This is a genomic window from Gardnerella sp. DNF01151 (assembly GCF_049244235.1).
Lineage (GTDB): Bacteria > Actinomycetota > Actinomycetes > Actinomycetales > Bifidobacteriaceae > Bifidobacterium > Bifidobacterium swidsinskii.
The window spans coordinates 1,326,443-1,441,785 of sequence record NZ_CP058389.1; the positions used below are offsets into that span (position 1 = coordinate 1,326,443).

Consider the following 115,343-nt stretch of genomic DNA (forward strand, 5'->3'; position numbering starts at 1 on the left):
AACTTAAACTTCATAGGAGCCATCTTCTCAAAGTTTGCAGTAATAATGGTTTCGCTTTCTGGGAATACCATTGCAATATCAGCGTCAGTAATACCAACTTGCACAAGTAAATTCTTCAAAGCTTCAATAGTTGAGTGTTGTGAATTACGAATTATTTTTGCCGTATATGACTTTCCTAATATTTCAGCAACAATAGCCAATCTATTACGACTTGCTTCATAACTCATATTCTCGTTATTTATAGCTTCAGCAAGAATATTCTTTATAGCCGCAAATGTAGAATTCTTAGATTTGCGGATTACATTAGCTGTAAACGACATGCCATAGCGTTCAGCAATCTTAGCTAATGTTTCACGCTCAATATCAGTTGATTTGTGGTTATCAGCACTGTTATAGATGGTATCAATATGTTTAGAGTAAGATACTTCATCCCAATTCTTGAATATGTAACCTTTGTTAGCAAGAACGTCTGGAATATAATTCTTTATTTCAGACATTCTATCTTTACGCACCCAGTATGTATGCATTGGTGACTGCATAGTTCCGCCATTGCCAGCTACATACGTTACCTTTGTGTAGTTTTCTAAAATGAACTTTCCTGCTTGGCTGCCAGCTGAAGGCAAATCTCGCTCTGCAATCACATTCGGAAGCACTTGAATAGGTACATTTTCATAACGTACTATCTTTGCACCCTTCTTATTTGGATCAGATGTTTCAACCTTCACTCTAACGGTAGTAATTCCAGGCTTCGCAATTCGAACAGAATTTGCACCGGAAGAATAAACTACACCAGCACCGTGCATGCCCGCAATCTCTAGGTTATTAGGATCAACACCAGACACAAGCTCATCAGGAGCAGGAACTTCATCTCCAACACTCTTAACAAACTGAGATACATTCACAGGCATATCAGCAATCTGATTTGCTACATATACGCGAATTTGCCTATTGTCGTTTGTGTCATTCTCAGGAACAGGCTTGTTGCCTGCATCATAAACTTCCCACTTGCTAAAGCCCTTAAGACGGTTCTTCAACTCATTAGTTTTTCCAGCAACGTCATCATCATACTTAGTACTATCGGACTTAAAGTAGATAACTTTCGGTTTATATGATCCATCATCCCACTTTCTTCCGAAAGCTGGTAAGAACACATACGGCACGTAGTTATCTGGAACTTTCTCATTACTCTTCGCGTCGATGATGTTCATCACCTTTTCATACACTGCTTGGTATGTAGTGTTTTCAGAGTACTTTAATTTACGAATCTCATCATTCGATAACAACTTTTCACCATTCGCGTTTTGCACATCAACGCTAGTTGCAGATGCTGGTTCACTTACCATCAAAGTAGTGACAGGAATTTCAGGTTGATTTGCTAAGCTTCTTCTTGCACGCGAACGAGCATCAGAATTATCATTATCAACAAAATTCTCGAGCTTCCTCCAGCCTTTGAACACGTAATGGTATCCATCAGCGTCATAATCCTTGCCAACAGCTTGCGGAGCTTTTACGCCCGTAACATCGTCTTTAAGAACGTAGTACAGCTTAGTAGTATCTTTATCAAGGCTGCCCTGATCTTTATGATCAACTTGATTGGCATTTATAAAGTTGACCTTAACATACTTATCCTTATTGAGAACAAGATCACGCTCTGCAGCAACACCAGTAAGAGGATTAGTATCACCAGGCTGATGTGAAGGCTGAGTACTATCTGGTTTCGGTAGGCTTTTATCGTACATCAACTGATAAAGCACCTTTAAGCGTCCTACAAGTCTATAAGTCTTGTAATCTGCTGCATCCTTATACTTAACTGTAACTTTCAAAGGAACAGTGTACAAAGCAGGCTTCTTAAGCATCTTCTGCTTTAACTTATTTTGTTCAGCTTCAGTTGGCAAATCATATTCGACTTTTATGTCTTCTATGCCATTATTCACAGCAGCATCTGCTTTGAGCTGAGACATATTAGTTATAAAATCGGTTAACTTTGGAAGCGTGTCAGGCTTATCTTGCACAGCGACCAAGTAATCAGTCTGCACTGCTGGCTCTGTCCAAGGGGTTTGATCTGCCACGAACTCTTGGAATGGTTTATCAACTTTCCAATTCGAAACATCATCTATAGGCGTTACTTCTTCTTTGCCATTAATCATGCTGCTTCGATTCCAAGTTCCCTTAGCATTGGTTAGGTTCTCTTGAAGCCTTGTCAACGCACTAGTCTGGTCGCTAGCACTGTAAGGAATTTGCGAAAGATCAGTACCCTTCTTTACGTAGAACACCTTAGGGCCGTCTGTGCCGTCCTTCCACTTTCGTCCTGGAGCAGGCTTGAAGATTGCAACTACAGAATCTTCTGGAACTGTTCCATTGTCGGACGAGCTGGAGAAGTAGTCGATTCGCTTGTAAATAGCGTGGTAAGTTACGCCGTCTTGCAAATTTACTTTCTTGTAGCGGTCGCTTGAATTTATGTCAAACGTCTGCTCTTGTTTTGGATTTTCAGCAGTCGGCTTTACAACATTAGTCGCCCAACCCTTAAACACGTAGTGGTAATGCTGGTCGCTGTAATCATTGCCGAAAGCTTGCGGCACGCGGATTCTAACTTCCTTACCCTTATAAACGTACGCAGTAAGCGTAGTTTTTTCACCAGCAGGATGATTGGCATTATCTCCATCGTGACCAATAATAGTGCCTTCATCATTCTTGCCGGTGAAAGTAATCGGCGCATACTCGTCAATATGCGCTTTGCCGTAGTCAGTAGCTTTAAACTTATCCCACTCGCTTGCGTACACCAAATCCGGCAGCACGCGGTACAGCACTTCAGCTTCAGCAATGTTATTGCCAAGATGCACTTGCACTTTAATCTTGTGTAATCCTGGAGTGTTGTCAAACTTTTCGCCAGGCGCAAAGCTGAACGTAGCACCAGTTGGATACTCATAAGAATTCGTTATAAGCTTCTTAGCATCATCACTACTTCCAGTACTAATATTCTCAAGTGGCGTAAGCACTTGCGGAGCTGCGGCAATAGGAGCCTTTAGCTTGAAGTGAGCAGTGTAAATTACCTCAGGATTGTTCTGCTCTTCGGAACGAATCGGCAAGCGATTCACACCATCGGAATACTGAAGCGTATGCGAGCCAACTTCAGACGAACCGACTTTTGAAGTCCAACCAACAAACTCAAATCCAGGCTTTGCTTTCACTGTTGGAAGTGGCATTTGATAAGCTTTTGTGCCCTTAATTGCGTCGTACACAAGAACAGAGCCGTCAGCTACATCCTTGTTCTGCCAGTCAACAACGCTGCCCATAGAGTCTTGACCATCAGCCACTTTGAACACGTAGCGCGTGTAGTGATCTGGGCGAGCTTGCTTATCGTCATTGCGTTTAAGTACGCGAACGTCTTTATATTTGAAGATGAATGTATCTTCTCTAGTCTGCTTACCTTCGCTATCAGTAGTATAAGTAATATTCTGCTGTGTGCTTTCCGGCATAAAGCCTTCAATCGGCTTGTAGAATACTACGTCGTACTTTCTGTTTACAGAGCTGACTTCGCTTTCTGGAAGAAGCTCCTTACCGTTTTGATCAATATACTTTACCTTATACTTGCGCGTATTGTACGTTTGGTAAATAAACTCGCCAGTATTCTGCTTCTCATCACTCGAGGCTTCAAAGCTCGTGAACTGCTTATCTGGGAAGTGCGTTTCGTCGCTGTAGACTGCTTCCGCATTGTAGCGCAAATGCTCGCGCAAGCCGGAAACCGTTTGAGTAGAAACGTGATCCACCATCGCGGCTTTTTCTGCGTCTGAAAGACCCTCTTTCTTATAGTCAGCAAACGTTACGCCTGGCTTTAAGAATATGTGCTTAAAAGTACCGTTGTAGCGAGTATCCTTAACCCACACTGCATCAAGCTTTATATCTTCTACTACTTTATTGCCAAAAGCGTACGGCAAAGTCGTGCCGTTCTTTTTAATCTCCCAGCCGTAGAAGTCGTAGCCTTTGCGCGTTGGGGTGCTTATCTTCTTTTCGTCAATAACATGGTAGCGAGGGAACTTCTTTTCCGTAACTACGTCGGAGCCACTTATTTCATTGCCGTTGTCGTCGGTTTTCGGCATATGGTAGTCAAACGTTACAGTGTGCTGAATATCAGTTGGAAGACCCCACGCAGCGTAAAGCTTAATGCCGTTGACTGGCATTGTAATATCTTTGTTTTCGCCATTTATAAACTGAGTACCAGCCTGATCAACAGCCCAGCCTTTAAACACATAGTCTTCTGGCAAATCAGCAGGGCGAACGATGGAGTAAGTCTTGTTATTAAGCGTGAAAGTGTACTTGCCGTCGAACTGCTTAGACGTATTACCGGCATCGTCTTTAGTTACAGAAGCATCATAAGATGTATCGTTTCCGTATAGCTCTTTGTCTTCGCCCGTCAAATCTTTTTTGCCGCGCTTAGTCAAACTATACTCGAACGGCAGGCTCTCTTTAGCAGAGCCATTGCCGTCCTTTATAGCCTTGCCATCCGCATTATAAAACTGCACATCGTACGACTTGCGGTTGTACCTAAATTCAAGTAGTTTGTTAGTTTCAAATTCAGTTGCATCACCAGAATAATCTTCTTGTTCATCTACTGGAACGCCCCTATACTTTCGAAATGCTAAATGATACTTTTTAGCAAAAGCATTCTTCTCATCATCACTTAAATCATCCCAATTCCCATGACCATGAGATTCGTTATACCACTCTTCCCGATTATCTTCAAAGTCGAATGAATCTAACGAATCACCAACTTTTGTCTTATCATAACCATTAGCAGGATTAAAACCTGCAATAGATGGAGCTGTATATAAATAACCCGAATTGTCAGTATCATCTTTGCTATATGAATCAGTTGAAAGCTCATAATCATTGTCGCCTATATCATCGCCACCGTTTTTAGCAGACGCAATACTTTGCTTCCTAATAATCACCTGTATAGGCGCACTTTTACTACTGATATCAGCAGTAAGCAGACGCTGATTATCTTTTAGCTCGTATTGCTGTGCACTAGGATTCGAAGGGTCATCACTAATTTTAGGCGCTTGATTATTACCTTGTACACGGAATTTAGGATCAGCAAATTCTTTTATAGTAAAACGATACGGAGGAGTGTCACGATAATTCACTTCACCTGCATATCCAAGCTGCCATCCTAAAGAGCCTATATTTTCTTCATTAAAATCTAATTCATTTATATCAGGCCAAATATCAGTAAGCTTTTGACCGTAACGAACTTTTACGCGGTAGCCCTTATGGTCAATTTTGTTGCCATCGTTATCTTCATTTTCGCTATCATACTTCGTTGAGCAATTGCCACCATCAGCATAGCAATAAATAGTTGTTTTGCCGCTTTCGTCTTTTCTTTTTATAGCAGCATTGTTACCCCTATCTACGCCAGTAGGCTTAGCAAAAATAAGCTCGTAAGTCTTGCGGTCGTAAACTAAGTTAAGAGTGTTGTTTAAGTCGTTCGCGCAAAGCTGCGATTTACTACGTTTGCCTAAATCTGGGTGACCCGGCACAAAATCATGTTGCTCAGTGTTAAGCTTTTTAGTAAGCTCCTTATTCACATGGAAGTAGCGTGTGAATATATCCTTGCCTTTGTTTGAAGCGTCACCAGGATTCGCGGTATCATACCCGTCTAAGCTTGTTACAGGCGTATCGTTCATCCAGTTGAACTTTGAAATTAAGCCGTCTTTGTAACTCTTATCCTTCGTGCCCTGCAACTCTTCTTTCGTTAAGCCAAGCTCTGGGTTTTCTACATAATTATCTTCGTTTTTACCATTAAGCTTACTAGTATCATTAGCAACGCCGGCATCATTCATCTTATTAAGCGCAACGTCACTCTCTGTCTTCACGTTCTTGCGCTCAACAAGACCAACAAAGTCGTAGTTTGCAAGCGAATCCGGATGCTCTTTGTCAACCAAATCCGCTTTTTGCACCCACACGTTCACGCGGTAGCTAGTAGTATTGTTCGCTTCCCAATTAGCGCGGAATTGCACATTGTGATCCGGCATCTTGTAGTCATCAAGAGAAACAATAGTATTCTCAGCATAAAGCGGATCACTCTCTTTGCTAGGATCTACTAAAGACCATCCTTTAAAAGTGTAACCGCGCCTAGTTGGGTTCGTAACTTGTGGCACATCTTGCTGGTAATACACTTTTTGAGCAGTAACATCCGTGCCGCCATCAGAATCGTACGTAACTTCATACGCTTTACGGTAGTAGCGAAGGTTCAAAACTAGCTTGTCTTTTTCATCTTCAGAATCCGAAAGCGGCGAGCTAATAAGATTATGCTCCGGTTCATAGCCTGGGATGTACGTTGAAACAGCTGTTACATCCGAGCCAACTGTGCCCGTAATCTCCGTAACGTGTATTTTTTCAGTAGTGCCATCCTTATGCGTTACAGTAATTACTTTACCTATACCCAAATTAGGAGCATCGATAAAGTTATCCTTATCCTTAAGATCCTGCACCAAGTGACGCACATAGTACTTAGCTGTTTTAGGAGCGTAGTTGATATTCAACTCGCCGTAGTACTGAATGCCGTCTTTTGCTTGTGGCTGAGCAGACGATGAAGATTGCGTAGTTGTCGTTGTTTGAGATGACGAAGTTTGCGGAGCTTGAGCGCCGTTATTGCCTCCAACAGCCTGCCTTTTCTTTACAGCGTATTCTTTAATAAGATTTTTGTCTAGACGCAAGTAACGAACAGCGTCCGCATTCGTACCGTCGTCAATAACGAACTCGTTTTTATCGTTTTTAATGTAGTACTGGTATGTGCCTGAATGATATACAGATGGGCGGTATCCAGCAGCCTTTGGAAGCTCAATGTACTCGTACTTGCCATCTTTGCCTAGATTATCGAAGTCTTCTTGATCAATTGTAAGCTCATACGGCTGCACAAGCTGCTTATTCGCAGCTCCGCCAATCGTATAGCGAATTTGCAAATTATACGTAGCTTTTGGCTTTTTGTCGGTTTGTACCTGTTCGTTGGCTTGCTCTGTGTTTTCAGCAGTTGGATGCTGCTCATTCGGCTTAATTACCTGGCTGTTTGGATCAGTTGCTGCGTTATTAGTTGTTGTGCCAGCGTTCGATGTAGAAGCAGGTGAAGGATGCTCATTGTTCGAAGCAGGCGTAGTGCTTTTCTCTTCGCCTGAGACGTTTGCATTTGCACCTTGTGCAGTTGTATTTTCTGTACTTGGTTTCGCTGTAGTTCCAGCACCAGCGTTAGACGCTGTACCTGTTGAAGGTGCAGGAGCAGACGGTGCAGTCGTATTATCTACAGTGTTCGCAGTCGGAGCTGCAGACGCATTATTTGCAGACGGTGCAGTCGAGGTTGCAGGCGCACTTGTTGTAGTAGTTACACTATTCCCGTCGGAAGCACCATCGCCGCTCTCAACAGACCTACGAACACGCCCCTTTGGCGCATTTGCATTACTTAATGCAGGAGCATTTTCTGCGTGAGTGCTTGAAGATTGTGCGCTTGTATTCTGCACTGGCGCAGGCGCACTTACTGCAGCAGATACAACAGATCCAACGGCATTTACCGTATTTTCAGTAACATTTGCCTCTGAACCTGAAGTTGCATTTTTAATCTCAGAAATATTTGTATGCGTAGCAGACTGAACACTATTAGAAGCTTTATTAGAATTTGCAGACTCAATATTCTTCGCATTTTGCAAATTCTTCGCATTCTGCAAAACACGTGCATTCTGAGCGTTCTCAATAGTCTCATAAGAATGTCCGAAATTAACCTGTTCTGAAGAACTGCCTAACTGCGAGTCAATTTCGCGCTGTTGTGCTTCTTGTTGTTGCGATTCGTGCTGTTTTGCTTCACTCTTACTTATTTCACGCTGCTCAATCTCACGCTGTTGTGCTTCACGCAACTTTTGCATTTGTGCATCATGCCGCGCAAGCTCTACAAACTTTTGAGTTTGAGCACTCTTATTAAGCACGCCAGCACCCCAACGCTGCATGTTCAATTCTTCTACATCAGGCTTACCTTTGCCCATTTTTTGCGTCATATTAGACGCATCGATAATATCTTTTTGAGTAGGCTGAAGCGCGGAAGCTACAACAGATGGCAGCATCATTGCCAAAGTTGAAGCAACAGCAACTCCAGCAACTCCCTTATGCAAAGCACGAGAACGCTTCACCGCATGAGCCTTACGAAGTGTTCTTCTTGGTGCCACATCACCGTGTAAATCTTTACGCTCTGCCATTATTTCTCCTCACTCCAACCAATTTCAAGTAGACCACGCATACTTATAAATCTTCATATGTACTATACATGAATACAGTATATGGGCATAAAATAAACATTTTGTTATAATCTTTTATTCATTACAAATCAACTACAACTCATATTTACGCTTGGCAAATAAAATCACCTAACTAATAATATACTAATCAATACCCCCCCCCCCAAAAAAAAATCACCCGAACGACTATGCCATGAGGAATAAGTGCTCAAGCAGTTCGTAACGTTAAAATATGATACAATGTAGAAATGTGTGCTCTAGAGCAACAATTGTTTGAAAAATCAAAAGGGGTCGATCGGTTTCGACGGCGATCTGTTCGCCGCGGGGAAGCGTGCCGAGAATGCGGAAGTCCACTCGTAAACGTCCTTTCGCAAAAGAATAAGTGCTAAATCTAATCGCACTGAGTTCGCTCTCGCTGCCTGAGCTTCGCGCCAGGATTAACCAGTGAGCAGCTGCTCCGTCCACCCACTCACGTCTTCGGAGTGGTGCTGAACGTCATGAGAAGACTTGCTTGAATTGCTGGGCTGCAGGGCAATTCAGGGACTTTTACTGTAGATATGCTCGCCATGAATTGTCTGCTATAACATGGGGGCAGAAAAACTGCCGTGCGGCCAGCAGACTACGCACGTAGAAGACCGAGGGTACGGTCACCGGACCGGGGTTCAATTCCCCGCGACTCCACAGACGCAATAACGCCACTGCCCACACAGTGGCGTTTTTTGTAGCAAAACCCAATGTTTCCAAGATTTAAGTTAAGCTTCGAAAGCATCTCCGAGATGGTGCTGAGTAGCGTGCTCAGTAGCATCAGAACTATTGCAATCAAACTCCCCCGCATCCGCAGCATCAACAATCGCGAGCGCAGCTTCCGCAAGATCCAGTCGCAACGCGTCCAACCAGTGGATGCGAGCATCCCTACCAAACCAACCCATTTGTTTGCGTGCAAGTCGTCGAGTTTTTTGTGCAATATCCGCAAAAGCCTCATCCTCTCTCCACACGCCATCCAAATAATCCATAATCTGCTGGTAGCCAAGAGCACGAGATGCAGTCACACCCAATCGCCCTCGAATCGCGCGCACCTCATCCACAAAACCCTGCTCACGCATAATTTGCGTACGTAAATCCACGCGCTTATCTAAATCTTCACGACGCAAATCTAAGCCAATTTGCACGCAATCAATCACATACTTATACTTCGGAAGCGTTGCGGAATAAGGCTTTCCCGTAAGCTCAATCACTTCAAGCGCGCGAATTGTACGTCGCGGATTGCGCGCATCCATATGAGCCGCAGCAACCGGATCCTTTTGTTGCAACTCATCAAACAGCGCACTCGCTCCCTCTTTGTGCTCGCGCTCCTCCAAAGCTGCACGAATAGACTCATCCGTGCCTGGAAATGTAATATCATCCACAGCAGCACGAGCATACAATCCCGATCCTCCAACTAAAATCGGCCTCACACCACGCGATTGCAACTCACTAATACACTGTCTGGCCAAAACTTGAAATCGCGCAACCGTCATCGTTTCTTCAGGATCAATTATGTCAAGCAAATGGTGTGGTACTTCCGCCTGCTCCTGCGCACTCGCCTTAGCCGTGCCAATATCCATGTAACGATACATTTGATACGCGTCTGCGTTGATGATTTCCGCACGAATCCCGCGCTCAGCTAATTTTTTCGCAAGCGCAATACCAAGACTAGTTTTGCCTGAAGCCGTAGGACCAACTATTGAAATTACTTTAGGAATATTATCCTGCTTATTTTCAGACAAAATACACTCCTCGTCAAAATACTTTGCTAGATTTTGCTTGCGCTCAATTACCTAAGATATTTATATCACGCTTTGCAAAGAATATTACATTTGCATATGCACTCCCAGACGTTTAGCAGTTTTTATAGTATTATTAAAAGACGTGATACTTGATCGTCATAACCGCGTAAACGCAGCAGAACTCTATGCGCGTCTTCATAGCAACGAAGCAGCTAATGAAAGCAGCAACGTTAGCAGCAATGTTGACAATACAAAAAACCAACAAAATTGCTCCCAATGCGGCAAAACTAATTCGCTTATGCTTCCTGAAGACCAAATCGACGAATTTGTAAACATGATGCAAATTTACGAAGGAGCAATGTACGAAATAAGTACGAAGCTCGAGATTCTAGATAGCGAATTTCAGGTGCGGTTCTCTCACGACCCAATTCATCACATGGAGCGTCGTCTTAAATCAGTACACTCAATTTTTGAGAAACTGCAAAGGCGTCATCTAGATATTTCCACACGCTCTATACGCGATAATCTTTTCGACGTAGCTGGAATTCGCGTAATTTGCAACTACTGCGACGATGTGTATTCTGTAGCGCAATATCTTTCTAAACAAACAGACATTCAAGTATTGCAAGTTAAGGATTATATTAAGAATCCAAAACCTAATGGATACCGCAGTTTGCACGTAATTTATGCAGTTCCTGTGTTCTTGTCTTCTGGAGCACACTACACGCCAGTTGAAGTGCAATTCCGAACTATTGCTATGGATTATTGGGCTAGCTTGGAGCACGCTTTAAGATACAAAGCCGGTTTGCCGGATGCAAAGTTGGCTGAGCACTCTCAAACTTTGCTCGATTGCGCGCATAGCTTGCAAAATATTGAAACACAAATGCAAGGTATTCACCGCGATATTAATGGTGCTCCTCAAGTTGAAGAAGCACCTAATAGTAAGGCATAATATAAATACGAAGCGCAAGCTTATGCCATATTAGGCGTAATCTTATGCAAGATTAAAACCAGCTTATTGTACGAACGTATAAATTATGCTGTATTTTTTTAGCATTTTCCCAGATGCTTTAATTATAATTATGTGAGAACGTTGTCTTGACAGCGTTTTATTTCATAGCTGTTAAGGAGAAATAATGACAAACTTTACTCAAGATTATTACAGAAGCGGTGCTCCTGAGGTTATTGACACTCAGGCAACATATGCTTTTGAAGAAGCAAAAAGAGTTTCAGTAGGACGCACCTATGGCGAAATGACGCTTGGATTGATTGTTACAACTCTTGTGGCACTGTTCACTCAGAGCGGTAATTTCTGGCTTAGATTTATGTTTGCAACCCGCGGATGGGGTTGGATAATGTTGGCAATTGCTCAGGTTGTGATAGCAGTTGTTCTTGGAACACGCTTAATGAAAATGAGTGAGACAACAGTACGAGTTTTGTTCTATGCTTATGCTGCTTTAACAGGATTTACTTTAAGCTCAGTCTTTCAAGTATTTAGCCTTGGATCTGTGGCATTAGTATTTGCTTTAACTGCAGGATTCTTCCTGTGCTTGACAATGCTTGCACTTACTACAAAAAAGGATTTGCTTAAAGCTGGTCCAATTTTAATGGTTGCATTACTTGTATTCGTTGTTGCGCAAATTATTATTTCGTTTATTGGGCAAGATACTGGAACAATGCGTCTTATGGCTGGAATTGGCATCGTTATTTTTGCAGGTTTAACAGCTTACGATGCTCAGCAAACTCGCGCATTACTTGCACAATATGAAAATCAGCCTGAAATGGTTAAGAAAGTATCTATTTTCTGCGCATTCCAGCTGTTCTTGGACTTCATTAACATGTTCATCTACTTGCTAGAGTTGCTTGGAGATAATAGAGATTAGCAATACTAAAACTAACATACGTGTGTTAGTTGCTTAGCTATTTAACCCTGCCAGATTAGTATTTGGCAGGGTTTTATTATGCTCTCTGTACTCCAAACGCGAACGCGTTAACAGTGCCGAGCGTTACTAACACCCATCTCTCACACACTTCTCAAATCACCTACCAGAGACAGACACTAACGCAGAACACAAACTGCACCAGTAACGAAAAAACAGTGGCGCTCACGCGGGTAACGCGCTCGCTTACGAAACTCGCGTTGGAAGTCCCCCGGACTTCCAACCTAAGCGAGTTTCCGCTCCGAGTTGCTTTCGCGCGCTAAATCGCAGCGCTCAAGCAGGTCGTCGCGCCAACGTGAGCATCAAATCCCGCGATTGGAGCTCCAAACCCACCAAAACACTCCAAACAAGAGAACACTACCCCACTAATCTGCCCTGCCTTCGTCTTTTTATTGACGAAGGCAGACCTCGCTTGCGTTGAAAGCACACTGTGCTTTCAACCCTGAGCAAGCTCGGCGCTCCGAGTTGCTTTCGCGCGCTAAATCGCAGCGCTCAAGCAGGTCGTCGCGCTGATAAAACAAGCACATACAACAAAAGACCCCACGAGTTTCCTCGCGGGGTCTTTATTAAGCCTTAGCTAATATTTTTCAGTTAGAAAAAATACTAGGCAAGAATCTTGGTCACACGACCGGAACCAACGGTACGGCCACCTTCACGAACTGCGAAGGTCAAGCCCTCTTCCATTGCGATTGCCTGAATCAACTCAACAGTGAAGGTTGCATGATCGCCTGGCTGAACCATCTCAACACCGTCTGGCAAGGTGATAACGCCGGTGACGTCGGTGGTGCGGAAGTAGAACTGTGGACGGTAGTTGGAGAAGAACGGCGAGTGACGGCCACCTTCGTCCTTGGTCAAGACGTAAACTTCGCCTTCGAACTTGGTGTGTGGGGTCACAGAACCTGGAGCAGCCACAACCTGACCACGCTCAACATCGGTACGGTTGATACCACGGAGAAGAAGACCAGTGTTATCGCCAGCCTCGGCCTCATCCATCTGCTTGTGGAAGGTCTCGATGGAGGTAACGGTGGTGGTCTGAGTTGGACGCAAACCAACGATCTCAACTGGGGTGTTGATTGGGAGCTTACCACGCTCAACACGACCGGTGACAACGGTACCACGACCGGAGATGGTGAACACATCTTCGATTGGCATCAAGAATGGCTTGTCAAGATCGTGAGTTGGGGTTGGGATGTACTCGTCAACAGCCTTCATGAGCTCCTTGACGGTCTCTACCCACTTCTCGTGATCTGGAGCGTCATCATGCAAAGCACCGTAAGCAGAGGTGCGGATGACTGGGCAGTCGCGATCGAAGCCGTTTTCTTCGAGGAGGTCACGAACCTCTTCTTCGACGAGGTCGATAAGTTCTGGATCATCAACCATATCGCACTTGTTCAAAGCAACGAGGATCTTCGGGACACCGACCTGCTTAGCGAGCAAAACGTGCTCACGGGTCTGAGCCATAGGACCATCGGTAGCAGCAACCACGAGGATTGCGCCATCCATCTGAGCAGCACCGGTGATCATGTTCTTCACGTAATCAGCGTGGCCTGGAGCGTCCACGTGAGCGTAGTGACGCTCAGCGGTCTGATACTCGATGTGTGCGATGTTAATGGTAATGCCGCGTTCCTTCTCTTCTGGAGCGGCATCAATCTGATCGAAGTCATACTGAGGGTTCAGATCTGGATACTCGCCATGCAGCACCTTAGAAATAGCCGCGGTCAAGGTAGTCTTACCGTGATCAACGTGACCAATGGTACCAATGTTAACATGCGGCTTAGTACGCTCGTACTTTTCCTTTGCCATGTGTTTGTCCTCCTGGACGTCTCGTAGTTTGCCTCACACATTTGTGAGAGGTCTTTCGCTACATATTACTGGGTTTCTGGGTTAGGTGCCACTTCGGTGCCAGAACCCAGTCAACGTAGGAAATTCTAGCGTTGACCGGGGACAGAAAACACCGAAGTAGCGTGCGCTTTATTCGCCGCGCTGAGCCTTAATAATCTCGTCCGAAACGGCCTTCGGGACCTCCGCGTAAGAGTCCATCTGCATGGTGAACATTGCGCGGCCCTGAGTCTTGGAACGAAGATCGCCAATGTAGCCGAACATTTCGCTCAGCGGCACCTTGGCGTCGATAACTTTCACGCCAGTGGCATCAGTCATAGACTGGATGTTACCGCGACGAGAGTTCAAATCGCCCATGACGTCGCCCATGTACTCTTCTGGAGTACGGACTTCGACAGCCATAATTGGTTCGAGAATTACCGGATTAGCCTTAGGAGCAGCTTCCTTGAAGCACATGGAACCTGCGATCTTGAAGGCCATTTCCGAAGAATCGACATCGTGAGTCTGACCGTCGGTGACGGTTGCCTTTACACCCACAACTGGGAAGCCAGCCAAAACGCCGGATTCCATAGCTTCCTGCACGCCTGCATCGATTGAAGGAATGAATTCCTTGGTGATGTGACCGCCGGTAACTTCGTTGACAAACTGGTAGGTTTCGCCAGATTCTGTGTCGAGAGGTTCGAAGTTCATCAAAACCTTTGCAAACTGACCAGAACCACCGGTCTGCTTCTTGTGAGTGTATTCCTGGTTCATAACAGCCTTACGAATCGTCTCACGATAAGCAACCTGTGGCTTACCAACATTCGCTTCGACCTTGAACTCACGACGCATACGATCAACGATAATGTCAAGCTGAAGCTCGCCCATACCGGAAATCAAAGTCTGACCAGATTCCTCATCGGTCTTAACCTGGAATGTAGGATCCTCGTCAGAAAGCTTAGCCAAAGCCAAGCTCATCTTTTCCTGATCAGCCTTCGTCTTTGGCTCCACAGCAACCTCAATAACAGGATCTGGGAATGTCATGGATTCCAAAGAAATTGGGTTCTTTTCGTCGCACAAAGTATCACCAGTGCTGACGTTCTTCAAACCAACGAAGGTGTAGATGTTACCAGCTTCAGCTGAATCTACAGGATTTTCCTTATCAGCATGCATCTGGAAAATCTTACCAACGCGTTCCTTCTTGGACTTCGTGGAATCGTACACGGAATCGCCTGGCTTTACTTCGCCAGAGTAAACGCGCACGAACACGAGCTTGCCATAGAATGGATGGGTTGAAATCTTGAATACCAATGCTGCGAATGGATCTGTATTAACTGGCTTACGGTCAATTTCAACAGATTCGTCGCCTGGCTTGAAGCCCTTAATAGATGGAACATCTTCTGGGCTTGGGAGGAAGTCGACAACAGCATCCAGCATTGGCTGAACACCCTTATCCTTGAATGCAGAACCGCAAGTTACTGGGAATGCCTTACGCTCAATGGTAAGCTTACGGATACCAGCGCGCATTTCTTCTTCAGTAAGTTCGCCAGTTTCGAGGTACTTCTCAACCAGCTCATCGTCAGCTTCAGCAACCTGATCCATAAGTTCAGCACGATACTGTTCTGCACGTTCCTGCAAATCTTCAGGAATGTCAACGGTGTCATAGTGAGCACCCATATCGTCCTTAACGTCATTCCAGACGTAAGCCTTCATACGAATCAAGTCAACAACGCCAACGAAGTCGTTTTCAGCACCGATTGGAAGCTGAATAACGAGTGGAGTTGCACCGAGCTTCTCCTTGATGGTCTTGACGGAATAGTAGAAATCAGCGCCAAGCTTATCCATCTTATTGATGAAGCAGATACGTGGGACGCTATACTTATCAGCCTGACGCCACACGGTTTCAGACTGAGGTTCCACACCTTCCTTACCATCGAAAACTGCTACAGCACCATCGAGCACGCGAAGGGAACGTTCCACCTCAGCGGTGAAGTCCACGTGACCTGGGGTATCGATGATGTTGATCTGATAGCGGTCATCAACGTCATGAGTTTGACGCTTCCAGAAGCAGGTAGTTGCAGCAGACTGAATAGTAATACCGCGCTCCTGCTCCTGAGCCATGAAGTCCATGGTAGAAGCACCATCATGAGTTTCACCGATTTTGTAGTTCTTACCAGTGTAGTAAAGAATACGTTCGGTGGTAGTAGTCTTACCAGCATCAATGTGCGCCATGATGCCGATATTACGAACCATATTCAGGTCGTTAAGCACATCTTGTGCCATATTCTTATCCTTAGCTCTTTAAGATACCGATTATCTTGTGGATTACCAGCGATAGTGAGCAAAAGCCTTGTTTGCTTCTGCCATCTTGTGGGTATCCTCGCGGCGCTTCACGGAAGCACCCAAGCCATTGGAGGCATCGAGAATTTCGTTGGCCAAGCGCTCAGCCATAGTCTTTTCACGACGAGCGCGTGAGAAGTCAGTAAGCCAGCGGAGGGAAAGAGTGTTTGCGCGAGCAGGCTTAACTTCGACTGGAACCTGATAAGTTGCACCACCAACGCGGCGAGAACGAACCTCAAGATTTGGACGAATGTTATCAAGAGCGCGCTTCAATACAGAAACTGGCTCCTGCTCGGTCTTTGCCTTCACCTGCTCAAGAGCGGTGTAGACGATGTTTTCTGCGATGGACTTCTTACCATCGAGAAGGATTTTGTTAATCAACTGAGCCACGACGGTCGAGCCGTAGATTGGATCAGGAAGCAGTTGATGCTTTTTTGCAGGTCCTTTACGTGACATGTTTTACTTCGCCTTCTTTGCTCCATACAGGGAACGACCCTGCTTGCGGTCCTTGACACCCTGGGTATCTAATGCGCCACGCACGATGTGGTAACGCACACCTGGGAGATCCTTCACACGGCCACCACGCACGAGCACGATGGAGTGCTCCTGCAAGTTGTGACCTTCGCCTGGAATATAGGCGGTTACTTCAATACCAGAGCTGAGGCGCACACGAGCAACCTTACGAAGCGCGGAATTTGGCTTCTTAGGAGTGGTGGTGTATACACGGGTGCATACGCCACGACGCAGCGGGCTACCCTTCAAGGCCAAAGTCTTTGACTTTTTCGGCTTGGCCTGACGTCCTTTACGGACAAGTTGTTCAATCGTAGGCAACTTAAGTTCTCCGATTCATTGTTATCTTCTATTTGGTGAAAACCGCCACACTGCAGCACACCATAACCAAAGAATCGGTTAAAGAGTAAAAGCCACAGTCCACCGGCCCGATGGCCCTCGCGCCTCCAGCCACACATTACTGCGCGCTATCTTTGGCACTTGGGATATCCCAACCAACACGCCTATAACATAAGGCACGTTGTTGGCACACACAAATTGCTATTATACACCTAATCTTGACAATGCAATTAATAAAGTTTTAAAACCCTATTTAAGAATTGGACGCACAGGAGCAGACACATCTAAGCTGCGTTTATTGCCAATTTTACTAGGATCATCAATAATCTTGGCAACAATAGCTTTCTTTAACTCAATCTGAGACGAATTGCCCCATATGATAGTTTTTTTAACATCCCCTAATTCTGTTTCGACAGAATCTTGAGTTTTTGCACTAACTTTCGTAACTCTAGCTCGCAAAGATTCCGAAAGTGAACTAACAATTTTTACAGCTTCAAGTACCGCTCTATTATTCAAACTTCTTTGCACATTTGAAACTTCGATAACAGGTATTCCTTGCGTTGGAACTTGAGCTACGGCATTTAACACGCGACCTTTAGCGTCAACAGCAGTTAATTTATTGCTATCTCGAGTTTTGAGCATTGCTGCAGGACGTTGCGCATGTACAGAAACATGCAAACCATTAGGGAAATTCTTAGAAACTTTTGCTTCAGTTACACCAGGAATATCGTTAAGTTGGTTAATTACTTCTTGAGAAGAAACTAAAAATAGCGATTTACCAACCTGAGTTGACGCAATTGAAGCAATTTTTTGCTCACTCACCCACTCGTTAGAACCAGAAATACTTATATCGTTAGACTTAAGAAGAAAAACTGGCGAGAAGAATAAAAACCAAACAATCGCTGAAACAGAAGCAATCACTGCAAGAATTGCAAGAATTCGTTTAACAGTAAATTGCAAATAAGCAGATTTACGTTCTTTCAAACGCTCTCGAAAATTAATTATTCTAGGACGAGTAATCATTCCAAGAGAACCAGAAGTTTGACTTAAAGTTTTTCTTACAAAATCAAGCTTCGGCAAAAGTCTAGCGTCAACAAACTTACCTTGATGATTTTTTTCATTGATATCAGCTACTCGTATTTGCGATGTGTTTTGGCTGATTATATGCCTTTGAAAACGCTGGTCTTTGCGCAACGACGAAGCAGATCTAGGTTTAGAAATATGAATTTTTTCATCACGCGTTTTTTTGATACTAGATTTTTTTATATTAGATTTTCCGATATTAGATTTCGCACCACGAGCTACACCACTACGCAATTCATTATTAAGCAATTCAGCACTACGAGACGCACTGCTACGAGACGCAATGCTGCTGGATTTATTACTACGAGACTCTTCAGTACGCGCAATATTAAGACTTGAAACGGTACGACGATGCGAATTATTTGCATCAGCATCGTACGATTTGCTTGACCTCACGCGACCCATAATTACCTCTCGTAATAATCTATTTATATTTTAATCGCTTAATTTCAAAGCACTACAATGCTTCTAGCATAACAGACGTCATAGCAGTAATACTTCCTGCACCAACTGTAAGCAGCACATCACCAGATTTTGCACGCAAAGTCAGTTTCAACGCAGCTTCGCGCATATCGTCAACCGCTTCAATTTTTACATCAAGATTCTGCGATTTTGCAGCTTTAACAATAGTTTCAGCATTAATATTTGGAAAATCTTCCTGCTTTTCGCGAGCTGGGAAAATTCCTGTAACAATTACATCGTCTGCAAGAGCCAAAGATTTTGCAAACTCATTAGCAAAAGCCTGCGTTCTGGAGAACAAATGAGGCTGAAACAGCACGCGAAGAGTAGAAGAAGTGTACTTTCTTCGAGCAGCGCGCAATAATGCAGCTATTTCAGTTGGATGGTGAGCATAATCGTCCACAACTGTCACACCATCAACACATCCACGAATATCAAAACGACGAGACGCACCTCGGAAGCTTTCTGCACTACGAGCCGCATCTTCTGGATTCATACCGAGCAATACTGCAGCAACAATAGCTGCAGAAGCATTAAGCGCATTATGCAAACCTGGTATTAACAAGCTAACTTGCACCTTATTCGAACATTTAGCATGTTCATCCAAAATTTTTTCTGGCAATACAAGCGTAAACATTTCTCGACCACTTACAGCTTGCTCATTTTCATGCTCAATACTTGCGAACATGGCTAATTTTTGTACGCGCGAGCTGACTTTTAGGCTCCAAGTATCCAAATTACCGTAAGCAATTGTTTTGTTTAAAATATTATCCGGCATAGCTTCAAGTACTTTTCTAGCACCTTCGTCTTCTGCACAAATTATTACGTTATTAACAGCATGACTTACGTGCTCAACAAATGCTTCTCTGTATCGTTCACTAGAGCCATAATGATCCAAGTGATCTGCTTCAGCATTTGTTACGATTGCAATACTTGGGCTGTATTTTTCAAAACTTCCGTCAGATTCGTCAGCTTCAGCAACCATAACAATTCCATTGCCAGCATGACCGCCGTCTAAAACTGTTCCGTCTGCAGCTTGAATAGATCCGCCGATTGCGTAGCTTGGATCAGCCAAATCGCCTACTGCAGCCACAGTTAATATATGAGAAAGAAGTGAGCTAGTAGTTGTTTTTCCATGCGCTCCAGCAACAGTCACGCCAGTTTTTGCAGATAATAATAACGCAAGAATATCGCTGCGATGAACAAGCTTTATGCCGCGCTCATGTGCTGCCATAATCTCCGGATTGCTCGGTTTAATAGCGCTTGAATACACGAGTACATCTGCATGCTCAACGTGTGAAGCACTTTGTCCAATTTCTACTTCAATACCTAATTCTTCCAAGCGTTGAGTGTGATCATTTGCTTCGCGATCACATCCACTTACGCTTACCCCCTCTTCATGCAACATTTCTGCCAGAACACTCATTCCAGCTCCACCAATACCAATAAAATGCACTCGACCTAATTTTGAAATTGTTTGCGAATCATCAAATGCTGATTTTACTGGGTTTAAATCAATATTATTATGAAATGAAGTTGTATTGCTATTAAGATTAGTCATTACTTTCTGCCTTCTTTTGCGATTTCAAGAATATGCTTCGCCATAACGTCTGCAGCATCACGAATACCATAATTCCAAGATTTAGTACGCATAGCTTGTAATTGCTTTTTGTTTTGCAATAAAGCTAATCCTTCATCTATAAACCACTTTGCATTGAAATCAGCATCATTTACCATTACTGCTCCCCCTGCATTTACTACAGGCTCAGCATTGAAACGCTGCTCGCCGTTGCCAATAGGCAATGGCACGTATACAGCAGGTAAGCCAAGTGCAGAAATTTCTGCAACCGTTCCAGCTCCTGCACGACATATAACTAAATCTGCACAAGCAAAAGCCCAATCAATACGCTCTAGATATTCTGCAATATGATAATCGCCACAGCCAGCATGCTCTGGTTTAATATCGTTTATTTGCGATTCGCCTACTTGCTTTGCAACTATATTTCGCACTTCTTCCGCTTTTGCGCGACCAGTTAAGTGAATTACTTGCGCATGTTTTAAAATATCTCCTGCTGCTGCAGCAACAGCTTGATTTATGCTTTTTGCACCCAAAGATCCGCCAGTAACAAGAATAATTGGACGTTTAGGGTCAACGCCAAGTTTTTGCGCACCTTCAACGCGAGCGGAATCATAATCTTTTTCTAATCTTTCACACAATTGAGAAATAGCAGGTCTAAGAGGTAAACCAACTCTTTCAACTTTGACACCTTTTCGTGTGCGCAAATCAGTATTCCCATAAACTGTTCCAACAGCATCAGCCCAACTTGCGCCCAAGCGATTTGCCATTCCAGATTTAGCATTCTGCTCGTGAATCACAATAGGAATATGCTGCGCATGAGCTTGAGAATATACTGGAGCAGAAGCATAGCCACCGAAGCCCACTACTATATCTGCTTTTCTAGCGGCTAGTATATTTCGCACTTTGCGTTTTTCGCGCATCCATCGAATTGGAAACTTAATTGCATCTAGATTTGGCTTACGCGGGAACGGCACTTTTTCTATAGTGTCAAGTTCGTACCCTGCATTCGGAACAAGACTTTTTTCCAAACCAACTTCTGTGCCAATTACACTAATTAACGCTTCAGGATTGAGCTTTTTAATAGCGTTTGCGACAGAAAGCAAAGGATTGACATGACCTGCAGTGCCCCCGCCTGCAAGAACAATATGCACTTCATGCTCAATAGCATTATCAAATTTCATTTCACTACCCTTGTTATAACTTTCATATTATAAAAAGTTGTAAATACTTACTACTTCGATATAGTAAGTTGCGGATTGGAACGCATAAGACCATCAGCTACGCCAATTGCGACCAAACACATAACAAGCGAAGAACCACCTGCGGACACAAACGGCATAGGCACTCCCATAACCGGAAGTATTTGCACAACAACAAGAATATTAACTAATCCTTGGCCTACAATCCACGTTGCAATACACATTAATGTGATTGAAATAAATTGCGATTTCGCTTTTAATGCTGAAGATAGTATGCACCAACCAATAATTACGTATAGCAAAATCACTGCTGCTGCAACCAAAAAGCCCATCTCTTCGCCAATAATAGCGAAAATAAAGTCATTGTGAGCGTAAGGCAAATAATTCCATTTTTCACGAGAGTTTCCGATGCCAACGCCTAATAGTCCACCAGAAGCCATTGCATATTGAGCGTGAATTGCTTGGAAACAAACGCCTTTAGCTGATTTTGCATCACATCCGTGCAAAGTAGCAAGAATACGTCGCATACGATTTTGGCTTGTTAAAACCAAAAGAGCAACCATTATGCAAGCAATAAATATGCTTCCAACAAGCCATTTTGTTGGGAATCCACCTAAGTAGAAAGCTATAAGTGCAATAAGAATAATAATTAAAGCAGTACCAAGATCCTTACCTGCAATAACAAGCAACAACGATACGCCAAGTCCTGCTGCTACAGGAATATACGCGCGCATTTGCACACGCTCATATGCTTGTTTTGCAGCAATCAAAGCTACTGGAAGCCAAATACATAATGCAAGTTTTGTAATTTCTGCAGGCTGCAAAGTCATAGGGCCGAAAGCAATCCAACCAGCATTACCATTAACTTCACGTCGTAAACCTGGAACAAATGTTAAGAACTGTGCAATAACAGAAATAATGTAAATAACAGCAACGTATCGTCTATAAACTGTAACTGGAAGTCGAGAAGCGAAAATATAGCCAATTAAGCCTAAAACGCAATACATTGTTTGGTTTACGCCTTGACCCCAAGGTGCAATTCCGTAGGTGATCATAGTTACTGAAGAACTAGAAAACACCATAAATAAGCCGAAAATCGACAGTATAACCACTGATACTCTCATGCCGTATAAGCACCACAGTGGGTTAGTTAAACTGCGCAAGCCAACGTATTTCTTTAATTCTGAATCTTGAGTTTTGCGCTCTAACGAGTTTTTTGAGTAGTCTTTTTTCGAGGAAAATATTCCAGATACAGTATGCGCTAATTTTGCGTATTTGATTGACTTTGCCGGCTTTGCTGTATTTGCTGGCTTTGCTGTATTTGCTGGCTTTACTGTATTTGCTGGTTTCGCTAGCTTTGCTGGTTTCGCTGGTTTCGCAGCTTTCGACTTCTTTACATCTTTTACAAATTTTACAGATTCATTTAAAGAAGAACCTACAGATTTGCCAACTTTAGTAACAGAACTACTTACGGACTTACTTACAGACTTTCCTACAGATTTGCCTAATTCCTTACCCGCTTTGCTTGCATACGCTCCTGCTTTGCTTACGGACTCGCCTACTTTACTTGCTGAAGTTCTAATAGATTTTTTAAAAGATTCAAATTTTTGCTTTTGGGAAGAATGAGAAGAATCTGAATCTGTTTCAATATGATCTTCCATAATAACTTCTGAGACTTTGCACGCTAATGAACGCAAAAACTTTTTAGGCTTATTACTGTTGAATACCATGATTATGCACCCATCGTTGAGATTCTTTAGCAAAACGATTGCCGCGATCGGCGTACGAAACAAATTGATCCATAGAGGCACAAGCAGGAGCAAGCAGAACAACATCACCAGGCTTAGCATAACGCCCAGCAGCTTCTACAGTTTGACGCATAACAGCCTCACCGAATGAAGAATCAGGATTTACAAGCGAAGTATTCTCAATATACTCACAAACTAAGTCATCAACGCAATCATATGATTTAGCGCAAGAACCATCTTGTGAAACAATAGTTACTGGAATGTGAGGAGCTGAACTGTGAAGAGCTTCAACAATTGGACGTTGATCTATTCCAATAACAACAACTGCTTTAATCACATGAAGTTGGTTTGCAATTAAATCTTCAAAATGACCACCTTTAGCTAAACCGCCAGCAATCCAAACAACCGAATTATTAGCAAAACTAGCTAAAGATGCACAAGCAGCATGAGCATTAGTTGCTTTAGAATCATCTACAAATCTAATACAATGCGAAGGATTTTCATCTTCAGACATCAAAGTCGCAACTGTTTGAATGCGATGACCTCCAGGAGCAAACTCGCGTAAAGCACGAACTGAAGAATCTACGTCACCAGTTAAACCTAAAGCTAACGCTAACGCAGTAAGAGCATCAGCTAATAAATGCGGATACACACTGCCATCAGGCTCGCACAGATGTTTTAGCTCACGCAATTCGACAATAGGTTTTAGAGTGCCTTTAGTTCCTCCAGCAACACCGCTGTTATCTACAATCCAACCATCTTTTACGCCAATTTCACCATCTTTAGGCTCTTCTAACGTAAAACCAATCTTTTTACAGCCATCAGCAACTTGTGCACAATCTGCCAATTTGCTTACACGCTCATCTTGAGCATTGTAAACCAAAGCTTTTTGCACATTATTAAATACTTTTGACTTGTCACGAGCGTACGCTTCCATGCCACCATGCCAATCTAAATGATCAGCAGCAATATTAGTAATAGCAGCACAATCAAGAGCTAAAGAATCAGTGAAATGCAATTGGAAAGAGCTTAATTCAACACATAAGGCATCATGCTCACATTCCAAAGCAGCATGTGACACAGACTTTCCAATATTTCCCACAGCTGGAGCATTTAATCCGCAAGCGGTTAGCATTGCAGAAGTCATTTCTGTAGTAGAAGTCTTACCATTTGTGCCAGTAACGCCAATCCAATAAGCAGGTTTATTCGTGCGCTGAGAAGGTACGCGCAAGCGCCATGCTAATTCAACTTCGCTCATTATTGGAATATTGCGCGATGCAGCTTCTTGCAAAAATGGCGTGCGAGGGTTAAATACTGGAGATGTAACAACAGCATCGATTTTAGACCAGTCTATTGCTGAAAAATCATGTATATCGGCATCAGGCTTATTTTCGTCTGCAGTCACAGGCTCAGATCCAACAGCGCACAAAACCTCAGCTGCGCCACGACCAGAAACTCCAAGACCTGCAACTAATACACGCTTAAAAGCAAATGCTTTATCGCTTGTGCACGACTTACAAGTAGATTCAGACGAAACAGATACTTCATTGCCATCGACAATATTCATATTGAAGCCTTCCAATTTTTGAAATTAAATAAGCAAGCCAGAATGCCCTGCCCAATCGGCGTAGAACATCATAAGTGCAGAAAGCACAAACATAAGCTCAATCATCCAGAATCGCACAACAACCTTAGTTTCCGTCCAGCCGAGCAATTCAAAATGATGATGAATAGGAGCCATTTTGAACACACGCTTATGCGTAGCTTTAAAGAATCCAACTTGAATAACGTCACTTGCAGCTTCCATTACAAATAATCCACCCAAAATCACAGCCAAAAACTCTGTGTGAGTTGCAATAGAAAGAGCTGCAAATAATCCGCCTAAAGCCAACGAACCAGTATCTCCCATAAATACTTGAGCAGGATTCGAATTAAACCACAAGAATCCAAAGCAAGCAACAGCAGCACAAACAGCAATAATAGTTAAATCGAGAGGATCAGAAACAGCGTAAGAGAATCCGAAATGACCGCCTCCGCGCACATGGTAGCTTTCCCAGAAAGCAATCAAAGCGTAACCAGCAAAAGCAATCATAGAAGATCCAGAAGCTAAACCATCAAGTCCATCAGTCAAGTTTACAGCGTTAGACCAAGCAGCAATAAGGAAATTAACCCAAACAATAAATACTACAATTCCTACACCGTTGCCGAGTATAGAAAAATCAAAAAATGGTTTTTCAATAAAACTCATTCCAGGTTGAGCGCTAGCAATACCAGATTGAGTTGGCAATAGCAATGACAAAAGCGCGTAAATACTTGCAAAAATAATTTGACCAGTAAACTTCGCATGTACAGAAAGACCAAGATTCTGCTTTTTACGAACCTTAGCAAAATCATCAATAAAGCCAAGCAAACCCATTGAAAGCATTGCAAACAGCACCAAAACAGCAGACCATGAAGGCGAGCGACCAACAGAAACATATCTATAAAGAGCAGAAGCAGCCCAACCTGCTACTACAGCAAAGTTAATAACAACACCGCCCATAGTTGGCGTGCCGCGCTTTACTAAATGAGATTGTGGTCCATCTTGGCGAATGTACTGACCGTAGTGCAAACGATGCACTAAACGAATAAGCAAAGGCGTGCCAACAATCGTAACTACGAGCGACACCACAATTCCTACAATAAGCGCAATCACCGCTTAACCTCCGTTTACTGTTCCGTTTGCTATAATACTTAATTTATTAATTTCACACTTATATTGAGCATCGAGCAGTTAAATATTTGCCCAATGTTCAGCAAGCACACTCAAGCCTGAAGCATGAGAGCCTTTCAATAACACAACACTACTCGGATGCTCGGCCACAATTTTCCAAACAATATCATCAGCCTCATCCGCACTGTGCACAAAGTAGACTGCATCGTGAGAAGAAAGTAGTTTATTCTTCCAAGAAGAACGTGCACCTTGAGCAATACAGTGAGCTAATTTATCTAAGTCAGAGTCCGTTTTTGAACCAACAGCAACAACTGCATCGACACTCGAATTTGCCACATATTCTCCAATATTTGTGTGCAATTCATCTTCGTTGCTGCCAAGCTCCAACATAGAACCAAGAACCGCTATACGGAAAGGTTTCGAAGATGCACTACAAGAATCATTTTCATAGGCGCACAAACCATCGATTCCTGCTTTCATAGAATCAGGATTTGCATTAAAGGAATCATCAATAAGTGTAAATTTCTCGTCATTCTTAGAAACTGTACTCAATTGCATGCGATGCGGGCTAATATGCGAAACTTTAGACAGCACAGAAGCAATATCATCTAAAGTCATTCCCAAATATCTAGCAACATTTGCTGCTGCAAGCGCATTCATAACATTATGCTCGCCTTGTATAGCAAGATGCACTTCAATATGATTCATTAGATCAGAAGAATTACTACGTTCAGTGGTAGTAAAAACTGCTTTACCAAAAGAATCTAACTTTATATTACTAGCTGAAAGTTGGTAGTCATCTTTACTAGCTGATTCCAGCAATCCGTTTTTAACATTTCTACCGAACCAGCGCACATGCTTATTTTCTACAAGACAAGACATTGCAGAAACTCGCTTATCGTCGGAATTTAATACTGCTATGCCATGTGGCAAAAGCCCACGCACAATCTCACTTTTTGCTTGCGCAATGCGCTCAACTGAGCCAAATTCACCTAAATGAGCCACACCAACTTTAAGCACTATTGCGAGATCCGGAGGAGCAATATGAGTTAAATTGGCAATTTCGCCAACATGATTAGCTCCCATTTCTGCTATTAAAAATCGAGTATTACTGCCAACTTGCAAAGCAGTAAGAGGCAAACCAATATTATTATTAAAAGATCCAACAGGAGCAACTGTTTCGCCTAGCGTGCTCAACAAAGCCTTCAACATATCTTTCGTTGTTGTTTTGCCAACGGAACCAGTAATACCAATAATAGTGAAAGGTTTGTTAAGATTGCGGCGAAGTTCCAAATTATGTTTAGCTAGCAAGCCCAGCGCTTCTATAGAATTATTCACAACTATTTGATTGAGATTAGTGCCTTCGACAACATGTTCAACAATAGCTACAACAGCTCCAGATTTTTCAGCATTCTTTACATAATCATGACCGTCAACATGTTCACCAACTATAGCTACGAACACAGAACCGTTACGGATTTGACGAGAATCACTAAAAACGGAATTTGCAACTAAATCTGTGTCACAACTATTAAACTCGTGTATTTCCCCATGAACAGCTTTAGCAATTTCGCTTATGCTCATAGGCATCATATCGGCATGATCTAAACTCTCAGCATTGCTGGCACACGAAGTTTCAACACAACTCATAACATCCTCCAAATTAGCCACATAATTAAAAGCTCTTAAACAAAACTCACGCAATTAATTTATTTGAAAACTCGAATGAAATCAGCATAATTCAGTGCAGTTCATGCGAAACTCGCAGCGCACTTTTAATAGTCCCACGACGAACACCAGCAGCTAACACCATTGCAATAGATAATGAAAGATGCCGCTGCACATCATTGCCACCAATTTGATCCGCTAATTCAGCTAATTCGTCAGACTCAGCCGATCTAGTAACACAATAAGCGTGCTCTCTTCCAGAAAAACCATAACGTTGACGCAACGCATAAAAACTCATGCCGGTTGCATATGCCGGGTAAAGCGGTGAAGAAGATGCCTTTGCACTAACTTTCACATTTGAGGCTGCATCTTTAGATTCAGAATTAGTATCAGAACTATCTTTAGACTTAGCATCAGATTGAGAATCAGACCCTGCGCCAGAATTGCTTTCATTCTGAGTTTGCTCAACGCCAAGAACATCAATACTGACGGATTGTAACGCGTTCTTAGCTAAAGTTGCAGAATTAAGTGCAATAACAACAGCTGCAGCACCATCTTCTGCACACACAGATAAAGCATGCTGTACATCTGCAATATTTAAAGGATATTGCAAAGACAATTCGCGCTGCAATGAAGTAGATCCAGCATCACTAATAACACCAACAGGATTGCCTAACATATGCAAAAAATCAGCTAATCGCAAAACATTAGCATGGATCTCATCATCATCGTCACCAGCAATCGCAAATATTGCAACGCATGAAGAAGGATCTGCATTAATATCACAAGCAAGCTTGCCCAAAGCAACTGGATTAGCAGAAGAAACAAGCAAAGGCAGACCTAAATCTGCAGCCTCACCACGAAATTCTGGTGAAACTAATGCAGCATATGCCCCAGCATCACGTGCAGCTTCAAGCTGACGACGATCGATATGACCAATTGGCACAAATAATCCACCAGGACGCACATGACGCACATCATGAGCAATAGAAGTAATAGTTACCTCTGAAGCAAACGCAGGAACAACTTCAAAACCATAATTTTTTGCAGCAAAACCTAGCGTCACTCTAATTCTAGAGTATTCATCAACCGCACTCATTGCACACCCTACTTTATAGATAACAACATTGTAATGCGTACACTACCAATTCACAGGAACAGGATTTGTGCGTGGAGAAGAAGCTGGAATATCATACTTTTGCATTAAGAATTCTCCAATAGTTTTGAACAGTGGACCTGCAGTCATACCACCATAAATACCTTGTGGATCACGCAAAACAACTGTTATGACGAAGCGAGGATTATCCGCTGGTATAGCACCCGACCAGTCGCTGATTGTAGAGCTAAGTTTACCATCAGCGCCAGCAACTTCAGCTGTACCACTCTTTGCAGCAACACGATAACCATCGACACCAGCAAATCTGTGATAATGCTCACCAGAATTTTCCAAAGCATTCATCATTTGTGCAGCAACATTTTCATCCAAAACGCGCGTTCCTGCAGGACGAGGAGACTTCGTAACTCTACCATTAGAATCTATAACGGATTTAACTATTGACTGACGCAACCTAACGCCTTTATTTGCAATAGTTGCAATCGCATTAGTAAGCTGCAAAGCATTCACAGCATAACCCTGACCAAACAGAACGGTATCTTTCTTACGACCATCCCAAGCTTGAACGCTAGGAAGCAAGCCACAAGATTCTCCTTGCAAATTCAATCCCGAGTACTGACCAAGACCAAATTTATAAAGATACTCATAGCGTTTATCTATCGGATATTTTTCACCAGCCATAACCATACCGACGTTAGAAGATTCCGAAAGAATACCAGCTAATGTCCAACGCTCAACACCATGGCTAACAGCATCATGGAATGCTTGACCGTTCTTATTAAGAGTATTAGGAACAGCAAATTTATCAGTAAGCTTATGCGCACCAGTTTGTAACATTCCAGACATTGAGAAAGCTTTACCAATAGAACCAGGCTCAAAGGTTTGGCTTACAGCTCTAGAAACATTCACCTTAGCTTGCGTTGTTCCAGCTTTAATCTCATCAGTATCTTCCAAAGCAAGTATTTCGCCAGTACGAACATCTTGCACTATTGCAATACCCCAAGTTGCATGATATTTTTTCTTGCCATCAAGCAAAACTTTTTTAACATACCAATCGACATCGCTATCGATTGTGAGCTTAACATCACTTCCGTTGATTGCAGGCTTAGATTCAGTTACAGTACCAGGAATTTTCTCATTTCCTGCATTATTACCTTGATAACGCTGATATCCGTCCACGCCATTCAAAGTTGCATCTTTAGTAAATTCAAGACCAGTAACACCAACCTCACCTTTACGATCTTTAATATCTTTACGATTAACTTCATCGGCATTAGCAACAGCACCAATAACAGATCCAAGAATAGGTCCGCTTGAATATACTCGTTCACTACTGTTCTCTGCATAAATACACCCAGAAAGATTCAAATCGTCAATGGCACGTTTCATTGCAGGAGTCACGTTACGTTTCAATAAAACGTAACGACCAACGCCAGCCAGTTTTCCACCAAGTTCTACAGAACTCATGTGCAAAATCGGAGCAAGCAAACGGGCGACCGCCACAGCGCCCGTGCCTTCTACAGGCTTGCCATTAAGCATATGACAGTTATGCTCGGTTTGTTTTGTGCAAGGAGTCGGAACAAAAGCCTGAGCATTAAGTGGATCTCCAATAATATTAAATCGCTCAACACTTTGAGCCAACACAGCACCATTAGCATCAAGTATGCGCCCACGACGTGCAAGAATTGGTCGCACACGACTACGCTCAGCCTGAGCTGCTTGTGCAGTTGAGCGAGCATTAATAATCTGTATAAAACTTAGCTTTACTATTGCACCAACACCAATTAACGCAAAAACAATTGCAATTACGGTGCACTTACGCGCAAATATCTGCTGAGGAGCGAAACGTTGTTTGATTAAGTGGCGCATCAATGTTTCTCCTGTTTTGCTTTCTGTTGATATTGACGATTTTGTTGGTCTTGTTTTTGAGTTTTATTTGAGTTATTTGTTTGTTTTGAGTTATTAGTTTGTTTTGAGTTATCGGCTTGTTTTTCGTGCTTAGTTTTCTCAGAATGACTATGTTTTCGTTTTGCTGCATAATCACTCAAGTCAATAGAAATAGAACCTTGTTGCGGAACCATTCCCATTCGTTGCGCTCTTGCAGGAAGTTCAGATTCCAAAGTATCTAATTTCGCTTGACGAGCTTCCACATCCTGATGCAAACGAGAAATACGCATCTGTACTGCAGTTTGGTCGAAGGAAATCTCTGCCATTTGCGTACGCAAAAGAAGCGAAGTCAACAACGTAACAACCATAAAAATCACAATAATCATGCAATTCACAAGAGGTACTTTGCGCGTATTGCTCCATGTCATAACCTTGCTGAATCGTTCAAGCACAGCAGAAGATTTACGTTGAGATGGGTTAAACACCGAAGGAGCAGAATTATGTACGTATTCTTTACGAGTCGAATTATCTTTAGTACGACCAGCTGGAGCTGAAGCAGAAGACGCAGAAGAGCGCAAAACACGATTTTGCATGTTCAATACCATGTCAGCGACCTCCTTTTATAGCTTTACGACCAGCCGCCTCATCTTCAAGCCTTGGAATCCAACGCTCCGGGATAGGGCGGCATAATTCGACAGCGCGCAAACGAACTGAAGAAGATCTAGTGTTATGAACAATTTCTTCTTTAGAAGCTTTCATAGCTCCGCGAGTAAGAGCTTTAAAGAACGGCTGAGCATCATCAGGAATAACAGGCATGTTTGCAGGAACATCAACTGTTAATCCTTGATTCATAAAACGTTTTACAGCTGTATCTTCCAACGAATGATAAGATTCAACAACTAAGCGACCATGCTCACGAAGATGTAAAGCAATTTTAGGAAGAGTACGGCTCAATTTATCTAATTCACCGTTCACTTCAATACGCAAAGCTTGGAACACTCGTTTTGCTGGATTTCCAGTAGCGCGATGAGCTTTCGGAATTACAGAGTCAACTAAGCTAACCAACTGACCCGAAGTAGCAATAGGCTCCGTAGCACGAACTTCAACAATACGACGAGCAATAGGAGAAGCAAAACGTTCTTCACCATACTCTCGGAAAATTCTAGTTAATTCTCGAGAATCATAAGTAGCTAAAATCGTTGCGGCAGTAGTTGCTTGCGTCGTATCCATACGCATGTCAAGTGCTGTATCGTGAGAATAAGAAAAACCGCGATCAGTTTCGTCAATTTGCAAACTTGAAAGACCCAAATCCATAAAAGCAGCATCAATACGGTCAATGCTGTTTTCTTGTAGCACTTCATCAATCTCATCGAATGCTGCATGTGCAGGAATAAAACGATTCTCGAGACCTTCGCTGCGCATTCTTTGCGTTGCTAACGAAAGTGCTTCAGAATCACGATCAATACCAATAAGTGTTGCAAAAGGCGCAGCTTTAAGAAAAGCAGTCGCATGACCAGCAAGGCCTAAAGTGCAATCTACTACTATTGCGCCTTTGTGTTGCAAAGAAGGAGTAACTAAATCAACACAATCTTGCAATAATACCGGTGCGTGAATAGCTGTAATATCTTTCATAGCATCAGTCATCACATCACCGCCGGAAGTACATCGTCAGCAATATCTGCATAACCTTGCTCACGATCGGCAAGATATTCTTCCCAAGCAGACTTATTCCAAATCTCTGCACGCGTACCAACACCAATAACAACAATTTGATCGCCCAAATTGGCGTAATCTCTTAACATTGGCGGCACAACAATGCGTCCCTGCTTATCTGGCTCTTCATCAACAGCACCAGAAAGGAACACACGAAGATAATCGCGAGCTGACTTATTGCTCATAGATGTGCTCTGAATTTGCGTTGCCATACGCTGGAACTCAACCATAGGTAGCACGTAAACACAATGCTCCTGACCGCGAGCCATAACAAAACCAGTCCCGAGCTGAGAACGGAATTTTGCAGGAAGTGCAACACGACCTTTATCGTCAATTTTTGGAGTATAAGTGCCTAACAAAATAGGTGTTGCTGGATGAGTTGACACAGCTTCTTGATATTGAGAAGCATAAAAAGGTGCAACTGGCATAGCTGCAGCTTGTGCAGACGAATCAGCAGCGCCGGACGGAGTGGAGGTGAAAACCGGTGCTGGCATATATTGCTGCATTGCTGGCATAACAGTTGAAGGCATACCATAATAACCCTGAATTGACTGCTTAGACTGTACAGGTTGAACAGGCTGAACGTATTGCTGCTGAGACACTTGTGAATCTTGCATTTGCAGTGGCATCTGCGATTGCTGAGAAACATTTGAATCAGCAGCTTGTTGAGCCTGATTTATGGAATGCGAAGAGGAAGAATTGGCGTTATTGCGCGGTTGCTTATCAGCAGCACGACGTGCCATACTCCACCTCCTTAACTCAACATGTACTATGCCATTTACACGTTGTTCACCATTTTACCCCATTCCTCCCCAAAAATCCCCACTTTTTTACAAAATTTTTGATTTTTTTGAAGCAAACCACCAATAGAAAACAAAAGACCCTCACGCAGCGCGACGACCTGCCTGAGCGCTGCGATTTAGCGCGCGAAGGCAACTCGGAGCGCCGAGCTTGCTCAGAGTTGAAAGCACAGTGTGCTTTCACCGCAAGCGAGGTCTGCCTTCGTCTCGATTGACGAAGGCAGGGCAGAGTTGCGTGGTTGCGCTTTAAAAACTAGGTTGTGGTTAGTGTGCGCTGACGACCTGCCTGAGCGCTGCGATTTAGCGCGCGAAGGCAACTCGGAGCGCCGAGCTTGCTCAGAGTTGAAAGCACAGTGTGCTTTCACCGCAAGCGAGGTCTACCTTCGTCTCGATTGACGAAGGCAGGGCAGAGTTGCGTGGTTGCGCTTTAAAAACTAGGTTGTGGTTAGTGTGCGCTGACGACCTGCCTGAGCGCTGACATTTAGCGCGAAGGCAACTCGGAGCGGAAACTCGCTAAAGTTGGAAGTCCAGTGGACTTCCAACGCGAGTTTCGTAAGCGAGCGCGTAATCCGCGCGAGCGCAATCTGCAGCAGTGTCCCAAAACATCAAACAAAAGGCCCTAACGCAGTACAGTTTCTGCGTTAAGGCCTCTAAAGTACAAAGTCACTCGCGTTACAAACGCGGCAAATACTTCTCAAGCTCAAAAGGCGTAACCTGACGACGGTACTCTTCCCACTCTTGATGCTTATTGCGCAAGAAGTACTCAAAAGCGTGTTCACCTAATACGCTTGCAACGAAGTCCGAGCGCTCCATAATCTTTAGTGCTTCATCCAAGGATTCCGGCAATGGCTGAATACCCATTGCTTGACGCTCAGCATCAGTAAGCTCCCAAACATCGTCGCTAGTTGGATCGCACAAAGTCATTTGCTTTTCAATACCATCCAAACCGGCAGCAAGAAGCACAGAGTAAGCAAGATACGGATTCGCCACAGGATCTAGCGCACGGAATTCCATTCGGCAAGAATTGCCTTTACCAGGCTTGTATTGCGGCACACGCAGAAGTGCAGAACGGTTGCTATGACCCCAGCAAACGTAGCTAGGAGCTTCCGCACCACCCCACAAACGCTTGTAAGAGTTCACATATTGATCAGTTACAGCGCAAATTTCTGAAGCATGATGCAAAATACCAGCCGCAAATTGACGCGCAATAAGAGACATATTAAATTCTTGACCTGCCTCATAAAAAGCGTTCGTGTCACCTTCGAACAAACTCAAATGCGTATGCATACCCGATCCAGGCTGATCAGTTAGCGGCTTTGGCATAAAGCTTGCATACATTCCGCGCTCAAGAGAAATTTCCTTAACTACAGTGCGGAAAGTCATAATATTGTCCGCGGTAGTAAGAGCATCTGCATAACGCAAGTCAATTTCGTTTTGACCAGGACCGCCCTCGTGATGCGAGTATTCTACAGAAATACCCATTTGCTCAAGCATACTAACTGCACTACGACGGAAATCCATAGCCGAACTTCTAGGAACGTGGTCAAAATAGCCACCCTCATCAATCGGCACAGGAGCTTTGGACCAATCATCTTGAGCTTCAAACAAATAAAACTCAATTTCCGGATGAACGTAGAAAGTAAATCCTTTTTCTTTCGCTTTTGCGAGCGCAGTCTTCAAAACGTGACGAGGGTCTCCCAGTGAAGGCTCTCCGTCTGGAGTTAGCACATCGCAGAACATGCGCGCTGTGCCTTCTGGACCTCCATGCCATGGAAGAATTTGGAACGTCGACGGATCCGGCTTCACAATCATATCGTCTTCTAGGACGCGAGTCATGCCTTCTATTGCTGAGCCGTCGAACCCTATTCCCTCTTCAAAAGCTGCTTCTAATTCAGCAGGGGCAATAGCAACGGATTTAAGCGTGCCTAAGACGTCCGTAAACCAGAGTCGAATAAAACGCACGTCTCGCTCTTCAACAGTACGTAGAGCAAACTCTTGTTGTCGATCCATAATAAACCCCTTGGGTATCATCCGGTTGTATGCATAGCCACACACATATGCATATTCACGTGCAATTGTAGTGTATTATTTCGTATTGCGCTTCATATGTTGAGCTTATCTGCAATGAATTTACGTAATTGTAATGAAATTTCTACTTTCTAACGCAACTTCTTCAATTTAATATGCCAATTAATTGCTTAATTATTTTTACTTTCTTTTGCCATATTTTTGGAATAGCTCGTACGCGTTCGCATCGCTCAAATCGTCACTATTGGACATTTCTATATTTTGTTTCGAAATAGTTTCAACTGTTTCCATGCCAATAGCTAAATCTTCTACTGTACGCGACCACACAGCTAATGCCATAGGCGCAACTATTTCTTGCGGTTCGCAATTATATTCGTAAACTTTTGCAGTTAATTTATCAGCTCTATTTGTAATGAGCATAACATCCATTCCACGGAAGAAATCAACAAATTTTTGCACTGCTTCTTCCGGCTCATTGCCGTCCAAATTTTTTAATACTGCAACAGCACCTTGCTCTTCATCGAAGCATCGTGCTGAAACACTAGCCATTTTGCAAAAAGCAGCCAGTAACTGAGCAGGCTGCACATACGTAATCATTAACGCAACTTTTGCTTTATTTCCAAGCAAACCTTGCAAATCTTCTTCAAAATTAGCTTCTTCAATATTGCGCATAGCTTGATCAAGAAAATCATTTTCTTGATTATCGTCGCTTTTTTGGTTATTTTCTAAATTTTCGCTATTTAAATTTTCTTGCGACTCTTCTTTAAATTCACGTTCAAATCCAGCGAGCGCATTATCTAATTCCGCATCAGTAAAAGAAGTGCGCACAGAATCGTCATTGTTACGCTCACCATCATTTTTACGCTTATCGTCACTGTTACGCTCGTCACCGTTGTTTAACATATTCGTTATTTCCTCCTCTTTCAATGTAATCCTTAAAGCATACCTAGTTTTATATTTTATCAAATCAGTAGTGCATATTTTCTACGCGCTAGGCAAACAACTAGATCCAAAAACAATTTTCATTTCAGCAAACAAAGAAGTATCTCGTTTTACGCGGAAACGATCTCCAAAAGTAAGAACTTGCGCCTTGCCTGTATCGTCGACAAGAGCCAAGCGCACTTCACAGCAGCCTGGATGTCGGCTCAAAATATTACTTAATTGCGCAACACGACCTTTATCTAGAACTTTACGAGGAATAACAACTGTTAAAGGTCTCTCATCCACTGATTCAAGAGTTGGTATTTCAAACTCTGTAGCACGCATGGAAACAGTTTCATCACGCACTTCAACTTGTCCACGAATACGCACAACTTGATCAATTGCAAGTTCTTGCGCTGAAGCTTCGTACACTTTGCCAAAGAACATGCATTGTATTGAACTTTCCATGTCTTCAACTGTGACAATCGCCCAAGCATTACCTTTTCGAGACACTCGCCTATCTACGCTCGTAACTAGGCCTGCAATAGTTACTTGCTGACCGTCGCTCATAGTTCTTGCTCTGTCGATCAGTTGAGCGATTGACATCTCACGTAAATCTGCCAAAACTGCAGACAATCCGCTTAGTGGATGATCAGAAACGTACAATCCAAGCATTTCTCGCTCAAAATTAAGCTTTGTCTTTTTATCCCACTCTTCAACATCAGGTACAGTAATTTGCATATCTCCCATACCGTTGTCGTCATCCAAGTCAGAAGACGAATCAAGATCAGCAAATAAATCAAACTGACCCTCTGCCTGCTTCCGCTTAAGCGCAATCACAGAATCAATTGCAGGATCACAAATTTGAAACAGCGCACGACGATTTGAATCAATAGAATCAAAAGCTCCAGCTTTAATAAGCGACTCTACTAAACGTCGATTAAGTGCACTAATAGGAACACGTTGTACAAAATCCATAAAGTTTACGAAACGTCCGCGCTCACCTTCACGCTCAGTAATAATATCGTTTACTGCTTTGTCTCCAACGTTACGAATAGCACCCAAACCAAAGCGCACAACATCTCCAACTGCAGAATACTCAAGAACAGACTCGTTTACATCAGGTTGCAAAACTTGAATACCCATGCGCCTTGCCTCGCCCAAGTACAGTGCAGTTTTGTCTTTATTCGTACGTTCGTTTTGAAGCAAAGCTGCCATAAATTCCACAGGATAATGCGTTTTTAGGTATGCAGTCCAGTAAGAAATCAAGCCATAAGCTGCAGAGTGAGCTTTATTAAACGCGTAACCAGAGAACGGAACCAAAACATCCCACACAGCTTGTGCAGCTTCTTCAGAATATCCGTGAGCTTTCATACCTTCAAAGAATGGCACCTGCTCTTTTGCCAGCACTTCCGGCTTTTTCTTGCCCATTGCTCGACGTAACACATCTGCTTTACCAAGACTGTATCCTGCTAAAATACGCGCTGCAGACTGCACCTGCTCCTGGTAAACAATTAAACCGTAAGTTTCGTCCAAAACTTCCTTTAACGGCTCAGCAACTTCTGGATGAATAGGGATAATATCTTGCAAACCGTTCTTGCGCTTAGCATAATTCGTATGCGAATCCATATCCATAGGACCAGGCCTGTAAAGTGCAATCAAAGCCGAAATATCGTTGAAATTATCCGGTTTCAAAGTACGTAGAAGCGCACGCATACCGTCGGAATCAAGCTGGAAAACGCCTAAAGTATCACCCCTAGAAAGCAGTTGATAAGTAGCTTTATCGTCTAACGGAATCTTAGTATAATCAATCGGATCCTTCCCATTATTTTCGATATTTCGCAAAGTATCGCGAATAACTGTCAAGTTGGAAAGACCCAAAAAGTCCATTTTTACAAGACCGAGCGTTTCACAAGTGTGATACTCAAAAGTTGTAGTAATAGTACCGTCAGTGCGCTCTAAAAGTGGCGAAGTGTTTGTGATTGGCTCCGAGCCCATGATTGTTGCACAAGCGTGCACACCTGTTTGACGAATCAAACCTTCAATGCCCTTAGCTTCTTCCGTAATGCGATGAGTATCTGAATCCGTGTCGTACATTTCGCGAAACTCGCGCGCTTCAGCGTAACGTTTTGATTTTTCGTCGAAAATATCGTGCAAGCTCATATCTTTGCCGTTTTTAGCAGGAGGAAGAACTTTCGTAATTTTTTCGCCTACTGAAAACTCGTAGCCCATAATACGCGCAGAATCTTTAAGAGCTTGCTTCGTTTTAATAGTTCCGTAAATAACGCACTGAGCAACTTTATCTCTACCGTATTTTTCGCCCACGTATTCAAGAACTTTGGCCCTGCCATCCGGGTCAAAATCAACGTCAATATCTGGCAAAGATACGCGCTCCGGGTTTAAGAAGCGTTCAAAAATCAGACCATGCTTCATAGGATCAAGCTCTGTGATGCCCATTGCGTACGCAACCATAGCGCCTGCAGCAGAACCACGACCAGGACCTACCATTACGCCATGCGCTTTAGCCCAATTAATATAATCTGCAACAACTAAAAAGTATCCGCAGAATTGCATTTGGCAAATCACACCGCACTCGTAATCAGCCTGCTTTAAAACTTCCATTGGAATGTTGTTATTGTAACGACGCTCCAAACCTTCCTCGACTTTTTTAAGGAATAGCGAAGTCTCATCCCAACCTTCCGGGCAGTCAAATTGCGGCATAAAAGCGCCATCTTCGCCGTCGTCGAACATAACATTGCATCGACGAGCAATCTCAAGCGTGTTATCGCAAGCTTCTGGAAATTCTTTAAAAAGCTCACGCATTTGCTCAGCGGACTTCAAATAGTATCCTGAACCGTCAAACTTAAAACGGTCAGGATCGTCCAAGCGCGAGCCGGAATTAATGCAAAGCATAGCATCTTGCGCTTCACGATCTTCTTCATGAACGTAATGCAAATCGTTCGTTGCAAGAAGAGGTGCGTTAAGTTTTTTTGCAATTTCAAGCAAGTCTTTAGTTACGCGCGTTTCAATAGAAAGCCCGTGATTCATAAGCTCAATAAAGAAATTGTCACGCCCGAAAATATCTTGAAACTCGCCAGCTGCTCGTAAAGCCTCTTTGAACTGACCTAAACGAAGACGCGTCTGGATAATTCCAGAAGGACATCCTGAAGACGCAATTACACCTTTTGAGTAGGTTGAAAGCACGTCTTTATCCATACGTGGGTAGCGCATAACTCTACCCTCAAGATTCGCCACAGACGAAGCTTTAAGAAGATTTGTTAAGCCAGTATCGTTTTCCGCCCACAAAGTCATATGCGTAATTAAACCGCCGCCAGAAACGTCATCTGCACGCTGATCTTCCGTGCCCCAATGCACGCGACTTTTGTCTTGTCTTGCTGTTTCCGGAGTAACATACGCTTCTATACCAATAATTGGCTTAATTCCAGCTTTTACAGCCGTACTCCACATTTCGTACGCGCCGTGCATGTTGCCATGATCCGTAATAGCTACAGCCGGCATGCCTAATTCTTTAGCGCGCGCCACTAAATCAGGTATTTTTGACGCACCATCTAGAAGTGAATAATGCGTGTGATTGTGTAAATGCACAAAATTGGTTTCCGGCTGAGTCATAAAAGATATTCTATAAGCGAAAGTTGACTGAAAAAATGCAAAAACGTTACTTTAATAATGCTCGCATAGCTTCTAACGCGTGTTGCAAATCAAGAGGATAATGTGACTTTACTGTAACAGCTTTACCGGTTCGAGGATGTGTAAAAGTAAGTTCCATAGAATGCAACCATTGACGTTGCAACCCAAGTTTTTGAGCCAAAACTGGGTTCGCTCCATACATTGAATCCCCAACCAAAGGGTGACCTATAGACGAAAAATGGACGCGTATTTGATGTGTACGACCAGTTTCCAAATTAACGCTTACTAACGTTGCTTGACTAAAACGCTCAAGCACATCCCAGTGCGTAACAGCAGGCTTGCCGTCAGAAGTAATAGTAAAACGAAAATCAGATACTTTTGCGCGACCTATAGGAGCATCAATAGTAGCTTTATCTTGCGCTAAATCTCCTTGAACAAGCGCATGATACGTTTTTTTAACGATATGCTTTGCAAACTGATTTTTCATTACTTCATAAGCAAAATCTGTTTTACAAACTAGCATTAATCCGCTTGTTCCAACGTCTAATCTGCTTACGATTCCTTTGCGCGATTCGTCGCACAGCGTTGTTTTTATATCTATTCCAACAGCTTCTAGGCATTCTGGAACTGTCGGCCCACTCCATCCCTTTGCTGCGTGAGAGGCAACTCCAACAGGCTTATCTATTACAACAACATCGTCGTCATTATAAATAATTGGAATATTACATACAGAAGATTCATTATTTTGCTCTTCTTTTTGTTCTGCACTTTCTTTTTGATCGACAACAATCGTATCGCCATCTTGCAAAATGGAGGATTTTTGCGATTTTCTACCTAAGATTTTCGCTTGGTTACGCTCAATAAGAGATATCGCACTTGCACGCGAAACTCCCATTAGTTTTGATAAGCAAACATCAAATCTGCAGCCGGAAAATTGGCTTGTAACGTTAAAGCAAATATCACTCATCGGCATGCTCGAAAAGAGGAATCCCAATCAAAATAAGGCATACGACTGCGATTCCTGCAAACATAAGCTCAATATCTGCAACGTTCCCAACAGACCAACCGTAGTTTATAAAATCTACGACTTTGCCATTCAAAAAACCTTGAGCATATTGCGCTCTATCAATGAGGTTTCCAAAAGCTCCAGCAAACGCTAGAGCAAACGCAATAGTCCAATACAAAGATTTTGTGTGCTTAATAGCCGCTATCATGGCACCACAAGCAGCACAAGCTAATACGCTAATAACCCATGTAAAAGAAGAACCTAAGCCAAATGATGCTCCAGGATTTCGTACAAGAGTTAAAGAAAGCAAGTGCGGCACAAGCTCAATGTTTTTCCCGTCACTAAGCGTCGCCAAAGCCCAAAGTTTTGTTATGCGATCTAGCACAACACCAATAAAAACAATTAGTGCAAAAACGGCTACGCGAGTACGTAGCCGTTTCACACGCACATCTCTATGCGTCAATATTTATCCGATCTTTAGTAATTCAAATAGTATCGGTGCAGTGCGCAACATTTTAAAATATCAGTCACGCACTGCTAAAAACTACTCTTGCTTACCAGATTCTTCACCCTGCTTGTTACCTAATGCAGCATAGGTATTTTCATCAGAAACTTGAGCAACCAACTGACCAAGGAAATCAGTCAAGCGAGTACGATATTCAGTTTCAAACTGCTTGAGACTCTGAATATTCCCTTCAATAACTTGAGTTTGCTTCTCAAGATTCTCACGTACCTGACGAGCATATGCATCAGCAGCTGTACGAGTTGTAGAATCATAGTCTGCAGCACGATGCTGTACTTCAGCTTCATACTGGTCAGCTTGATCGTGCGTCTGCTTAGAGTAATCATCAGCAGCTTGACGAACCTTACCAGAGTAAGCATCAGCTTCATTGTGAGCACGAGCAGCATAAGAATCAGCATCGCTGCGAGTACGAGTAGAGTAATCGTCAGCATCGGCATGAGTCTGCTTGCTGTATTCTTCAGCTTCAGAACGAGTGCGTGCAGAATATTCATCTGCTTTAGCAACAGTTTCGTTATAACGAGCTTGGCTCTCTTCAACAATTTGCTGAGCCTTAGCCTTGCCCTTATCTACATATTGATCATGCAATTGCATAGCAAGAGTCAACATTGCAGTTGCACGCTCTGGCTCAGAACCTTGTGCTTCTGCACCAGCACCAGCAATCTTTTGCAAGCTACCAGTTTCAGTATTTGGTTCCATCTTAGCAACCTGCTTTCGAAGCTGCTCTTCACGCTGACGAGACTCTTCCAACTGCTTGGAAAGTTCCTCAATCTTAGTGTTTTCTTGCTGAGTGACAACAAGCTGCTGGCGAACAGTTTCAAGCTCGCGACCCAAGTTTTCGCTACTTGCACGGAAGTCGTCACGCTCGCGAGTAACAGTTTCAAGCTCTTTTTGAACCTGCTTAGCATTGTCTGCTTGAGCAGTTTGAGCAGTCAACTGATCTACCTGTGCACCCAAACCATCTAACTGTTCCTTCAACTGCTGGTTTTGAGCAGTCAAAGCACGATTACTTTCTTCAGCTTCACGCAACTTAGTTGCAGTAGCTTCAAGTTGAGAAGCAGCTTCATTTGATTCACCCTGCTTCTTAGAAGCATCACGCAATGCCTCATTTTCTTTAGTTAAGGATTCTACCTTAGAAGTTAACTCAGCAATCTTCGTATTCAAACCCGCAACATCACGGCCAAGAGATTGCGTGGAAGCCCCTAGGCCCTGCACTGCCTGCTGACCGAGTGCTTCTATTGTTTCTGTAACCTGATCGAGAAACTCGTCGACCTCGTCAACGTCATAACCTCCCTTAAAACGTACAATTTGGAAGGTATGCTCTCGAATGTCCTTAGGCGTCAACAGAGTCATATGCTTTACACCTCGCTTTTTGGGCATAGCCCTTTGATATATATCTATTCGATGCTATCACGTCCGCAGAAAATTAGTGCGGTTAATACAAAAATTTATGCAACAAAACGCCGCTTTTATAAAAATTACGCGTTAAAAAACCATAAACTCATCTATAACCAAATTTGAAGAACGTATAAAGCAAAATATAAAAGCATATAACTTACGTCAATACTAATATTTCCACAACGAGTTGGCGGAATAAACTTGCGCAATACGCGCAATGGCGGCTCTGTTATGAAATAAACAATTCGTATTAGAAAATTAAAAACACCTCTAGGACGCATACGAGGAACAAGCACAAATAACCAATCTGCAACCATTCGAATAATCATTATTATCAAATAAGCGCGTATTAGCACACGCAATATAGATAACGCAACAAATATCATTCGAACATCACCTTACAAAATAATACAACTGACACATTCAAGTTAAGCATACGCTGCAGAATCAAAATGCGAGAATAACAGATGCTATGCAACAGATGCATATCATTAAACTTCAGTTTTACGAGATATAATCTCACTGATTGTATTGATATTATTCAAAAGGAAGGTCTACAATGACTGTTCTTGTTACAGGTGGATGCGGATACATTGGAGCACACGTAGTTCACGCCTTACATGAAACAAAGCAAAATGTCGTCGTCGTTGACGATTTAAGCTACGGAAAGCCTACAAGAATTGAAGGCGCACGTCTTTATGGTATGGATATCTCTTCTCCTGATGCAGGAAAGCGACTTGCGCAAATCATGAAGGACGAGAATGTTGATGCTGTAATTCACTTTGCTGCTAGAAAGCAAGTTGGAGAGTCCGTAGAAAAGCCACTTTGGTATTATCAACAGAATATTAACGGCATGCTTAACGTGCTTGAAGGCATGAAAGATAGCGGAGTTAAGAAGCTCGTATTTTCTTCTTCTGCAGCAACTTATGGCGTACCTCCTGTTGAAGTTGTACCAGAAGATGTTGTGCCAATGTTGCCAATTAACCCTTATGGTCAAACCAAGCTTTTTGGCGAGTGGATGGCACGTGCTTGCGAGCACACATACGGAATTCGCTTCTGCGCACTGCGTTACTTCAACGTAGCTGGATGCGGTCCGGTGGAATTGGAAGATCCTGCGATTTTGAACTTAATTCCTATGCTTCTTGACAGACTACAGCGAGGAAAAGCACCTGCTATTTTTGGCGACGACTATCCTACTGCTGATGGCACTTGCATTCGCGACTATATTCACGTTTCTGATTTAGCAGACGCGCATATTGCGGCACTCACGTATTTGGATCGCGACGAGCGCAAGTACGATGCTTTTAACGTAGGAACTGGTAAGGGCACGTCTGTGCGCGAAATTGTTGACGAAGTGCGCAGAGTTACCGGTTTACCATTTAAAGAAACTGTTCTTGATCGCAGAGCTGGAGATCCTCCACAGCTTATTGGCAGCACGAAGCGAATTAACGAAGAAATGGGATGGCATGCTCGCTACGACGTTAAGGATATCGTAGAATCTGCTTGGGCAGCTTGGCAGGCAAATCCTGAGCATCATATTGATGTTGATTCGTGGAAGCAGCTTGACTAGCGAATAAAACAAAACGCGCGGCACAAATCGTGTCGCGCGTTTTTGTTGTGGCTCCGAGCGGGATCGATCCGCTGACCTAACGATTTTCAGTCGTTCGCTCTACCAACTGAGCTACAGAGCCATGACGAATAAAAAACCCGGCGAACCGGGTATTCTATTAATCGCGACCCCGGCCGGACTTGAACCGGTGACCTCCGCCGTGACAGGGCGGCGCTCTAACCAACTGAGCTACGGGGCCGTGGCTTTGTTCTCTCGAACAGCCGAGTCACTATCTTACAGAATCCTTAGCAAAATGCAAGTGCCGCGCGTGTTCGGCGTGTTGCCGCACAAAATCAAGCTATTATTCAAGCTCAACAGCTCCAGTGCAAAGCTGATAATACTCCCCACGTTTTGCCAATAATTCCTCATGTGAACCGCGCTCAATAATGCGACCGTGATCCAGCACCATAATCACATCAGCATTGCGCACTGTAGACAGTCTGTGAGCGATTACAAACACAGTACGCCTTTCCATCAAAGAATCCATTCCATGCTGAACTAACTCTTCAGTATGCGTGTCAATCGATGAAGTTGCTTCATCGAGAATCAACACAGGCGGATTTTCTACTGCAGCACGAGCAATAGAAATAAGCTGCTTCTGACCTTGAGAAAGCCCTTCACCACCATTGTTAAGCTGCGTATTGTATCCGTCAGGAAGATGAGAAATAAACGCGTCAGCATGAGCTAATTTTGCAGCTTGAATACAATCTTCGTCGCTAGCATCAAGATTTCCATAACGAATATTGTCCATTATTGTGCCTGTAAATAAATTCACATCTTGCAAAACAGTGCCAATAGCGTGGCGCAAATCCGTTTTGCAAATATCGCGCACGTCAATGCCATCATACAAAATTTGCCCATCATCGATGTCGTAAAAACGCGTAAGAAGGTTAGCAATAGTAGTTTTTCCAGCACCTGTAGCTCCAACAAGAGCAACTTTTTGACCAGGTTTTGCAAACCACGTAATATCGTGTAAAACAGGATGATTTTCTTTGTAACCAAACACAACATCCGTAAAACGCACGTCGCCTCGAAGCAAAGTATAGCGGCCATCCTTAGAAGTGCGAGCATCTCGCTTTGCATGGCACACAATCTCTTGAGCCATTTCACTTAAGTTTTGAGCGCGCTTTTTAGCTTTAGTACCATTATCTTGCTTTGATCTTTTCCAAGCCCAATAAATATTGCTTCCTTCAGATTGTTCATCTACTTCTTCAAGCACATCAAATGCTGATTTTTCTCCAAGATCTTCATCAGACTGAAGTACACGCACTTTAACTAATTGCACACTGCCAGAATCAAGTTCTGGCTTTTCATCAAGTAACTCAAAAATACGAGAAGCTCCTGCAAGAGCCATCATAAGTGCGTTAGCTTGCATTGTAATTTCGCCAATAGGGTTAATAAATGCGCGCGAAAGTGCCAGCAAAGATATAAGTGTACCCAATGTAAGAGTACTAGATCCAGCTAATCCCAGCGTTGGCAGACCTGCTGAAGCAGCCCACGCACCGAGTAAAGCAATTAATACATAAAGCAAATAGCTTGCATTACTAATAACAGGCATTACATTATTTGCATAAGAATTTGCACTTGCAGAAATTTTTTGCACTTTTTCTATGCAATTATCTAATTTTTCAATAGAATCTGTCTCATGATTAAAAATTTTAATCACTTTGCTGCCTGTTGCAGATTCTTCAACAAACTCATTTAGCTCACCTAATGCATGCTGGAATTGCTCAAATAGACTGCCAGATTTCTTTAGCATAAAACGCACTAAATAAAGCAATATTGCAGTAAATATAACTACAAAAACTGCAACCGGAAGCGATAGGCACATAATAGATATAAACGCTGCCAAAATTGACATTAGTGCAGAAAAAGAGTCCGGAAATGCCCACGAAATTGCCTCACGAAGAACCTCAGTATCGTTTGTGTAACGACTCATAATATCGCCGTAACCTTGAGAATCTAAGTAACGCAATGAAAGCTTCTGCTGATGCTTAAACATAGAATCTCGCAAATCACGCATAACACTTTCAGATATATTCGCAACAAGTCTGCTCCAAAGCCAAGAACAAAACACACCAACAGCGTAAACACTTGCCATCAGAATAATCATGCGAACAAGAGGCGTCCAATCCTGATTATGCTTACCAACAAGCGGAAGAATATACGAGTCCACAAGAGATTGCAAAAACACTGCACTTGCAGCTTGCACAATTGCGCTAACTATTATTGATGCAATAATTACGTAAATTTTAACTCGATACACCAGCACATAAGAGGCAAGTCTGCTAAGAGTTTCCCAACTAATAGCTGAATCATTTTTAGAAGAGTGAGCCGTTTTATTCTTAGCCATTGTTATTTAGCTCCTTCTTCTTTAGTTGCGCCAGTTATGCTACTTTTTTCTTGAGAAATCGCCATATTTCTGTAAAATTCACAAGACTTAAATAATTCATCATGCGAACCGTTAGCAACAACACGACCATCTTTAAGAACAACAATAATATCTGCATGTTCGATTGAAGATATGCGCTGAGCAACGATAATTTGCGTAGAATCAGGCATAAACTTTTTCAAGCCATCGCGAATTTTACTATCCGTTTTCATATCAACCGCACTCATCGAGTCGTCGAGGATTAAAATTTTCGGCTTCCTCAAAAGTGCGCGCGCAATGCACAAACGCTGTCGTTGACCACCGGAAACATTCTTACCGCCCTGATCAATATGCGTATTGTAGCCATCTGGTAAATCTTTAATAAACTCATCAGCACAAGCAATTTCGCAAGCTTGACGCAAATCATCATCGCTTGCTTCCGCTCTACCCCAGCGAAGATTTTCTGCAATTGTGCCACTAAACAAAATATTTTTTTGTAGGACAACGCCAACTTCTCCACGCAAACTAGAAGAATCATAATCGCGAATATCTTTTCCACCTACAAAAAGAGTGCCAGAAGTTACGTCATAAAGTCTTGCAATTAATTGCACTAAACTTGATTTTCCAGATCCCGTTGCACCAACAACACCAACAGTTGCTCCAGAAGGAATAGATATATTTATATCATGTAAAATTTCCTGTTCTGCTGGAGCAGATTCATCTGTATTATCTGATTGAGGATAGCGTAACGAAACATTTTCAAAACGCACAGAAGCGTCAGAAAGCTTTGTCAGCGGATGCTTGGAAACAACTTCAGTATTTCGAGATTGCAAAACATGTGAAATACGATGCATCGAAGCTCGAGCTGTTAACGACATTACAAAAACTGCAACTAAATTCGCTAAAGCAAACAAAATTTGCAAAGCATACACTACTAATGCAGCAAGATTTCCTGTTGTTAAACCAAAAGCAGGATTATTTCCCGAAGCCACAATTTCGTGCGAAGCCAACCACGCAATAAGTAGCATGCCAGAATAAAAACATAAGTTAAACAAAGGAATACTACAATTTAACACATACTCAGCTTTAATAAAATAATCATAGATTTTATGTGAAATACGCGTAAAACGACTTATTTCATAATCAGAACGCACATAAGACTTTACGATGCGAATATTATGCAAATTCTCGCCAACTCTATTATTCATCTCGTCAATCATTCGATAAATTCGAGAAAATGCTGGAGCAACTATACTAGCTCCAACAGCGCCAATTGCACCAATAATAGGCACGAAAGAAAGAAAAACCCACGAGATAGCAGGGCTAATTGAAAAAGTAAACCACCAAGCAGTGATGATAATCATAACGCTGCGAACACCAGAGCGAATAATCATTTGGTAAGCAAATTGCACATTTGACACATCGCTAGTCATACGCGTAACAACAGTGCCGCTAGAAAACTTATCTAAATCAGAAAAACTTAAACTTTGTAAGCGTGAAAACATGTTGTGACGTAAATTTTTACCGAAACCAGCACTAGAATGCGCGCAACAAATACCAGAAATAACGCCTGCAATCATTGCAATTGCAGCAAAAATAAGCAATTGCAAACCATAATATTGCACAACTTCTTGAGAACGTGACATAATGCCAAAATCAATAAGATTTGACATTACTGTAGGGATCTCAATTTGCATAGCAGCTTCAACGAGAATAGTAACAGCTGTTAAGACGCCGAGAAAACGGTACTTTTTTAAAGATGACAGAATCGTACGCAATGCGCGAGGAGGATTATTTTTAATTTTTCGCGAATTGTCCTTCAAATTCCCCGCCATTGTGCTCCTCCCCATATATAATGTAATGTGTAGGTTTAATAATATCACTTCTCAAATTTTAACTATTGCGCATGGAAATATTCCCGCATTGAGTTATTTAATTACCAAATGCATAAATAGATTAATCTTTGACATATTAGCATACAGACAAATCACATACGAAAAAGTGCTTCTACAGATTCAACTTACAAAAACCATTAATTTCATCTTATAAAAGTTATATACTGAAAAAATGTATATTCGCATGTATAAAGAGGTACTGTTATGAATATAAAAAAGCTATTAATAAAATGCTTACTTGCTCAGTAGCATTATCCATGTCTTTTTTACTATCATTGCAAGCTCAAGCCAACACCCAAGAAGAAACTTATTGAGCAACACGAAGATAGTTGGCACTGTACACAGCAGAAAGGCATTTGTGTCGACTTGCAGTGAGAATTTCCATTATTAATATCAACAATTATGTGAGGAACAATATGAACAGCAAACACGTAGTTCTACTGCCAATAACGTTGCTTTGTTATATTTCGTCAGCTATTTATTTCTTTAAACAATTGAAGGAATTAAAAGACGATAACACTTGTATTAATATTGCTAGTCTCACCATTCAAGCATTCGTCCTATTAATATTAATAATCTATCTTTTATATTTATGCAAAGAAAAGACATACCAAACTATCTATCGTTTAATTACAGTATTTATGAGCATAGTTAGCATAATTCTTTTAGCAGTTTGCAATACAGATGTTACGAGATTAATTATATTTACCTTAACATGTGTATATGTATGCATTCTTATAATCGTCCGCAAACATTGTTAAATATATCGTATGAGTGGCGCATTCAATAGGATTACGAAGCGTCGCCTTCGCCTTGCGCACGGTCTTTGCCGTAAATTGACGGAATAAAACGCTCCTGATCGTGAAGCTTTTCCCAAATTACAGGAGGATTTTGCGGATTTTCCAGAGACTTTGGAACATTGATAATTCGCTGATTACTAGAACCGCGGAATTGCAAAAGCGAATCATGCAAATCCTTCATATAACGGCCGTCAACAAGAATATCAATGTATTGCAGCAACTCAAGCTTATCCAAAGTCTCCCCTGGGCGCATAAGCTCTTCCCAAGTGTATCCAGTCCAACTCCAAATATCTTTTGTATTGCCAAACTCTTTTCTAATACGCTTGCAAAGAGGCAGCAAAATGCCCGTATTAAGCAAAGGCTCGCCGCCAAGCAAAGTCAATCCTTGCACATAAGGCTGCGCCAAATCTTCCATAATTTGATCTTCAAGCTTTTGAGTATAAGGATGCCCAGCGCGAAAATCCCAAATCGACTCGTTATAGCACTCAACGCAATGGAACGGGCAACCGGAGACGTAAAGCGAGCAGCGAATTCCCTCGCCGTCTGTCATCAAAAAACGCTTGTAATCGGCAACCATGCCCTGACTCATGCGCTCACTAGACCACTGTCCTGCGCGAGGGTTATTTGAAAGAGAGGTAGGAATCCACGGTCCACGATTCACATCTGCAGGCGCAAAATCGTGCAAACTCATGCGAGCCATATCCAACCCCCTTTCAAACCAAATAAACAACTAAAAATAAACAACCAAATTTGCGAAAATAAAATAAATCCAGCCGTTAGAAAGTGCAATCACAAAACGCAATACATTTCTAACGGCCAGATTATCACCAAACAACAAACACAAGAAAAGCTATTTATTTAGCTAAATTATCTAGTCATACTTATTTTACTAAGTTTCAACATAGCTAATTAGCTAAGTTTATTTTGTTTCCTCATACCATTCGCGAGACTCACCGTTGTTAAGAGTCACATGACCAGTTTCGCCAGACATGTGCTTTACGCGGTGAGCGATTTCCTCGTGACGACCGTGAACCATTGGACGCTGAACAGGATTGCCCAAGTAGCCGCAAGTACGCTTCGTAACATTGCACTTATCTGGGTCGCTGTTTCCGCACTCAGGGCAGCGGAAGCCTTCTTTAGTCGGCTCAAAATCGCCCTGGAAACCACAAACGAAGCAATGATCGATTGGCGTATTCGTACCCAAGTAACCAATGCCAATCTTGTAAGCGTAATCCCAAACGGCTTCCAAAGCCTTAGGATTCGCCTGCAAACATGGGAACTCGCAGTAGTTAATAAAACCGCCGGAAGCAAGATACGGGAAGTCTACCTCGTAGCGAAGCTTCTCCATAGGAGTTGGCTGCAACCAAACAGGGTAATGGAAGGAATTAGTGTAGAAGTCGTGATCGGTTACGCCTTCAATGCGACCGAACTTCTGGCGATCCATGCGGTTAAAGCGGTCAGTCAAAGACTCAGCAGGAGTTGAGTAAACGGAATAATGGTAACCTTCCGCCTTTGACCACTGCTGGCAAAGCTTATTCATGCGGCGAACCAAAGAAAGCGCAAACTCCTTGCCTTCCTCATTCCAGCTGTGATCTTGCATCCAATCCTTGCCGAAGAACACGGCCGTAGTTTCGTACAAACCAATGTAGCCAAGAGAAACAGTTGCGCGCTCATTACGGAACAACTGATCCACGCTTTCGTTAGCTTCCAAACGACCAAAAGCACCGTAACGGAACAGCGTTGGAGCATTTACAGGAGTTGCCTGCTTGCAACGCATAATACGGAATCGCAAAGCTTGGTGAGCTACTTCCATACGCTCGTCGAAAAGCTTCCAGAAGCGAGTCACATCGCCGTGAGATTCAAGAGCAATACGTGGCATGTTAACAGTTACAACGCCAAGATTCATACGGCCATCTTCAACGTCCTTGCCGGTCTTTGGATCAATCCAACCCTGAAGGAACGAACGGCAACCCATAGGAGCCTTGAAGGAGCCAGTAATCTTAACAATATTCTCGTAGAACACAACGTCTGGGTACATGCGCTTTGTAGAGCACTCAAGCGCAAGCTGCTTCAAATCGTAGTTCGGGTCGCCAGCGTCCGCGTTAACACCGTGCTTAATAGTAAACACAAGCTTAGGGAAGATTGCAGTATGACGATCTTTGCCGAGACCACGAATACGGTTAAGCAAAATAGCGCGCTGAATTTCACGAGCAAACCAAGAAGTACCCAAGCCAAAGCCAACAGTTACGAACGGAGTCTGACCGTTAGAAACGCGGTTAGAATTGATTTGATATTCCATTGTTTGCATAGCGTCGTAGATCGCCTTACGCGTCATAATCTTTGCGTAAACTTCACGGAGCTGATCCAACTCGCCCAAATTCTTATCAAAAGGAGTATCAGCAGGCAGTGGATCCCTGTCCAAGCAGTGGAGATTCTTAGGCTCCTGAGCCTTCAAGCCGTCAATCATATCTTTTGCGACTTGAATTGGTGTGGAATCAGGAATCATTGCGTGTGCCATAGCAAGATTCTTGTCGTAATCGCACTTAGCGTAAGGCTCAAGCATTTCGTCAGCGCGATTAACAGTCTGACCACCGTATTGCGCGCCAGCAATATCCTTAATAATTTGCGTAACCTGAGTTGCAGCAGTACCAATAGACTTTGGACTATCCATCATTGCATTACCAAGAGCAAATCCCTTAGCAAGCATATCGCCAAAATCAGGAAGCGAGCAGTTGCTCATGCAAGTAAATGGCGAATAATCAGCGTCATGGAAGTGAATATCACCCTTCATATGAGCGTTAGAAACTGCGTGAGGAAGCATAGAGAACGCAGAAGCTTTAGAAACAGCACCTGCAAGAAGATCACGCTGAGTTGCATAAACATTAGAATCCTTATTTGCGTTTTCACGAACAAGAGACTCATCACGATTTACAAGACGGTTAACAGCCTCGTTGATATCAGTAGCCCTAGCGCGGTCTATATCTCGGTTCAGTCGGTAGCTCGTGTAGCAACGAGCAACCTCATAAAGGTGATTTTCAATAAGACTATGCTCAACCAAGGTCTGAATATCTTCAATCTTCGCCGGACCATTGTAACGATCTTGAATTTCAGCCTCAATATGATCAGAAATATTACGAATCAACTGCTCTTCTTGCGGACCGATTTCCTTGCCCAAATCCTTAAAAGCAGCCTTGATTGCCATAATGATATTCAGCGGATCAAAATCAACTACGCGACCATCGCGCTTTTCGACCTGCACGCGAGAAACTGGAACTTCAACTACATCATCCGTACAATTTTCTGCGCTTGTGACAGCAGTTTCTTCCAAAACCTGCATCGGTACAGACCTTTCTCAAACACTGTTCCTTCTAGCAAAATCTCTCGTTGCAAACATGGGAACTATTTCTAACAACTCGCTCTACTATAACCCAACTCATGCACAATATCTAGGGCAAGACGCAAAGATAACCACCTATATATAGTGATTTATGTCACAATTGCGATTTTTGCGGCGTGTCCTGGTGTGTCGTAATTGATAAACGATAAATTACTGAATACACGCCGTTAAATGTGCGCACTTCGTGACGCTTTGATATATTAAATCACGTGGAACAGATAGCTTTTCAGCATGCACAGGAATTCGGATTCCAACCAGGAGACGTTGTCCAACAATGGCTCTGGGATGACGATGTTGACGAAACAATTTGCGAAAGCATCGAGAAACTTACCGGCGAAGAGTTGGTAGATGAGGATTACGACGCTGCTGTTGATGGTGTGATTATTTGGTGGCGCGACGGCGACGACGAAGATGAGCTCGCAGACACTATTATGGATGCCACAAATATGCTTGACAATGACGCTCCTATGTGGGTTCTTACTCCAAAACCAGGTCGCGAAGGTTCCCCAAGTTCTAGTACCGTTCAATCTGCAGCAAAAACAGCTGGCATGAACGCAGCCACTCCGTTAACCGTAAGCACTGACTGGAACGGCGTTCAACTGCGCGCATTTGGTAAAGGTCAATCTAAATAAGTATTTGCTAATTGGCTTAACTAGTTTAACCGACTGTTGACTTGCTTAACAGGCTGATTAACTGATTACTAAGTTGCTTATTGCTTGCCAACTTGCTACTTACTTTTGTAGTATTGCTGCTGTTTTATACATAACACCAAACCAGTTGATGTTATGTATAAAACATAGGGCAATTCTGTCGAAAACACATAATCATTCGGCGAAATAGACAAAAATACAAGAATAACGTAAATAAAAAGCGCGAGGAGAAAAATATCACAGCCTTGCACCACAACAGACAAGAAAACTAAAGCGAAAACAAAAGCCGGAAAATCACTGGCGAATGTTATCAAAAGTAGTGAAAACGAAAACAAATGCTGTAAAACACACAGCATTTGTTTCTAAAACTCACGACCGAAGCGATGAACACGACTACCACGTTCGCCACGTTTACCGTGCCAACGACGTTCGCTGCGTTCACCACGTTCGCTGCGTTCACCGCGTTGCCCACGTACGCGCCCGCGTCCACCGCGTCCACGACCGCGACCTTTACGCTTCTGCTGCTCCGGCTCCGGCATACTCCAGCCTTCTTGAAGCTCGGCAGCTTCACCAACAATCTCATCTAGAACTGATGAAGAAGGACTCACATCCTCAGCTTTCGCATGAATTCCAGCCTTACGAAGCATCATATGAGCAGCGCGCTTCTGATTAGGAAGCACAAGAGTTACGACATCGCCTTCTTCACCAGCTCGAGCAGTGCGACCCGAACGATGCAAGAAAGACTTAGGATCCTCAGGAGGCTCAGTTTGCACAACTAATGCAACGTCGCTAATATCAATACCTCGCGCAGCAACGTCCGTAGCAACCAGCACGCGCACCAAGCCTTCAGCGAACACAGCCAAATGACGATCTCGCTGATTCTGCGACAAATTACCTTGCAAATCAACTGCAGGAATACCTTGCTGCACAAATTTTTTCGCCATATTCTTCGCTTGATATTTCGTGCGCGTAAAGAATATAGAACGTTTCTTTCCAGAAGCAAGCTTTCGCAAAACTTCGTATTTATCCCCTGCAGACACAGCAAAAATATGATGCGTCATAGTGTCAACTTGGCAATCAGCATCATCCACAGCATGAACAACAGCATTTGGAAGGAAACGCTCAACCAATGTAGAAACTTGCTTATCAAGCGTTGCAGAAAACAGCATGCGTTGACCATCTGGCGCAACTTGTTCAAGAAGTCTAGTAACAGCAGGAAGGAATCCCATATCCGCCATTTCATCTGCTTCATCAAGCACACTAACCATCACTTTTTCAAGCGTAAGTGCTCCCTGACGCAGCAAATCTTCCAAACGACCAGGGCAAGCAAGCACAATCTGCGCACCCTGCTTAAGTTGCGATACCTGACGCTGGTATCTCACACCTCCATACACTGTCACAGTACGCATGCCATAAGCTGCAGCAAGCGGCGCTATTACGTCATCAATTTGATGCACAAGCTCGCGAGTTGGAGCAAGAATTATTGCTCTAGGAGCAGGAATTTCACTAGACTCGCGTGACTTACGGTTTTTATCAGAATGAATTAAATCAACAAAATTCTCAGCTAAACGCGCAACAAGTGGAATAGAAAATGCTAATGTTTTACCACTTCCTGTGCGACCTCGCCCTAGAATATTCGCACCTTGTAATGAATCAGGAAGCGTTGCTTGCTGAATTGGGAATGCAGTAGTTTTCCCATCAGCACGCAACACTTCTACCAAGGGCTCTGGGACTCCAAGTTGCGCAAAAGTGACATCGTCACGGTAATTTTCACAAGATTCAATAGCAGAGTCTGGAATAATTGTTGCGTTATGAGAATCTTGATTTTGCTTTTTTGAAGTAGGACGCAAAGATATTGCAGAATTTTGTTTTGTATTATGAGATTTTGCAATATCATTTTTAACAACATTATTTTTAGCAATATTATGCTTAACAACATTATTTTTAGCAAAATCTTGTTCAGCATCCGCAATAGCTACTTCTTCATAACGCAAAGCTTTTTCGCGCGCTTTTTGACGAGCTTTTTCTGCTTTGCGATTGCGCTCCCTGCGCGAATTGAACTCATGATTAGAACCGTAATTTTTATGACTACCCTGATATTCAAAAGGATTGCGTTTTTCAGCTGATTTCCTAGTATTTTTGACGTTCTTGGTATTCTTCGCGCCTCGCTTTTGGGCGAACGCAGCATGATGAGTATGCGGCACAATAGCCTTTCGTAAAATATGTGTATTCAAAACTTAAATTTCAAAACGTGAACTAATCGAGCCTAGCATACGCCTGGCACAATCACGGCAAATGTTGTCAAAAAGCGCCAAGATGCTCGCACTATAAGCACTCGCTTCTGAGCTTGCATGGAAAAAGTCCACTGGACTTTCCACGCAAGCTCACGCTCCGAGTTACTTTCGCACACTACGCTCCAAGCGCGAAAGCAGGTCGTCGCGCAAACGCCGGAAAAATCACCAGCAAATGTTTCCACCAAGAAATGAAAACAAAACTCAACTAGCGAGTGAGCTTACGGTGCAAGCGATGCGGACGAGCAGCTTCCTCACCCAAGCGCGCAATCTTATTTTCTTCGTAAGCTTGGAAGTTACCTTCGAACCAGTACCACTTTGCAGGATTCTCGTCGTCGCCTTCCCAAGCAAGAATATGCGTTGCAACTCGGTCGAGGAACCAGCGATCGTGCGAAACCACAACAGCGCAGCCTGGGAAATCAAGTAAAGCGTTTTCCAAGCTTTCCAAAGTCTCAACATCCAAATCGTTAGTAGGCTCATCGAGAAGAAGCAAGTTTCCACCCTGCTTAAGAGTCAAAGCCAAGTTCAAACGGTTACGCTCACCGCCGGAAAGCACACCAGTAAGCTTCTGCTGATCCGAACCTTTAAATCCAAAGCTTGCAACATATGCGCGAGTAGGAATCTCAACGCCTGCAACCTCAATAAAATCAAGTCCGCCGGAAACAGCTTCCCACAAGTTCTTATTAGGATCCAATCCTGCACGATTCTGATCCACGTAAGAAATCTTCACAGTATCGCCAACAATAAGCTCTCCGCCAGAAAGAGGCTCCAAGCCCACAATCGTCTTGAACAGCGTAGACTTACCAACGCCGTTTGGACCAATCACGCCAACAATACCGTTACGAGGCAGCGTAAACGACAAGTCGTCGATAAGTACACGGTCGCCAAAAGCCTTGTGAATATGCTTTGCTTCCAAAACTTGCGAGCCCAAACGTGGACCTGCTGGAATTTGAATTTCAGAGAAGTCAAGCTTCTTGGAATTACGTGCCTCTTGCTCCATTTGGTCGTAGCGTTCCAAACGAGCCTTGTTCTTAGCTTGGCGAGCTTTCGGCGAGCTACGCACCCAATCAAGCTCATTCTTCAAACGCTTAGCAAGCTTGGCATCCTTGGCACCCTGGATTTCCATACGCTTTGCTTTAGTTTCCAAATACGTTGAGTAATTTCCCTTATATGGATAAAGCTGACCACGGTCAACTTCGCAAATCCACTCCGCTACGTTATCCATAAAGTAGCGGTCGTGCGTAACAGCAATAACAGCACCCTCGTACTTGTGCAAGAACTGTTCAAGCCACAAAATAGATTCCGCATCCAAATGGTTAGTAGGCTCATCCAAAAGCAGCAAATCTGGAGCTTCAAGAAGAAGCTTACACAATGCAACTCGACGCCTTTCACCACCAGAGCACACAGAAACAGGCGAATCCGGATCTGGGCATTGCAAAGCATCCATAGCCTGCTCAAGCTGCGAATCCAAATCCCAACCGTTTGCAGCGTCAATTTCAGTCTGAAGCTTACCCATTTCTTCCATTAACGCATCAAAATCAGCGTCTGGATTAGCCATTTCTTCGCCGATTTGGTTAAAACGCGCCACTTTTTGCGCAATCTCACCAAAAGCCATCTTAATGTTTTCGCCAACCGTCTTAGTGTCATCAAGAGGTGGTTCCTGCTGCAAAATACCTACCGTATAGCCAGGAGTCAAAGAAGCTTCACCATTGGTCACATTTTCCAAACCGGCCATAATTTTCAGCAGCGTCGACTTACCCATGCCGTTCGGACCCACAACACCAATTTTTGCGCCCGGAAGGAAGCTTAAAGTAACATCGTCGAGAATTACACGATCTCCGTACGATTTACGCGCCTTAATCATCTGATAGATAAATTCAGCCAAAGTAATATACCATCCTTACAAACGTTGAAATTCCAGCGTTTGTTGCAACTTGCGTAAAAAGCGTTTAGTACTTTTACCTACTTAATTCAAGCAAGATGCAACTTACATAAAACTACGCAAACTAATAGCTAGCAAATACTAGCACGTTGCTGGCGTACGATTTGACTTATTGACAGACTCAGAATCATCTTCAGGCGGAATCTGGCAGAGCCACTCGCCCAAAATCCCAACGACCATATCAATAAAGCACACCAAGCCAGCAATAGAGCATTCACGCACAACAGAGTTATACAGAATTATTTCACTGTGTGGCAGACTCATTAACAACTGCCCAACGTACCAGCCAGACAAAATAGCACCTGCCATTCCCAATGCCTTAGACAGCATAAGAGCTGCAACAGCAAATTGAGAACTTACAGGCTTCTTATTTTTATCTTTGTTAGCAACACTTTGATGAGTTTGCAACGCCATAACAAAAGTTATTAAGCCAGCAATCACCATAATTGCAACAACAACCCACGGAGCTCCTGCTAACGACATAGCACTAGACTCTGTTGACGACACTAGAAATGCGCCCAGCACAAAGCCAAACAGTAACCCTAGTACCAGATACCACCAAGGTGTGCGATACGCTTTCATTAACAACCATCCCCTATAAGCCATTGCTCTGAGTATACCCCAACAGTTTGAGCATCAAAAGCAAACGCTAATGAGTACGAAACTGAGTTGTCATCCAAAGCAGCATCCGACTCTATCTGCAGCCACGGCATAAGTTCAGGCGACTTAGGGTCAACCATCACCATTTCCGCTAGTTGTTGCGGCAATTTTTCTGCATCAACAGTTCTTGTATCAGCAGCAGAAGCACCATATGAACGCGTACCCAACACTCGCACAGTCACCTTATCTTTATACAAAGTAGCAACAGCGCGAAGCAAGCGAAGCAGTTCATACTCGTCACCGCCCGAAGACAGAATAAATACAGCCGCGTAATAATCACCTTCAAGCATATTGGCAACATATAGTGCCGATACGCCATCTACGCGAGATTCTCTATCCTGCTCAAGCATTGCAACTATTCTCAGCATAGCAGAACGCGTGTCTTGTTTCGCGACACCCTTCATAGAAATTACTGCAGTTGTCTGTAACGGAGTAGGACATATACGGAACAAAGGAGACTTAGTTTCTCTTTTAACAAGCTCACTGCCATAATTGACACTTTTAGATTCATCGACACAAGAGCACTCTGAATCTCCATTATTTTCATAATCATCCGCGAAAGAATTTGCGATATCAACGGCAGCTTTAGCAGCTGCAGCAGCGTCCTCGTCTTCTTTGCGCTGCTTTTCTTTTCTATCTTCCTCAATAAGAGAACGATAGTAATCTGCTATTTCGCCTTCCTCAAGATCGTCAACTGATACGCTTCCACTACGAACAGCAACATGCGCAAGAGAATCAGGAATTACACGCCGTTCCGAATAATTTAACTCTTCTCTAGAAACACTATTCAAAGTAACACAAATATCGTCAACAGTGCTTTTCATGCCGTAATATTCGCTTCTTAAAGCAGCATGAACAGTAATATCAGCCTCACTAATTTGCCAAGTGTGCATAGCAGAATTTAAAACAGATTTAGCAATAAGTTCTAAAGCTATAGCAGGATGCTCCTCAATTTCGCTATCTTTTTCGCAACGTTTAAGCATAAAAGCAAGACGCTCAGCAATTTGAGGAATATCTATTGCGTTAGTCTCATCTCCGTCTAATGCATTACTCAAATTAACTTTTAAAACAGCATCTATGTAAATAGAAGAATATAATCCAATGACTATTGAGTCACCGCTTGGGCGAATACCCTTCAAACTTATGGTTGTATTCATAATTTCATCTTCTACTCTCTAATAAAAACAATTTAAAATTCCAATTATTCGTTTATTTATCTTTTACTCTTACCTATAATACGCAAAATTAATATTTCGATACATTGTACTCGATATAAATCAACATGCGTAATTTTTTGCATATAACACTAATTTTTATTATTAAATTCTTAGAAAAATAAAAATAAACGCTGACAGCAATAAATTATATTGTTATCAGCGTTTATTAATGATTGTATTTTATCTGCTTCTTAGCACTGTATTTACACTATTAAGCACCAAATTGAGTGCCGTCATTTTGATTAGTAGACGGATTAACTGGTGGTTTAACAGTTCCAATAACAGTTCGAGGAGCAGGTGCAGTAGTCTGAATAGACGTATCAACAGGCATCTGATCAGACTGCTGGTTTTGTGAAGTTGCGTTATTGGAAGATTCAGAAAGTTCAGAAGCTTCACTCTGCTCATTCTTACCTTCAACGTTGCGCTTTAAACTTTCTGGAATTTCAACAGGAGGAAGATCAGAATCTGGTCTTCTATCGTCCGAAAGCCAAAGAGTACGCTCAGGAGCCTTACGAATCTTACTGAAGATTTCCTTAAGTTCCTTCTCGTTAAGAGTTTCCTTAGCGAGCAACTGACGAACCAGCTCATCTAATACGTCACGATTATTGTTAATAATCTCCCACGCTTCAGTATGAGCAGTTTCGATAAGCTTATGAACTTCTTCATCGATTACTTCAGCAGTACGATTCGAGAACTTACGAGGTTGCAAAGAATCGAGTGAACCGGAAGAATCTTCGTCAGTATCCATCCACTTAACAGCTCCAAGCTTCGCTGAGAAACCATATTCAACAACCATCTTACGAGCAATAGCAGTAGCTTTCTCAATGTCGTTAGAAGCACCAGTTGTTGGATCATGGAACACAACTTCCTCTGCTGTGCGTCCGCCCATAGCATATGCCATTTGATCCAATAATTCGTTGCGAGACTGCGAGTAACGGTCGCTTGTTGGCATCACAGCAGTGTAGCCAAGTGCGTGACCTCGCGGCAAAATCGTTACTTTAGTAACAGGATCCGTGTGGTGCAACGCAGCAGCAACAAGCGCATGACCACCCTCATGGTAAGCAGTGTTACGCAATTCATCCAAAGCCATACCCTTAGACTTACGTCGAGGTCCTGCTTGAACACGATCAATTGCCTCATCAATAGCGCGATTATCGATATATTGAGCACCAGATCGAGCGCAAAGCAACGCAGCTTCGTTAAGCACGTTAGCTAAGTCTGCACCAGTAAAACCAGGAGTGCGCACAGCAACCATATGAAGATCAACATCCGGCACAAAAGGCTTACCCTTAGCGTGAACCTTCAAAATTGCCTCGCGACCTTCCAAATCAGGAGCCTCAACAGCCACCTGACGGTCAAAACGACCAGGACGAAGAAGTGCGGAATCAAGCACATCTGGACGGTTTGTTGCGGCAATAATAATCAAATTAGTGTCGTTGTCGAAGCCGTCCATCTCAACAAGCAGCTGATTAAGTGTCTGCTCGCGCTCATCATGACCGCCAGTCATGCCACTTCCGCGGCGACGACCAACAGCATCAATCTCATCGATAAAGATGATTGCAGGAGCATTCTTCTTAGCTTCGTCAAAAAGTTCACGAACGCGAGACGCGCCCAAGCCTACGAACATTTCCACGAAGTCAGAGCCAGCCATTGCATAGAACGGCACACCAGCTTCACCTGCAATAGCACGAGCCAACAAAGTCTTACCAGTTCCTGGAGGACCATAAAGCAGCACACCGCGCGGAATGCGAGCGCCCAAAGCCTTGTAGCGCGAAGGATCCTTCAAGAAGTCTTTAATCTCTTCAACTTCTTCAACAGCAGCTTGTTCGCCAGCAACGTCAGCAAACTTAGTTTTAGGAGTCTGACCTTCAAGCAACTTGCCACGGCCACGTCCGCCACCCATGCCAAGCATACTTCCACCGGCACCGCCTATTCTGCTAAACATGAACCAAATCATGCCAAGGAAGAACAATATTGGAGCAAGCGAAGTAATCAAATACGAAATAATGCTAGATGACTGTAAGCTAGCAGTCCAGCCGTTAGAAGGCTTCGCCTTTTCGACTTCTTGTACAATTGACCTACCTTGTGCATACGCGTAGTAGAATTGCACATCCTTGCCAAAGTCACGCTTTTGCTTACTTCGTTTATCGAACTTCTTAAATGGACTATCAAGCGTAAGCTTAACTAACTGTTTATTGTCAATAATTTCCACATAACTTGCTTTATGAGATCGCACTAACTCAATACCATCCTGAGTATCGATAGTTTGCGATCCGTTATGAACAAACATTTGGAATCCGACAACTGAAAGCAACACAAGAAGCACAATCCACGTCCATGGCGACTGCCAGAAGGAACGACGATTGTTATGGTTGTTCTCGTTATTTTTATTATTCTTGCCCTGTTGACCGTTGTTTCGCTGATTCCTAGGGTTACGTGGATTTAAAAACGGATTATTCCCGTTATTTCCACGCCCAGGACCGCCCATTGGGCCTTGCGGTGTCATAGGAGAAGCGCCCATGTAATAAGGCTCCTTTCAAACTCCTCAATTTATATAAAAATTCTGAATAGAATCTATAAAATCAAGCACCATACACTGATGGCTTTAATACCGCAATACTATTGAGATTGCGGTAGCGTTCGTCGTAGTCCATTCCGAAACCAACGACAAATGCATCAGGAATTTCAAAGCCCGAGTAGTCGATTTGTACGTCTACTTCGCGACGTGCAGGCTTACTGAGCAATGCAAAAACTTTTACACTTGCAGCACCACGACCTTTTAGCTCATCTACAAGCCAAGCTAGCGTGCGACCGGAATCAACAATGTCTTCTACAATAAGCACATCTCGACCACGTACATCAGTACTTAAATCTTCGCGAACAGTGATTTGTCCGCTAGTTTGAGTGCCACTGCCGTAACTAGACAAGCTCATAAAGTCCATTGATGCGTTAATGCTTAATTCTTGCGAAAATACAGCAAGAGTATTTACAGCACCTTTGAGAACTGCAACAAGCAAAACATTACGGTTTTTGTAATCTTCACTTACTTGTTTAGCAACTTCACGAATACGCTTCATAAGGTCTTCGTGGCTAATTAATTCATAGTCGATGTCATCTCGTATATCTGCAATTTGCATGTTCACTATCTTTGCATAAGCGAATGACGATATTGCGCGAGAGCCGAGTCGCTTCGTAATAATTTGGCAGCGAAAAAGGCTTCTGACCATGCCATTTTGTACATAGTTCGTCCACTGCCGATATGTGACTTGACGAGAAACGCAGACCAAGCTCACTTAACGCACGCACTATAATTCGTCTACGAATTGATGGATGATATTGCGCTAACTTCTCAGCTTTTAACCTAACAGTTTTCGCATTTTTATCAAATTCCATCACTTGTGAACTAGCTTCGTCAACTTGAGAATTAATATAGTCAAGATCGTCTCTAGCTATTTCAGCTCCACGAGAAAGCAAAGTAACCATATTTGCATTAAAAAATCGCGAAATATAAGGCATTAACGTGTGTCTAACTCGAGATCTCAATGGATAATTTTCTGAAAGTTCCTCATTTTGCGAAATATCGTCACCATTTGTAGGATCATCCCACCATGAAATGCCTAAATCCTCGCAAATACCAGTAGTATCTTCTCTACTAAGCTTAATAAGAGGCCTCGCAAAAAGCACGTTTTGACGCAATGTCACTGCTTTCATGCCAGCAACTGCTTCTAAACCTGCAGAATCTTTTAGCCCCATCATTACAGTTTCTGCTTGATCATTTGCAGTATGAGCTAGAAGCACGGCTGCAGCTCGCTGCTTTTTAGCGACCTCAATAATTGCTTGATACCTAGCATTTCTAGCAGCAGATTCTTCGCCTTCTCCCGAATCTTCAACGTTCACAGATTGAATATACACGTACTTTTCATCTATTCCAGATTGCAAACAATGTTTAGCAGCAGTATTGGCAATTTCAGTTGAGTGTGGCTGCAAATGGTGATCTACTATTACGACACCGCAACGAATACCCCTACTTGCGCACACAATCACGCTCAATGCTGTAAGTGCAAGAGAATCTCTACCTCCAGAGCACGCAATAAGAACCAGAGGAGCATCAACATCTGTCGCGTGATTGCCATGTTCGGAAAAACGCGCGTCTTGTGCACATAATGAAAGTTCGTCAAAACAATGCTTGATTGCGCCAATTCCTGCACGTATGCGAGAAGAATACACCATAGCTTCTAGTGTAGCGCGCCAATAACGCTAAATTGCAACTCATAAATCATAGTTTTGGCAATTCTGCCATAAACTTATTAATCGCTACGAACGCTCCCCAAATATCAGCTGGCTGGTTCGCAACAACAGCGAAAGTTAGCACTCCACCACTTTTCCTAGATACATTACCAACCATAGAAGTAACTTCACTTAAAGAACCAGTCTTTACGCGAAGCATGCCGGCAGAAGATTCATCCGCTAAACGCTTTCTTGCTGTTCCAACTAAACCAGGAAGAGACAATCCTTCAGCAGCTGCAGCACCTCCAGAATCGGCTTTAATATTAAGCACTTGTACTTGAGCTAGCGTTGTTGCGCGCAACCTTGATTTTGGAGACAAGCCTGAGCAATCAGACATGTGCAAACCACGTATATCGATATTGAGCTTGCGCAATCCCTCTTTTACTGCCTGAACTGCACCCTCCGGAGAGTTGGATTTGTGAGTTGCAAGCGCAGTCAAACGACCAAACTCTTCCGCCAATGTGTTGTCTGAAATACGAAGCGTATATGCCATTATTTCGTTTAATGGTGCAGAAGAAACTTGTGCAATTAAACGCGAATTAGATGATATTAACGATTGAGTTTCGCTTACTGGTATGACAAGATTTTCAGACTGTGCAGATTTATCTTCATTTTCAGAATCTTTATTGTTTTCAGAAGAATCATCTGCAGACGAGCCTGAACCGGAATTTTTTTCATCAGAAGCGGTTTTATTAGAATAATTACTTATAACTATTCCTTGTTTGCTTAATAATTTAGCAAAAACATGACCGACACTTAAAGCAGGATGAGGATCAGAAAGCGGAAAATCTGTCATAGCGTCAGCGTCAACACCTTGCACTGAAAGGTCACGCTGACGAGCATCATCTATAGCCAAAGATGACGTTTGAGCATAAAAGCGGCGTTCAACATCTGTTTCATAAATCAAATCAGGAGCACGTTTTGCGCCAAACAATGAGTCATCAACAGCTAAAGAAACTGTGTGAATATTTTCAAGCTTCAACGCGTTGGCTGTTCTTCTCGCTAATGTCGTTAAACCTGCTCTGCCATTGACATGGTGCCAATCGTTTTCTCCAACGCCAAGAAGCATGTCACCATTGCCGCGAAGCACAAGCTTTCTAGCATTCGTACTAGAAGCTCGTTCTGGTTCACCGCCTGTTTTAGGCAACAAAAATACTTGAGTATCAAGAGTTGAACCCATGTCAAGAGTGCGAGAAGCTACGCTAGCAGTTAAAGTTTTAAGCGTTGACGCTGGCTCTCTTAAAGCATTTGGCTCATGCGAAGCAACTACTCGCCCATTAGCATCCATAATTACTGCTGAAGTGCTGCTACTCATAGAAGCATCGGAAACCAACTCGTTAATAAGTTTTTGAGCTTGCGAATGATTTATTTCTTTACCATAAGTCACGCCTTTAGCTAGTGATTTAACTCGCAAAAGTGATTTAGGAGAAGAAACAGTTACAGCATAATGTTGTTTTCGCAACGTCAAAGGACCAGGAAGAATATCGTATACGTCAAGCAAAAAATAAGTAAAAATAATTGCTGCACTAACTATAACTGCTATAAATGCAATAAGCAATCGCCAACGAGAAGGATATTGGCTTCTTAAAACCATAGCAGCGTATTTACTTTTCTTCTGTGCGCTACTTGGTTTAATCTCACTGCTTGATTTAGATTCACTACTTAGTTTTTGTTCACTGCTTGGTTTAGGCTCGATACTTTTGTTGGGTTCGCCGCTTTGCGCTGGCGTGCTCGCATTAGGAATATTTAAGGCATCGTTTAAGCCTTTATTACTTTCCATGCGAGCACACCTTTAAATCGATTGCAAATACCGCGCTTAACTATACATTGCGCTTGCAACAAAGCGTGCGTAAGTTACGCAGTAATAGACGCGAATCTGCGCAAGTTTTCTACAATGCGAATCATGCGCTTATCCATTACTTTGCCACCAAGAATCACGCCAACAACCAGCACAATCAAGCCGTTTACTATGAACAGAATGCTTGCAATCCACAAAAGATTCGGGTTAAGAATCATAAACGCAATCGCAGCCGCAAACGAAGGAATCATGCAAACTACAGAAAGAAGCATAAAGCCTATAGCTGCAAAACTTCGCCCGCCAGCACTTCCTTGCGGCCTAGAAAATGGCTTTTCGATTGATGCCACAGGGTACATTGCAATGCACGAAGAAATTAAGCCAATGCCTATGGAAGCAAAAGCTATTCCAATTGGCGAAAGAATCTGGAACATAACTGCATTCACATTTTGCTTAACATTTGCTACAAAGAAAAGGAAAACGTAAACCCCTACTCCAATAATCGCAAAATAAACAGCGCAAATCACTGACCAAACTATTGCGTTCGCTAAGCGATCGTGCAAACCTTTTACTCCAATAATCACATGCATAGTAAAAGCTGTGCCATCGTAAGCAATATTGTTTCCAACAACCATGCCCATAAGCAAAGCAGCATACATCATCCATCCAGAAACACCTAAGTTATCTGTTAGAGAATCAAATCCTTTAGCCTTAAAACTACTTCCTCCTGCAACTACCAGCATAAAAAGCGGCGCAATAAGCAAAAATAGCTGACGCATATCTCTTCTCATAACGCTAATAATTCGCGCAATAATCGCACCAACTGTGTTGTCTGGAACTGCTGCAAACAAGCCGATTCCCTTAGTTTTAACAACTGTTTTTTGCTCACCACGAAGCAACTTCGGCTCTAATTTTGCGCAAAATACAGAGATTGCAAAGCAAGCAGCAATCGTTACAACGCAAATAAGGAAGCGAATAGCAAGAGCAAGCCAATTGCCATTAATAGCATCGAGCGGCAAAGCCATAGCTGCACTTAATGGTGTAAAAGCGGACGCAGCACAGAAACTTGTGCCTAGCGCAATTCCATTTGGCGAAGGGCTATGCGTATTCATTGATGAAACAAAAATCATGTACGCTATAAAAATGGCAAAGTAAAAAATGTTTCTTGAACGCTTGTTTATTAAAATAGTATCCAAAAGCTCAATAAGCATTTTGCTTAAAGACACGATTGTTGCAACGTAAAGCGGAGCTGCAATTACGCTGACTAAAACCGGCACAATTCCAAAGCTTCTGTACGCTAAAGACCACAAAGCAAGCGCGATTGTGCAGCTTACTGAAAGCGCTCCAAAAAGAGAGCCAAGAAGCATGCCAGCTTGCTGCTTTACGTAAGGAATGCCGTAAAGCGCAAAACTACGCGATTTTAGTGTTGTGTCGCTGCCAAACATAAACACGTTTATAAACAGCGTAAAAATTGACGCAATCGACGCAACCATTATTGGAGCCAATTGGAATTCCTGCCAATTTTTAGTATCTGCAAGCATTCCTGGATTAATGTACTTGCCAGTTTCCCAGCCAGCAAAACCAAGAGCGCATATAAGCGCAAGTCCAAAAACAATTGCTATAGCAAAGCCAATTTTTTGCCAAATTGACTTTCGCATAACAGAAAAAGTAAGCGCCCAGCGAAGGCGAACCATGGTAAAAATCATAGACATTACGGTTTTTCCTTTTAAGCGTTGAGATTGGTGGAAGATGCAGGAGCGTTATCAGATTTGCCGCCGTTAAGCCAGTCGATGCGCGCAGCTGCGTGACGTCCGCCAACAAGCTCCATAAAGCGATCTTCAAGATCTTTGCCCTGAGCCACCTCTTCAAGAGTGCCAGCAGCCGCAACATGACCTTCGTTAATAATCGCCACGTGCGAGCACATTTTTTCAACCAATTCCATAACGTGCGAAGAAATAATCACCGTGCCGCCAGTAGAAACATACTCGGCAAGAATATCCTTCAAATTTGCGCTAGAAACAGGATCCACTGCCTCAAAAGGCTCGTCCAACACAAGTACGCGAGGGCTGTGAATCATAGCTGTTGCAAGGCAAATCTTCTTAGTCATACCAGTTGAATAGTCCGAAACCATAGTGTTTGCAGCTTCTGTTAAGTCGAATGCAGAAAGCAAATCGTTCGCGCGACGAACAGCCTCAGCGCGGCTCATCTCGCGAAGCATGCCAGCGTAAGTTAAAAGCTGAAGGCCAGTAATCGTCTTAAAAATCTCGTCGGCCTGAGGCATTAAACCGATTGCGCGCTTAGCGCGATTTACGTCACTCCAAACATCGTTGCCAAAAATCGAAGCCGAGCCAGCATCTGGCATAAGCAAGCCCGTAAGCATTTTAATCGTAGTAGTTTTGCCAGCACCATTCGGGCCGACTAATCCATAGAAAGAGCCTGCTGGAATGCTCAACGAAAGATTATCTACAGCAACTTTCTTGCCAAAAGTCTTAACAAATCCGCTAATAGAAACCGCTGGAACATCTTCGTTAGTAGCGTCGTAAGTGTTTGCGCCAAAAACTGGAACGCTGCTAGCAAAAGTATTTCCGGACGGATACTCGGACGGATATTCAGACGGAATAGAATCTACCATAGAAACCTCGCAGTATACAGATAAACGCACGCATTGCGCCACATTATTGCGCAACCAAGCGTTTACATAGAGGTTTCTATTGTCTCATACTCACAATCTTTGCGCAATCGAAACGCCAGCAGCAGCCGCACACACCACCCCAAATCCTCCTACCATCACACCAGATCACTGTTCTGTACGCTACCTTCACTGTACTAATATTCGTGTGGTAGAGATTTGAGATTTTTCGCACTGAGCGCGGCGAACGTCAGAGCCGCAGGCTGCTGATTCGCTAAGCGAAGAAGAAAAATCGAAAAATCTCTGCGATAAAATGAGGTTATTAACGATTAATCACGCAGAGTTTGGGGGATTTCTCTACGAGCAATAAAAGAGGACTGAGGAAGCAACATTCTTTAAAGAAAGGCGAACACAATAATCGTCTTTAACAGCTAAAGCGACGAAGGACGGGAACTTGCGAGGAGAGAAATCCCCCAAAACTCGCGCCACACTAGAGAATTTCATTCTTTCACTCAGCGACCGGTATGCTGAATCGGCTTCCACTCGCTCTTTGAGAAAATAGCTTGGAACGCAATAGGCACGTACGAAAGCATAAAAATCGGGAAGCTAAGAGCGTACGCAAACAGCTCCTTATTCGTTGCACCAAGCTTATCGTGTTCAACTAAAATAGTGAGCGACACAAATATCATCATGCCTAAAACACTTGTAACAGTAGTTGTAATGAAGTTAATCATTGAATAGATTTGACTCATCCATGTTACAAATCCAAATGCAGCAAAAATAAACCCAAGTATTATTCTTGCAACAGCCAAAACCATAAATGGGAAAAGCATAAGCGTAAAATCAACCGACGAAAAATCTCTTTCGCGAATACCATGTCGAATAAGAGCTGCTCCATAGTAACGAAATACCTGCAAGAATCCCTTGCTCCAACGAAGACGCTGCCTCCAGCTCTGCCTAAACGACACAGGTTGTTCATCATACAACACTGCAGAACCGCAATATCCAACTTTGTCTCCGTGAAGAATAGCATCCATAGTAAATTCAAGATCCTCAGTAAGAAGATGGAATTTCCATCCGCTATTTCTGTGCATAATCTCACGCGAGAACATGAATCCAGTTCCACCAGCATGGCAACTCGAACCGAATAGCATTCGAGAGTTGTTAGTAAATCGCGATTCTCGAATAAACCAAAGTGCAGAGCCAGACGAAACCCAATTATCTGAAAGATTCACGGAATTACGATAGCTGGTTAAAATTTGATATCCTGCGTGGAAACCTTTATTCATTTCCTCAAAATAATGCGGATCAAGTTTATTGTCTGCATCGAAAACAAAGTACGCGTCATAAACTTTATCCGCACCAATTTTCATAATATGATCGAGAAGATAGCTGAGCGCATAACCTTTACCAATATGCTCTTTATCAAAACGTTCAATTACGTTGCATCCGCAATTGCGGCCAACTTGCGCAGTAGAATCAGTGCAATTATCTGCAACAAGCCAAATATCAATAAAATCTTGTCTATATGTTTGAGTTTGAATGCAATGAATAAGATTACCTATAACAGCTTCCTCATTGCGCGCAGAAATAAGCACAGCATAATGCTTATCCATTGGTGCTTCAGGAAAAACAATAGGCTTAGCGAATAAAGATGCAACAGCACAAACACCTTGATACACAACACCGCTTATGCCAATAAGTATTACTAGTACATCAAATATTGATAGAAGAATCATCGCTTCCATCCGCTCCGTGGATTATTTTTTACGTTACTTTTATTATTTTTTGTATTTTTTACTATTTTAGACTCGCCTACTTGCAATTTTGCTTTAGAAGAATCCTTATTTTCAGAATCTACTTTACGCTTTGCAATATCTTTATTTACGGCATCTAATATTTCGCGCGAAATTGGCATTGTTGCCAATACGTCAGTTTGATCAGAATCGTTAGAAGAAACTTTGCTACCATTCGCATCGTCAGAGTCTGACACATAAGCTTGCTTATACCAATATAGAATATCCTCGTTCAGAGAAATGCGAGAGCTTGTGCCTTTCATTACACGATGAACACTTTCACTCATTGGATTCATGAACTTACGGCCAATCGCTTCAACGCAACGAACAATAATAGAAGTATGATCAGGGTGAGGATCGTTCATAAGCGGAGAAGAAACTAAACTATATTGCTTCGTGCATACTCTAAAAATTGCTTGCAAACTTGCAGTCACAGGCAAAGCCAAAAATGCTCCAAGAGCACCAAATACAGCGCCCATTACAAGAACTGAAATAAAAGCTACTGCAGGATTCAGATCCATAGTCTTCTCGGAAATCTTCGGCGAAATAACCATGTTCTCAATTTGCTGATAAATCGTAATAAAAATTAATGTTGCAACAGCCGCACCAAAACCATTGGAACCCCATGCAACCAAGATAGGCAAAGCTCCACCCAAATAGCCACCAATTGTAGGCACAAACTGCGAAACAATTCCGCAGAATAAGGATAGCGGAAGCCAATACGGTATATTCATTACAATAAGAAAAATTGCGGTACCCACTGCGTTAATCGCTGCCAAAATAATTCGCGAAAATAAGAAGCTCGAAATCTGCTCTTGAACAACTGACCAAATAAATAGGAAACGACGCTGAGATTGCGGATTCATCCAACGGCACATGCTACGACGCATAGCCGGACCTGCTGCAGAAATGTAATACGTAACCATAATAATGGTAAGTAAATCAAGCAGAACAGTCATCAATCCCCATGTTGTGTTAAGTGCTTGGCCAGCAAAATCAACAACCCAAGATGTTTGCACATGCTTCAAAATTTCCATGCCAAGCTGCTCAATATTAGGCATTTTAAAACCGGTATAGTGAAGCACAAAATTTGCAAATTGATTGTATAAATCAGGCAAGCCCATAACCATTGAAACAACCTGCTGAGCAAATAAATTACCAAACAAAGCAAGTAGCAAGCTAATTACAACAAGCAAGCCCGTTAGCGTAAAGCCAGAAGCAACTCCTCGCCTCCAACCATGCTTAATTAACCGAACAACAAGCGGTTCCATTGCGAGCGCAATAAAAATAGAAATCACAACATCGAAAACAATGAATGAAATGCTATTCCAAGCGAACCATAGGAAGATAGACACAAAAGTAATAATTGCAACGTAAATAAGTGCACGACCTAGCCAATCTGGCGGCCTTCTGTCATCGCCTTTAGCTGGGAAAAGTGAAGCTAAATCTAGCTTATTTTCACTTTCCTTAATATGCTCATGCATCTTATATTCATGCATTTCTTGCTCTTGGTAATTCATAGGTACTATTGTAACTGCGCGAACTGATGAATGCGAATTAGCGGCATGTAATGGTAACTATTTTTGTAATACTTAATAGTTACGCTATTTATTACTATTTATTACAATTTTCTACTATTTCCTACTAAACGATTGCAATTATGCGCATCTACGCAACTACACGTAACATTATGTAACACAAACGTAACGAGATATTCGAGTCGCTGAAATCCAAAATGGCATTCATAGTCATAAACTCATTACTGGGTTTTTTAAGAAAGGAATGGTGACCATGACCACTTTGCAAACTAAAGAAGATGCCGCAGCCCTTATTGAAAAGGAAGGCATTGAGTACGTATCCGTACGATTTACTGATTTAATTGGCGTTCAGCAGCACTTTACTGTTCCTGCTGACGAGTTCTTACACAGCGCTTTCACTGATGGAATGGCGTTCGATGGTTCTTCAATGCAAGGCTTCCAGGCTATTAACGAATCAGATATGAAGCTTATTCCAGATGTTGACACTGCTTATATTGACCCATTCCGTAAGCATAAGACTCTGAATGTTGCTTTCTCTATTGTTGACCCTGTAACAGATGAGCCATATTCTAGGGATCCTCGTCAGGTCGCTATTAAAGCAGAATCCTATTTGAAATCAACTGGCATTGCTGACACTGCAAGCTTTGCCCCTGAAGCTGAGTTCTTCATCTTTGACAAGGTGCGTTTTGCTAACGACATGCAGCGCTCCTTCTATGAGGTTGATTCTAACGAAGCTCCTTGGAATTCTGGCATCGACACTGAAGATGACGGTAGCAACAATATTGGTTTTAAGAATCGCGTAAAGCACGGCTACTTCCCTGTGCCACCAGTAGATCACAATCAGGATTTGCGCGATGACATGGTTTACAACTTGCAAAAAGTTGGTTTGATTCTTGAGCGTTCTCACCACGAAGTCGGCGGCGCAGGTCAGCAGGAAATCAACTACCGTTACAATACGCTTGTTCATGCTGGCGATGATTTGATGAAATACAAGTATGTGGTTCATGAAACTGCTGCTTTAGCTGGTAAGGCTGCAACATTTATGCCAAAGCCAATTGCTGGAGATAACGGCACTGGCATGCACTGCCATCAGTCGCTTTGGAAAGATGGCAAGCCATTGTTCTATGCGGAGACTGGCTACGCTCAACTTTCTGATATTGCACGTTGGTACATTGGCGGCTTGATTAAGCACGCTTCTTCTGTGCTTGCATTTACGAATCCTTCGCTTAACTCTTACCATCGCTTGGTTCCAGGATACGAAGCTCCAGTCAACTTGGTTTACTCTGCTCGTAACCGTTCTGCAGCTATTCGTATCCCTCTTGCTGGTACAGAACCTGCTGCTAAGCGTATTGAGTTCCGTGCACCGGATCCTTCATGCAACCCATTCTTAGCATTCTCCGCTCAGCTTATGGCAGGTTTGGATGGTGTTATTAACCATATTGAGCCTCCTGCCCCTGTTGATAAAGATTTGTACGAGCTTCCTCCAGAGGAGCATGACGGCATTAAGCAAGTTCCTTCTTCGCTTGGTGAAGCTTTGCAATCTTTGGAAGAGGATCACGACTTCCTTATGCAAGGCGACGTATTTACTAGCGACTTGATTGAAACTTGGCTGAATTTGAAGCATGAGGAAATGGATATGGCTCGCTTGGCTCCAACTCCACTCGAGTATGAGCTTTACTTCCACATCTGATTTGTAGTTAAGTTATTCTAGCAATAAGCCGGCTCTACGATTTCGCAGAGTCGGCTTTTTGTTTTGCGCGACGACCTGCTTGAGCGCTTATTCCTCACGGCATAGCCGTTCGGCTGATTTGGCATGTGAAGCACACCGTGCTTCACAATTGAGCCAAATCACGCTTTGAAGGAGCTTGAAATCCTGTTGAGTTCAAGCTCCTTCAAAGCGCGCGCGAAAGCAACTCGGAGCGGAAACTCGCTCGCGTTGGAAGTCCAGTGGACTTCCAACGCGAGTTTCGTAAGCGAGCGCTTATAGCGCGAGCGCAATCTGCACGAGTGTCCCATAACGACAGTTTTCAGACACTAACGCAGTAAGCGCGCTGCACGAGTGTCCCAAAACAAGCGAAATCGGACACGCGCGCAGTAACTCAACTGCACTAGTGTCCCAAAATCACCAAACAGAGACACTCGCGCAGTAAGCGTACTGCACTAGTGTCCCAAAATCGCCTGTTTTGGCGCTCAAGCAGATTGTCGCGTTAGCTGTTTATTTTTCAGCACGTATTTTACATCAGCTTGAGAGGCGACCTTCGAATCATGAGTAACAACAATCACACATTTGCCATGCTCTCTAGCAGCATTTTTTAATATTGCAATAACTTCTTTAGTCGTTGCAGGGTCAAGACTTCCAGTAGGCTCATCAGCCAAAATTACCGGCGCAGAAGATACTAAAGCTCGTCCAATTGCAACACGCTGCTGTTGACCACCAGAAAGTTTAGTGACGTTACGATTTGCTTCTTCTTCAGTTAATCCAAGATCTATTAGCACTTGAACATCAGCATGTGAATTTACTAATCGCAAATTTTCTAATGGCGTCAAATAGTCAATAAGATTAAAATTCTGGAAAACAAGTGAAATATGTTTTTTGCGATGCTCAACATATCCCGTTTTTGCAATATTTTCACCGTTAAAAAGCACTTCGCCACTATACGGAGTATCTAATCCAGCTAAAAGCGAGAGCATAGTAGACTTTCCTGCTCCAGAAGCTCCCATAATACTGTACATTTTGCCAATTTCGAAATCTGCATTCACGTCATTTAGTACCGCAATATTTGCAGGTCCGTAAGTGTACTTCACATTTTTTAATTGCAATAAATCCGACATAATAAGCTCCTTATTTTTACATAATTTAAATATGATTTATAAGATTTGTTTCATTTATACGATTGCGCTGTTTGTGATTGTGTTTTTAGTAGAAAATTCACATACGCAACTATATTTCTGCTAACTCATAGCACTTAGTATTTGCCGAGGCTTCTTTATTAATATTGGCAGCACTGCAACAAGTAATGCGACTATTGAAATAAGCAAACCAATAACAAAAGCAGCAAGAGTTTGCAACAATGGCAATACTGGCATACCATCCGCAATAAATGACGAATCAGCACTATGCAAAATCGCAGACCCAATAACGCCAGAAAAAGCAGCACCGAAGCCTAGCGAAATGACGAATGACACAATGTTGAGTATCGTTATTTCAACAAGCAATTGACTAACTATTATTGCTCTAGATAATCCAATAGACATAAGTACGCCAATCTCGTGCATACGTCCTCTAACCCAGAACACTAATACAAGTCCAAGCACTAAAATACCAACAAAACTTAGTGCCACAAAAATCATTCGCACAAGTTGTTGCACAGAGTTAACCGAGCTTATTACATCAGACAATTGCGAAGCATTCTGCTCTACATCCGCCCACTTGCCAGCAATACTTTTAGTCTCCCGTATTGCACTAGCTAATAAATCAGAACGCTCGACAACACAGCGCAAAACACCTCGCTTAGAAGAGCCAGCCAAAGACAACGCCGAACTTAAGTCAGTAAATATGCGATTTTCTGAAGTATCCGAAGGAAGTGCTCCTTTAGTTTGCAATTTGCCGGCAAAAATGCCAACAACACGAACTTTTACATTAAACCCCTGCTTAAGAATTATAGTAGAACCAATATTAAGATTATTCTTCTTAGCAAAATCACGATGCACTATTGCTCTACCAGAAGAACGATTAGTAATATGCTCACCCTGCTCTAAACGGTATAATCCCTCTTGAAAACCCTGAGACAATCGAGAATCTGTTGTGCCAGTAATTCCAGCAGCATGAGCCAAAACATCATCGTCTAGTCTTGGACCCTGCGCAGGAAGCACAAGTTGCTTTCCAACAGGCACAGCTAAAACATCGCGCTCTTCCACTACAGTTTTTACGCCCGAAATCGCAGCAAATTTACGAATTTGACTAGAGTCAATTCCTTCATTCGCGCCCAAATCTTGTGGAATTGGAGAATTAGACGTAGCAACAGAATTAGAATTTGTATTACTTTGCTCTGGAAGAGTTTCACCTCGAGTTTTTGCTCGTACAGTAAAACCTAAACCAATACTGGATTGAATACGATCCCTAGCACCCTCAACAGAAGCACTGATACCAGCTTGTGAAACTAGCGCACTTAAAACAAGAGTCATAATCAGCACAATTATTGCGTTACGTCGAGGTTTGCGCAATATTGCAAGTTTCGCTCGAGCACATAAAGAAATTACTTCACCATTCATAATGTTACTCACTAACTTTTCAAATAACTTTCATACGACGAATTATGAAAACTATGCCGCCAAACAGCATAGTTCTACTTTTGCAATCCGAGGAGCTCACGAGGAGATTTGCATATAACTGGCAAATAAGACAACACAACTGCAATAACGATTACTGCACCAACAATTGTAGAAACTCCGATAAAACACTGAGCGTCTACTTGTACGCTAAGTGTTTCCAAAGTTTTTGTTGCCAAAGTTGATTCAAGATTTCCACCAGCTTGACCCATATTACTCAATTCACGAGCGGCTGATGATTGCACAGAGCCAAGAGCAACATTAGCCATCAACGGAGCTATAACTTTTGCAAAAAGGTAACCCACAATTAACGAAGGTATTGCAATAAGCACAATCTCAGCAAGATATTGACCAACTATAGATAATTTGCCAGTGCCAATTGCAACAAACACACCAATTTCATTACGTCGCTCATTCATCCACAGCAAAAGCACTAATGCCAAAGCAATAATAGCAAATGATACAACAGCAATTGTTGTAACAGTCATTATTGAGCGCACTCCCTTTGCTGCTTTCAACAAACCAGAAACGAACTGATCGTCACGAGTTAGTTGATAGTTTTGCAAATCAATAGGCAATTTGGCAGCTTGCGCCATAATATTATCCGCATCCTCACCGCGCTTTATTCTAAAACTTGCATCCTGATATATTTCTTTTCCAGGCTCATATTTGTATAATTCGCGAGTAGTTTGCAAATCCGTATACACGGTATTAGCTGTCAATTCCGCCCTAGTTGCGACTTGACGCTTATTTGCTCCGGCATAAATTCCAACAATACGAGTTTTTACTGTTGCTGTTGATTGTTGAATATTGTCAGCATCGTAAGGATTAGCGCGAAGCGTAAGAGTATCTCCTACATATAATCCGTTAGCTTTAGCGAGATCTTCATGAATCAGTGATGCATGAACGTTATTAGCAATAAGATGCTTGCCTTTAGACATAGTTATTGCTTTTGTTTTAAAAGTATTTAAACCAGTAGAGTCATTCGTCCCTTCAATATTAACGGCATTTCCAAACTGCTGCTCGCGCTTTTGATCATAATCCTGAACGCCTGGAATTCTTGCCGCTTTAGCATTAACTAAATCCGCTGTTACATTTTGTCGAACAACGTAGGAAGCAATTCCATTTAATTTTGCAATTGCCTGTACATCTTTAGGTTTTACAGTTCCAGCTCCTCTAGGAGTTCCAGGGTTTATTTGAGGGTTATTTGCGAGCACAAAACTAGACTCTGCTTGCGCTTCAACTTTTTCTCCTTCTCTACCTGCAGCACTTGAAACTGCAGAAGTAGAAAATAACAATGTCGAAATAAGAAATACAATAATGAAAACTATCGCTGTTTTTATTCGTTTCCTCAGAATGTAGCGTATTGCACGAGAGATAAACGTCATCGACTACCTTTCTTCATTGAAAAATAACTTTATATAGTATGCGAACATACGATATGCCAGTATAGCATATACGCACTTATAATCGACATACGAAAAGCCGACCCTACGATTTTGCGGGGTCGGCTTTTTGTTACTAACACAGCATTCAGGCAGGTCGGAGTGCTGCACGAGTGTCCAAAGCGGCAACGAGTTTTATTTAATACTTATCCTTAGTAATATTGTTCTTGATATGTATTGTTCTCAAACTTAATATTTACGTCGTTGCCTTTGATTTTAAATGATCTGTTGATGTAGAATCTGCTTACAGAATTACCATCATGCCATTCGTCTTCGTTACTAGCCTGACGACGGAACTCTACAGTTTCTTCAAATCCTTCTGTAGAGAAACTTCCACTTTCTGGATCAATGGATGTAAGTTTAGGATATCCGTTAACACTTCTCTTAACATCTGAATATGAATAGTCGTAGGATGTAAAGAATCCTAAGTTCTTCTTACGCAAGGAGGTGCCAAAAACACAAATCTTTGCAGGGACTGCTGATCCATTTGATGCACTAATGCACTGCTTAATTTGCTTTTTAACAGCACTGGTAATTTTCTTCTCTAGCTTCTTGCTAGCACGTTAACTTTGATTTTTTAATCCTGTTTGGAATATCTAAATACATAATGTTTACACGAGGATACAGCTTATATGACTTAAATATAAGCCACTCAGTTTTAGGATAAGAGACTTGAAGCGACATTTTATTCTCTTTCCCATTAATTCTGTAGGAGACTACACTGGAATCAAAGCTAATGTTGGTAATTACTGGATTTTCAATATGATTTTTAGCTTTGCTGCCAACTTCATTAGTCAAAAGGATGCGAGAACCTTCTTGAATATCGTTAGGAGACCAGTCAACAAGTTTGCTTGCTTCTGTAAAGTTTCCGCTTTCCAGAGCGTTCACGTATTGTTTAATTGTAGCTTCTGGAGAATAAACATAGTTCTGAATTGCATAATATGCAGTACCAAGAGCTACCACTAAAACTCCAATTATGATAAGGATGATTTTATTCTTTTTGCTCATCTTTACTGAAGCTATATCAGAGTTATTTGAGAAATTCGCATTATTTACGTTATTTACGTTATTTGGCAAAACGGTGTTATTAGTTTGCGTCTGATACGTATTTACAGCAAACTGCTGCGCTTGAGATTCATGCTGATTAAATTGCGCCACTGGCTGCTGTGTATTATCCTCTACTTTTGCGCCACAATTTGAGCACTACGTTGAGACACTATCTATAGGGCTTCCACATTGAGTGCAATTCATATTAACTCCTAATATTTCACAAAAGTGCTTAGCATATTATTCATACGCTAAGCACTTTTGAAATAAAATTTTTCCAAGTTATTTTTATTTTTAAGTTATTTTGCTAAACTGACGCAAATTTTACGAAAAACACTCTATTAAAAAGCTTTTATAGAATTATTTAATTAGATTAGCAAAATTCTTTTAGTGCAATAAAGCTCCGTATATTGCGGAAGAAATAGCACTTGTTACGATTCCCATAGTGACGCAGAATACGATAATAAGAATTATCGCAGCTACTAACACGTAAATAACCCACAACCATTCGCGATCTATCTTACGCGTGCATTCAGCGTGAGATACGAAGGAGAATGGAAGAAGCAATGTCAAGAATCCTGCAAAGATTTGCAAGAACACAGACGGAGTCGAAAGAGTAAGAATGCCAAGCAATGCTGCGCAAATCTGAATTGTTACAATCGGAACCATCTTCTGAGCGAACTGAACATGCAACTGGCTGGCAGACATTGGGTCACCAAACATCTTTGCACCAATCAAAGCCACAACGAATGTCATGTAAACGCTAATCATTGCTGCGAAGAAAGCGGCAATGAATACGGAAATAGGCACGGAAACTCGTGGAGCAGAAATAGAACGCTCCCACATTGACGAAAGTAAGTTAGTGCCAACCTTAGTAAAAGAGTTGAAAATGTTGGCACCAGATTGAACCGTGGAATAAGTTTGGATTGCAGATACAAGAGCACTAATTACAAACACAAGCACAGCGTACAAGCTAGATACATGGTAACTCTGAGAAGGCTTCTTAATTGCGCTAAGAAGCCAATGGAAGAAGTCCACCATCTGTTCAGAATTAATCTGATTCATTGGCTGAGTATAGTGAGGAGCACCTTGCATTGCTGGAGCCTGCTGCATCATCGGTTGAGCCGGTTGAGTTGGGTGAGTCATTTGCGGATTCTGCTGAACAAACATTGGCTGAGCTGGCTGCTGGTACGCAGGTTGCATTGGCTGAGTTGGCTGCGGTTGAGCCGGTTGAGACGCAAACTGCTGAGCCGGCTGAGAATTTGCAAACATAGGCTGAGCCATATGAACAGGCTGCTGCTGCATTGGTTGAGCCATTGGCTGAGCCTGAGACACAGGTTGTACAGGCTGAGCTACTGGTTGAGCGGATTCAACATTATTACCGCAACCCTTACAGAACTTTGCGGAATCGTTGTTTGCTGTACCGCATTGAGAACAAACCTTCATTTGTCTCTCCTTTATTCAATGTAGTAAATACTCGCGTTCAAGTAGTAAATTACAAAAACACACATGAGTATTCTATTACTACTATTGAAATGCACAAAACGACACTGCAATAATTTTTAAAACTTTAAAATCATATTGCAAAACCGAGAGTGCGAGCAGCAGCTACAGGAACTGCTTCATCTGCCCAATAATCTTCAAGATTTTCGTCGGTAGAAAGTGAACGCATTTCCGCACGATCAATATAAAGTTCGCCGCGAAGATGATCAGTTTCGTGCTGGAAAATACGCGCAGGCCAACCATGCAAACGCTCGGAATGTTGTTTGCCGTCCTCATCCTGCCAAGTAGCCTGAATATCAAGCCAACGCTGACGTACAGCCTGATAGCCGGAAACACTTAAGCAACCTTCATAAAAACTACGAGTTTGCGTACCAATAGGCTCATAATGAGGATTAATAATAGCTCTAAACGGAAGCTCTGCAATGTCACGAGGATCATCCTCATCGTCACGAACATGATCTTCAATAACAGCAATCGCAAGACCTAAACCAATCTGTGGAGCAGCCAAACCTACGCCTGGAGCCTCCAGCATTGTGCTGTGCATAAGAGAAATAAGTTTTGTGAGAGTAGCACGTGTAAGCTGGCCGTCATATGCCACAGTGCGCTGGCGAAGAACAGGCTCACCTGCTTGCACAATCGGCAAAATGCCGTCTTCTGTAGCGGAATCAAGCAAGCGCTCAACAGCGCGACTGAGCTTAGTATCAACACTTGCGTGATGCGTAAACATAGGACTCCTTTTCACCGTTTTAAGTAACGCGCACAGTAACGCGAAAACATACAAAATCTACATGCTGCGAGCAGAATTTGAAAGCCGCACTAAAGATATAAGTGTATCAAAATTATTTGCGCACTGCTAGAGCCGACTGAAATGTAAGCAAATAGCAGGCGCAAAAAATAAGTAAGCTTATAGCTTCAGATTATCGACCACAACTTGAGCAAGACGAGCACAAACCTCATCTGCCTGAGTTTGAGTTGCAGCCTCGCACATAACGCGCACAAGCGGCTCTGTGCCACTAGGACGCAAAAGCACGCGACCTGTATCTCTAAGAAGCTTCGATTCTTTCTCAACAGCTGCAAGCACAGCTGCGTTAGTTTTCGAAGCCATTTTATCTACATTTGGCACATTTACAAGAGCTTGCGGAAGCTGCGGGAAGTCTGCAGCCATTTGCGAAAGTTTCTTGCCTGAACGAACAACTTCACGGCACAAAGTCAAAGCAGTAAGCGTACCGTCACCGGTTGTTGCAAATTCGCGATTAATAACGTGACCAGACTGCTCGCCGCCGAGTGAATAATCATGCTTAAGCATTTCTTCAAGAACGTAGCGATCGCCGACGTTTGTTTGCACTGTTGAAATGCCCATATCTTTGAGCGCAAGCTTTAAGCCAAGATTACTCATTACAGTTACAACGAGCGTATCGTGATTCAGCTTACCTTCAGCCTGCTTTGCGCGAGCAAGAATACCCATAATTTGATCGCCATTAACCATATTGCCGTTCTCGTCAACAGCTAAGCAGCGGTCGGCGTCACCGTCAAAAGCCACGCCTAAATCAGCCTTAGAAGCTTTAACCATGGCTTGCAGCTGCTCAGGATGAGTCGAGCCTGCGTGATCGTTAATATTGTAGCCGTCAGGAGAAGCGTTAATTACGATTACTTCCGCACCAGCGCGACGAAGAGCTTCAGGAGCAACAACAGAAGTAGCACCATTCGCGCAATCTGCTACAACACGCAAGCCTGCAAGAGGCTTTGGACGCGTAGTAGAACCATTGCTTAAAGGCGCAACAGCAGAAACTAAATGATCAATATACAAGTTAGTAGCTGTAGTAGTATCATGGCTGACTCGACCTACACCAGCACCAGTTGGACGCTCCCAATCTTGACCAAGCACAGTCTCAATCTCATCTTCCTTGCTATCTGGAAGCTTAAAACCTCCGCGCGCAAAGAATTTAATACCGTTATCTGGCATAGGATTATGCGACGCAGAAATAACAGCACCCATTTCAACGTTAAGCACGGAAGTGAGGAAAGCAACGCCAGGAGTTGGGATAATTCCAGCATCAATAACATCAAAACCGCCAGCACTCATGCCAGCAGCGAGAGCAGAAGCTAGAAAATCACCAGAAACACGCGTATCTCTGCCAATAAGCGCGCGACGGCGAGCGTGAGAGGAAGTCTCGCTTTCATTAGAGCTAGATGCAACCGGCGCGTGCTTATCCCCTAAAACGCGCACTGCAGCATCACCCAAATCTAACGCAAGTTGCGCTGTTAAATCTCGGTTCGCCAATCCACGCACACCGTCAGTACCAAACATTCTTGGCATAATAAAGCCTCTTTCGCAAAAATCACTTCATCCTGCGCGCAAGCAAACAACATCGCATACTAGCGCGTCACACACTGTTTGCCATCTTACTCGTAACATTACATAACGCGCTATAAAAAATTTCTCCGCACATGGTTGTGGTACAAAAGCCGGAAAAACTCCGGAAAATGTTCCACAAATTGGCCAACGCTCGCGCGGTTAACGCTCTCGCTGCTGAGCTTGCGTGGAAAGTCCACTGGACTTTCCACCTGAGCAAGCTCACGCTCCGAGTTGCTTTCGCGCGCACAATGCTGCGCGAAAGCAGGTCGTCGCGCAAAACTCGCGCCACATTAATTAAGGCACTAGCACAAGGAAGCGTTGTAATGCTGTACCTTAAGCGTGCGGCGAGAAGAATCAAGGCTGCCGAGCACCATGCGACGCAAAGCCTGATCTGCATCAGCATGAGCCTCAAGCCACTTTTCACCGTGCTTAACCAGCTCCTCAACCGGCGCATACACAGGATACAAGCCTTCGATCAAAGCTTCAGCCATGTGGAAGGTGCGGTTCTTCCAAATCCACTCAACTTCAGCAAAGTAGCGATCAACGTAAGGCTTAACCAAATCGCCTTTAGCAGTGCTTGCAAAGCCAGCAACCACAGCGCCCATTTGCATATTCGTCAAATCGAGATTACGCAAAGCCTGTTCAAAAGCCCAATCCTTAGCTTCTGCAGTTGAGCGAGCTGCACGAGCCTGGTAAGCGTATTCGCGATTCTCAGTCGTGTCGCGCTTTTGAAGTTCCGCGTCAATTCCAGCTTCGTCCAAAGCATTCACGCCTGCGAGTGCAATAAGAATGCTCCAGCGCAAGTCGTTGTCGATTTCCAAGCCTTCCAGATTCACGGAACCGTCAAGTAATCCGTTAGCTACGCGCAAGAACTCGGCATCTCCAACTTCGCCGTATCCAAGATAAGCCTTAACGAGCTGGAATTGTTCATCGGAACCAGCCGAAGCTGCCAAAGCCAACTGCCACAATTCGTGAGCAACATGTTTTGCAACTTCTGCTTGACGCTCTGGAACAACGTAGTGGCTTGCAGTTACTTTCACTTGACCAAGAGCATAGCGGAAAGTAGTTGATTCTCGCTCAGTTGCCAAAGCTTTAAGGCTGAGTTCCACAAAGCGTTCTGCTGGGAATTCTGCGTCGCGAGTCATATCCCACAATGCGAGCCAAATAAGCGAGCGAGTCAAAGAATCCTTGAAACGATACAAGTTTTCGGCAGCAAATTCAAGCGACTTTGCGTCAAAACGTAGCTTCGTATAAGTTAAATCGTCGTCGTTTACAAGAATAAGCGCAGGCATTTTCTCGCCGCGCACCTCAACAACTTCCGTCACTTCGCCGTCAACGTCAAGTTCGATTCGCTTTGTGCGCTTAATTTCACCAGTTGCTTCGTCTACATTGTAGAATCCAACAGCCAAACGGTGCGCGCGAAGAACAGGATGCTCAGCTGGCGCGCTCTGATGCAAACGCAAGGAAGCAATAGTGCCGTCACCTGCTTCTTCGACTTCAGTAGAAATCGTATTAATTCCAGCCTTTTCAAGCCATTGAGCACTCCAAGCCTTCAAATCGCGTCCGCTTGTAAGCTCTAACTCGTGCAACAAATCAGCCAAAGTTGCGTTGCTGTATGCATGCTTGCTCAAATAGTTGTGGATTCCTTCAAAGAACTTTTCGCGACCAACATACGCTACGAGTTGCTTCAATACAGAAGCACCCTTTGCATAAGTGATGCCGTCGAAGTTGACGGAAGTGTCATTCAAATCGTTGATTGGAGCCACGATTGGGTGCGTTGTTGGAAGCTGATCTTGATTAAGTGCCCAGCTTTTTTCGCCGGAATTGAAAGTGCTCCAAGCGTCATGCCATTCGGTTGCTTCAGCAGTTGCAAGAGTAGAAGTGAATTCTGCGAAGGATTCGTTAAGCCACAAATCATTCCACCACTTCATGGTCACGTAGTCGCCGAACCACATGTGTGCAAGCTCATGCAAAACTGTTACAACGCGGCGCTCAGCATAAGCGTCCGTGACTTTGGATTCAAACACGTACTGGTCGCGAATCGTGACCATACCAATGTTTTCCATAGCTCCAGCGTTATATTCTGGAACGTAAATCTGATCGTACTTTGCGTACGGATACGGCACTCCCCAAGTCTTAGCGTAGAAAGCAAAACCTTTCTTCGTAATATCGAACAAGTAGTCAACGTCTTTTGCAAAAGCGTCTTTAAGTGCCTGACGGCAGTACATTGCCATTGGAACTACGCGACCGTCTTCATTGTTGTAAGTTGTGTGCCACTGCGCGTAAGGGCCTGCGCAGATAGCAGTTAAGTAGGAGCTCATCTTTGGAGTTGACTCGAATACCCAACGCTTCATGCCTTCTACAGCGCCATTTTCCAAAGTGCCTGCTTCAGTTTCGCGGCCTTCCAACGCGGTTTCGCTTTTAACTGGCATATTGGAAGTCACAATCCAACTTTCTGGAGCGTCCACCGTAAAGTCAAAAACAGCCTTTAAATCCGGCTGATCAAACACAGCATAAACGCGGCGAGCATCCGGCACTTCGAACTGAGTATACAAATAAACGTTTCCGTCGGAAGGATCCACGCTTCTGTGCAAACCTTCGCCCGTGTTGGAATACTGGCAGTTTGCTACAACTTCTACGGTATTATGCTCAAGCAAATTTGCAAGCTCAATTCGACTGTCTGCAAAAACTTTAGAAACGTCAAGAGCGGTACCGTTTAACACCACAGATTCTACGCTGTTTGCAATTAAATCGAGGAAGCTTGCGCTACCAGCTTTAGCATCGAACTCAATCTTCGTGCGCGAAGTAAAATCGCGTCCGCCTTTTCCTAAATCGAGCGCAACATCGTAGTGAATTGGCATTTGGATAGCGTCGAAACGCTCTTGAGCTTCTACGCGAGTCAGATTTGCTCCTGGCATATTTTGTACCTTCCTTATATTTTTCTTATTTTTGATTATATTTACGATTATTTTTAGCTATTTACAAATAATTGCGAATATTTTCTTTATTTTTGATTATTCTTGATTATTTTTTGCAATATCCGCAACTACCGGCACGAGCATAGGCTTCCTGCGCAAAGCGCGAGCAACCCAACTACCCAAAGTTCGTCGCATAATCTGCTGCAACTTATGAGTATCGTGCTCACCGCGCATCATCGCATCCTGCAACTGTTCAACAATTTGATGACGAACCTTCTCAAAATCAGCCTCGTCTTCAGCAACAGCATTCAAGAAAATCTTTGGACCAGAAACAACGTCAGCGTGCTCTGTATCAACTACAACAAAGCTCGATACGAAACCTTCCGTGCCCAAAATTCTGCGCTTTTCAAGCTCTTCATCTGTAAGCTCACCAACAGAATCACCATCAACATACACGTAACCGCATGGTACAGAACCAACAACTGCAGCATTGCCATGATACAAATCCACAACATCGCCGTCTTCAGCAAGCACAACGTTATTTGGTTCAACGCCAGTTTTTACTGCAATCAATCCGTTTGCAACCAAGTGACGATGCTCACCATGAATTGGCATGGCGCACTTTGGCTTCACAATGTTGTACAAGTACAGCAACTCGCCTTCATTGCAATGACCAGACACGTGAATTGCAGCGTTATCTTTGTTGATTACACGCGCACCCAACTGCACAAGCTTGTTAATAACCTTATAAACTTCGTGCTCATTTCCTGGAATAAGCGAACTTGCAAGAATAACAGTGTCGAACTCATTAACAGTAATATCTCGGTGATTGCCATCTGCAATACGCCCGAGTGCAGCCATAGGCTCGCCTTGTGAACCAGTGCACATGTATACGAGCTTGTCGTCTTGAACATCCTTGGCCTGCTTTAAGTCCACAACCGTGTTTTCAGGAATATGCAAGTAGCCTAAATCCGCAGCAATTGACATATTGCGAACCATCGAACGGCCAACGAACACAACTTTTCTGCCAAACTTGTGAGCTGCGTCAACCACTTGCTGCACGCGATGCACGTGGCTTGAGAAACTAGCAACAATAATCTTGCGCGTAGCTTCAGCAAAAGCGCGATCCAAAGCCGGACCAATCGAAGTTTCAGGCTTTACAAATCCTGGAACTTCAGCATTAGTGGAATCAGCCATAAGCAAATCTATGCCCTGCTCACCTAAGCGACCAAACTCAACTAAATCAGTAATACGATGGTCAAGAGGAAGCTGATCGAGCTTAATATCGCCAGTATCAATCAAAGTTCCAGCAGGCGTTTTAACACAAACAGCAAGCGCGTCCGGAATCGAGTGCGTCACCGTAATAAACTCAAGATTAAACGGACCTACTTTCATCTTATCGCGGCCTTCAACGCGAGTAAGTTTCGGCTCAATATGATGCTCCTGGCACTTTGCTTCAACAAAAGCCAAAGTAAGCTTAGAACCAATTAACGGAATGTCAGGACGCATTTTAAGAAGGTAAGGCACACCACCGATATGATCTTCGTGACCGTGCGTTAAAACCAATGCCTCAACTTTGTCTAAACGATCCTGAATGTAGTGAAAATCTGGGAGAATCAAATCAACGCCTGGCTGCTCTTCTTCTGGGAATAGCACACCGCAATCGATAAGCAAAATATGACCGTTATATTCAATTACGTTCATATTGCGGCCGATTTCACCCAAACCGCCAAGCGGTACGATTCGCATTGATCCTTTACGATACTTTGGCGGCGCAATAAGAGCACCTTCTCTTTGATCGTTAACTACAGGAGGAAGAACATTTCCTGTTCTACGAGTTGATGACTTTGCATTTTCTGTTTTAGTTTCTTTGTTGAATTTAGCTTTTTTAGTTGATTTAGTTTTAGCAGTTTTTACATCTTTAGTAGATACTGATTTAGTTGAAGTATCAGCAGACATTTTTTTATTCACTTTTTTCACCGACTGTCGAATTTGCTTAGACGACGCAGAAGATTCTTGGTTATTAAGAGAACGCATATTATCAGCGTCAGATTGCAACGCATCGCGTACTACTTCAGCAAGAATTTCCTCAGTACGTTCATCATATTCTATTTTCATATTCATCTCACTACATCTTGCGATATTGCGCACTTCTTTCTAGTGTACCGTTAGGACTCAACTCAGCTTTTGTCACTGAAGCGGCAGAAACTTTACGCAGCTGTAAAATTTCGGTCGGATTAAAGCGAGAAAACGGCAGAAACTTTACACACGTGCGCAGTTAATGTCGCTTTTTAAGCACCATTACAATAAACCAGCCAAGCGTGGCGATAGGTATAGCTGCCATTGTTGAGATCCATGGAACCATCATTCCGGCATGCGAATTCCACGAGTCGATTGCAGCTCCAGCAGCCATCGAGCCTAAAGAACAGCCAACAGCAGACGCAGTTGGTAGCCATGAAAGACCTTCCGTAAGCGATTCTTCAGGAACAGTTGCTTTCACAATAAGATTTCCAGTAGCAAAAATTGGCGAAACGCATAAGCCAGAAAGCACTTCAAAAACGCTCATAAACATAAGTCTGTCAATATTAAGACTCATAAGCATAAATCCGACAGTTAGAACAGTCAAAAATACAATCAGATGTGACCAATCAGAACCACGGAATTTATGCGATCCAAAAATAATCGCTCCCACAAGCGAACCACATGCAAACAATGCCAACTGCATACCAATGAAATGATCAAGCCCCTGAGCTTTCATTGCAGCTGTTACAGACACGTCAAATGCACTAAAACTCATATTAAATACAACAAACATGAGCACAAGCGGGATAATGCCGCGGTAAAGCAGCACGTTTTTACCGCGCTTTTTTGAGCGATGATTATGCAATTGCTTAAGACTAAATTTGTCTACAAATGAGCGTTTCGCTTCTTGCTTTTGAGATGCCACATAATCTTTGGAAATTTCATCTTCTTTTTGAGAAGCGATTAATACATCAACATCTTCAGCTGCAGCAGTTGGAACTTCCACTACTTTGAGCACAGCAGGTTGAGTATTTTTTAGAGAAAAGAACCAAGCTCCGCCCAATCCACTTGCAAATACTGGCACGAATAATTGCGAAACAGGGTGCACAGAAGTTGCTAACCACGCGGCTAAAATAGGTCCTAATATAAACACAATTTCATCGATACCAGATTCCAACGCATAAGCAACGTTTAATAAAGAATCGTCATCTTCTGCACGCAATGTATAAGCCCAACGAGTACGCACCAACGCGCCAAAAGCAAACTGAGTTACACCCATCACAATTGCTAACACAAAAAGCAAAACAAGAGGAACCTTAAATAAAGCTGCAAATGCAAAAGAAATCATAGCGATTACTTGTGCACTTAGCGCAATAACTCCAACTTTACGCTGACCAAAACGGTCAAAAAGCTTAGCATACACAGGAGTTACCGCAGCTTGTGCAAGCACATACGACGCAGACATTGCTCCAGCAATAGTCCAGTTGTTATACAAATGGTTTAATGCAAGAACAATCCCCAACGCAATCATAGACATTGGCAAACGCGCAATCGCGCCTGCTACACAAAACGCTTTAGCTCCATTAAATGAAAATAATCTAGAATATTGAGAAAATACCGATGCTTTCTTAGTTGCCGTTTGGGACGACATATATTTCTTTGCTCCTTTTTGTCAAGCAAGTCACGCAACGTTATACATTTGCATATTTTTATTAACGCGTTTTAGAACGAGCATTTGCTTGCTTTGAACGAACTCTCGGCTCACCTGAGTAAATATACAAGTCATCCACCAAAGATTTCACGTTCTTAGCTTCATAAGGATGATCCGAGCGCATAAAAGAAGCATCTCTTCTAAGCCCGTGATAATCATAAAAGCTTACGTCACACGCTGAATCAGTATGTAAATAGTAACGATTTACTCCGTTATTTCTTAGCATATGCATTGTTCGCTTCCACAAGCCTCCACCAACACCATGCCCACGAGCATCTGGAGAAACAAGGAAAAGCTCCAATTCCGCTTGAGTTAAATTATTGATATGAGATTTCGCTTCAAGTTTAGTTTCCAACGCGCGCATGCCGTACGCTTCTTCTAAAGCGAGAGCATAGTTTTTGTCACAATTTTCTTTCATTGTGGCTTCTTGCTCGCGAAGCATTCTCCCTACTTCTGGAAATAAAACAGGTGCGTCAAAAACTCGCGCCAAAAGCAGACCCATAAACTTACCATCTATTTCAGCAATAGTACCATGCGTTGAAGGTTCTAAGTAATGCAACACACATCTTCGAGAAAGACTTAACGAAGCATCTTTCCCAACTTTTTGCGCAATACCCCAAGTACGTTCATATTCTTTAACCATTGCATCAATATCACTGAGTTTTACAGAACGAAATTCAACAGTCATGATTCTTCCTTACTTCATACTCAAATCGATGTTGTGCGTATGCCCGCCCACACACACTGCACGAGGAATCTGCACGTTTTCGAAGTGATGCACGATGCGTTTCAATCGCGGCGCAAAATACGTTACAGCAAACAAAAATTGCAGCAAATAAATTGCGACAAAATGATTGCAATAGCAACATTTATGCGTCATCATCATCGAGGGAGATTAACGTGTCAGAGTGTAACTCGGCAAGGATCTCATCTTTCGTTTTTTGCTCGGCATGAATTTCCCGTTCACATTCATCCGATATGTTCACATAATAAAGGGTGGCATCGATAGCATCAAGCGGAACCTTAGTCATAAGAGACAAAAGCAGACGATACCAGTCAAGCTGGCCAAGTTTAAGCGCAATATCTTGTGGTTTGGTTGGTTTTCTTCCGGTTTTCCAATCGACTATCGTGTACAATTTGCTTGGATCTTCTGGATTTAAACCACCTGCAAATATTGCGTCGATTTTGCCATTAATAATTTGATCGCCTAATTCTGGAACATGAGCTACAATCGGCTGCTCTGCTGCTATAGGACGGCGATGCGCCCATTTTGATGTTATTAAACGCTGCTTCCATATCAACAATTTGCGCTCCGAAGATTTTGCATTTTGCGAAATATTCTCGCAAGTTTCAGCAACGTTCTCAACAGCATTCTCATCAACGTTTTCATCAACGTCATACTGAATAGAATTTTTATTCACGCAACCAGCTTTTACAAACTGTTCAGCCCAAGCATGAAAACGCGTTCCCAAATCAGAAGCAGGCGAAGAAACGCTAGGAATAGGGCGAATAATTGCCATCCATTCCTTCCGCAAACGCTTAGCATCCGCATCATCAAAATCTTCATTCGCGCGCGAATAATCACTACGAAACATAGCGCGCCTTTGCACAGCAGTCACATTGACATTTTCAACATTAGAAAGCTGCTCTGCTCTGTTTTTTAACTCTTGAATGTTGTGATACCAATCAATTTTCGGCATTAAATCTGCATCTTGTAGCAAAGCTTGAGCTTTGTAAAGCAAAGAATTATCTTTTGAAATACCAGAAATTTGATTACTCATTTTTGAATTTACAACGTCTTGCGCAGATTTTTGCAATACACTACGTATAGCTTCACTAGATGCACTCGGCCAAGATAATTGTTTCTCATTATCTTCAGTTGGAATAGTGCTTTCCTCGCTAAATAATTGCGCAAGTTGCGAAGCTGACTCCCCTACAACATAACCTACTTGATTTGAAGAATCTGAAACCTTAGCTGTGACCTGAACCGGAGATTCTTCAGATCCGCGCATTGAATCATACATTTCCTGCCAAAAAACAGAAGGTTTTTTAACTCTAGAAGTTGAAATATTTGAAGATTCATCTACAGAAGAAGCTGCACTATTGGCAAAATTTTCTTTATTCTCAACAACGCTCATAGCATTAGACTGGCTGCAAGTGAGCAATGCTGCGAATTTAGCACGCGTCAAAGCAACATACATAAGGTGACGCTCGTCAATATGCAAAGCGCGCCCACGCTCTTCGACTTGTGAAAGAGGCAATGTGCCAGTTTTCATCACAGCGTCATACACTTTGCTAGCTTCTGAAGGAATCGCTTCTACTGGAGCCTGCTCATGCTCATGGAATTTTTCTGCCAAATCAAACATTTCTCTAGCTCTTGATCCATAAACTTCTGCGTCGATATCGTCTACAGTTAACATATTTTTCAAAGATTTTTGAGGTTCCATGCTAGTTTCAAGATCAACATTGTGAGGGAATCTTGGCAATATGTTTGCATCCACTCTCATAGAAACAGGCACTTTTGAAGCAACTTCGAGCGTTGCGTATGCCCTTTCCCTGTACACGCCACTTTGTTGCGTTGCTATTACGCGCAAATTATCGCCTTGATTACTTGGGAACGCGCCTTCATTAAGCCCAACTATCGCTACAGCAGGCCATTCCAAACCTTTCGATTGGTGAATAGTCATTAATACGACATCCGCAGTCTCATCCACCGAAGAAGGTTGATCGTTAATTTTGTCTATATTGAAAATCCAAGACATAAACCCATGCAAAGTAGGAGTTGTAAAATCGCTCATTTCTTGCAAATACGCGTCTGCTAGTAAACAAATAGAATCGACAGTAGAGTGCATATCGTCAAGAAGCGTTGCATTAGAGGAAGTATCATTCATAAGCGCACGAGATAGCGCAACGTCAATATCAACGTTAAGCGTTTCTACAGCAACGCGCATAATATCTTGCAAAGAGCCAGATTGAGCACGTTGTATTGCATGAATCATTTGCCCTATTCTTAACACTGCTACATAAGCTTTTGAGCTTAAATTATTTTTTAGCTCAAAAAGCAAATTATTGTTATTGTTGTCGTTATTTTTTGCTTCTTCGCTTAGTTGCGTTTCGTATGCTTCAAGCAAAACATCCGCCACAAAAACTCCACCATGAATACTATTGGTTTGCGAAGCTTGAGATTGCTGTTCTCGAACAACTTGCGACCACTTAGAGCGAGGAGTTTCAGCGTTTACTAAACCTGCTTGCACTAAAGCACGAAACACATATTCGATATTCTTTGATGTTGCAATATTAGCTATAGCAGCCAAATCGTCAGTATTAAGCGCAAAACGAGGAGTTGCAAGCAATCTCATCAAAGCTTGAGTATTTGTGTGATCTGCAACAACAGAAAGAAGAGCTAAAACATCTCGAATTTCTGGTTTTTCAAGCAATGCAGAATACCCAACAGTAAGAGTGCGTAAACCTGCTTTTTGTAATGCTTCTTCATATAACGGAATATTATTTTTGCTACGGAAAAGAACTGCAACTCGAGCAGATGCAGAATTAGTATCGTCGTTTTCAGATAGCGCATTATGTTTTACATATTTTACAAAACGCACAACGGCTTCTACTTCTTGATATTGCGTAGGCATATTTAACACACTAAAAGTACCTTTTGGTGCATTATCTAAGTATTGCAAGTTTTTCACTTCTACTTCTGTAGCAAGTGAACTACTATGGCGAAGCGCAGGCACTCGCAAAGGTTTCGTAATAGAATTTGCAGCTTTTAAAATAAGCTGCGAATTGCGTCGCGTTCTTGTAAGAGAAAACTCACTTGACTGGTCGATATTTAGTGCTTGCTCAAGCTTTCTGAAAGCTCCGGAACTAGCTCCTCTAAACGAGTAAATAGCTTGGAAGGGATCACCTACTGCAGCAATATGCGTTTGTTGAGTAGTTAAAAAGTCTTGATTTTCGCTAGTTTTCGCAGCAACGCTAGCTTCTTCCACACCGTTAGTTTTTTTATGAAACAGCGTTGCAATCAGCATTGCTTGAGTTGTAGAAGTATCTTGATATTCATCAAGCAAAACTTGGCTGTATTGGCGGCGATACTGTTCTGCAATAGAAGGAAAATGCGTCACCAAACGGTATGCAGCAATAGTAAAATCGCTAAATTGCGCCATATTTGCGCGCTGCTTTGCTGCGTCAAAAGCCAAAACTAATTCAAGTAATACATTGCGCTTCTCAGCAGCTTCAAGCAAGTTATTACAAGATTCATAACACTTATTTTTTAATGTAATATTCAGGTATTCTACGTATTCTTTTCCGTAATTTTCGCACTTTTCGAAATATTTTTCATCTGAATCGTTTTTTCCGCGACGCAATTTAATAGAGCTAGGCTTTTTTGCAATTATTTCAGTAGTTTCAGCACAATTAATTGCTTTTTGCAAATGCTCAATCCAAGCGTTATTCCACTTCTGAATTTCTAAAACAGCTTTAGACGTGCTATCTATAGACTCTCCCCTGCTATTTATGCCAATCATCGAGCATGAAATATCTGCTGCGAGCGCAAGCACGTCGTCAATAAGCGCATCAAAACTATACCAAGACAGCACTTCCGCATGATTAGTAACATAATCGTTTACTAGCGGTTTTATTAATTCGCGCGCACCTGCATCGCTTAAAGGTTGCGTATTTTGATCAAATCCAACAAGCAAACCATATTGGCGCACAATTGACTGGAAAAAAGCATCGTATGTCATTACTTCTGGCTTCAAAAAGCCACTTGAAGATGCGGAATTTCCGTTATTGATAAGCTTATTTATTTCGCTACTATGCTGACTTACAGCTTGAGCAACTCTTGCAAGCAGCTCAGAAGCTGCTTTATTAGTAAAAGTCAAACCCAAAATACTTTCAGGAGCAACTCCGCGCTCAATAAGGTCGATAACTCGACGAGTCATCGTATACGTTTTGCCGCTTCCAGCTCCTGCAACAATAATCATGTTCTTATTTGTTGGTGCTTGAATTGCTGCAGCTTGCTCCGCGCTATCGGTGTTCTTGCGAGTAAATTGCTTATTTGTTTTATCAATCATAACTACAACACCTCATATACAGTGTCTATACAACCTGCGCATGCTGGGCATACTTGTTTTCCGTTGCAATACTTTAAGTGTTCAGAAGTTGGGTGCGCAATAATCTTATGCGAACGAACTGCCGCAGCAGCATAGCAAACGCGCGAAATCATAGTAAGAGACCATTTTGCACTTTGGTTTAATGATGTAAATGACTGCCAAGCGCTTTCGCTTACATTTTCTGGACAATTCTTCGCAATATCGTCAAGATGCGGACAATCTAACAATCTTGCCATATTTTTGAATCCAACTCGTAACTCAAGCGGATTATTATTGAAAGCATTTTTTACGCAAAGCGGCGGCTGATACACGTTTTCAGCAACGTTATGATCTTGAGCAGGATAATCGTTCTTAGCAACGTGAAATAGAATACTTCGCGAAATAATCGGCGCATTCGATGCATCAATAAGCGGATTTTCATCAGAAAAAAGTAAAGCAAGCTGGTAACAAACTAGCTGCAAATCGTTAAAAACTCCGCTTGCTGTTAAAGGCTTTCCTGTTTTGTAGTCCAGTAAGCGAATATGCTCAGAACCATCTGAATTGATGCGCTTTTCCATGCGATCAATTCGACCGTGAATATGTACTTGCATATCTTCACTTGCGCCATCCGGCCATCCTCCAACTAAAGCACCCATCAATTCGTAGCAATCATGCGTAGTAACGGTTTGCAAATTTGCATTCTTAAAAGTATTGTTCAATACGCGAGCAATATCATTAAATCCAAAATGCGCGCTTGTTTGCAATTCGCAATACGCTTGTTGCAATCTACCTATGCTACTTTCTAAAGATTTTTCGCTTTTTGTAAGAGATTCTAATATGCCGTTTTCTGACTTTTTTGAGTTAAGCGCATATGTTGATTGATCGTAAGAAGTGACAAAATATTGCGCAATTGCATGTAACGCACGTTTAATATTCTTCTCACGCGCAAGAGCCGAATAATGCTCCTTACTATCTCGAATATCTGCAAGTTCAGGCGCAATACTTAGGTAATACTTTTCCATAAGATTTGCGATTGCGTTACTGCGGCGCACAAGCGGAGAGTAGGGAGAATAGTCGGCTGAATTATTCGCTGTTTCAGTTTCATCAACTTCAGTTTCTGGCATATCGTAATGCTGATTTTCGCTTGCCCATCTTGCAGTTTCGTGAATGAGCGTGCCAAAATACGTTGCTGCGCTGCCGGGTTGAGGACCTAAAAGCTGACGATTTACCAATCCACACACAGGACATGCCCACAAACTATCTACAGCTGAAGGAGACAAGCTTACAACAGAGTTAGTTTTTTTAGCAGAGCTAGCTTTTTCATTATATTTTTCATTATTTTTTTCATTGTCTTTTTCAACAGAAGATTTCTCATCAACATAGTCATCTACATCGCTCATAAAATCCCACTCAAAAGGATCAGCGCAAAATACTCCATTTTCTTTAAGTAATTGCAACGTTTGAGCAGCATCAATAATCGCATTTCTAGACTTACTATTCTCACTATCGGAACTACTTGCACTATCTGCACTATCTGCATTACCTACACTATTTCCAAACTCTTCTTTCATAGAAGAAGCACGCAAAATTTGCGAACGAGCAGCACACACTAGTCCACGAACATCCATATCTAAACCGGCAAAAGGTGTAGTAAATTCCGTAAAAGGCGTGCGCGAATTTTCATTATTGTAGTATCTTTCAGGCAAATAATAATAAAGAAAGTCGCTTGGCACAGCACTATCGCTATATTGCGCGCTTATATACAAACGCTCTGTTGCGCGCGTAATAGCTAACAAAAAACTGCGCTGTTCCGAAGCAAAAACTGCAGATTTATCATTATTCGAAAGAAGTGACGCATTCACAGTCAATTTAGAAGCAGAAATCTTAGAATGCAAAATAATATTCGCTAAACTTTCTGCGCCAAACATAGTGCTACGAGAAGCAAGATTTGGCCACACACGTTGTTGCAAAGTAGGCATCCACACAAGATTCCAATGTTTTCCAACAGAACCAGCAGGAGTAGTAAGCGTTACAGCATCTGGAACAGGTGCTACTTTAGCAAGAGAATCAGCTTCAATTTCCATGCCACGAACTTGAGCTATAAAATCTGCAATACTTACAACATTTTCTTGTCTAAAAGTATCGTCAAACGTATTCATTGAAGAAATATCAGAAGAAACATATGAAGAAACATAATCAAAAAGACGCATTGCAGCATCCAAGCGATCGTTAGCTCGATAACCTTCCGAATTATGCTGTAAAGACATACGCTGCCAACGCTCAGCAACATGACAAATATTCCAAGCCTCACCAAGAGCGTATTGAGCATTACTCAAATCAGGATTATTGCGCATACGAGAAGCGAGAATTTGCACGTTTTTCCACAGTTTTACAAAAGCTGCAACGTGCGGATTTCGAGGAGCCATATTCTGCAATATTTGCAACACTGTAGAATCATCATCTATAGAACGTGCAACATCTGCTACACAAAGCAAATAGCACGCATCGAGAGATAATGGCATAAGATCATTTGAACTGCCATCAATACGACTATTATCAACCAAAATTTGAGATTCAACGTACGCCTTGCTTTGCGCATCATGAAGCGAATTTTGCAACAAATCCCAGTTATGAACAAGATTTCGCAAAGGAGCATTAGATTCAAAGTTCTTGTTCTTTTCACCATTTTGCTCAATTAAAACAGCCGAAAGAGAAGAAAGAGAACGCATAAGCAAATCTACAGAATATAACTTCGCAGGTATTTCAACGTCTAAATCACCGTAAAATCCAGAATCACTTTTAGTAATCGCGGAAAGCGGACTATCCATAATATTCTGAACTCGCAAACGCACCCACGAAGCCAAATTTTGCAAACTTCTACCATGTTTTACTTGCTCAACAATTCCAGAAAAACCGTGCTGCGCAAATTGAGCAAGTTCAATAAGCGCAAATAAACCTTGCACAAACGGCTCATCTTTTAATGGGCGAGTCACTGACGAGTATCGCACAGGAACCCCAGAAGCGCGAAGCTGCTCGCCAAAAAGACGAACAGTAGAATTGTCGTGCGCAATTAACGCCATATCGCTCCACTTGCGCTTATTATTTACGTGAGATTGCTTCATTTGCCAAATAACAGCATCTAATTCCTCGCGCTGTGAACGATATAACGCTGTAAAAACAGTGTCGTCTGAATTGAGATTAGAATTTTGGAGGGTTTCTATAGGCTCAATCGGTAAGGAGCCTACAAATTTTGGCATTTTCCAAGGGCGATTTGGGAGCGCAACATCTGTTTTATATTGCGAAGTAAGCGAAAGAGAAACGCGTGAAGCGAGCAATTCACGCATCGAAGGTGCTTGGGTATAATTTGCAAAAGTTGGATCTGCAGAATAATTTTTAGAAAAATCGGCAGAATCGTCGGAAGAATTTTCGCAAGAATCAGCAAAACCCGTATATTCTAAAGTTTGCTCAGCAGCATTCAACTCATCCAAAGCTGCAGAAATTGCATAATCCGGGTACGCTCCTCTAAACGATTGCACAGATTCATCCGGATTCGCAAGCAAAACTAAACGCGTGCCAATCTTCGACAAAGTCTCAATAAAACTCAAACCAGCCAAAGTAATATCTTGATAATCATCGACTACAAGAAGAGCTGGAATTTCAGAAGAATTTACTAAACCATGCTCTCCTAATTCGCGCGCAGATTTTGCACCCTCAACCAACAGTTGCGAAGCGTCAAGTCGGAAAGAATACTTATAAGTGTCGGCAATTATTTTTCGATATTCAGCACGCAAAGCAAACGCCAAACGCCATTGAGTTAATCTACGTTTAATAAGCACAGACGTTTGTAAAATATCACTATTATTGGCGTAAGATTGCTCGTCACTAAGAGCGCGAAGAACTGAATTTTCGCTTTCAAAATCGCTAATACCAAGCTCATCTAAACGAGCGAGCATATCGCGCAATTGATGCATAAAAGCGTTGTTAATATCGAATCTATCTGCCAAAAATTCTGGAGACGAAGAAGTTGATTGAGCAACCGGAGTTGCGGAAGGCGCAGAAGGCACTGAAGCGGCGGAAACTGCGCAAGTTAATGGAACAACCCATTGAGACGTTTCAAAATAATCCTTAAAAAGCGCGCATATATTGCAATCACCATTATCTCCACGCATAACATGCTCAATGTGTGCGCGCAAAACTTTACGAAGCAAAGAATCCTGCTCAGCACCATTTAGCAGCTTAGGCGAAGGATTATTCTTTAACTTACAGCAAGCAGAAATGATAGTAAAAGCCAAAGAAGCCAAAGTGCCAACTGGACGAGACTGCTTACTTACACCAATTTGGCGAATAATAATATTGTCAATTTTTGAAGCAAGAACACGATTTTGCACAGCCATCGCAGTAACATTATGCGACCAACGCTTATAGCCGGAAATTGCTGCGCGCACAGCAAACTGCGTTTTACCAGTATTCGGCGCACCATACACAAGCAACGCATTAGTCACATTGCCAGAAGAATTGCGTAACGTACCGTCAAATAATGCTTGTAATGCAGTATCCTCACTCATACGTTTAATTCTAGCAATTAGGCAATAGTGGCGCGCAACAATACTATTCTTTTAATATTGCACGAGCGCGAGCATCCTTAAGCGCAAGAAATACACTGCCGACACCAATAAAAATAAGAGTAAACACAATTAACAAATACGCAACTCCAACGCCCAAAGTAGTGGCATTAAAAGTTTGCGGTGCGAAGCCGAACCAGCCAGCAGGAGCACCATAATTGAGGAAATTATAAGGCGCGCGCATTGCATGAACACCCCAACGAACACCAGCAAACTCGCTAAGCATAGCAGCATAAGCAACATAAGCAAGAGGCGGAACAGTAGAAACATACAAATGTGCGCGAGTAGAGCGGAAACGATAATCAAAAAGCACAAAATCAGCGATTGCAAGAAGCGGCGCAACTGCGTGAACGCAAAGGCTGCTGCATCCGTTATTCATGTAAGCGCCAACGAAACCAAGCTTATTGGTAGGTGCTAAGAAACACAGGTACAAAGTGAATGTGACAGCAATTGAGATAGTCATCATGAATTTGAAAATGTACCAAGCGTTGGATTTTGAGTCGAACCATGCGCAAGATGCTGCGGAATCTTGCTGCGCTGCTGAATCTACAGAATTACGAGCACGCATAAACGCAGCTGTATCAAGCAAAAGCGATCCAGCAAGAGCTACGCAAATCATAAGGTTAGAAAGATTCGTAAAATAAGTAAAGGTCATCAAGCCTTCCCACGAAGCAGCCATACCATAAACAGATGCGATGATTGCAATCGTGCGTATTGCTGTGCGCGTCGCGTATTCGCGCGCTGTGAGCGGAGTCTTTTGTTCTAGCATGGAATCGTTTGCCATGTTATCTCGCTTTCGTAACTTCTATAATCTACTTATTGTTTACTTATATTTATGTTTACCATACTTATGGTTACACAGTTGCAAGCGAAAATATGTAGAAGAAGTTGCAAAAATGCGGCGCGATTTTTGTAGATTCCTGCAAGTGCTGCGAAACGTCGGGAATTTTCCAGCAAATGCTCCACGAAACTACCAACCAGAGACACGAACGCAGAACACAAACTGCACCAGTGTCCCAAAACAAGCAAAATCAGACACTCACGCAGAAGAAAGTAAGTCACGAACAAAAGATATAGTCGAAGGATGGTTCGGAGTGCGCATTTGCCGCAAAATCGCGGGCGGCGCTGAGATTACATCCGTAAAACCTGATCTAGATAGTGCTAGCGAAGGGAAACATTATGACAACATGCAACACTGAAAAAACAACTAACTGTAACGAAGCAAACGAATACTGCACAAGCTCAACAACGCAAGTCGACACATGCTTCTCTGTACGCGCACGCCGCCGCATGTTTCTTAACGACGTGCGTCAATGCATCGAACGCGTGCGCACACAGCAGCCACTCACCCATTGCATCACGAACGTAATCGTGCAAGACATTACAGCCAACGCACTACTCGCTGCAGGAGCGTCGCCGATCATGGTAACCGACCCAGAAGAAGCGCATGCACTTGCGCAAATTGCCACAGGCGTGCTCATAAACGTTGGCACATTCCATCAGCCAGAAACTTCCGAATACATGCGCGCAGCTGTTGAAGGATGCGAAAAAGCCGATACTCCGTGGGTGCTTGACCCGGTTGGAATCGGCGTTCCAGCACTTGCTCCACGCGCGCGCTTTATACACGAAATTATTAAGCACCACCCTACCGTAATTCGCGCAAACGCTTCCGAAATAATGGCACTTGCAGGCAAAGAAAGCAACGGCAAAGGTGTGGATTCTCACGATAACGTGAACGATGCTCTTCAAGCCGCGCGCGAATTAGCAAAAAAGTACGGCTCAGTAGTGGCAATTTCTGGCGAAAAAGACGCGATTTACGCTCACGGTTGCTTAGCTCGCGTAACCGGCGGACATAAAACTATGACTAAAGTAGTTGGAACCGGTTGCGCTTTGGGAGCGTTGGTTGCAGCATACGTTGGCGCAAACCCAGAACGTCCGCTCGCAGCAACTGTTGCAGCACACGTGCACGCAGCAGCGGCTGGAACTTGGGCAGCTCGTCAAACCACAGCTCCCGGCACTTTCCGCACACTGTGGATGGATGCGCTTTCAACTCTTAGCGTAAACGACATGTTTAGTTTGACAAATATTGAGTTTACGGTGGAGCCTGTTGATTGGACACTGTATTTGGTAACGGATCCGCGCATGGGAAATCGCCCGGAAGAAGAAGTTGCAGTAGAGTCAGTTGAAGGCGGAGTTACAGTTGTGCAATTGCGCGATAAGTATTCCGACGACGCTGAAATTTCAGCAAAGGCGAAGAAGTTGCGTCATGCGCTTATTGATTCTGAGCACGGCGATGTGCCTGTATTCATAGACGATCATGTTGATTGCGCAGCTCAGCTTGGTTTCAACTTGCACGTTGGGCAAAAGGATACGCCGTTTGTTGAGGCGCGAAAAGCGATGCCGGCAGAGTGGATGGTTGGGCTTTCTTGCGCTCGACCGGATTTGATGGAGAAAGCTTACCGCGAGTGCAAAGAAAATGACGTTCCGCTGCCGGATGTGATTGGCATTGGTGCAGCTTTTGAAACGCATACGAAAGCGCACGACGTGCCGCCGTTGGGAGTTGACGGAGTGAACGAAGTGGCGAAAGTTGCGCACTCTATGGGCGTAAAAACGTTGGCAATTGGCGGAATTCACGAGAACACAGTGTTCCCTATTCGAGGTCTTGAGCTTGACGGAGTTTGCACAGTGTCGGCGCTTATGTGCGCTGAGGATGCTGGGAAAGTTGCGCGCGAGCTTAAAAGCGTGATTACTGAGTAAATCGGACGCTCCGAGTTGCTTTCGCGCGCACTGTGCTGCGCTCAAGCATGTCGTCGCGCCAACGCGAGACAACGCTCGCACTATAAGCGCGCGCTCACGCAGTTTGCCGCAAGATTCGTACGGAGTGGTTTACAGGTCCATGACCGCGCTCGCCGCCGCGCCCAACATGTAATTCACTTCCAGCCGCAATCGCCTCTCGAAGCCACGCCGTTGACCATTCAAGTGCGCAAAGTACAGTATCGTGATCGCTCAAATTCTTTTCCTCGCGCAAAGCAAGCCCAATTTTCGTAGCAAGCGCAGAAGAAAGCGAGCAACCAGTTCCGTGAGTTGTGCTTGTTTCAACTCGTTCGCTTGGTACGTGCCGCGCGTCACCATCCGGGAAAACCGCAGTATTTCCAACGTCTTCGCCAGTTAAGTGCCCACCTTTTACGATTACAACAACACTGTTTTTTGCAGCCAACTTGCGCGCCTGGTTGCAAGCTTCCTCAAAGTTTTCCGCAACGCGCGATTCGCACAAAGCCGCCAATTCCGGCACGTTTGGCGTCACTACATCAACGCAGCTTATAAAGTTTCGCATCGCATTTTCAGCACTCGCCTCAAGCAAGCGCTTCCCGGAAGTTGATATCATCACCGGGTCTAGAACACTTACAGGAACCGGGTTATCGCACATCCAGTCTCGCATTGCTTCAATATATTCTGTGCATCCAAGCATGCCGATTTTTAGTGCGTCAACTGTAACGTCGTCGTACACGCATGAAAGTTGAGTGCGGAAAAAGCTTACTGGCGGCGTGAATACTTCGCGCACTTCGCACGTGTTTTGCGCAACCAAATTAGTTGGTATGCACATGCCATAACCGCCTGCCGCCATAATTGACTTGAGATCTGCCTGTATTCCGGCTCCACCTGTTGGGTCTGTGCCAGCTATGCTTAGCACGCGCGGAATGATTGGGTCTGATTGCTGCATAGGCGATTGCGAAAGCTGTATAGGCGATTGCGCGGACGATTGCGCATGCTGCAAGTCATGCTGTTTGCTTGATACTAGCGTCATACTTTTATTATATTGCGTCGCAGGCGAATATAGTTTCATGAGAAAGTATAGTTTATATTACATTTTGTTTAACGTGGCGCGAGTTTCGGGGGATCTCTCTCCTCGCACGTCCCGTCCTTCGTGCGCTCTGGCTGCTAAAAGAGTTTAGTGTGTTCGCCTATCTTTAAAGAATGTAGCTTCTCAGTCCTCTTTTAGTGCTCGTAGAGAAATCCCCCAAACTCTGCGTGCTTAATGTTTAATAACCGTGCCTTATCGCAGAGATTTTTCGATTTTTCTTCTTCACTCGGTGAATCAGCAGCCTGCGGCTCTGACGTTCACCTCGTTCAGTGCGAAAAATCTCAAATCTCTACCACACTAATATCCACGCGACTGAATAACGCGCAATTAAGATGTATATAACCTATTGCGTCGCAGGCAAATATGTTTCGCGGGTGAGTTTGGACTTACGCAAACGCTATAAGTCCAAACTCATACGCATTTTACGCGTCAGCGTCGAAGCCACTTGAACTTGAACTTTGACTTGAGTTTGAAGAACGGCTTGCCGCTTCGAAGCACTTCTGCAGAAGCGTCGCAATGCTTGCTGTCAGTGAGTGCGCCGAATCCGTGACCACTAAGAACCGACCCAAGCCATCCGCGCCTACCGAACGCGCCGGATGCCAAGAACAACGCCAACAGCACGCCAAATATGAAGCTGAACCATATTGCAGCTTGACCGCCGCTGTGAGGCAGAGCAACCGGACGAACCAAGTAACCAAAGCTGAAGTATCCGACTAAGTGGCCTCTGTTACCGTTATCACCAAAGCCGTCGCTTTCATTGCTGGACTTATCTTTTGCACGTCCGTACAAAGCGTACTCAACTCCGTCACCGTCAGTCTTTAACTTCTTGAACGCCGCAGTATCCACGGAGCCATCTTTGCCCATTATTGACTTACAGCTGTCAAAATCAGTTGCGCCGCCAGCCTTCTTGACTTTGCATGCAACCAGGCTAAAGTTGCTGAGATCACCGAAACTGTCGTAATCGTCGTGGACATCCGCAAACAGAGTCTTTCCACTCTCCTTGCTTTGAGACTTCGAAACTTTTCCGTCCTTGTATTCTACAGGATTACCCTTAACCGTGAGCTTAGCGTAGTCCTTCTCCTCCATCGTTACAACGTAAGGATTATTAGCATCCGCGTGACCACTGAGAAGCGATCCTGCAGTTGCAGCAAAAGTTGGCTTAACGTTATCAACAGGCACCAGGTACACAGGCATTACGAATTCGTAGTTGGCATCGTTATTCCAGCCGCCTTCTTTGCCTCGCGTTTTATGAGTATCTCCAACCCAGCTATCGCCATATGTCATAATAACCGACAAACCATTATCTGGATTCTTAAGAACCTTATGACCAATTAAGTCAGATCCAATACTGCCAGACCTACCCCATGCGCCAATATTAGCGAAGTCGGTAAGCGAAAGACCAGTATTACTACTTTCAGACGTTACGCCAGAGCTATTAGGAATAGAATATCCACCGCCGGTACCACCCTTTGAAATCATATCTATGACGTTTACATACCAAGTTTCTTCAGTAGTACCACCATTGTCGTTATCAGCGCCGTTAGCAGCAGAAGCAGCACCAGACCTATGGTCTTCAGACGGATTATACGTATAGAAGTGCGTATTCCAATCAAAGCTGAAGCCGTTTCGACCTTTCTCACCATCAACCTTATCGCTACCTCTTACTTCTGGCAGCAAGGATGGCTGACAATCAGCAAACGCCCATTGACTTCCATCAACATAGTTTCCACACTCGTTTGCTGGGTGCAAAGTACTGTTACGCTTAAGCTTCAACGCATATTGCAAATCATTAAGCGTAAAGTTGCGCTTAGTTGAAGCATTATACAGATACAGAAGAGACTTCTTATCTTTCGAAAGAACGAATCCTGGATCATACGAACGCCCAGCTACGCGCAGAGCCTTACTATTATCTTTAGTTTCTTCGAAGCTGGTAGGCGCATCAGCTAAGTAGTCTGCAGCACCCTTACTATCGCCACCATGCTCACTATCTACGTTTTCAGGCGCGCGCAATCGCACAAATCGCGTAATCTTATTTTCTCGCGGATTTGGCACAAGCACGCGACTTCTCCAGCCTCGAGTCATAACAGCTACGTCTTGTATATTCCCTACTTGGCGGCCACTATAGGTAGGCGGATTCAAAGGCTTATGCTCATCGTCCATAGCACTATAGTCATACTTCCTAAAAGTCACCATAGTTTTACCAGGCTCAAGCCTTGGATCCTCATTCGTAACGATTTCGCTATCGTTTTGAAGCCAAATTCCCTTCTTTGGTTCGCCCGCAAAGTTGTTTTCACTGTGCAAATCCATTCGTATTGCGCGCTCCTCGTGACCGCTTAGCAGCATTGGGTGTATTTGCACTATTTGACGCTTCATAGTAACACCGAAGTACACACAGTCGGACGGCTTCTTCAAACCAGACCAGTTGTCTGCGCTCCAGTAATCCGGACGGCATACTTCGCTAGGCTTTTCTTTTGCGTAAGCCATTGGCAGCACGTCAAGAGTATCTTCTGAACTAGCGTCGTCTTTGTAAGAGTTTTTACCTTTTGCAGTGCGACCTTTTGCAGCACGCGTATTTCCGCTGTTTCTGCTATTTCCGCCGCTTCGATTACTTCCACCGCTTCTTGCAGTCTTATTTCCGTCTCTATTAAGCGAATCATCGGAAAGATCTTCAGGGCTTCTAACACCAGGCATATACGTCCATGGACCAACTTCAAGACGACTGCGTGCTCGAACCACGCTTCCTGGAGCTAAGAAACCACTAGGGAATGTTATAACAGCATTACCATCATTATCGTGATTAAGCGTTACTTCATTCGGCTTGAAAGTACCAGCGCATACACTCCACGATCCATTCCAGCATACGGAAATTGTTTTACCAATGCTGGTTTCCAAGTTAGTCTCATTTGAGTTTGCAGCAGAGCCAAAAAGACCATTACTAGTAACAGGTTTCTCAAGCTCTGAAGCAGGGTGATAGTAAACTACCATTCTTTTAGCTCCATAGCCTGATTTAACGACAACTTTATAATCGCGGTTTTGTGAAGAACCATCTTTGCTGAGCCAGTCATCATACTTTGCAAATTCATTGCTTTTACCATCGTACGCAACAACAGATGGTTTCACCATGTCTGTCCACGTAGCCTTAAAGCATCCAACAACAGTTTTTGCACTTTGCTTTCCAGCACTATCCGTAGTTTCAGCATACATTGTAAATACAGTTTGCTTATTTACACTTGGATTTTCTAAATCTGTGCTTCTGTATTTTTCAACAAACCTTCTAAGCAAATGTTTATTTGTAACGCCGTTACTAACAAACTTCACCATCGGACTAGAAGTTTTACCACTAGAATCCTGAATATTATTCGCTTGAATATACACATTCAGATTATTAACCAGCACTTTACTGTTTATACTATTCGGGCACAAAGTGACGTATTGCTTATTAAATATACCGCCATGTTTCCACTCTCTTGTGCATTTGCCAGATTCGTAAGCATTGAAATCATCGTCTAGTTTTAGTGCTGCAGGTAAATTAATCGTTGCATTATCAGCCTCATACCAAGCTTTATTACCTGCATAAATTTTCTTATCAAGAGTAATAACATCATCATCAACTGTATTGCAGTTATTCACATCGCCGTTAATCATGCATTTTCCGTGAATATCCCATGGCTTACCGTCCCACTCCTGATAACTCTTCGCACTAATCGTCGGCTTCTCATTATCAACCGGCATAAACCACACGTTTATCACGTTCGTTGTGTTATCTGGCGTCTTACTAGGCTCACGAAGCAGAAGATCGTTCGTAACCTGACCATTATTCACATAAAGTTGCGCATGCATGAATGGCCTGTTATTTGCGTATCCCTCAGGCTTCGAAGTACCTTCACCGTACGCGTCGTAGTCGTTCATAGTGTCAACATCAATATTCTTAGTTATAATGTCGCCAATATTTTCGCCATCCGCTTGACCGTTCAGATCTTCACCGCCAGGCATAAGGAAGTCCTTGTGAATAGCATATTCACTAACATACTTATCTTCACCAGCATGCTGACTACCCTTATTTTCAATAAGCCTATCTGTAATATGTACTTCACTTCCGTTCTTCATATTTACAGAAGCATTGTAAGAGAATGAAGAACGATCCATAATAAATTCTTTAGGCGTGTACTTAACTAAATTAAGCTTATTTCGCCACTGGCACTTACCTTCTTGCGCAACACCTTTATGAGAAGCAATAGATGCAGCACATGTATTGTCATGCACAGCGTAACCTAATCCATTATCGACTGCCATAGGGTACGAACCATTCCATGCGTCAAATTGCCTATTATCCGCCGCGCTCATAGGAGTTAGAGAAGGCTGCGGATTATTTTCATCTTTCGTATTGATACTAGGCGTACCTTTTACAAGCTTTAGCACATCCTGAAGGTTTAACGCCTTACCATTGCCGCCCTTACGGTATGAGTTTATGTTCCACTTGTACACAAAGTATTGCGTGCCAAACTTTTGATTTCCATGCAAGCCGTTTTGCGGCCCGTCAAATCCAGGGTCATTTCGCCCGTCAACACTTTTCTTGTTGTTGTCTACTAATCCCCACGTATAGTCCTTACGCATATCAACGAAGCGCGTCACCTTATGGTCAATCGGGTTAAGCGTAGTCTCGTCATCAGCTTCCAACTTTTTGAAAGAAAGCTTCTTTTCGGCATACTTCTTTTCGGAAATTTCTCCTAGCTTGCCAATACCAGTAACACCACCTAAGCACAGCTTCCACTGCTGATCCGTCTTCGACTGGCATGAGTATTGAGGCTTATTCTCACCATAAGCATACTTTGCTGTAGTTTTTGCAGGATTAAAACCGTTATCGTATTGGTCATAAGTATCGTACTTATTTTCACCTTTAACGCCAATTTCTTCCTTGCGGTAGCCGAAGATTCGCTCGTTCCGCTTATCATGCCTCATCCAAGAAAGCATTGCCACGATTTCGTTATTATTAAGCTCAAACGGGTTCACTTGCACTAAGCCGTTTGGCCACGCAATATCGAGCGGAAGCGGGTCGGACTCTTCGTAATCCTGAAGATTGCCTGGCTCCATAAGCTTCCAAAGTTTATCTTGACGCCAATCTGGATTATTTTCCGGCACAGAGTAAGTGTCTACGTAAATTCTGGAACCAATTTCCGCAAAGTATTCCGGAATCGTAATATTTCCAGTTACAGGATCAAAAGTTATTTCGCACCTGTCGCCGCCGTTAGCTGTGCAACCCTTGATATGGTCTCCAAGATTTGCTGTAATAATGCGCTTACTAAATTCTTCATGCCATTGATCGTTATTCATTCCAACAGAACGATCTTCGCCTTCAGCATCTCGATCCTGACCCTTAGATTCTTCCGACTTAGCATCTTTAGAATCTTCAGCGTTCTTGGAGTCATTTTTATCGGAAGACTTGCTATATTTACTGCCTTTGTCATCCTTGCTTGCGCTACCATTTTCGGACGTTTTAGCAGCATCACTCTGCTTGCTACCGTTATTTACTTCAGATTTTTGTGTATTTTCTTTCTTAGAAGAATCGCTTTCGTTTAGAACTGCAAGCTTTACGCTACCGCGCCTTCCCGGAACATTGCGCTTCTTAGCATTCTTCTTAGTCACTTTAGTAATCTTCAAAGAAGCAGGCTTGTTGCTAGTTTGAGACTTATTAGTCTGCTGCTCCTGCTGCTTATTTTCTGACTTCTGCGACTTCTGCTGCTGACCTTGTTCCTGCTTACCCTGCTGATTTTGGGTAGAGTTCTCCCCAGGTTTAGCATTTTCAGTCTTTTCGTTATCAGCTTTAGCCTTGTTGTCAACTTTCGCCTTATCGCCAGCTTTATTCTTATCGTCAGCTTTAGATTTATCTTTATCCTTGCCATCAGCCGACTTGCCATCAGCTGCCTTATCGCCAGCCGCGTCTCTGTCCTCTAAAGCAGACCTATCTTCAGCAGACCTATCCTCAGCAGCCCTAGACCCATCCGGTCTTGCAGCATCATTATTGTGGTTATACGTATTAACCTGATGCCAAAGATCAGTCTTCTTATTACCGTCTCGCTGAATAACAATGCCGTAGCAGCTGCCATCATTCGGGCACATCGTAAAGTAGTTATGATCCTTCTTAGGAGCTTCCTTACCGCGCGCCCAAATGCGTACCATAATCGAACGCACGCGCTTATCTTCATCCCAAGGATTCACTCGCCCAACATAATGCCCATTCGGCTTCTTATCCCACCAAACGTTTGGCAAACCGTAACCAGGAGATACAATAATCAGCCTAAGTTTCTTTATTACGGAATTACCTGCAGCATCCCAACCGTGGAATATTAAATCATGCACACCGTGATTTCTATTCTGATCGCCCACTAATACTGTAGGAGAACCCTCATCTTTAGAATTATTGCTGTTAATAACCCATCCAACTTGATCCGTCGGACTATCAGATTCACCATTTTTATGAATGAACTGATCGTAGCTTATAGTAGTAAAATCGCCGCAACCACGATTATCACAATCATTCTTCTTATCACGATTAGTCGTAATCATATCGAAATCATTGCGCACAACGACTTTTTTACCATCAAAGAATCTCTTATTTTTATCGTTAGTAAAGTAGTCAGTAGCTTCCTTCGGCTTCACACCAAGCAAAATCCTCTTATCGTCATGACCTTTAACCCAGAACTTAATTTTGCTATTAACAGGAATCTTCAAACCATCAGCTGGAGCATCAACAGGATTTCCATTATTCACGCTCACTTTTACATCCAACGTTGGCTTCTCGTAATCAACATACGGGAATACAACAGGTATAACAGTAGTCGAGTTATCCCAGAACGTAATCTTTACGTACTTTACAAACACGTAATTTGGCAAAACTTTAGGATTCTTGCCATCTTGCAGCTGAGCACTATACTTGTTGCGCATCCAAGTTCTGTAAATACGCTTGATTTTAGCCAAGACTTTGTCTTGCAAGTCTTTCTTTACAGGATCTCCAGGCTTCAACTCCTTACCGTCATCGCCCGTCTTAGGAGCATCTTTTACAAACCAAACATTACGCTTAGTAGCATTTTGCGCTTTAGGCCAGCATTCAGGCATGCTGTCTTCACGATCCTCACCCATAGCTGCACGATCGTTGTTTGCAGCGGAATTATCGTCACTATCTATGGATCTAAATGAAATAGAAGACCTAGACTGACCGTTAATTTTATCCTTGTATTCGTCAAGAATCTTAGAATGACCGCAAGGATTTACAACGCTAACAATAGGCACTTTAGCAGCAACGCTTAAATCAGCATCCTGAAGAGTGTTCGAGCGAGACTCATCACCCCACTTATTCGTCCACTCAGCTTTATAAACAGCAAGATTCTTAAGCGGAGTATTAGAATCTCCATCCGGATTATTAGTCAAATAGTTAGCATCAAGCGGATAATCGTTTGTCTTAGAGCCCTTCTTCTGCTTTATGGAACCATACCTATGCCTTGAACCATACTCATCTTTATTAACAGGCGGGAACAAGTTAGGATCGAAAGCCATTACCTGCCTATACAAATCAGAACGTTTGCCAACAAAATTCACAAACCCAGCATTATTATCACGATTATCAATAATAAGAGGATTAGGAAGCGGCTGATCGTAAGAATAATACTTAGGAGTCTTGTTATTTTCGTCATATTCCTCAGTTTGCAAAGGCTTAAACACGTCTGCTTGCGTAATAACCCTATACCACAAATCCTGAGTTTCACTCATATGATACGTTCTATCGTTATATCTAAGCTCAAGCTTATGCCTACCAGGCTCTGAATCCTTCGTATTATGGTCGTTCATACCAGGATTACGGAACCACTGATTACCTCGAGCATAGCCGTTATTCGGGGAATAATAATCAGGCAATAAGCGTATATCTTGGTTCTCGTTCATAAGATATGAAGTTCCCAAAGGCTGATTTACTATTCCAAGCAACACACTAGAGAATGAAATATGCCTGTGCTCAAGATAATTACCACTGTCACTGTTGTACGGACCCAAACCAGTACCCTTAAGGAAGTGGTATCTAGGAGCCTGAATATCCATAATTCGCGGCGCACCATACCACTGCTGATGCATTACAGTGTACATGTAGAAGTTAGCGTCACGACCAAAATTAGTCATGGAATATTTACTGGCTTTAGTAACACCAAACGGGTCAGTAGCACCATAAAAACCTTTGCTCTGTCTCTTACCATAGTAAGATCCTGCAGCGTAGAAGAATGAAAAGTTTTCGCAACCCGTGCCATCACCCACGTTATTAGAAGAGCAATATGAGTTGTTTTTAGTCGTAGAAGTTGTAGTAGTGAAGTGAATCTTATACGTATAAGCAATCTCGCCAGACTTAATATTGTTCACAAAACTAAATACGCGCTGCGTGTCATCTTTTATAGATCTATAAAGATTTTGCACGAGAGCAACATAAGCAGGACTATAGCCTCTGTTATAGCTTCCTTCAACTTTAGGAACAACTTTAAGATCGCCTTCATCCAAAGCACCATAGCTACTGGATCTAATGCAGTCCAAACCTTGACCATCACGGCACCAACCAATAGCGTCAGAACTACCCAAATCCTCAGTTGTTACAGCATCCGGAAGGATCCTAGAATAATTGCCATTCTTACTGTCGTCAGTGCCGCGCATCTTATTCCAAGCTGCGACTAAGTCATCTCCAGAATCAAAATCGTTACCGTCAGTTTTAATGCTGCATAAACCGTTAGGATTATCCCACGAGAATGAGCAGGTTTCGCGAGGAGGATTATTATTGCCTTGATTCTTCTTATACAAAGCAGTAGCTTCCCTGCCACTGTAAAGAACACGCTGAATATACTGCCTTCCGCCTTCGCTACCCTTGTCTAGAATCTGACCTTTTGGAATCGTAAAGTAATCAAGAGCAGCACCAGCGCCTTGAGTGCGGCCGCCAGCGTTAAAAATAATATCCCACACGAAGCCGCCACCGGAAAGCTTAGGGGTGCGCTTTACAAACACGAAATCTGCAGTGTCATCTATAGGCAAGTTAATTCTGTCGACGCCGGAACCCTTATGGTTAAAGGCCATGTTGCGTAAACGGCCCATAATAAAAGTGCCCTTAGGATACGGAGTGAAGTAAGTTGCGCCGTAATGATCCGTGCCAGAAGGATCTTCAGGTACAGAACCGTTTTCGTAGTGGCCGCGAGGTCTCGTTGCTGCACTAGCAAATTGGTCGCTAGATTCCAAGTTGTATCCAAGGCTATTAACATCCAAATCGTGACCGTTCGTAGCGCGCAAACCAGCACCATCGCCGTCAGTAGTAATGCATGCGCCTAAAGCGTAATCCTTGTTACATCCAGGGCGATACACTTCGTAAGATTCACGAGCTGAGTAATTCTTAGCGTCGCGGTTTTGCGCTTTTGCTCTTTCTTCTTCTGCAGCGCGCTCAAAAAGTGACTTCGGTTGAGATCCGAATGGAGAATCAAATTGAGAGTCAAACGGAGAAGCAAACGGAGAAGCAAACGGCACGCCTGCGCCAGAGCCTGCAGAAGGATTAAAAGATCGAGAGAGTAGATTCCCTGAATCTACAGATCCTTGTGAATTGTCGAAACTCTGTAACGCAGAAGACTGAGATGATGCAGATAAGCCTGGATTAGAGTCTGGATTATTAGAATTAGAGTTAGAATCAGACTTTGGATCAGACTTTGGATCAGACTTTGTGGAATTATTTGCGGAATTATTTGCGGAATTATTTGCGGAATTATTAGCGGAATTATTAGCACTATCCAAAGCAACTGCGGTTTCAGCAGTAATGCAAATAGGTAGCAACATTGCTACCGAAAGAGAACAAACAAGAACAGTTTTAAGAGCAGAGGCAAAAGAGCTACTGAACGCACGATATGCAAAAACAGACTCGCGTTTAGATGAGCGTTTATTCACGCAATTAGCTATACGATCATCCAAACGATTAGACACACGACTAGCTAAACGCTCAGCCGCGCTCTTAGCCACACGGTACATATTCTGAGTCGTACGTTTAGCTACACGAGTTGCGCATTGAGTCAATTGACCTATACGAACAAGAACGTTTAGCATAATCGTCCAAATACTCTTCATTGTTTCCACCTGTTTTGCATTGTTTTAAACTGCTTTGCGTCGCCCCCACGGCACCACAAGTTTGTTATTAAGTTTTTCTATTAAGTTTTGTTATTGCCTATAAGCAATCGCTCATAAACCAAGGATGCTTATAAGCCAGTCGAAAGTCTTTTCGCCGTGACTGCCCCTCTTACGTTTCTTACGCGAGCTAGACTTTTTGACCTTCGGCCTCTTTTTTGACTGATTCGCAATCGCCCTAGCTTCCTCACGCGCAAGATCTTCTCTGCGTACAGTACTATCTTTCGCGCTACTTAACTCTCTATCTTCTTCGCTACTTGCAGCACTACTTGACTCGCTATCCTTCGCACTATCTTTCGCGCTATCTTTCGCACTATCTTCTTCGTCTTCCTTCTTTTTCTTCTTAACCGGCAGACCAGCCCACCAAACGTAGCCGCCCACAACGCACAAGCTACCAAAGCAGCCCAAAACCCACCACGGGAATCGCGGAACATCCGGCTTCTTGCCACGAAGCGCCTTATCCGCCGCAGGCGTTGGCACAACTCGCTCACCAGTCACCAAAATGCGCTGCGTGTTAATGCCGAGCGGCGTGCAAGTAATAAGTGTCACCAAATCCTTGCCAGGAACAGCTGCAATCTTCTTCGTCTCATCAGGGTTCACAACGATTTTGTCAACTACCTTGTAGGTGAGAATCTCGTCGAAAACCTCAATTGTAAAAGTGTCACCTTTTCCAACTTCGTCCAGCCTTGTGAACATTTCCGCACTTGCCAAACCGCGATGCCCCGTAATCACAGAGCGCGCGCCCTTGCCGCCAACCGGAAGCGAAGTTCCACGCAAATGACCAAGACCTTTCAGAAGAGTGGCATCTTCTGTGCCGTGATACACAGGCAAATCAAGATCAATTTTTTTGATTCGCAAACGAGCCATCAACCCGTCGTCGTTCACTTTCAACTGATCCCAATAATCCTGACTCGCATCGGAAGTAACTCCGTGAGAAGTCGGTATGTTAGTATTTGCTTCGTAAATAGCACCCGACGAAAGCTGACTGTTATACTCACGAGCGCGGCGGAGCTGCTCATGCGGAGCAGGAACAGCATGAGTTATAAGCTTCGCGTACTCAGCAGCAACTTCCGACATGTGGTATTGGCTTAGCCACATGGCGGCGTGCGGATAAATAAGCGACGCAAACGACGCAAGCAACAGCAAAGCAGGGACTATGCAGGACTTAGAGAAGTGCCAGTTTTTGGCGTTGTTGCGCGAGTTTATTTTCGATATTCTTTGGTATCGTCTATGAGTTTTGGCTGATGTTCTTGTTCTTTGGGCTTGACGAGACTGGAAAATTTGTGTTTGCGCAAGCTCCCGTCCTTCGTCGCTTTGGCTGTTAAAGGCTTTACTGTCTGCTTTGTTCTTAAAAGAACGTAGCTTCCTCAGTCCTCTTTTATTGCTGAACACAATTTTTCCAGCCTCTCAACATACTAAACAACAACACAAAACTCATAGACTCGTGCAAAAGTTACGCAACTGCGTGGTTTACTAAGTGCAACTAGAGTCGCACAATTAAGCTGCGGATGGGTTGATGGTGAGTGTGTTTGATGTGATGTGCGCAGTAGCAATGACGCTAGTGTTCTTTAAGCAATAAATACTCAACGTCCGCAGAGCATTAATGCTAAAGTTCGCTAATCAATAAATAATCGACGTTTGCAAAGCATTGGCGCAAAGCTACAGAAGCAACTTCAGCAGAGCAAAACTGCAAAGCTACAAAACCACTTTTCGCAGAAGCATTGGCGCAAAGCTTCGGAAACATTTGCCGGAGAATTTCCGGCGTTTGCGCTCCAACCTGACTGCGCAACTAATCCGCTCAAACCGGTTGCATAGCTTGTTTCGAAACCAAACTATGCAACCGGTTTGAGCAGATCAGCTGAACAATCATCCAAGCCACTCAGCCAACTAAGTCACTCAGCCAGCCGATTGAGTTTTACTCCTGTTCCTGCTCCTTGCGACGCTTCATCACAATGTAGAAGAGCGTGCCAGCGATGCCAACAATGCCGCAAACCGTCAAAATCACCAAGCCGCGAGCACCAGTCATAGGCAAGTTGCCAAGAATCTTGTCGAGAGAAGTAGACTTCTTGTTGTTAATCTTCAATGTGTTAGCTGAATTGTCAGCACCAGCAGTGAGATTCACACAATGAAGCTTGTTATCAAGTTCAAATCCATCTGGAGCCTTAGTTTCAACTGCGCAATAAACGTGCGAAACATTAGCACCATTACCAACGAAGAAGGAGTCAGAAGCTTTACCTTTATCATCAGTTGCAGTCATTGTACGAACATGTCCGCCGGTCTTTACTAAATCACTTCCAGCAGCGTCAACTATCTTACCTTTAAGGTCATCTACAGTTTTACCTGGAGCAGCTTCATAGACATTAAAGATTGCACCCTGCAAAGGTTTACCATTGTCCTTATTGTCGTTATCACTCAATCCAACCTTATCAATGGTGAGCTTAGCGAAATTAGTGGTATCTCCACCTTCGTGAGGATGATTTGGGTCTTCATCACATGGTTTTTGCTCAGTTGGAATACAGCCTGGAGTTTTACCTCCCTCGCCGGTTGCAACTCCATCCACATCAGTGTTTATGTAGTTCTTAATATTTCCAGGAGCAATAACTGTTGTTACAACTGTTGCTGTAAGTTTACCGCCAACTTTGGCAGAAGCCTTAGTTAAACCAGTTGTAGTTAGCTTAACGCGAATCCACTTGACGTTCTTGAGGTTCTCAGATTTAGCTAAGTTTACCTTATCTGGATTATTACCAATTGAAGAATATCCTTCAACTTCATAATCCGTCGTCTCTAAAGTATCAGAGGCGTTGCCATCTTTATCAGTAACCTTCACATTCTTAACACTGCTATAGTTCAAGAAGTCTGTGTTAATCGGGTCAGTGAAGGAAACATTTGTATAGGTTTTG

The 115,343-nt window shown here is 43.1% G+C and carries 66 protein-coding genes, 2 tRNA genes, 1 other RNA gene and 1 riboswitch (2 of these 70 running past the window's edge); of the genes, 7 read left to right on the forward strand and 62 right to left on the reverse strand.

What is annotated here, in order from left to right; all coding sequences use genetic code 11:
• On the reverse strand, window positions 1-8,237 hold the 5' portion of the coding sequence (locus HXT37_RS05620; protein ID WP_421779414.1) for an InlB B-repeat-containing protein. 556 nt of this gene lie to the left of the window's left edge; 8,237 of the gene's 8,793 nt are visible here — the first part of the coding sequence; it begins with the start codon at window positions 8,235-8,237; its stop codon lies beyond the left edge, outside the window.
• A 326-nt stretch (window positions 8,238-8,563) separates the two neighbouring features.
• Here HXT37_RS05620 and ssrA point away from each other — a divergent pair.
• Window positions 8,564-8,960: a transfer-messenger RNA gene (ssrA, locus tag HXT37_RS05625) on the forward strand.
• A gap of 68 nt (window positions 8,961-9,028) precedes the next feature.
• On the opposite strand, the gene miaA is transcribed toward ssrA, so the two are convergent.
• Window positions 9,029-10,042: a tRNA (adenosine(37)-N6)-dimethylallyltransferase MiaA gene (gene miaA / locus HXT37_RS05630; RefSeq protein WP_421779416.1), complete on the reverse strand. Its 1,014-nt coding sequence runs from the start codon at window positions 10,040-10,042 to the stop codon at window positions 9,029-9,031.
• Window positions 10,043-10,184: 142 nt separating this feature from the next.
• Between miaA and HXT37_RS05635 the strand changes: the two genes are divergently transcribed.
• The gene (locus tag HXT37_RS05635; RefSeq protein WP_004108491.1) at window positions 10,185-10,994 is read left to right on the forward strand and encodes a GTP pyrophosphokinase; all 810 of its coding nucleotides are present in this window, start codon (window positions 10,185-10,187) and stop codon (window positions 10,992-10,994) included.
• Between the two features lie 184 nt (window positions 10,995-11,178).
• Window positions 11,179-11,925 carry a Bax inhibitor-1/YccA family protein gene (locus HXT37_RS05640; protein ID WP_004108493.1) on the forward strand — a complete coding sequence of 249 codons (747 nt, stop codon included), beginning with the start codon at window positions 11,179-11,181 and terminating at the stop codon, window positions 11,923-11,925.
• Window positions 11,926-12,585: 660 nt separating this feature from the next.
• Here HXT37_RS05640 and tuf read toward each other — a convergent pair.
• The 23 genes from tuf to HXT37_RS05755 all read right to left on the reverse strand — a co-directional run bounded on the left by tuf (window position 12,586) and on the right by HXT37_RS05755 (window position 42,859).
• Window positions 12,586-13,785 carry an elongation factor Tu gene (gene tuf, locus HXT37_RS05645; protein WP_004118785.1) on the reverse strand — a complete coding sequence of 400 codons (1,200 nt, stop codon included), beginning with the start codon at window positions 13,783-13,785 and terminating at the stop codon, window positions 12,586-12,588.
• A 168-nt stretch (window positions 13,786-13,953) separates the two neighbouring features.
• Window positions 13,954-16,083, reverse strand: coding sequence for an elongation factor G (gene fusA, locus HXT37_RS05650; RefSeq protein ID WP_004107409.1), 2,130 nt, complete (start codon window positions 16,081-16,083; stop codon window positions 13,954-13,956).
• Between the two features lie 42 nt (window positions 16,084-16,125).
• A complete protein-coding gene (gene rpsG, locus HXT37_RS05655) occupies window positions 16,126-16,596 on the reverse strand; it encodes a 30S ribosomal protein S7 (RefSeq protein WP_012914396.1) in 471 nt (156 codons plus the stop codon).
• 3 nt (window positions 16,597-16,599) lie between these two features.
• A complete protein-coding gene (gene rpsL / locus HXT37_RS05660; protein WP_003813881.1) occupies window positions 16,600-16,971 on the reverse strand; it encodes a 30S ribosomal protein S12 in 372 nt (123 codons plus the stop codon).
• 267 nt (window positions 16,972-17,238) lie between these two features.
• Window positions 17,239-18,477 carry a cell division protein FtsQ/DivIB gene (locus tag HXT37_RS05665; RefSeq protein ID WP_004108502.1) on the reverse strand — a complete coding sequence of 413 codons (1,239 nt, stop codon included), beginning with the start codon at window positions 18,475-18,477 and terminating at the stop codon, window positions 17,239-17,241.
• Window positions 18,478-18,529: 52 nt separating this feature from the next.
• Window positions 18,530-20,092 (reverse strand): UDP-N-acetylmuramate--L-alanine ligase, encoded by a 1,563-nt coding sequence (gene murC / locus HXT37_RS05670; protein WP_102703202.1) that lies wholly within the window; start codon window positions 20,090-20,092, stop codon window positions 18,530-18,532.
• On the reverse strand, window positions 20,092-21,291 hold the full coding sequence (locus HXT37_RS05675) for a UDP-N-acetylglucosamine--N-acetylmuramyl-(pentapeptide) pyrophosphoryl-undecaprenol N-acetylglucosamine transferase (RefSeq protein ID WP_076003024.1): 1,200 nt from the start codon (window positions 21,289-21,291) through the stop codon (window positions 20,092-20,094). Before HXT37_RS05675 ends, murC begins: the two co-directional genes overlap by 1 nt.
• A 50-nt stretch (window positions 21,292-21,341) precedes the next feature.
• Window positions 21,342-22,553, reverse strand: coding sequence for a peptidoglycan glycosyltransferase FtsW (locus HXT37_RS05680; protein WP_233186349.1), 1,212 nt, complete (start codon window positions 22,551-22,553; stop codon window positions 21,342-21,344).
• Window positions 22,554-23,022: 469 nt separating this feature from the next.
• Window positions 23,023-24,624, reverse strand: coding sequence for a UDP-N-acetylmuramoyl-L-alanine--D-glutamate ligase (murD, locus tag HXT37_RS05685; RefSeq protein ID WP_102703203.1), 1,602 nt, complete (start codon window positions 24,622-24,624; stop codon window positions 23,023-23,025).
• A 24-nt stretch (window positions 24,625-24,648) separates the two neighbouring features.
• Window positions 24,649-25,752: a phospho-N-acetylmuramoyl-pentapeptide-transferase gene (gene mraY / locus HXT37_RS05690; protein WP_004108513.1), complete on the reverse strand. Its 1,104-nt coding sequence runs from the start codon at window positions 25,750-25,752 to the stop codon at window positions 24,649-24,651.
• 78 nt (window positions 25,753-25,830) lie between these two features.
• Window positions 25,831-27,420 carry a UDP-N-acetylmuramoyl-tripeptide--D-alanyl-D-alanine ligase gene (locus HXT37_RS05695; protein ID WP_415693282.1) on the reverse strand — a complete coding sequence of 530 codons (1,590 nt, stop codon included), beginning with the start codon at window positions 27,418-27,420 and terminating at the stop codon, window positions 25,831-25,833.
• Between the two features lie 91 nt (window positions 27,421-27,511).
• Window positions 27,512-28,537 carry a hypothetical protein gene (locus HXT37_RS05700; protein ID WP_004108517.1) on the reverse strand — a complete coding sequence of 342 codons (1,026 nt, stop codon included), beginning with the start codon at window positions 28,535-28,537 and terminating at the stop codon, window positions 27,512-27,514.
• Between the two features lie 42 nt (window positions 28,538-28,579).
• A complete protein-coding gene (locus HXT37_RS05705) occupies window positions 28,580-30,421 on the reverse strand; it encodes a peptidoglycan D,D-transpeptidase FtsI family protein (RefSeq protein WP_012914402.1) in 1,842 nt (613 codons plus the stop codon).
• Window positions 30,421-31,044: a hypothetical protein gene (locus tag HXT37_RS05710; protein ID WP_102703206.1), complete on the reverse strand. Its 624-nt coding sequence runs from the start codon at window positions 31,042-31,044 to the stop codon at window positions 30,421-30,423. Before HXT37_RS05710 ends, HXT37_RS05705 begins: the two co-directional genes overlap by 1 nt.
• A 1-nt stretch (window position 31,045) precedes the next feature.
• A complete protein-coding gene (rsmH, locus tag HXT37_RS05715; protein WP_033888517.1) occupies window positions 31,046-32,071 on the reverse strand; it encodes a 16S rRNA (cytosine(1402)-N(4))-methyltransferase RsmH in 1,026 nt (341 codons plus the stop codon).
• 11 nt (window positions 32,072-32,082) lie between these two features.
• Complete coding sequence (mraZ, locus tag HXT37_RS05720) at window positions 32,083-32,895, reverse strand: division/cell wall cluster transcriptional repressor MraZ (RefSeq protein WP_102703207.1); 813 nt, start codon at window positions 32,893-32,895, stop codon at window positions 32,083-32,085.
• A gap of 729 nt (window positions 32,896-33,624) precedes the next feature.
• Window positions 33,625-34,962, reverse strand: a complete 1,338-nt coding sequence (gene glnA / locus HXT37_RS05725; RefSeq protein WP_004107357.1) for a type I glutamate--ammonia ligase — start codon at window positions 34,960-34,962, stop codon at window positions 33,625-33,627.
• Between the two features lie 198 nt (window positions 34,963-35,160).
• A complete protein-coding gene (locus tag HXT37_RS05730) occupies window positions 35,161-35,883 on the reverse strand; it encodes a hypothetical protein (protein WP_102703208.1) in 723 nt (240 codons plus the stop codon).
• Between the two features lie 81 nt (window positions 35,884-35,964).
• Window positions 35,965-39,531 carry a DNA polymerase III subunit alpha gene (gene dnaE, locus HXT37_RS05735; RefSeq protein ID WP_102703209.1) on the reverse strand — a complete coding sequence of 1,189 codons (3,567 nt, stop codon included), beginning with the start codon at window positions 39,529-39,531 and terminating at the stop codon, window positions 35,965-35,967.
• Between the two features lie 46 nt (window positions 39,532-39,577).
• Window positions 39,578-40,516, reverse strand: a complete 939-nt coding sequence (locus HXT37_RS05740) for an RluA family pseudouridine synthase (RefSeq protein WP_102703210.1) — start codon at window positions 40,514-40,516, stop codon at window positions 39,578-39,580.
• Complete coding sequence (locus HXT37_RS05745; RefSeq protein ID WP_102703211.1) at window positions 40,509-41,003, reverse strand: signal peptidase II; 495 nt, start codon at window positions 41,001-41,003, stop codon at window positions 40,509-40,511. Before HXT37_RS05745 ends, HXT37_RS05740 begins: the two co-directional genes overlap by 8 nt.
• A 96-nt stretch (window positions 41,004-41,099) precedes the next feature.
• Window positions 41,100-42,428 (reverse strand): DivIVA domain-containing protein, encoded by a 1,329-nt coding sequence (locus HXT37_RS05750; protein ID WP_103013822.1) that lies wholly within the window; start codon window positions 42,426-42,428, stop codon window positions 41,100-41,102.
• Between the two features lie 152 nt (window positions 42,429-42,580).
• Entirely contained in the window at window positions 42,581-42,859 is a 279-nt protein-coding gene (locus HXT37_RS05755) for a YggT family protein (RefSeq protein ID WP_102703213.1), read from the reverse strand.
• Window positions 42,860-43,032: 173 nt separating this feature from the next.
• On the opposite strand from HXT37_RS05755, the gene galE reads away from it, so the two are divergent.
• Window positions 43,033-44,043, forward strand: coding sequence for a UDP-glucose 4-epimerase GalE (gene galE, locus HXT37_RS05760; protein WP_101886115.1), 1,011 nt, complete (start codon window positions 43,033-43,035; stop codon window positions 44,041-44,043).
• Between the two features lie 48 nt (window positions 44,044-44,091).
• Here galE and HXT37_RS05765 read toward each other — a convergent pair.
• The 6 genes from HXT37_RS05765 to nrdD all read right to left on the reverse strand — a co-directional run bounded on the left by HXT37_RS05765 (window position 44,092) and on the right by nrdD (window position 52,485).
• Window positions 44,092-44,164, reverse strand: a tRNA-Phe gene (locus HXT37_RS05765).
• A 43-nt stretch (window positions 44,165-44,207) separates the two neighbouring features.
• Window positions 44,208-44,281: transfer RNA gene (locus HXT37_RS05770), tRNA-Asp, on the reverse strand.
• A 102-nt stretch (window positions 44,282-44,383) separates the two neighbouring features.
• Complete coding sequence (locus HXT37_RS05775) at window positions 44,384-46,435, reverse strand: ABC transporter ATP-binding protein (RefSeq protein WP_410310319.1); 2,052 nt, start codon at window positions 46,433-46,435, stop codon at window positions 44,384-44,386.
• 2 nt (window positions 46,436-46,437) lie between these two features.
• Window positions 46,438-48,288: an ABC transporter ATP-binding protein gene (locus tag HXT37_RS05780; protein ID WP_288231245.1), complete on the reverse strand. Its 1,851-nt coding sequence runs from the start codon at window positions 48,286-48,288 to the stop codon at window positions 46,438-46,440.
• A gap of 852 nt (window positions 48,289-49,140) precedes the next feature.
• Window positions 49,141-49,848 (reverse strand): anaerobic ribonucleoside-triphosphate reductase activating protein, encoded by a 708-nt coding sequence (nrdG, locus tag HXT37_RS05785; RefSeq protein WP_410310318.1) that lies wholly within the window; start codon window positions 49,846-49,848, stop codon window positions 49,141-49,143.
• Between the two features lie 219 nt (window positions 49,849-50,067).
• Window positions 50,068-52,485: an anaerobic ribonucleoside-triphosphate reductase gene (nrdD, locus tag HXT37_RS05790; protein ID WP_421779425.1), complete on the reverse strand. Its 2,418-nt coding sequence runs from the start codon at window positions 52,483-52,485 to the stop codon at window positions 50,068-50,070.
• A 269-nt stretch (window positions 52,486-52,754) separates the two neighbouring features.
• On the opposite strand from nrdD, the gene HXT37_RS05795 reads away from it, so the two are divergent.
• Window positions 52,755-53,177 carry a DUF3052 domain-containing protein gene (locus HXT37_RS05795; RefSeq protein WP_004108549.1) on the forward strand — a complete coding sequence of 141 codons (423 nt, stop codon included), beginning with the start codon at window positions 52,755-52,757 and terminating at the stop codon, window positions 53,175-53,177.
• A gap of 380 nt (window positions 53,178-53,557) precedes the next feature.
• Here HXT37_RS05795 and HXT37_RS05800 read toward each other — a convergent pair whose 3' ends face one another.
• The 12 genes from HXT37_RS05800 to HXT37_RS05855 form a co-directional block, all read right to left on the reverse strand.
• The gene (locus tag HXT37_RS05800; protein ID WP_421779800.1) at window positions 53,558-55,399 is read right to left on the reverse strand and encodes a DEAD/DEAH box helicase; all 1,842 of its coding nucleotides are present in this window, start codon (window positions 55,397-55,399) and stop codon (window positions 53,558-53,560) included.
• 295 nt (window positions 55,400-55,694) lie between these two features.
• A complete protein-coding gene (ettA, locus tag HXT37_RS05805; protein WP_004118724.1) occupies window positions 55,695-57,371 on the reverse strand; it encodes an energy-dependent translational throttle protein EttA in 1,677 nt (558 codons plus the stop codon).
• 138 nt (window positions 57,372-57,509) lie between these two features.
• Window positions 57,510-58,010, reverse strand: a complete 501-nt coding sequence (locus HXT37_RS05810) for a DUF3180 domain-containing protein (protein ID WP_102703219.1) — start codon at window positions 58,008-58,010, stop codon at window positions 57,510-57,512.
• Entirely contained in the window at window positions 58,010-59,245 is a 1,236-nt protein-coding gene (locus tag HXT37_RS05815; protein ID WP_102703220.1) for a dihydroneopterin aldolase, read from the reverse strand. The genes HXT37_RS05810 and HXT37_RS05815 overlap by 1 nt, the downstream gene beginning before the upstream one ends.
• 271 nt (window positions 59,246-59,516) lie before the next feature.
• Entirely contained in the window at window positions 59,517-61,826 is a 2,310-nt protein-coding gene (gene ftsH / locus HXT37_RS05820) for an ATP-dependent zinc metalloprotease FtsH (protein ID WP_116431567.1), read from the reverse strand.
• 61 nt (window positions 61,827-61,887) lie between these two features.
• A complete protein-coding gene (gene hpt, locus HXT37_RS05825) occupies window positions 61,888-62,442 on the reverse strand; it encodes a hypoxanthine phosphoribosyltransferase (protein WP_101886119.1) in 555 nt (184 codons plus the stop codon).
• The gene (gene tilS, locus HXT37_RS05830) at window positions 62,417-63,535 is read right to left on the reverse strand and encodes a tRNA lysidine(34) synthetase TilS (protein ID WP_285089436.1); all 1,119 of its coding nucleotides are present in this window, start codon (window positions 63,533-63,535) and stop codon (window positions 62,417-62,419) included. The genes hpt and tilS overlap by 26 nt, the downstream gene beginning before the upstream one ends.
• A gap of 46 nt (window positions 63,536-63,581) precedes the next feature.
• A complete protein-coding gene (locus HXT37_RS05835) occupies window positions 63,582-65,372 on the reverse strand; it encodes a D-alanyl-D-alanine carboxypeptidase (protein WP_288231342.1) in 1,791 nt (596 codons plus the stop codon).
• 74 nt (window positions 65,373-65,446) lie between these two features.
• Window positions 65,447-67,099, reverse strand: a complete 1,653-nt coding sequence (locus tag HXT37_RS05840) for a hypothetical protein (protein ID WP_174182525.1) — start codon at window positions 67,097-67,099, stop codon at window positions 65,447-65,449.
• 14 nt (window positions 67,100-67,113) lie between these two features.
• On the reverse strand, window positions 67,114-68,019 hold the full coding sequence (locus tag HXT37_RS05845; RefSeq protein WP_116994628.1) for an ABC transporter ATP-binding protein: 906 nt from the start codon (window positions 68,017-68,019) through the stop codon (window positions 67,114-67,116).
• 509 nt (window positions 68,020-68,528) lie between these two features.
• A complete protein-coding gene (locus HXT37_RS05850; protein ID WP_033888470.1) occupies window positions 68,529-69,755 on the reverse strand; it encodes a glycosyltransferase family 2 protein in 1,227 nt (408 codons plus the stop codon).
• Window positions 69,752-71,332, reverse strand: a complete 1,581-nt coding sequence (locus HXT37_RS05855) for an AI-2E family transporter (RefSeq protein WP_102703225.1) — start codon at window positions 71,330-71,332, stop codon at window positions 69,752-69,754. Before HXT37_RS05855 ends, HXT37_RS05850 begins: the two co-directional genes overlap by 4 nt.
• Window positions 71,333-71,603: 271 nt before the next feature.
• Here HXT37_RS05855 and glnA (HXT37_RS05860) point away from each other — a divergent pair, with 271 nt between their 5' ends.
• The gene (gene glnA / locus HXT37_RS05860; protein ID WP_004109385.1) at window positions 71,604-73,040 is read left to right on the forward strand and encodes a type I glutamate--ammonia ligase; all 1,437 of its coding nucleotides are present in this window, start codon (window positions 71,604-71,606) and stop codon (window positions 73,038-73,040) included.
• Window positions 73,041-73,540: 500 nt separating this feature from the next.
• On the opposite strand, the gene HXT37_RS05865 is transcribed toward glnA (HXT37_RS05860), so the two are convergent.
• The 15 genes from HXT37_RS05865 to HXT37_RS05935 all read right to left on the reverse strand — a co-directional run bounded on the left by HXT37_RS05865 (window position 73,541) and on the right by HXT37_RS05935 (window position 99,180).
• Window positions 73,541-74,182, reverse strand: coding sequence for an ABC transporter ATP-binding protein (locus HXT37_RS05865; protein WP_004109384.1), 642 nt, complete (start codon window positions 74,180-74,182; stop codon window positions 73,541-73,543).
• Between the two features lie 120 nt (window positions 74,183-74,302).
• A complete protein-coding gene (locus tag HXT37_RS05870) occupies window positions 74,303-75,622 on the reverse strand; it encodes an ABC transporter permease (protein WP_004109382.1) in 1,320 nt (439 codons plus the stop codon).
• Between the two features lie 74 nt (window positions 75,623-75,696).
• Window positions 75,697-77,067 carry an ABC transporter permease gene (locus HXT37_RS05875; RefSeq protein WP_421779430.1) on the reverse strand — a complete coding sequence of 457 codons (1,371 nt, stop codon included), beginning with the start codon at window positions 77,065-77,067 and terminating at the stop codon, window positions 75,697-75,699.
• A gap of 209 nt (window positions 77,068-77,276) precedes the next feature.
• The gene (locus HXT37_RS05880) at window positions 77,277-77,567 is read right to left on the reverse strand and encodes a hypothetical protein (RefSeq protein ID WP_004109367.1); all 291 of its coding nucleotides are present in this window, start codon (window positions 77,565-77,567) and stop codon (window positions 77,277-77,279) included.
• A 112-nt stretch (window positions 77,568-77,679) separates the two neighbouring features.
• Window positions 77,680-78,282, reverse strand: a complete 603-nt coding sequence (locus HXT37_RS05885; protein WP_285089289.1) for a hypothetical protein — start codon at window positions 78,280-78,282, stop codon at window positions 77,680-77,682.
• A gap of 276 nt (window positions 78,283-78,558) precedes the next feature.
• The gene (locus HXT37_RS05890) at window positions 78,559-79,617 is read right to left on the reverse strand and encodes a DUF6574 domain-containing protein (RefSeq protein WP_119504515.1); all 1,059 of its coding nucleotides are present in this window, start codon (window positions 79,615-79,617) and stop codon (window positions 78,559-78,561) included.
• A 130-nt stretch (window positions 79,618-79,747) separates the two neighbouring features.
• Window positions 79,748-80,401, reverse strand: a complete 654-nt coding sequence (locus tag HXT37_RS05895) for a peptide deformylase (protein ID WP_004107289.1) — start codon at window positions 80,399-80,401, stop codon at window positions 79,748-79,750.
• Window positions 80,402-80,578: 177 nt separating this feature from the next.
• A complete protein-coding gene (gene glmM, locus HXT37_RS05900; protein WP_012914425.1) occupies window positions 80,579-81,991 on the reverse strand; it encodes a phosphoglucosamine mutase in 1,413 nt (470 codons plus the stop codon).
• 341 nt (window positions 81,992-82,332) lie between these two features.
• On the reverse strand, window positions 82,333-84,948 hold the full coding sequence (pepN, locus tag HXT37_RS05905; RefSeq protein WP_288231208.1) for an aminopeptidase N: 2,616 nt from the start codon (window positions 84,946-84,948) through the stop codon (window positions 82,333-82,335).
• A 96-nt stretch (window positions 84,949-85,044) separates the two neighbouring features.
• Window positions 85,045-87,072: a ribonuclease J gene (locus HXT37_RS05910; protein ID WP_102703229.1), complete on the reverse strand. Its 2,028-nt coding sequence runs from the start codon at window positions 87,070-87,072 to the stop codon at window positions 85,045-85,047.
• A gap of 154 nt (window positions 87,073-87,226) precedes the next feature.
• Window positions 87,227-88,621 (reverse strand): MFS transporter, encoded by a 1,395-nt coding sequence (locus tag HXT37_RS05915; RefSeq protein ID WP_102703230.1) that lies wholly within the window; start codon window positions 88,619-88,621, stop codon window positions 87,227-87,229.
• 61 nt (window positions 88,622-88,682) lie between these two features.
• Entirely contained in the window at window positions 88,683-89,369 is a 687-nt protein-coding gene (locus HXT37_RS05920; protein WP_102703231.1) for a GNAT family N-acetyltransferase, read from the reverse strand.
• Between the two features lie 181 nt (window positions 89,370-89,550).
• The gene (locus tag HXT37_RS05925; RefSeq protein WP_004109318.1) at window positions 89,551-93,756 is read right to left on the reverse strand and encodes an ATP-dependent DNA helicase; all 4,206 of its coding nucleotides are present in this window, start codon (window positions 93,754-93,756) and stop codon (window positions 89,551-89,553) included.
• 2 nt (window positions 93,757-93,758) lie between these two features.
• Window positions 93,759-98,339 (reverse strand): PD-(D/E)XK nuclease family protein, encoded by a 4,581-nt coding sequence (locus HXT37_RS05930; RefSeq protein ID WP_116773656.1) that lies wholly within the window; start codon window positions 98,337-98,339, stop codon window positions 93,759-93,761.
• Window positions 98,340-98,382: 43 nt separating this feature from the next.
• A complete protein-coding gene (locus tag HXT37_RS05935; protein WP_102703235.1) occupies window positions 98,383-99,180 on the reverse strand; it encodes a hypothetical protein in 798 nt (265 codons plus the stop codon).
• 296 nt (window positions 99,181-99,476) lie between these two features.
• Window positions 99,477-99,586: riboswitch (TPP riboswitch) on the forward strand.
• On the opposite strand from HXT37_RS05935, the gene thiM reads away from it, so the two are divergent.
• Window positions 99,576-101,153, forward strand: coding sequence for a hydroxyethylthiazole kinase (gene thiM, locus HXT37_RS05940; RefSeq protein WP_033888471.1), 1,578 nt, complete (start codon window positions 99,576-99,578; stop codon window positions 101,151-101,153). Its footprint overlaps the riboswitch before it by 11 nt.
• A 94-nt stretch (window positions 101,154-101,247) precedes the next feature.
• Here thiM and thiD read toward each other — a convergent pair whose 3' ends face one another.
• From thiD to HXT37_RS05960, 4 genes are all read right to left on the reverse strand, one after another.
• On the reverse strand, window positions 101,248-102,201 hold the full coding sequence (thiD, locus tag HXT37_RS05945; RefSeq protein ID WP_102703236.1) for a bifunctional hydroxymethylpyrimidine kinase/phosphomethylpyrimidine kinase: 954 nt from the start codon (window positions 102,199-102,201) through the stop codon (window positions 101,248-101,250).
• Between the two features lie 486 nt (window positions 102,202-102,687).
• Complete coding sequence (locus HXT37_RS05950) at window positions 102,688-112,386, reverse strand: hypothetical protein (protein WP_421779435.1); 9,699 nt, start codon at window positions 112,384-112,386, stop codon at window positions 102,688-102,690.
• 111 nt (window positions 112,387-112,497) lie between these two features.
• Window positions 112,498-113,658 carry a class C sortase gene (locus HXT37_RS05955; protein WP_082915501.1) on the reverse strand — a complete coding sequence of 387 codons (1,161 nt, stop codon included), beginning with the start codon at window positions 113,656-113,658 and terminating at the stop codon, window positions 112,498-112,500.
• Window positions 113,659-114,358: 700 nt separating this feature from the next.
• Window positions 114,359-115,343: the 3' portion of a SpaH/EbpB family LPXTG-anchored major pilin gene (locus HXT37_RS05960; RefSeq protein ID WP_421779437.1), read on the reverse strand. 776 nt of this gene lie beyond the right edge of the window; only the last 985 of its 1,761 coding nucleotides appear in the window; the start codon falls outside the window, past its right edge — the gene reads right to left on this strand; its stop codon occupies window positions 114,359-114,361.

Coding starts and splice junctions, on each gene's coding strand:
- HXT37_RS05875 (WP_421779430.1), bottom strand. CDS start 77,067: ATGACGTTTATCTCTCGTGCAATACGCTACATTCTGAGGAAACGAATA.
- HXT37_RS05890 (WP_119504515.1), bottom strand. CDS start 79,617: ATGAAGGTTTGTTCTCAATGCGGTACAGCAAACAACGATTCCGCAAAG.
- HXT37_RS05775 (WP_410310319.1), bottom strand. CDS start 46,435: ATGGCTAAGAATAAAACGGCTCACTCTTCTAAAAATGATTCAGCTATT.
- HXT37_RS05750 (WP_103013822.1), bottom strand. CDS start 42,428: ATGACTCTGTTGACGCCTAAGGACATTCGAGAGCATACCTTCCAAATT.
- HXT37_RS05935 (WP_102703235.1), bottom strand. CDS start 99,180: ATGGCAAACGATTCCATGCTAGAACAAAAGACTCCGCTCACAGCGCGC.
- thiM (WP_033888471.1), top strand. CDS start 99,576: ATGACAACATGCAACACTGAAAAAACAACTAACTGTAACGAAGCAAAC.
- HXT37_RS05845 (WP_116994628.1), bottom strand. CDS start 68,019: ATGGTAGATTCTATTCCGTCTGAATATCCGTCCGAGTATCCGTCCGGA.
- glnA (WP_004107357.1), bottom strand. CDS start 34,962: ATGGATCGACAACAAGAGTTTGCTCTACGTACTGTTGAAGAGCGAGAC.
- ftsH (WP_116431567.1), bottom strand. CDS start 61,826: ATGGGCGCTTCTCCTATGACACCGCAAGGCCCAATGGGCGGTCCTGGG.
- HXT37_RS05915 (WP_102703230.1), bottom strand. CDS start 88,621: ATGTCGTCCCAAACGGCAACTAAGAAAGCATCGGTATTTTCTCAATAT.
- HXT37_RS05865 (WP_004109384.1), bottom strand. CDS start 74,182: ATGTCGGATTTATTGCAATTAAAAAATGTGAAGTACACTTACGGACCT.
- HXT37_RS05950 (WP_421779435.1), bottom strand. CDS start 112,386: ATGAAGAGTATTTGGACGATTATGCTAAACGTTCTTGTTCGTATAGGT.
- HXT37_RS05710 (WP_102703206.1), bottom strand. CDS start 31,044: ATGGTATTGAACATGCAAAATCGTGTTTTGCGCTCTTCTGCGTCTTCT.
- rpsG (WP_012914396.1), bottom strand. CDS start 16,596: ATGTCACGTAAAGGACCTGCAAAAAAGCATCAACTGCTTCCTGATCCA.
- tilS (WP_285089436.1), bottom strand. CDS start 63,535: ATGGTGTATTCTTCTCGCATACGTGCAGGAATTGGCGCAATCAAGCAT.
- nrdD (WP_421779425.1), bottom strand. CDS start 52,485: ATGCAGGTTTTGGAAGAAACTGCTGTCACAAGCGCAGAAAATTGTACG.
- HXT37_RS05920 (WP_102703231.1), bottom strand. CDS start 89,369: ATGACTGTTGAATTTCGTTCTGTAAAACTCAGTGATATTGATGCAATG.
- HXT37_RS05640 (WP_004108493.1), top strand. CDS start 11,179: ATGACAAACTTTACTCAAGATTATTACAGAAGCGGTGCTCCTGAGGTT.
- HXT37_RS05755 (WP_102703213.1), bottom strand. CDS start 42,859: ATGATATTTGTTGCGTTATCTATATTGCGTGTGCTAATACGCGCTTAT.
- nrdG (WP_410310318.1), bottom strand. CDS start 49,848: ATGGCTCGCATGAGTTTGCACGATTTTGCGCCTGCAGATGTGAATCGT.
- glnA (WP_004109385.1), top strand. CDS start 71,604: ATGACCACTTTGCAAACTAAAGAAGATGCCGCAGCCCTTATTGAAAAG.
- HXT37_RS05700 (WP_004108517.1), bottom strand. CDS start 28,537: ATGAGTGCGGTTGATGAATACTCTAGAATTAGAGTGACGCTAGGTTTT.
- HXT37_RS05850 (WP_033888470.1), bottom strand. CDS start 69,755: ATGATTCTTCTATCAATATTTGATGTACTAGTAATACTTATTGGCATA.
- HXT37_RS05855 (WP_102703225.1), bottom strand. CDS start 71,332: ATGAATTACCAAGAGCAAGAAATGCATGAATATAAGATGCATGAGCAT.
- fusA (WP_004107409.1), bottom strand. CDS start 16,083: ATGGCACAAGATGTGCTTAACGACCTGAATATGGTTCGTAATATCGGC.
- murD (WP_102703203.1), bottom strand. CDS start 24,624: ATGAATATTGTCGATGGCAATGAAGTATCTGTTTCGTCTGAATCTACT.
- HXT37_RS05810 (WP_102703219.1), bottom strand. CDS start 58,010: ATGAAAGCGTATCGCACACCTTGGTGGTATCTGGTACTAGGGTTACTG.
- pepN (WP_288231208.1), bottom strand. CDS start 84,948: ATGCCAGGAGCAAATCTGACTCGCGTAGAAGCTCAAGAGCGTTTCGAC.
- HXT37_RS05930 (WP_116773656.1), bottom strand. CDS start 98,339: ATGAGTGAGGATACTGCATTACAAGCATTATTTGACGGTACGTTACGC.
- HXT37_RS05815 (WP_102703220.1), bottom strand. CDS start 59,245: ATGAATACAACCATAAGTTTGAAGGGTATTCGCCCAAGCGGTGACTCA.
- HXT37_RS05895 (WP_004107289.1), bottom strand. CDS start 80,401: ATGTTTACGCATCACGCAAGTGTTGATACTAAGCTCAGTCGCGCTGTT.
- rsmH (WP_033888517.1), bottom strand. CDS start 32,071: ATGAAAGATATTACAGCTATTCACGCACCGGTATTATTGCAAGATTGT.
- murC (WP_102703202.1), bottom strand. CDS start 20,092: ATGACTAATCTTAATAGCAATACAACTTCATTTCATAATAATATTGAT.
- HXT37_RS05675 (WP_076003024.1), bottom strand. CDS start 21,291: ATGAAATTTGATAATGCTATTGAGCATGAAGTGCATATTGTTCTTGCA.
- HXT37_RS05730 (WP_102703208.1), bottom strand. CDS start 35,883: ATGTTAAACAACGGTGACGAGCGTAACAGTGACGATAAGCGTAAAAAT.
- glmM (WP_012914425.1), bottom strand. CDS start 81,991: ATGCCAAGAATGTTTGGTACTGACGGTGTGCGTGGATTGGCGAACCGA.
- HXT37_RS05925 (WP_004109318.1), bottom strand. CDS start 93,756: ATGATTGATAAAACAAATAAGCAATTTACTCGCAAGAACACCGATAGC.
- thiD (WP_102703236.1), bottom strand. CDS start 102,201: ATGACGCTAGTATCAAGCAAACAGCATGACTTGCAGCATGCGCAATCG.
- HXT37_RS05740 (WP_102703210.1), bottom strand. CDS start 40,516: ATGAGTGATATTTGCTTTAACGTTACAAGCCAATTTTCCGGCTGCAGA.
- HXT37_RS05780 (WP_288231245.1), bottom strand. CDS start 48,288: ATGGCGGGGAATTTGAAGGACAATTCGCGAAAAATTAAAAATAATCCT.
- galE (WP_101886115.1), top strand. CDS start 43,033: ATGACTGTTCTTGTTACAGGTGGATGCGGATACATTGGAGCACACGTA.
- mraZ (WP_102703207.1), bottom strand. CDS start 32,895: ATGGCACGTCGTGCTGCTGATAAGCAACCGCGCAATAACGCCAATTCT.
- HXT37_RS05835 (WP_288231342.1), bottom strand. CDS start 65,372: ATGGAAAGTAATAAAGGCTTAAACGATGCCTTAAATATTCCTAATGCG.
- tuf (WP_004118785.1), bottom strand. CDS start 13,785: ATGGCAAAGGAAAAGTACGAGCGTACTAAGCCGCATGTTAACATTGGT.
- HXT37_RS05840 (WP_174182525.1), bottom strand. CDS start 67,099: ATGTCTATGATTTTTACCATGGTTCGCCTTCGCTGGGCGCTTACTTTT.
- HXT37_RS05870 (WP_004109382.1), bottom strand. CDS start 75,622: ATGAATGGTGAAGTAATTTCTTTATGTGCTCGAGCGAAACTTGCAATA.
- HXT37_RS05695 (WP_415693282.1), bottom strand. CDS start 27,420: ATGAGTTGTGTTGAAACTTCGTGTGCCAGCAATGCTGAGAGTTTAGAT.
- HXT37_RS05665 (WP_004108502.1), bottom strand. CDS start 18,477: ATGGGTCGCGTGAGGTCAAGCAAATCGTACGATGCTGATGCAAATAAT.
- hpt (WP_101886119.1), bottom strand. CDS start 62,442: ATGCAAATTGCAGATATACGAGATGACATCGACTATGAATTAATTAGC.
- HXT37_RS05910 (WP_102703229.1), bottom strand. CDS start 87,072: ATGAATATGAAAATAGAATATGATGAACGTACTGAGGAAATTCTTGCT.
- HXT37_RS05705 (WP_012914402.1), bottom strand. CDS start 30,421: ATGCGCCACTTAATCAAACAACGTTTCGCTCCTCAGCAGATATTTGCG.
- dnaE (WP_102703209.1), bottom strand. CDS start 39,531: ATGACTCAGCCGGAAACCAATTTTGTGCATTTACACAATCACACGCAT.